The sequence below is a fragment of the Massilia jejuensis genome (genome assembly GCF_042656795.1).
Lineage (GTDB): Bacteria > Pseudomonadota > Gammaproteobacteria > Burkholderiales > Burkholderiaceae_D > Telluria > Telluria jejuensis.
Genome location: NZ_JBHSMS010000039.1, coordinates 1 through 92,668 on the forward strand (window position 1 = coordinate 1; position 92,668 = coordinate 92,668).

The 92,668-nt window shown below is 66.8% G+C and carries 83 protein-coding genes and 1 pseudogene; 49 read left to right on the forward strand and 35 right to left on the reverse strand.

All coding sequences use genetic code 11. The features are described from left to right. Both ACFPOU_RS12100 and ACFPOU_RS12105 read left to right on the forward strand, forming a co-directional pair. Window positions 1-381, forward strand: a 381-nt coding sequence (locus tag ACFPOU_RS12100; protein WP_465263286.1) for an IS1595 family transposase, incomplete at its 5' end; no start/stop codon positions are given. Window positions 382-719: 338 nt separating this feature from the next. Then, window positions 720-959, forward strand: a pseudogene (locus ACFPOU_RS12105) (IS3 family transposase); the annotation flags it as partial. Between the two features lie 160 nt (window positions 960-1,119). Here ACFPOU_RS12105 and ACFPOU_RS12110 read toward each other — a convergent pair. Continuing rightward, window positions 1,120-1,812 carry a toll/interleukin-1 receptor domain-containing protein gene (locus tag ACFPOU_RS12110; protein WP_379721320.1) on the reverse strand — a complete coding sequence of 231 codons (693 nt, stop codon included), beginning with the start codon at window positions 1,810-1,812 and terminating at the stop codon, window positions 1,120-1,122. 11 nt (window positions 1,813-1,823) lie between these two features. Beyond that, complete coding sequence (locus ACFPOU_RS12115; RefSeq protein ID WP_379721323.1) at window positions 1,824-2,693, reverse strand: Tll0287-like domain-containing protein; 870 nt, start codon at window positions 2,691-2,693, stop codon at window positions 1,824-1,826. Between the two features lie 398 nt (window positions 2,694-3,091). On the opposite strand from ACFPOU_RS12115, the gene ACFPOU_RS12120 reads away from it, so the two are divergent. The 12 genes from ACFPOU_RS12120 (at window position 3,092) to ACFPOU_RS12175 (ending at window position 15,775) form a co-directional block, all read left to right on the forward strand. Next, window positions 3,092-3,520, forward strand: coding sequence for a PGDYG domain-containing protein (locus ACFPOU_RS12120; RefSeq protein WP_379721326.1), 429 nt, complete (start codon window positions 3,092-3,094; stop codon window positions 3,518-3,520). A gap of 177 nt (window positions 3,521-3,697) precedes the next feature. Then, window positions 3,698-4,723: a hypothetical protein gene (locus tag ACFPOU_RS12125; RefSeq protein WP_379721329.1), complete on the forward strand. Its 1,026-nt coding sequence runs from the start codon at window positions 3,698-3,700 to the stop codon at window positions 4,721-4,723. 775 nt (window positions 4,724-5,498) lie between these two features. Beyond that, complete coding sequence (gene hemN / locus ACFPOU_RS12130; RefSeq protein ID WP_379721332.1) at window positions 5,499-6,941, forward strand: oxygen-independent coproporphyrinogen III oxidase; 1,443 nt, start codon at window positions 5,499-5,501, stop codon at window positions 6,939-6,941. A 2-nt stretch (window positions 6,942-6,943) separates the two neighbouring features. Beyond that, a complete protein-coding gene (locus ACFPOU_RS12135; protein WP_379721335.1) occupies window positions 6,944-7,726 on the forward strand; it encodes a sulfite exporter TauE/SafE family protein in 783 nt (260 codons plus the stop codon). Continuing rightward, entirely contained in the window at window positions 7,699-10,113 is a 2,415-nt protein-coding gene (locus ACFPOU_RS12140; protein WP_379721338.1) for a heavy metal translocating P-type ATPase, read from the forward strand. Before ACFPOU_RS12135 ends, ACFPOU_RS12140 begins: the two co-directional genes overlap by 28 nt. Window position 10,114: 1 nt before the next feature. After that, a complete protein-coding gene (gene ccoS, locus ACFPOU_RS12145; protein WP_379721341.1) occupies window positions 10,115-10,273 on the forward strand; it encodes a cbb3-type cytochrome oxidase assembly protein CcoS in 159 nt (52 codons plus the stop codon). A 398-nt stretch (window positions 10,274-10,671) separates the two neighbouring features. Continuing rightward, window positions 10,672-12,147 (forward strand): cytochrome-c oxidase, cbb3-type subunit I, encoded by a 1,476-nt coding sequence (ccoN, locus tag ACFPOU_RS12150; protein WP_379721344.1) that lies wholly within the window; start codon window positions 10,672-10,674, stop codon window positions 12,145-12,147. An 11-nt stretch (window positions 12,148-12,158) separates the two neighbouring features. Next, window positions 12,159-12,776, forward strand: coding sequence for a cytochrome-c oxidase, cbb3-type subunit II (gene ccoO / locus ACFPOU_RS12155; protein WP_379721347.1), 618 nt, complete (start codon window positions 12,159-12,161; stop codon window positions 12,774-12,776). A gap of 2 nt (window positions 12,777-12,778) precedes the next feature. Further along, window positions 12,779-12,943: a cbb3-type cytochrome oxidase subunit 3 gene (locus ACFPOU_RS12160; protein WP_379721350.1), complete on the forward strand. Its 165-nt coding sequence runs from the start codon at window positions 12,779-12,781 to the stop codon at window positions 12,941-12,943. After that, window positions 12,936-13,874: a cytochrome-c oxidase, cbb3-type subunit III gene (gene ccoP, locus ACFPOU_RS12165; RefSeq protein ID WP_379721352.1), complete on the forward strand. Its 939-nt coding sequence runs from the start codon at window positions 12,936-12,938 to the stop codon at window positions 13,872-13,874. Before ACFPOU_RS12160 ends, ccoP begins: the two co-directional genes overlap by 8 nt. Continuing rightward, window positions 13,871-15,256, forward strand: a complete 1,386-nt coding sequence (gene ccoG, locus ACFPOU_RS12170) for a cytochrome c oxidase accessory protein CcoG (RefSeq protein WP_379721355.1) — start codon at window positions 13,871-13,873, stop codon at window positions 15,254-15,256. Before ccoP ends, ccoG begins: the two co-directional genes overlap by 4 nt. Window positions 15,257-15,265: 9 nt before the next feature. Next, window positions 15,266-15,775 (forward strand): FixH family protein, encoded by a 510-nt coding sequence (locus tag ACFPOU_RS12175; protein ID WP_379721358.1) that lies wholly within the window; start codon window positions 15,266-15,268, stop codon window positions 15,773-15,775. Between the two features lie 71 nt (window positions 15,776-15,846). Here the strand turns inward: ACFPOU_RS12175 and ACFPOU_RS12180 are convergent, their stop codons facing one another. Beyond that, window positions 15,847-16,248, reverse strand: coding sequence for a TraR/DksA family transcriptional regulator (locus ACFPOU_RS12180; protein WP_379721361.1), 402 nt, complete (start codon window positions 16,246-16,248; stop codon window positions 15,847-15,849). 172 nt (window positions 16,249-16,420) lie between these two features. Here ACFPOU_RS12180 and ACFPOU_RS12185 point away from each other — a divergent pair, with 172 nt between their 5' ends. Then, window positions 16,421-18,256, forward strand: a complete 1,836-nt coding sequence (locus ACFPOU_RS12185; RefSeq protein ID WP_379721364.1) for a DUF885 domain-containing protein — start codon at window positions 16,421-16,423, stop codon at window positions 18,254-18,256. A 51-nt stretch (window positions 18,257-18,307) separates the two neighbouring features. Here ACFPOU_RS12185 and fnr read toward each other — a convergent pair whose 3' ends face one another. Then, on the reverse strand, window positions 18,308-19,075 hold the full coding sequence (fnr, locus tag ACFPOU_RS12190) for a fumarate/nitrate reduction transcriptional regulator Fnr (RefSeq protein ID WP_379721367.1): 768 nt from the start codon (window positions 19,073-19,075) through the stop codon (window positions 18,308-18,310). A gap of 818 nt (window positions 19,076-19,893) precedes the next feature. Here fnr and ACFPOU_RS12195 point away from each other — a divergent pair. From ACFPOU_RS12195 to pncB, 14 genes are all read left to right on the forward strand, one after another. After that, complete coding sequence (locus tag ACFPOU_RS12195; protein ID WP_379721370.1) at window positions 19,894-20,520, forward strand: TorD/DmsD family molecular chaperone; 627 nt, start codon at window positions 19,894-19,896, stop codon at window positions 20,518-20,520. A gap of 19 nt (window positions 20,521-20,539) precedes the next feature. Continuing rightward, complete coding sequence (locus ACFPOU_RS12200) at window positions 20,540-20,761, forward strand: twin-arginine translocation signal domain-containing protein (protein ID WP_379721373.1); 222 nt, start codon at window positions 20,540-20,542, stop codon at window positions 20,759-20,761. Between the two features lie 19 nt (window positions 20,762-20,780). Further along, on the forward strand, window positions 20,781-23,612 hold the full coding sequence (locus ACFPOU_RS12205) for a formate dehydrogenase subunit alpha (RefSeq protein WP_379721376.1): 2,832 nt from the start codon (window positions 20,781-20,783) through the stop codon (window positions 23,610-23,612). Window positions 23,613-23,634: 22 nt separating this feature from the next. Then, a complete protein-coding gene (gene fdh3B / locus ACFPOU_RS12210) occupies window positions 23,635-24,318 on the forward strand; it encodes a formate dehydrogenase FDH3 subunit beta (protein WP_379721379.1) in 684 nt (227 codons plus the stop codon). Beyond that, window positions 24,315-24,545 (forward strand): hypothetical protein, encoded by a 231-nt coding sequence (locus ACFPOU_RS12215; RefSeq protein ID WP_379721382.1) that lies wholly within the window; start codon window positions 24,315-24,317, stop codon window positions 24,543-24,545. The genes fdh3B and ACFPOU_RS12215 overlap by 4 nt, the downstream gene beginning before the upstream one ends. Window positions 24,546-24,554: 9 nt before the next feature. Beyond that, window positions 24,555-25,631, forward strand: coding sequence for a formate dehydrogenase subunit gamma (locus ACFPOU_RS12220; RefSeq protein WP_379721385.1), 1,077 nt, complete (start codon window positions 24,555-24,557; stop codon window positions 25,629-25,631). A gap of 8 nt (window positions 25,632-25,639) precedes the next feature. Further along, on the forward strand, window positions 25,640-26,104 hold the full coding sequence (locus ACFPOU_RS12225) for a hypothetical protein (RefSeq protein ID WP_379721388.1): 465 nt from the start codon (window positions 25,640-25,642) through the stop codon (window positions 26,102-26,104). Next, window positions 26,101-26,748 (forward strand): hypothetical protein, encoded by a 648-nt coding sequence (locus tag ACFPOU_RS12230; protein WP_379721391.1) that lies wholly within the window; start codon window positions 26,101-26,103, stop codon window positions 26,746-26,748. The genes ACFPOU_RS12225 and ACFPOU_RS12230 overlap by 4 nt, the downstream gene beginning before the upstream one ends. Beyond that, on the forward strand, window positions 26,745-27,185 hold the full coding sequence (locus ACFPOU_RS12235) for a DUF3305 domain-containing protein (RefSeq protein ID WP_379721394.1): 441 nt from the start codon (window positions 26,745-26,747) through the stop codon (window positions 27,183-27,185). The genes ACFPOU_RS12230 and ACFPOU_RS12235 overlap by 4 nt, the downstream gene beginning before the upstream one ends. An 8-nt stretch (window positions 27,186-27,193) precedes the next feature. After that, complete coding sequence (locus tag ACFPOU_RS12240) at window positions 27,194-27,958, forward strand: DUF3306 domain-containing protein (RefSeq protein WP_379721397.1); 765 nt, start codon at window positions 27,194-27,196, stop codon at window positions 27,956-27,958. A gap of 64 nt (window positions 27,959-28,022) precedes the next feature. Then, window positions 28,023-29,684, forward strand: coding sequence for a 4Fe-4S dicluster domain-containing protein (locus tag ACFPOU_RS12245; RefSeq protein WP_379721400.1), 1,662 nt, complete (start codon window positions 28,023-28,025; stop codon window positions 29,682-29,684). Window positions 29,685-29,850: 166 nt separating this feature from the next. After that, window positions 29,851-31,527: an AMP-binding protein gene (locus tag ACFPOU_RS12250; RefSeq protein WP_379721403.1), complete on the forward strand. Its 1,677-nt coding sequence runs from the start codon at window positions 29,851-29,853 to the stop codon at window positions 31,525-31,527. A 151-nt stretch (window positions 31,528-31,678) separates the two neighbouring features. Next, window positions 31,679-32,167 (forward strand): SET domain-containing protein, encoded by a 489-nt coding sequence (locus ACFPOU_RS12255; protein WP_379721406.1) that lies wholly within the window; start codon window positions 31,679-31,681, stop codon window positions 32,165-32,167. 7 nt (window positions 32,168-32,174) lie between these two features. Beyond that, the gene (pncB, locus tag ACFPOU_RS12260) at window positions 32,175-33,365 is read left to right on the forward strand and encodes a nicotinate phosphoribosyltransferase (protein ID WP_379721409.1); all 1,191 of its coding nucleotides are present in this window, start codon (window positions 32,175-32,177) and stop codon (window positions 33,363-33,365) included. Here pncB and ACFPOU_RS12265 read toward each other — a convergent pair. The 3 genes from ACFPOU_RS12265 to ACFPOU_RS12275 form a co-directional block, all read right to left on the reverse strand. After that, a complete protein-coding gene (locus tag ACFPOU_RS12265; protein ID WP_379721412.1) occupies window positions 33,362-34,501 on the reverse strand; it encodes a DNA topoisomerase IB in 1,140 nt (379 codons plus the stop codon). The two genes, pncB and ACFPOU_RS12265, sit on opposite strands and share 4 nt — an antisense overlap. Window positions 34,502-34,590: 89 nt before the next feature. Continuing rightward, on the reverse strand, window positions 34,591-36,219 hold the full coding sequence (locus ACFPOU_RS12270) for a Na+/H+ antiporter (RefSeq protein ID WP_379721415.1): 1,629 nt from the start codon (window positions 36,217-36,219) through the stop codon (window positions 34,591-34,593). A gap of 91 nt (window positions 36,220-36,310) precedes the next feature. Continuing rightward, the gene (locus ACFPOU_RS12275; protein WP_379721418.1) at window positions 36,311-38,545 is read right to left on the reverse strand and encodes an ATP-binding protein; all 2,235 of its coding nucleotides are present in this window, start codon (window positions 38,543-38,545) and stop codon (window positions 36,311-36,313) included. A 392-nt stretch (window positions 38,546-38,937) separates the two neighbouring features. Here ACFPOU_RS12275 and ACFPOU_RS12280 point away from each other — a divergent pair, with 392 nt between their 5' ends. Then, window positions 38,938-39,267: a hypothetical protein gene (locus ACFPOU_RS12280; RefSeq protein WP_379721421.1), complete on the forward strand. Its 330-nt coding sequence runs from the start codon at window positions 38,938-38,940 to the stop codon at window positions 39,265-39,267. A 73-nt stretch (window positions 39,268-39,340) separates the two neighbouring features. On the opposite strand, the gene ACFPOU_RS12285 is transcribed toward ACFPOU_RS12280, so the two are convergent. The 10 genes from ACFPOU_RS12285 to ACFPOU_RS12330 all read right to left on the reverse strand — a co-directional run bounded on the left by ACFPOU_RS12285 (window position 39,341) and on the right by ACFPOU_RS12330 (window position 48,762). Further along, on the reverse strand, window positions 39,341-41,572 hold the full coding sequence (locus ACFPOU_RS12285) for a xanthine dehydrogenase family protein molybdopterin-binding subunit (protein ID WP_379721424.1): 2,232 nt from the start codon (window positions 41,570-41,572) through the stop codon (window positions 39,341-39,343). Further along, entirely contained in the window at window positions 41,569-42,048 is a 480-nt protein-coding gene (locus ACFPOU_RS12290; RefSeq protein ID WP_379721427.1) for a (2Fe-2S)-binding protein, read from the reverse strand. The genes ACFPOU_RS12285 and ACFPOU_RS12290 overlap by 4 nt, the downstream gene beginning before the upstream one ends. A gap of 189 nt (window positions 42,049-42,237) precedes the next feature. After that, window positions 42,238-43,578, reverse strand: a complete 1,341-nt coding sequence (locus ACFPOU_RS12295) for an erythromycin esterase family protein (RefSeq protein WP_379721879.1) — start codon at window positions 43,576-43,578, stop codon at window positions 42,238-42,240. Between the two features lie 161 nt (window positions 43,579-43,739). Then, window positions 43,740-44,993 (reverse strand): SRPBCC family protein, encoded by a 1,254-nt coding sequence (locus ACFPOU_RS12300; RefSeq protein ID WP_379721430.1) that lies wholly within the window; start codon window positions 44,991-44,993, stop codon window positions 43,740-43,742. Between the two features lie 36 nt (window positions 44,994-45,029). Then, complete coding sequence (locus ACFPOU_RS12305) at window positions 45,030-45,713, reverse strand: phosphoribosyltransferase (RefSeq protein WP_379721433.1); 684 nt, start codon at window positions 45,711-45,713, stop codon at window positions 45,030-45,032. A gap of 85 nt (window positions 45,714-45,798) precedes the next feature. Continuing rightward, window positions 45,799-46,272: an Hsp20/alpha crystallin family protein gene (locus ACFPOU_RS12310; protein ID WP_379721436.1), complete on the reverse strand. Its 474-nt coding sequence runs from the start codon at window positions 46,270-46,272 to the stop codon at window positions 45,799-45,801. Between the two features lie 209 nt (window positions 46,273-46,481). Next, window positions 46,482-47,321, reverse strand: coding sequence for an S-formylglutathione hydrolase (gene fghA, locus ACFPOU_RS12315; protein WP_379721439.1), 840 nt, complete (start codon window positions 47,319-47,321; stop codon window positions 46,482-46,484). A gap of 56 nt (window positions 47,322-47,377) precedes the next feature. Next, complete coding sequence (locus tag ACFPOU_RS12320) at window positions 47,378-47,962, reverse strand: chromate transporter (protein WP_379721442.1); 585 nt, start codon at window positions 47,960-47,962, stop codon at window positions 47,378-47,380. Then, window positions 47,959-48,531 carry a chromate transporter gene (locus tag ACFPOU_RS12325; protein WP_379721445.1) on the reverse strand — a complete coding sequence of 191 codons (573 nt, stop codon included), beginning with the start codon at window positions 48,529-48,531 and terminating at the stop codon, window positions 47,959-47,961. Before ACFPOU_RS12325 ends, ACFPOU_RS12320 begins: the two co-directional genes overlap by 4 nt. A 54-nt stretch (window positions 48,532-48,585) precedes the next feature. Further along, entirely contained in the window at window positions 48,586-48,762 is a 177-nt protein-coding gene (locus tag ACFPOU_RS12330; protein ID WP_379721448.1) for a hypothetical protein, read from the reverse strand. A gap of 209 nt (window positions 48,763-48,971) precedes the next feature. On the opposite strand from ACFPOU_RS12330, the gene ACFPOU_RS12335 reads away from it, so the two are divergent. Then, the gene (locus ACFPOU_RS12335; RefSeq protein ID WP_379721451.1) at window positions 48,972-49,187 is read left to right on the forward strand and encodes a hypothetical protein; all 216 of its coding nucleotides are present in this window, start codon (window positions 48,972-48,974) and stop codon (window positions 49,185-49,187) included. Window positions 49,188-49,640: 453 nt separating this feature from the next. After that, the gene (locus ACFPOU_RS12340) at window positions 49,641-51,725 is read left to right on the forward strand and encodes an ATP-dependent helicase (RefSeq protein WP_379721454.1); all 2,085 of its coding nucleotides are present in this window, start codon (window positions 49,641-49,643) and stop codon (window positions 51,723-51,725) included. A gap of 65 nt (window positions 51,726-51,790) precedes the next feature. On the opposite strand, the gene ACFPOU_RS12345 is transcribed toward ACFPOU_RS12340, so the two are convergent. Both ACFPOU_RS12345 and ACFPOU_RS12350 read right to left on the reverse strand, forming a co-directional pair. Next, the gene (locus ACFPOU_RS12345; protein WP_379721457.1) at window positions 51,791-51,925 is read right to left on the reverse strand and encodes a hypothetical protein; all 135 of its coding nucleotides are present in this window, start codon (window positions 51,923-51,925) and stop codon (window positions 51,791-51,793) included. Window positions 51,926-52,095: 170 nt separating this feature from the next. Continuing rightward, window positions 52,096-52,734 carry a phosphohydrolase gene (locus tag ACFPOU_RS12350; protein ID WP_379721460.1) on the reverse strand — a complete coding sequence of 213 codons (639 nt, stop codon included), beginning with the start codon at window positions 52,732-52,734 and terminating at the stop codon, window positions 52,096-52,098. Between the two features lie 186 nt (window positions 52,735-52,920). Here ACFPOU_RS12350 and glpD point away from each other — a divergent pair, with 186 nt between their 5' ends. Both glpD and ACFPOU_RS12360 read left to right on the forward strand, forming a co-directional pair. Then, window positions 52,921-54,453 carry a glycerol-3-phosphate dehydrogenase gene (glpD, locus tag ACFPOU_RS12355; RefSeq protein WP_379721882.1) on the forward strand — a complete coding sequence of 511 codons (1,533 nt, stop codon included), beginning with the start codon at window positions 52,921-52,923 and terminating at the stop codon, window positions 54,451-54,453. A gap of 123 nt (window positions 54,454-54,576) precedes the next feature. Continuing rightward, the gene (locus ACFPOU_RS12360; protein WP_379721463.1) at window positions 54,577-55,203 is read left to right on the forward strand and encodes a glutathione S-transferase family protein; all 627 of its coding nucleotides are present in this window, start codon (window positions 54,577-54,579) and stop codon (window positions 55,201-55,203) included. A 156-nt stretch (window positions 55,204-55,359) separates the two neighbouring features. Here ACFPOU_RS12360 and ACFPOU_RS12365 read toward each other — a convergent pair whose 3' ends face one another. Together ACFPOU_RS12365 and ACFPOU_RS12370 are read right to left on the reverse strand one after the other, a co-directional pair. Continuing rightward, window positions 55,360-56,211: a CheR family methyltransferase gene (locus tag ACFPOU_RS12365; RefSeq protein ID WP_379721467.1), complete on the reverse strand. Its 852-nt coding sequence runs from the start codon at window positions 56,209-56,211 to the stop codon at window positions 55,360-55,362. Beyond that, on the reverse strand, window positions 56,199-61,115 hold the full coding sequence (locus ACFPOU_RS12370; protein WP_379721470.1) for a hybrid sensor histidine kinase/response regulator: 4,917 nt from the start codon (window positions 61,113-61,115) through the stop codon (window positions 56,199-56,201). The genes ACFPOU_RS12365 and ACFPOU_RS12370 overlap by 13 nt, the downstream gene beginning before the upstream one ends. A gap of 377 nt (window positions 61,116-61,492) precedes the next feature. Between ACFPOU_RS12370 and ACFPOU_RS12375 the strand changes: the two genes are divergently transcribed. Continuing rightward, window positions 61,493-62,227, forward strand: a complete 735-nt coding sequence (locus ACFPOU_RS12375; RefSeq protein ID WP_379721473.1) for a helix-turn-helix transcriptional regulator — start codon at window positions 61,493-61,495, stop codon at window positions 62,225-62,227. Here ACFPOU_RS12375 and ACFPOU_RS12380 read toward each other — a convergent pair. Next, on the reverse strand, window positions 62,202-62,468 hold the full coding sequence (locus tag ACFPOU_RS12380) for a helix-turn-helix domain-containing protein (RefSeq protein ID WP_379721476.1): 267 nt from the start codon (window positions 62,466-62,468) through the stop codon (window positions 62,202-62,204). The genes ACFPOU_RS12375 and ACFPOU_RS12380 overlap by 26 nt on opposite strands. Window positions 62,469-62,620: 152 nt before the next feature. Between ACFPOU_RS12380 and ACFPOU_RS12385 the strand changes: the two genes are divergently transcribed. Next, window positions 62,621-63,232, forward strand: a complete 612-nt coding sequence (locus tag ACFPOU_RS12385; RefSeq protein WP_379721479.1) for an acyl-homoserine-lactone synthase — start codon at window positions 62,621-62,623, stop codon at window positions 63,230-63,232. A 6-nt stretch (window positions 63,233-63,238) separates the two neighbouring features. On the opposite strand, the gene ACFPOU_RS12390 is transcribed toward ACFPOU_RS12385, so the two are convergent. Together ACFPOU_RS12390 and ACFPOU_RS12395 are read right to left on the reverse strand one after the other, a co-directional pair. Beyond that, window positions 63,239-63,790 (reverse strand): GNAT family N-acetyltransferase, encoded by a 552-nt coding sequence (locus tag ACFPOU_RS12390; RefSeq protein ID WP_379721482.1) that lies wholly within the window; start codon window positions 63,788-63,790, stop codon window positions 63,239-63,241. Beyond that, the gene (locus ACFPOU_RS12395) at window positions 63,787-65,871 is read right to left on the reverse strand and encodes a prolyl oligopeptidase family serine peptidase (protein WP_379721485.1); all 2,085 of its coding nucleotides are present in this window, start codon (window positions 65,869-65,871) and stop codon (window positions 63,787-63,789) included. Before ACFPOU_RS12395 ends, ACFPOU_RS12390 begins: the two co-directional genes overlap by 4 nt. A gap of 179 nt (window positions 65,872-66,050) precedes the next feature. On the opposite strand from ACFPOU_RS12395, the gene recC reads away from it, so the two are divergent. From recC to recD, 3 genes are read left to right on the forward strand one after another with little or no spacing between them, the layout of a single operon-like run. Beyond that, a complete protein-coding gene (gene recC / locus ACFPOU_RS12400; RefSeq protein ID WP_379721488.1) occupies window positions 66,051-69,440 on the forward strand; it encodes an exodeoxyribonuclease V subunit gamma in 3,390 nt (1,129 codons plus the stop codon). Next, window positions 69,437-73,060 (forward strand): exodeoxyribonuclease V subunit beta, encoded by a 3,624-nt coding sequence (recB, locus tag ACFPOU_RS12405; protein WP_379721491.1) that lies wholly within the window; start codon window positions 69,437-69,439, stop codon window positions 73,058-73,060. The genes recC and recB overlap by 4 nt, the downstream gene beginning before the upstream one ends. A gap of 3 nt (window positions 73,061-73,063) precedes the next feature. Next, complete coding sequence (gene recD, locus ACFPOU_RS12410; RefSeq protein ID WP_379721494.1) at window positions 73,064-75,004, forward strand: exodeoxyribonuclease V subunit alpha; 1,941 nt, start codon at window positions 73,064-73,066, stop codon at window positions 75,002-75,004. A 49-nt stretch (window positions 75,005-75,053) separates the two neighbouring features. Here the strand turns inward: recD and ACFPOU_RS12415 are convergent, their stop codons facing one another. The 3 genes from ACFPOU_RS12415 to ACFPOU_RS12425 form a co-directional block, all read right to left on the reverse strand. Continuing rightward, on the reverse strand, window positions 75,054-75,329 hold the full coding sequence (locus ACFPOU_RS12415) for a hypothetical protein (RefSeq protein ID WP_379721497.1): 276 nt from the start codon (window positions 75,327-75,329) through the stop codon (window positions 75,054-75,056). A gap of 176 nt (window positions 75,330-75,505) precedes the next feature. Further along, the gene (locus ACFPOU_RS12420) at window positions 75,506-76,513 is read right to left on the reverse strand and encodes a serine hydrolase (RefSeq protein ID WP_379721500.1); all 1,008 of its coding nucleotides are present in this window, start codon (window positions 76,511-76,513) and stop codon (window positions 75,506-75,508) included. Window positions 76,514-76,741: 228 nt separating this feature from the next. Further along, window positions 76,742-77,758 (reverse strand): sulfate ABC transporter substrate-binding protein, encoded by a 1,017-nt coding sequence (locus ACFPOU_RS12425; protein WP_379721503.1) that lies wholly within the window; start codon window positions 77,756-77,758, stop codon window positions 76,742-76,744. A 274-nt stretch (window positions 77,759-78,032) separates the two neighbouring features. Between ACFPOU_RS12425 and ACFPOU_RS12430 the strand changes: the two genes are divergently transcribed. The 5 genes from ACFPOU_RS12430 to ACFPOU_RS12450 all read left to right on the forward strand — a co-directional run bounded on the left by ACFPOU_RS12430 (window position 78,033) and on the right by ACFPOU_RS12450 (window position 80,663). Further along, the gene (locus ACFPOU_RS12430) at window positions 78,033-78,557 is read left to right on the forward strand and encodes a GNAT family N-acetyltransferase (RefSeq protein ID WP_379721507.1); all 525 of its coding nucleotides are present in this window, start codon (window positions 78,033-78,035) and stop codon (window positions 78,555-78,557) included. Between the two features lie 80 nt (window positions 78,558-78,637). Next, window positions 78,638-79,279, forward strand: a complete 642-nt coding sequence (locus ACFPOU_RS12435; protein ID WP_379721510.1) for a YcbK family protein — start codon at window positions 78,638-78,640, stop codon at window positions 79,277-79,279. Between the two features lie 125 nt (window positions 79,280-79,404). Next, window positions 79,405-79,698, forward strand: coding sequence for a DUF378 domain-containing protein (locus ACFPOU_RS12440; protein ID WP_379721513.1), 294 nt, complete (start codon window positions 79,405-79,407; stop codon window positions 79,696-79,698). Between the two features lie 19 nt (window positions 79,699-79,717). Next, window positions 79,718-80,176, forward strand: coding sequence for a metallophosphoesterase family protein (locus tag ACFPOU_RS12445; protein WP_379721516.1), 459 nt, complete (start codon window positions 79,718-79,720; stop codon window positions 80,174-80,176). A 79-nt stretch (window positions 80,177-80,255) separates the two neighbouring features. Further along, a complete protein-coding gene (locus tag ACFPOU_RS12450; RefSeq protein ID WP_379721519.1) occupies window positions 80,256-80,663 on the forward strand; it encodes a hypothetical protein in 408 nt (135 codons plus the stop codon). 78 nt (window positions 80,664-80,741) lie between these two features. Here the strand turns inward: ACFPOU_RS12450 and ACFPOU_RS12455 are convergent, their stop codons facing one another. Then, window positions 80,742-82,418 (reverse strand): electron transfer flavoprotein-ubiquinone oxidoreductase, encoded by a 1,677-nt coding sequence (locus ACFPOU_RS12455; protein WP_379721522.1) that lies wholly within the window; start codon window positions 82,416-82,418, stop codon window positions 80,742-80,744. A gap of 175 nt (window positions 82,419-82,593) precedes the next feature. Here ACFPOU_RS12455 and ACFPOU_RS12460 point away from each other — a divergent pair, with 175 nt between their 5' ends. Beyond that, window positions 82,594-83,370 (forward strand): SDR family oxidoreductase, encoded by a 777-nt coding sequence (locus ACFPOU_RS12460; protein ID WP_379721525.1) that lies wholly within the window; start codon window positions 82,594-82,596, stop codon window positions 83,368-83,370. 70 nt (window positions 83,371-83,440) lie between these two features. Then, window positions 83,441-83,857 (forward strand): acyl-CoA thioesterase, encoded by a 417-nt coding sequence (locus tag ACFPOU_RS12465; protein WP_379721528.1) that lies wholly within the window; start codon window positions 83,441-83,443, stop codon window positions 83,855-83,857. A gap of 16 nt (window positions 83,858-83,873) precedes the next feature. Here the strand turns inward: ACFPOU_RS12465 and ACFPOU_RS12470 are convergent, their stop codons facing one another. Then, on the reverse strand, window positions 83,874-84,434 hold the full coding sequence (locus ACFPOU_RS12470; protein ID WP_379721531.1) for a LuxR C-terminal-related transcriptional regulator: 561 nt from the start codon (window positions 84,432-84,434) through the stop codon (window positions 83,874-83,876). Window positions 84,435-84,609: 175 nt separating this feature from the next. On the opposite strand from ACFPOU_RS12470, the gene ACFPOU_RS12475 reads away from it, so the two are divergent. Both ACFPOU_RS12475 and ACFPOU_RS12480 read left to right on the forward strand, forming a co-directional pair. Continuing rightward, window positions 84,610-85,308 (forward strand): CoA transferase subunit A, encoded by a 699-nt coding sequence (locus tag ACFPOU_RS12475; protein ID WP_379721534.1) that lies wholly within the window; start codon window positions 84,610-84,612, stop codon window positions 85,306-85,308. Between the two features lie 32 nt (window positions 85,309-85,340). Continuing rightward, the gene (locus ACFPOU_RS12480) at window positions 85,341-85,991 is read left to right on the forward strand and encodes a 3-oxoacid CoA-transferase subunit B (RefSeq protein WP_379721537.1); all 651 of its coding nucleotides are present in this window, start codon (window positions 85,341-85,343) and stop codon (window positions 85,989-85,991) included. 54 nt (window positions 85,992-86,045) lie between these two features. Here the strand turns inward: ACFPOU_RS12480 and trhA are convergent, their stop codons facing one another. From trhA to ACFPOU_RS12510, 6 genes are all read right to left on the reverse strand, one after another. After that, window positions 86,046-86,663 carry a PAQR family membrane homeostasis protein TrhA gene (gene trhA / locus ACFPOU_RS12485; protein ID WP_379721540.1) on the reverse strand — a complete coding sequence of 206 codons (618 nt, stop codon included), beginning with the start codon at window positions 86,661-86,663 and terminating at the stop codon, window positions 86,046-86,048. A 100-nt stretch (window positions 86,664-86,763) separates the two neighbouring features. Then, complete coding sequence (locus ACFPOU_RS12490) at window positions 86,764-88,035, reverse strand: M56 family metallopeptidase (RefSeq protein ID WP_379721543.1); 1,272 nt, start codon at window positions 88,033-88,035, stop codon at window positions 86,764-86,766. Beyond that, a complete protein-coding gene (locus ACFPOU_RS12495; protein WP_379721546.1) occupies window positions 88,032-88,415 on the reverse strand; it encodes a BlaI/MecI/CopY family transcriptional regulator in 384 nt (127 codons plus the stop codon). The genes ACFPOU_RS12490 and ACFPOU_RS12495 overlap by 4 nt, the downstream gene beginning before the upstream one ends. A 223-nt stretch (window positions 88,416-88,638) precedes the next feature. Next, on the reverse strand, window positions 88,639-89,103 hold the full coding sequence (locus ACFPOU_RS12500) for a YciI family protein (protein WP_379721549.1): 465 nt from the start codon (window positions 89,101-89,103) through the stop codon (window positions 88,639-88,641). Between the two features lie 134 nt (window positions 89,104-89,237). Next, window positions 89,238-90,539, reverse strand: a complete 1,302-nt coding sequence (locus ACFPOU_RS12505) for a dicarboxylate/amino acid:cation symporter (protein WP_379721552.1) — start codon at window positions 90,537-90,539, stop codon at window positions 89,238-89,240. Window positions 90,540-90,810: 271 nt separating this feature from the next. Continuing rightward, window positions 90,811-92,100 (reverse strand): metal-dependent hydrolase family protein, encoded by a 1,290-nt coding sequence (locus ACFPOU_RS12510; RefSeq protein ID WP_379721555.1) that lies wholly within the window; start codon window positions 92,098-92,100, stop codon window positions 90,811-90,813. Window positions 92,101-92,217: 117 nt separating this feature from the next. On the opposite strand from ACFPOU_RS12510, the gene ACFPOU_RS12515 reads away from it, so the two are divergent. Further along, on the forward strand, window positions 92,218-92,668 hold a 451-nt coding region (locus tag ACFPOU_RS12515; RefSeq protein WP_379721558.1), incomplete at its 3' end, for a tetratricopeptide repeat protein.

Genomic DNA, 92,668 nt, shown 5'->3' on the forward strand with positions numbered 1-92,668 from the left:
CGCGCCGGGCAGACCGTCGACGCGGTCACGGGCCGCGGCGCCGTTACCAAGGGACAGTTGCACCGCCATCTGTTACCTGTGCTTGACCCCCACGTTCTGCTGGTAACGGACGGGCATCGGGCGTACCGGAGCTTTGCGCGCGAAGCGGGCATCTCGCACCAGTACGTGAACCTGCGCCTGGGCGAGCGGGTGCGCGGCGCCGTCCATGTGCAAAACGTGAACGCCTATCACCGCCGATTCAGGCAGTGGCTGGCACGCTTCCATGGCGTAGCTTCACGCTACTTGCCGAATTACCTGGGCTGGCGCTGGGCGCTCGATGGCGAGCGCATTGCGTCACCGGAGCGCTTCCTGCGAGCGGCAATGGGACTCGTCCACACGTAACGGTGACAGCGCCAAATCTTTGAGCCAACACAGTTACTGCGAGTTTTTCCAGACTGACGAAAGTAATGGTGATGCATCACAAAAAAACCGGTTTGCCGCCAACGTACAGCGGCCTGAAATTCGTCACGCCCGCGCAGCGGCATGGCGGACTGGCTGATACGATCCTGAGAGGTCGGGAGCAGGTCAACGCGGCAAGAGAACGCTGCCCGGCACGCCGGTCGGGCGATACGCGACTGGACATCGCAGCACGAGGTACGGATCGATCCGGAGCCGGCCGTACCTGAGATATCAAGGCTGGCTGCATGAAGTGACGCGAATGCTTCGTTGACAACTACCGAAACCGCCACGATAACGCAGTCGCCGAAAGCTTCTTCCAGCTATTGAAACAGGAGCGGATTCGACGCAAGACCTACGGCACCCGAAAGGAAGCAGAGCAGGATCTCTTCGATTACATCGGGATATTTTAGAGTCCGAAGCGCCGGCACAGCTTCGGTCATGATATGTCGCCGGTCGAATACGGAAAGCAGTATTTTCAGCGGCTCTCGAGTTTCAAGCAAACCCGTGGCGACCCATTTTGACCGGCCGAGTCTATTTTCTGCCCAAGCCGTCCAGTTGGTCGCACAGTTATAAAAGCAAGCATCTACTTGACTCGCGGCCGTTCAGGTTTGCCGCTGCGGCCCGGTATCCAGCGCCGACGTGCCGTAACAAGCCCTTTTTCATTCAGCCGCAAAACGCTCTTCAATTATGCCCGGCGTGGCAGCGCTCGATGAATGTCTTGCGCTCCACGGCATCGTCGATTTCGCTTGCCAGTCTTGCAATGAGCTCAGCCGGACTGGCAGCTGTAGGCGCCATGCGCTGCACCAGCAACCTGGCGATCGGGCCGATCAGCTGGGCAAGGTTAGCTTCGATCCTTGCCAGAGCGGTGCTGTCGATGGTCAAGCCGGCCGGCTTCCGAGAAAACGTCGCGGCGGGAGCTGGTGTCGAAGGCAGAGCCGTTGCTACGGCCACCATCTTATCTGCCATCACTGGGCGCTCGAGGAGTACCGTCAGGCAGTCGCGCAACTGGCCCAAGTGAAAGTCGAGTTTACCTTCGATCGCATCAAGCCAGTGCTGAGTGCTGATGAAATATTCCAGGCTCTTCGACAAGGGCACGTTCTCGATACGCAAGGGCAGTATGTGCAGGCCTTTGTTAACGGCCCGCTCGACTTCGCGCCGAACTTGCGGCGAGCTATTCGAATTCGATGAAAATACCAGCACCAGTACACGTGCGGTATCGAGTGCGTTGATGATGGCTTCGGCCCAGTCCTCGCTTGGCCGGATATCGCGCGGGGCCACCCAGCAACGAATGCCGTGCGCTTCCAAGCTGTGGCAAATCGCGTCGGCGAAAACCTTGTCCTGGTGCGAGTGGCTGAGAAAGACGTCGTGTGCCATCGTATCCACGCTCAACCGAGCATAGCCATGGCTTTTTCAAGGCTGCGGCGCATCCGGTTGAAAGCATTGCCGAGTACTGCGATTTCGTCGTTACCCCGGATATCGAACGGCTCGACATCGGTTTTGCCGCTACTGAGCGCGTCGGCGATGCGGGTAATCCTGCGCATCGGGCGAAGAATGAAGCGATACAGTACCAAATTGACGACCAGCAAAATTCCGACGAAGGTCGCCACCATCCCGGTCATAATCAGCCGGAATGCGCGATCGGCCTGCTCCACCGGCACTGCTAGCGGCACTGACACGATCTGGCTGCCGACTGTCTCGCCGAGCTTCCAGCCAAAGCCATTGGCATCGCCATATAAAGCGCGCATGGAAGCTGGCGCAGCCGATGGGACGCTATGACAGGCCAGGCACTTGCCGTCGTTGATTCGGATCGGCCGCGCCAAGAATAATGACTGACCCGTGGGGGTCGAACGCTCGCCTACTACTTCCTTGAGATCCGGGTGATCGCGCAGATTACGCACGACGTCGGCTTCCCATTCCACCACGCGGTCTCGTGGATTGGTCGGGTTCAGGGTCGCCTCCTTGTAGCTGTATTCCTTAAACGCCGCCTGCATCTTCGCGAAGCTCTGTGTCGCGGCATACGATGGCACCGTCTGGGGCAGGAACTCCTTGTGCAGCCGGTCCTCCAGCAAGGGTTTGATTTCCGCACTGGTGTAGCTGCGTGCTGCCAATGCCGCTTCCATCATCAAACTAGCGTGGCTCAGCACTTCACGCTTTGCATTTTCATGCAATACATTTCGGCTGATTAAGCCTGTTACGGTCAACCCCGCACAAAACACGGCAGCCAGCGACAGATTGACTTTGAGGAGAAGGTGCATGGCATGCCCTGGGGTGTTGAGAGACAACGATTGGGCATCATAGCATTCTGCTATCTCAAGATATCAATTATTGGCAGCCGACCGTGTCTGGCTCGCGACAATCGTTTTCGATGAGGCTCTGCAAGGCGCATGTGAACTGATGAGACCAGTTCAAGCTTTGCCAACATGCCTTCGTTGAGGCAGACCTGTGCTTTCATACAGACTGGGTGGCTTGCAGACGTTCGTGGCCAGCCTGAAATAGGGCAAAGGCGGCCGGCAAAGCTGGCCGCCCTTCATAAATGGGCTGCACCTTCTGCAAGGGAGCCGCACAAATAGATAATGGCGCAAACTTAAGCTTGTACGGCGTAACACGAATCTATAGTATATGTTGATTATAAGACAAACTAAGGGCCGTCTCCATGCGTGAGTATCGTGCTGGTCGCAAGGCGATATTCTGCGATACTCCTGCGGCCGTAAAAGTGGGAAAAATTCCTTCACGCGTGTTTGTGCGGTTTGTGGAGAAATCGGAAAGCATCATTACCCGGGAAGGATGTGTGCCGGCGCATCCGGGCGACGCGGTGGTCACCGCAGCGACAGGCGAGCAATGGCCGGTGGTTCGTGCAGTCTTTGATCGATACTATGAGCCGACATCCGAAGCAACCGTGTTCAGTAGCATTCCACGCGAATCGCTTGCTCTGCAGATCAATGGACCTTTCCAGGTCATACTCACTGACGGCATTTCGCGTCTTTTTGGCAAGCCGGGCGACTGGCTGCTCGATTACGGCGACGGCCACCTAGGCATCGTTGGCGCGGACATTTTCGCCACCATTTACCGGCGGCTCGACTAAGTACTCGACCGGAAACAAATGTGAATTTTTGCAAACAGAACCGGATGCGGCGCAAGGCGGCGAGTTCGCCGCCTTGCGAGCACTGCAAGCACCGCGAGCGGACAGGGACCAACGCAGCAACGCGCCGGTTCTGGCAGCCGAAACACATTTATTTCTGGGCGAGTACTTAGAACCTTCATGGCTTTTCACCATCATATCCAGTCACTCCTGCTTGCTGGAATCCGCTTTCCCGCTGCTCCTTCGACCGAAACCATCGCGCCGCCGCCTGCACTCGCACCACTTGTGGCTGCGGTCACTCTGGAGCACGCAGCAGCCAACTCCCGAGCGGTCAAGGCGGGTAATCGATATCGTAGCGCCTTCTGGGCGCTTTATCTATTGAGCGCGCTGGCAGTGCTATGCGCCGTGATGCCACTGGCGCTGGGGTGGGACCACGGCAGCCATGTAATGCATGCATGGGCCGGATTCTGGGCCGGACTTGAGGTTTTTGTGATTCTCGTGCTGGGATTGCTCTACCGGCACGGACATCATCGTGATTGGCAGGGACAGTGGCTGGCCAGTCGCACCGAAGCGGAACTCATCGGATACCTGCCGCTAGTAGCACCGCTGGTCTTCCCTGCCGCAACCGGATCGACGGGCAACTGGTACTCGGAACTGTCAGGCAAGACCATGCAAGTTCCCCAGAGCGGCGCCGTCAACACGCTTTGCGCGCGGCTCGGACTTGGCGTGGCAGAATCCCTGCACGGTGCTTGGTCCGATACTGCCTTTGTCAAGCAATACGTGGCGTGGGCCTTGGCGCAGTTCGAGCTGCAGCGTCAATACCACGAAAGGCTAATGCTGCGCAGCGAAGCTTTGATGTACAGGGTACACAAGATTAATGCATGGCTGTTCATGCTAACGCTTGTCGGCGCGCTGATGCATCTTGTAGTGCACGCGATGTGGCTATCTTTTGTAACCATCTTCTTCCCGGCCCTGGCCGCGTCGCTGCATGGAGCTCTCGCGCAAACGGAAGCATACCGGCAAGCGGCGATTTCGCGCCGGCTTTCCCTGGAGCTTGGCAATGCCATGGCGACGATCGCCTCGCACTGTCCGACGCTGGAACGGGACAAGATTCGCGACGCGATCGAAGCCGGTCTGACGTCGATTTTGGAGGAACACCGCGACTGGCATATGCTTGTGCGACCGCACCATTTGCCGTTGGGGTGACCAAAATCGCAAACCTGCGCATTCGTTCGGAAGCATTCTTTAGCCACTTGGTTTCTTTCTATGGTCTCCAGACGAAAACATGAACGCGTATTCGCCCGATTGCCATATGCAGAACATCATCTCGGCGTGCTACGGCACGATGGCCCGGAATCAGTGGGCACCATGGACCGCGTTACCCACGTCTGGGCGATGCACCAGGAAAGATGCAGCGGCTCCGTAGCCGATCAGTACCGATCAATGCCCGGACGCATGCGCACCTGAACCTGCACGAGACGCCCCGCCTCCATTTGGCCGAGGAAGCCCAAGGGCCGGCTACCGCCGTAATCTCCGTTTTAGCCCAGGCTGTATAAAACGCAAGGCCGTGCAAACAGGACGGCACGGTAAACGTTAAGCGAGCAGCTCATGAAGGCAGGAGCAGGATAAAGCGCTTTACCGAAGGCGGGGATCGCGGGCAAGGCAGGCTGCTGCACGAACTTCCAGGCGATTACGTGACCGAGAATAATCCGGTTCGTGTAGCCGGTCCATTCGTCGAGGAGCCCGGCCTTGGCGGACGCGGTTTTGAACGCGTGCAGCCGGCAAAAACGGGCCGGCGCGCGTGGCGCAGGCCATGTCGGCCTGTAAATTCCGAACGGGGACGCGGGCAGCCCGCCCCCCGGAAATCGGCAAGTCTGGCGGTTTTGATGCAAGTCAAGGATTTTGCCGGCCCCGATCCCTAGACTCCTCCCTCATCAAGCCGCGCCGCATTCGGCGGCGCGGCAGGCAGCAGGAGTTCGGGATGTACCCTCATGAAGCATTGGCCGCAAGCGGCCACCCCAGTCCGGCTGCCCTGGCGGCAGGCATCGAGTTCGATGCCGGCCTGATCGAGCGCCTCGGCAAGAACGGTCCGCGCTATACCTCTTACCCGACCGCCGACCGTTTCCTCGACAGCTACGGCTACCGCGACTACCTGCATGCCGTCGCCTCGGTGCGCACGCGCGGCGCGGCGCGTCCGCTCTCGCTCTACCTGCACATCCCGTTCTGCGACACGGTCTGCTACTACTGCGCCTGCAACAAGATCGTCACGAAACAGCGCGACAAGGCAAGCACCTACCTCGCTTACCTGAAGCGCGAAATCGCGATGCAGGGCGCGCTTCTTGCCGGCGCCGGCGAGGTCGAGCAGCTGCACTTCGGCGGCGGCACGCCCACTTACCTGTCGGACGCGCAGATGGGCGAGCTGATGGCGCACCTGCAGCGCGCCTTTACATTCGCGCCCGACGCGGCGGGCGAGTATGCGATCGAGGTCGATCCGCGCGGCGTCTCGGCCGAACGGGTGCACAGCCTGCGGCGCCAGGGCTTCAACCGCATCAGCCTCGGCGTGCAGGACTTCGACGCCGACGTGCAGCGCGTCGTCAACCGGGTCCAGCCCGAGCACGAAACGCGTGCCATCATCGACGCCGCGCGCGCGGCCGGATTCCGCTCGGTCAGCATCGACCTGATCTACGGCTTGCCGAAGCAGGCGCGTGCGAGCATGCACGCCACCATCGACAAGGTGATCGAGGCCAGTCCCGACCGCATCGCCCTGTACCACTACGCGCACCTGCCGCATGCGTTCAAGCCCCAGCGCCGCATCCTGGAAGCGGACATGCCGTCCTCGGCCGAAAAGCTCGACATGCTGGCCTCGTCCATCGAGCAGCTGTGCGGCGCCGGTTATGTCTACATCGGCATGGACCATTTCGCCAGGCCCGGCGACGACCTCGCCGTCGCCCAGCGCCAGGGACGCCTGCACCGCAACTTCCAGGGTTACTCGACCCATGCCGACAGCGACCTGGTGTCCTGCGGCGTCTCGGCCATCGGCGCGGTGGGTGCGACCTACAGCCAGAACGCCAAGAACCTGAAGGCCTATTACGAGGCGCTCGACAACCACGAACTGCCGGTCGTGCGCGGCCTGGTCCTGGGCATGGACGACCTGCTGCGGCGCGCCGTCATCCAGGCGCTGATGTGCCAGTTCGAGCTGTCGATCGGCGCCATCGAACAGGTTTTTCCCATCGCGTTCGGCACCTATTTCGCGCGCGAACTGGCCGAGCTGCGCCGCTACGCCGAGGATGGCCTGCTCACCATCGACGACGAGTGGCTGAGCGTGACCGCGCGCGGGCGCCTCCTGATCCGCAACCTGTGCATGGTGTTCGACCGCTACCTCGCCGTGCCCGATGCGGCGCCGCGCTACTCGCGCACCGTGTGACGATGGACGCCTATCTGCACCCGCTGCACCCGCTGCTTGCGCTGTTGGCGCCGTTCCTGGTCGGCCTGCTCGGCAGCGTCCACTGCGCCGGCATGTGCGGCGGGATCGTCGGTGCGTTGTCGCTGGCGCCGCCGCGCGCGCGCGCCGGCGCGGCCGTCATTGCCGTGCATTCCGTGGCGGCGCCGGCCGTGCTCGATGCCGCCGCCTACAACGCCGGGCGCATCGCCAGCTACGCCGCCGCCGGCGCCCTGGCCGGCGGCCTGGCCGGGGGCGCGGCGCGCCTGGCCGCGCTGCCGCTGTTGCAGGGCGCGGCCCATGTGGCGGCCAACCTGCTGCTCGTCGCCCTAGGACTGCACCTGATGGACGCCTGGCGCGGCGTGGCCCGCATCGAGCAGGGCGGCCGCTTCGTGTGGCGCCGTGTGGCGCCGCTGCTGCGCCGCGTCGGTCCGCCCGATACGCCGGGGCGCATGTTCGCCGCCGGCGTCCTGTGGGGCTGGCTGCCGTGCGCGATGGTCTACAGCATGCTGGCGACGGCCATGCTGAGCGGCTCGGCGGCGGCCGGCGCGGCCGTCATGCTGGCCTTCGGCCTTGGTACCCTGCCGATGATGACGGCCTTGGGGCTGGCCGGCGCGCGCCTGCGCGCGTCGCTGCGCGCGCCACCCGTGCGCCTGGCCTGCGGCGCCGTGGTGCTGGGCTTCGGTGTGCTCGGGCTGGCGCGCGCGGCCGGCGGCCTGCCGGCCAGCTGGCTCGCCGCCGTGTGCATCACACCCGGGCCGGCGCCGTGAATGCGCCGGCGCACGAACTGGCCGCCTGCTTCCATTGCGGCCTGGCGCTGCCGGCGCAACGCTGGCACGCGCGCATCGGCGGCGTCGAGCACGCCATGTGCTGCCCCGGCTGCGCCGCCGCAGCCACGGCCATCGCCGCCGCCGGCTGCGGCGACTACTATCTCGAGCGCACCGCCTACGCCAGCCGCGCCGGCGCGGCCGAGGCGCCGCACCTGGCGCTGTTCGACGACGGCGGCAATCCGGGCGAGGGCGGTTTTCTGGTCGAGGGCATCCGCTGCCCCGCCTGTGTCTGGCTGGTCGAACGGCGCGTGGCGGCCGTCCCGGGCGTGCTGGAGGCCAGCCTGAACGTCAGCACGGCGCGCCTGCAGGTGCGCTGGGACCCGGCGCTGTGCAAGGTCAGCACGCTGCTGCTGGCGCTCGGCGCGATCGGCTACACGGCCCGTCCCTGGGATGCGCGCCGCCATGGCGAACAGCTGGACGCCGAGCGGCGCACCCTGTTTCGCCAGCTGTTCGTGGCCGGCCTGTCGATGATGCAGGTGATGATGTACGCGGTGCCGGTCTACATGGCCACCGACGGCACGCTCGACGCCGGCATCGCCGCCCTCCTGGGCTGGGCCGCGCTCCTGCTCACGCTGCCGGCCGTGCTGTACTCGGCGCGGCCCTTCTTCCTTGGCGCCTGGCGCGACCTGCGGCGCGGCCTGCCCGGCATGGACGTGCCGGTCGCGCTCGGTATCGGCGTCGCATTCGTCGCCAGCACCGTGGCGCTGATACGCGGACAGGGCGCGCTCTGGTTCGATTCGCTGACGATGTTCATTTTCCTGCTGCTGGCAAGCCGCTACCTCGAGCAGGGCGCGCGCCGGCGCGCCGCCGGCGCCCTGGCGGCGCTGCAGGATGCCTTGCCGGCGTCGGCGCGGCGCATGCCCGGCTACCCGCGCGAGCGCGCCACCGAACTGGTCGCCGCCGCCCGGCTCCGGGTGGGCGACGTCGTGCTGGTCGCGCCTGGGCAGGCGCTGCCGGCCGACGCCACCATCGTCGAAGGCGAGTCCGAGATCGACCTGGCCCTGCTCACGGGCGAAAGCGCGGCGCGCCACATGGGACCGGGCGCCGCCTTGCCGGGCGGCGCCGTGAACCTGGCGCGGGCGCTGGTGCTGAGGGTGGATGCGGCGGCACGCGACAGCACCCTGGCGCTGCTGGTGCGCCTGGCCGAGAAAGCCGGGCAGGGCAAGCCGGCGCTGGCGCGCTGGGCCGACCGCGTGGCCGCCTGGTCGGTCGCGGCGCTGCTGGTGCTGGCACTGCTGGTCTACCTGGGCTGGCAATTCATCGATCCGGCACGCGCCTTGCCGGCGACGATCGCGGTGCTGGTCGTCAGCTGTCCGTGCGCCTTGTCGCTGGCCACGCCGACCGCGCTGGCCGCGGCCACCGACAGCCTGCTGCGGCGCGGCGTGCTGGCCGACGCGCCGCATACCCTCGAGACCTTCGCGCGCGCCACCCATATCGTGTTCGACAAGACCGGCACCCTGACGCTGGGCCGCCCGCACCTGCGTGCCACGGTCCCGATGGGGACGGCCGATGCCGAAGGGCTGCTGCGCATCGCTGCCGGACTCGAAGCAGGCAGTGCCCACCCGCTGGCGGCGGCGATCCGCGCCACCGCCAGCGGCGCCGCGCACGCCACCGGCATCGACGAGCTGCCCGGACAGGGCGTCGAGGGCAGCGTCGGCGGCATCCGCTACCGGCTCGGCAGCGCCGCCTTCGTCGGCGCCATCGCCGGGCCGGCGCCGGTGCCGGACTGCGCGCCAGCGCCCGGCGCCGTCGCACTCTGGCTCGGCCATGCCGGGGCCTGGCTGGCGCGCTTCGACCTGGCCGATGCGCTGCGTCCGGAAGCGGCCGAGGTGGTGCGCCGCTTTCAGGCGGCCGGCAAGACCGTGGTCCTGCTCAGCGGCGACGCCGTGCCGGCGGCGCAGGCGGCGGCCGCGCAGCTCGGCATCGCGCAGGCCGCCGGAGGCCAGCTTCCGGCCGACAAGCTGGCCTACGTGCGCCGCCTGCAAGGGCAGGGCGCGGTGGTGGCGATGGTCGGCGACGGCGTCAACGACGCGGCCGTGCTGCGCGGCGCCGACGTCTCGTTCGCGCTGGGCGGCGGGGCGGCGCTGGCCCAGCTGCATGCCGACGGCGTCCTGCTCGGCGACAGCCTGGCGCCGCTGGCCGACGCCGCCGATACGGCGCGCCGGACGCTGCGCATCATTCGGCAGAACCTGGCCTGGGCCTGCGCCTACAACCTGGCCGCCATTCCCGCGGCGGCGGCGGGCCTGCTCGACCCCTGGCTGTCGGGCATCGGGATGGCCGCCAGCTCGGCCATCGTCGTCGTCAATGCCCTGCGCCTGAGGACCTAGCATGGAAGCCCTGTACCTCCTGGTTCCGCTCAGCGTGATCCTGGTCGCGCTGGCGCTGCGCATATTTTTCGGCGCCGCCGACAGCGGCCAGTTCGAGGACCTGGAAGGGCCGGCGCTGCGCATCCTGCGCGACGACGACCGCGGCCAGTCCCGGCACTGAGGGGCGGCCGGCCGCACCGTCGCGAGCGATCATCTCCGGGGTCGGTGCCGCGTCGTTCCGCGCCTCGTCGTTCCGCGCCAGGTGGGCGCGCGGCGCGATGGCGGGCGGCTCCTTGCCTTCGGGGTCGAACCCGGTGCGGGCACGGATGCCGGCGAAGGCTTCGCCGCGGCTCGCGTACGGGCGTGTGGCGATAGGTCGCGCAGGGAGGGCGGAATGGGCGGCATGCGATGCGCCTGTTGCCGCTGCAATAGTCCATGCCGGGGTAGCGGCAGCCAATGTGGACAATGTTGTCCGTTTCCCGGACGGCTCCGGTAATTTTGATTCACATCAAGGATTTTTAAGGTCCGGAAAACTACGCTCCCTGCTGTCATCGCAGTGATTTCACGCGGGAGCGTATCTTGAAAAACAATTTACATTATAACTACCGGATCGTGCGCCAGTTTGCCGTCGCCACAATCGTCTGGGGCGTGATCGGCATGGCCGTCGGCGTGTTCATCGCGGCCCAGCTGGCCTGGCCCGCGCTCAATTTCGACCTGCCCTGGCTTTCCTACGGGCGCCTGCGTCCGCTGCATACGAACGCCGTCATCTTCGCCTTCGGCATCTGCGGCCTGTTCGCCACCTCGTACTACGTCGTGCAGCGCACCTGCCAGGTGCGGCTGTTCTCGGACCGGCTGGCCGCCTTCACCTTCTGGGGCTGGCAGGCGGTACTGGTGGCCGCCGCCGTGACGCTGCCGATGGGTTTTACGCGCGGCAAGGAGTATGCGGAACTGGAGTGGCCCATCGCGATCCTGATTACGGTGGTCTGGGTCGCCTACGCGGTGGTCTTCTTCGGCACCATCGCCAGGCGCAAGGTCCAGCACATCTATGTGGCCAACTGGTTCTTCGGCGCCTATATCATCGCGGTCGCCGTGCTGCACGTCGTCAATGGCGCGGTGGTGCCGGTCTCGGCCTTCAAGTCGTATCCGGTGTACGCCGGGGTGCAGGACGCGATGATCCAGTGGTGGTACGGCCATAACGCGGTCGGCTTCATCCTGACCGCCGGCTATCTCGGCATGGTGTATTACTTCATCCCGAAACAGGCCGAGCGCCCGGTGTATTCGTACCGGCTGTCGATCGTGCACTTCTGGGCCCTGATCTTCACCTACATGTGGGCCGGCCCGCACCACCTGCACTACACGGCGCTGCCCGACTGGACCCAGTCGCTGGGCATGGTGTTTTCGCTGATCCTGCTGGCGCCTTCCTGGGGCGGCATGATCAACGGCGTGATGACGCTCTCGGGCGCCTGGCACAAGCTGCGCTCGGACCCGATCCTGAAATTCCTGATCGTCTCGCTCTCGTTCTACGGCATGGCCACCTTCGAGGGCCCGATGATGTCGATCAAGACCATCAACGCGCTGTCGCACTACACCGACTGGACGATCGCGCACGTCCATGCCGGCGCGCTGGGCTGGGTCGGTTTCATCACCATGGGCTCGGTCTACTACCTGATCCCGCGCCTGGCCAACAGGAAGCGCATGTGGAGCGTGCAGCTGGTCGAAGCCCACTTCTGGGTCGCCACGGTCGGGATCGTCCTCTACATCGCCTCGATGTGGATCGCCGGCGTGATGCAGGGCCTCATGTGGCGCGCGGTGAATGCCGATGGCACGCTGACCTACACCTTCGCCGAAAGCGTGAAAGCGACTTACCCGTACTACGTGATCCGCTTCGGCGGCGGCCTGCTGTACCTGTCGGGCATGGTGCTGATGGCCTTCAATGCCTGGAAGACGCTGGCCGGCACGGCCGCCGTCGACGCCCCGATCCCGCTCGCCCACGCTGCCCGGGCGCCGCATGACGAAGCCTGCGCGGTCGAGGCGCACGTGCCCAACCGCGCTTGAGAGGATGCGCCATGAAAAACTTTACCCATGAATGGATCGAAAAGAATCCCTGGCTGCTCATCGGCCTGGTGATCCTCGTGATCTCCGTCGGCGGCCTGGTCGAGATCGTGCCGCTGTTCTTCCAGAGGTCGACCACCGAGCCGGTGGCCGGCCTGGCGCCGTACTCGCCGCTGCGCCTGGCGGGACGCGACGTCTACATCCGCGAAGGCTGCTACAACTGCCACTCGCAGATGATCCGGCCGTTTCGCGCCGAAACCGAGCGCTACGGGCACTATTCGGTGGCCGGCGAATTCGTCTACGACCATCCCTTCCAGTGGGGCAGCAAGCGCACCGGGCCCGACCTGGCCCGGGTCGGCGGGCGCTACAGCGACGAGTGGCACCGCACCCACCTCGACAATCCGCGCGACGTGGTGCCCGAATCGAACATGCCGGGCTATCCGTGGCTGGCCAGGACCGGGCTGGACCCGGCCGAGATCGTGCCGAAGATGCGCGCCATGCAGCTGCTGGCCGTGCCCTACAGCGAAAAAGACGTGACGGACGCTCCCGCGCAGCTGGCCGGCAAGACCGAACAGGATGCCCTGGTCGCCTACCTGCAGGGCCTGGGCACGCAGATCAAGAAGAGGAACTGATCATGGATATCGAACGACTTTTCGACGGCGCCAGCAGCGTGATGACGGTGCTGTCCTTCGCCACCTTCATGGGCATCGTGCTCTGGACTTTCCTGCTCAAGCGCGGCGCCGATTTCGACGCCGCCGCGACGCTGCCCTTCGCCGATGCGGAGCCGGGCGATGAGTGACTTCACGAGCGGCTTCTGGAACTGGACCATCGGCCTGGTCACGGTGCTGTCGATCGCCGGCTGCGCGATCCTGCTGTGGTCGCAGTCGACGTACAGGGCGAAGATCGGCCCCGACGGCGCGCCGGAAAAAACCACCGGCCACGTCTGGGACGAAGACCTGACCGAACTGAACACGCCCATGCCGCGCTGGTGGGTGGGGCTGTTCTATTGCACCATCGTGTTCGCCGCCGCCTACCTGGCGCTGTATCCGGGCCTGGGCAGCTACGCGGGCCGGCTCGGGTGGCAATCGGGCGGCGCGTACAAGGCCGAGCTGAACCAGGCCGATGCCGACTACGGGCCCCTGTTCGCGCGCTATGCCGGCCTGCCCGTCGAGGCGGTGGCCGCCGATCCGCAGGCGCGCGCGATCGGCGAGCGCATGTTCATGAACTACTGCGCCCAATGCCACGGGTCTGACGCGCGCGGCAACAAGGGCTATCCGGACCTGACCGACGGCGACTGGCTGCATGGCGGCGACCCGGCCGCGATCAAGGCGACCATCCTTGCCGGGCGCGTGGGCAGCATGCCGCCCATGGGCGCGGCGCTCGGCGCGGACAAGGACATCGAGGCGGTCGCGCATTACGTACGCAACCTGTCGGGCCTGGCCGCCGATCCGGTCAAGGTCGTCTTCGGCAAACCCAAGTTCGCCGCCTGCGTGGCCTGCCACGGGGCGCAAGGCGAGGGCAACCCCCGGCTGGGCGCGCCCAACCTGGCCGACAGGATCTGGCTCCACGGCGGCAGTGCAGACGCCGTCATGGAAACCATCCGCAAGGGCCGCACCAGTACCATGCCGGCCTTCGGCGAGTTCCTGGGCGAGCCCAGGGCGCATGTGCTGACGGCCTACGTGTGGAGCCTGTCGCATCCGGCCGGCGCGCCCGGGGGCGGGGCAGAATGAACGCGCCGCGCGAGGCCGTGGTCAGGATGTACGCGCCGCGCGAGGCGATCCATCCGCGCGAGGCGACGGGCCGCCATGCGTCGCTGCGCTGGGCCTGCGTCTGGCTGACCCAGCTGCTGTTCTACGGCCTGCCATGGCTGCGGTACAACGGCCGCCAGGCGGTGCTGTTCGACCTGGGCAGCAGGCAGTTCCACCTGTTCGGACTGGTGTTCTGGCCGCAGGACTTCATCTACCTGGCGGGCTTGCTCATCGTCTGCGCGTATGCCTTGTTCCTTGTCACCACGGTGGCGGGGCGCGTCTGGTGCGGCTTCGCCTGCCCGCAAACGGTATACACCGAGCTGTTCCTGTGGATCGAGCGCCGCATCGAGGGAGCGCGCAGCGCCCGCATCCGGCTAGACCGCCAGCCCTGGAACCTGGAGAAGATCGGCAAAAAGGCGGCCAAGCATGCGGCCTGGCTGGCGCTGGCCCTGTGGACCGGCTTGTCCTTCGTCGGCTATTTCACGCCGGTCGCGTCCCTGGTGGCCGGCGTGCGCCACCTCGACCTGGGTCGCTGGGAAACCTTCTGGGTGCTGTTCTACGGCCTGGCCACCTACGGCAACGCGGGGTGGCTGCGCGAGCAGGTCTGCAAGTATATGTGCCCGTATGCCCGCTTCCAGAGCGCGATGTTCGACAAGGACACCTTGATCGTGACCTATGACCGGGCGCGCGGCGAACCACGCGGTCCGGGCATGCGCGCGCCAGGCGGCGAGGCGGGCGACTGCATCGACTGCACGCTCTGCGTCCAGGTCTGCCCCACCGGGATCGATATCCGGCGTGGCCTGCAATACGAATGCATCGGATGCGCCGCGTGCGTCGACGCCTGCAACACGGTGATGGACAAGGTGGGCCAGCCCAGGGGCCTGATCCGCTACGCCACCGAGCATGCGCTCGCCAGGGGTTGGGATGCGGCGCAGGTGCGGCGCCGCCTGCTGCGCCCGCGCGTGATCGGCTATGCGGCGGTGCTGGCGCTGATGGCGGGCGCGATGGCGTTCGCGCTGGCCCTGCGCGTGCCCTTGAAGGTCGACGTCATCCGCGACCGCGGCGCGATGGGACGCGAGGCCGGGGACGGCCGCGTCGAGAACGTCTACCGCCTGCAGCTGATGAACACCGGCGGGGAGGCGCGGCTGCTGCGCATCGCGGTGGCGGGCTTGCCGGGCGCGGCGGTCGTCGGCGAGGACCGCGTCGAGATCGGCGCCGCCGCGGCGCGCGCGCTGCCGGTGCGGGTGCGCGCCGAGCGCGGACCGGCGGGCGCGCGGCGCATCGTCTTCACCGTCACCGCGCTCGACGACCCCGCCCTGACGGTGCGCGAGGAAGCGGCCTTCATCGTGCCGCATCGAGATTGAGGAGATCGCATGCAGACCGTTTTTCAGCAGCAGCATCCCGCGCCCTGGTACCGCCAGCGCTGGCCATGGTTCATCATGCTCGGCCCCGCGGCCGCGATGGCGGCCACCGCCGTTACCGTGGTGCTGGCGCTGCGCCAGCCGGACGCGATGGTGGTCGACGACTATTACAGGCAGGGCAAGGCGATCAACCAGGACTTGCGGCGCGACCGGATGGCCAGCGCGCTGCGCCTGCGCCTGAGCGCGCACTACGGGGCAGGGCGCCTGAAGGGGCGGCTCGAGAGCTTCGGCCGCCCGCTGTTGGCGCCGTTCCGGATTCGCCTGGCCCATCCGACCCAGCCGCGAAAGGACCGGGTGCTCAATGCGCGGCCGGACGCGCGCGGCGATGTCGACCTGCCCCTGCCGACGCTGGAGATGACGCACTGGCAGGTAGTGGTCGAGGACGAGGGCGGGCAGTGGCGCCTGGCGCGCGGCTGGCGTCCGGCGCAGCAGGAGGTGCTGGCGATCGCGGCCGACCGCTGATTCCGGCCGGGCGTAAAGACAAGCGCTACGGCAGCGTTCGCACAGGTCGCTAATGGGCGGTACACCGGCCGTTACATCGTCGGCCCGCGCGCCGTCCGTTCTTCCTTTTCGATCGCTTCCTGGCACGGCACGCACGTCCTTACCGTCGGCGTCGCCAGCAGCCGCTGCTCCGGAATCTTGCAGCCGCAGGACGCGCACATCCCGTAGCCGCCCGACGCCAGTCGTCCGATGGCCGCGTCGATCTCGTGCAACAAATTCGTTTCATGCTCGGCGAAACGCTCTTCGTCGTGGGCAATCGTTTCAGCCGTCGGCGCGTCGTCGTCCTGGACCAGGTGGGCGCGCGGCGAAATGGCGGGTGGATCCATGCCTTCGGGATCGAAACCGGTGCGGGCGCGCACGGTGGCGAGGGCGGCGGCGCGGCTTTCCTGCAGGCGCCTGGCGAGGTCGTCGCGGAGGGATGGCGAGATGGGCATGCAGTTTCCTGATGTCAAAGTAGATCTCGTTGGATGAGCACTCCGGAAATACTTTAGCCGTTTTCGGCGGATGCCCGCGCAAGTTTGGGTGCCCTGTAAAGATTGTCCGCCCCGGCTCTTCCGTGTTAGATTCGCGCCGGCACTTCGCCGACCGATCACTACAAGAGACACCATGCCGATTTCCTCCCAGCGCAGCCTGCGCGCCGCCGTCGCCTCCCTGTTCGCCCCGCTCGCCCTCGGGGTCGCCATGCTCCCGGATGCCGCACTCGCCGCACCGGTGGCCAAGGCCGCCGCCTTGCAATCGAATGCCGCCTTCGACGCCTGGGCCGAGCGCTTTGCCGACGACTGGGTGCGCATGAACCCGCAGCTGGCCAGCAGCACCCAGTACTTCAGCGGCGCCGAACAGGCCGCGCTCGACCGCCAGCTGACGCCCCAGACCCCGGCCCAGCGCAGGAAGATGGTGGCGCTCGCCAACACCGGCCTGGCGCGCCTGGACAAGTGGCTGGCCGGCCCGCTCGACGAAACCCGGAAGATCTCGGCCCTGGTCATGCGCTGGTCGCTTGCGAGCGTGGTCGCCAACGAGCCCTATGAAGACTTCAATTTCGTGTTCTCGCAGTTCGGCGGCCCGCAGGTCGGCCTGGTCAACTACATGACCCAGACCCACCCGATGCGCACCGCCGCGGATGTCGACAGCTGGCTGGCGCGCCTGGAGCAGGTCGGCACGCGCATGGACGAAGCACTGGCGCGCGCCCGCAGCGCGACCGAACGCAAGCGCATTCCGCCGCGCTTCATCCTCGAGCGCGCGCAGTTCCAGGTCGACACCTTCCTGAAACCGGCCGCGCCGCAGAACGTGCTGGTGGCCTCGCTGGAAAAGCGCAGCGCCGAATTGAAGGACATCTCGCCCGAGGCGCGCGCGGCCGCCATTGCCCGAGCCACGCGCATCGTCGACGACAAGATCCGCCCGGCCTACCTGCGCGTGCAGGGCTTCATGGCCGAACTGCATCCGAAGACGGGCGACGCCGCCGGCATCTCGCGCCTGCAGGACGGGCGCGAAGCCTATGCGCGTGCGATCGCCAACTTCACGAGCACGAGCCTTAGCGCCGAGCAGATCCACGCGATCGGCCTGCGCGAGGTGGCACGCCTTGAAGGCGAGATGGACAAGCACCTGCGCGCGCTCGGCTTCATCGAAGGCAGCATCGAGGCGCGCATGAAGGCGCTCGACGCGACCTTCCAGCCGAAAGGAGAAGGGGACCCGCGTCCGATGATCCTGGCCAAGTACAAGGAAATGGTAAAGGACGCCCAGGCGCGCAGCGCGCCGCTCTTCAATCTGAAGCCGCGCGCGCCGGTGGACGTGCTGCGCGAGCCGCCGCTGACCGAAGCCTCGGCCGCCGCCCACTACAGCCTGCCGGCGCCGGACGGCAGCCGTCCGGGCGTGTTCTGGGTGCCGCTGCGCGGGCCGACGTTCGACATGATCCGCATGCGCAGCCTGTCCTATCACGAAGCCGTGCCGGGCCACCACTTCCAGCTGGCGATCCAGCAGGAGCTGGCCGGCATCCCGAAATACCGCAGCCAGCGCATCTTCTCCGGCGGCAGCGCGCACGCGGAAGGCTGGGCGCTCTACACCGAGCGCCTGGCGGTGGAGCAGGGCTGGTACGAAGGCGATGTCCCGGGCCTGCTCGGGGCGCTCGGCTCGGAACTGTTCCGCGCGCGCCGGCTGGTGGTCGACACCGGCCTGCACACCAAGGGCTGGACGCGCCAGCAGGCGGTCGACTACGGCATCAACGTCGAGGAAGTCGACCGCTATGTCGTCTGGCCTGGCCAGGCCACGGCCTACATGATCGGCATGCTGCGCATCGTCGAATTGCGCGAGCAGGCGAAGGCGCAACTGGGGCCGAAGTTCTCGCTGGCGGGCTTCCACGACATGGTGCTGGGGGCGGGCTCGGTACCGCTGGACGTGCTGGGACAGCTGGTCGACGGCTGGGTTGCGAAGGAAAAGGCGAAATCCTGACGGCGCGGGCGCGCGGCGCGCCCTCGGCTTAAGGGTGCCGGCGCAGCCCGATCAGCGCATCGGGCTGCACTGCTCGGTGCCGGCGGCGATCGCCTTGAGTTTGGCGGGCTCGAGCAGTCTCACCTCGCGCCGGTCGACTTCGATCCAGCCCTGCTTCTTGAAACGCGAGAGCAGGCGGCTGACGCTTTCGATCGTCAGGCCAAGGTAATTGCCGATGTCCTCGCGCGACATGCGCAGCCCGAACGCGTTCGGGGAATAACCGCGCGCCGCGTAACGCACCGACAGGTTCACCAGGAAGACGGCGAAACGCTGCTCGGCACGCATGTTGCCGAGCAAAAGCATGACGTTTTGCTCGCGCGTGATTTCCTGGCTCATGATCCTGTGGAAATGGCGCAACAGCGCCGGCACCTGGCCAAACAGTTCCTCGAGGCGGGGAAAGGGAACCTCGCACACTTCGCTGTCTTCGAGCGCCACCGCGTCGCAATGGTGGCGGTCGCCGCTGATGGCGTCCATGCCCAGCAGTTCGCCGGCCATCTGGAAACCCGTGATCTGCTGCTCGCCCGCCGCGTTCACCTGGTAGGTCTTGAAGTGGCCGAGCCGTACCGCGTACAGGCTGCGGAACGGTTCGCCCATCGCGTACAGGCGCTCGTCGCGCCCGAGACGCCGGCGGCGGCCGATGATCTGGTCGAGCCGGTCGATGTCGGCATCGTCGAGCCCCATCGGCAGGCAGAGCTGGTGCATGCTGCAGGCGCCGCAGCTGGCCTTGATGGCGCCTAGACTGATCGGCACTGTGGCGGGAGGGTGGTGGCCTTGGCTCATGGCAGTTGGAATTGGAGCGCAGAAGGGGGGAGTCGGCGTGGAGCCCGAGATGAACCGATTATAGCCCTGTCCGCATGGCGGTCCCGGCTTTTCCGACGGTGCCCACTATTTGGGAAGACCTCGATGCGACATGCGCGTGTGCGCCGGACCTGGCATCGACCCAAAACCGGTGGGGGCCACCTTCCCGGCGCCGGCCCGATCCTGTGCCGCTTTCGATCGCACTGCTGCCAGGCTCGCTGGAGCAACATCGGCGTCGCCGGCCGCTTATTGACGCGTTGGCGCGGCATTTCTCGGTTATACTAACAGGGCGAACTGTATCCGGCTCCAGCGCGTGCCTCTTTGTCACGGTATGGGAAGCCGCCTCGCCCCCGAGCAACCAGGGCTTTGGCCTGGTCGGCACGTTGTCTATCCTGTCCATCATCCCGATGTACACGGTCCGATCCTGTTGGGTCTGCCGTGGCGCGATGAACGCGGACGCGGGAGATCACGCATGCGCACAGCAGGTGACGACGCATCCATGCGTTGCCTGGGTTGGCTGCCTGGGGAGCGATCGGGCGGGGTACCAACGCGCTACCTGGTTGCCAGCCTGGTCCGGATCGTCGTGCATGCAGCGGGCATGCACTGATACCCGGGGGTGAGCACGTGCACAAAAAAAGTTCAACTGTGCGCGCAATTTGGTAGGGGAAGCCTTACACTTTCGATGAAGATTTATTAACGGAGCGTCGCCAGTGCCCATGCAGTCTGCCTCACCGGCAATTTCACCTCCCGCGGCGCAAGACGCCGGCCGTGCGAACGTCTCCGGCACCGTCGCAGCCGCAGTGACCGTCACTGCGCCGCTAGGAGCCGAAGACCAGGCGCGCGCCGACCTCTATGCGCTCGCGGCGCGCCTGCTGCTGGCGGCGCCTGACGGCCAGTTGCTGGCCGGCCTGGCGAACGCCGACCCGATTCTCTCGACCGGCGCCGAACACGCGCTGGCAGATGCCTGGGAAAACCTGGTGCTTGCCTCCAGCGTGATGGATGCCGATGCGGTGGCCGAGGAATTCGACGCGCTGTTCATCAGCAGCGGCACGCCGACCCTGAATCCCTACGGCTCGCTCTACCTGTCCGGCTTCATGAACGACACGCCCCTGGCCGAGCTGCGCGCCGACCTGGCGCGCTTCGGCATCGGCCGTGTGCGCGGCGTGTTCGAGTCCGAAGACCACCTGGGCGCCCTGTGCGAGACGATGCGCGTGCTGATCGCGGGCGGCCCCGGCATCCGGCGCCAGCCCCTGGAAGCGCAAAAGGCATTTTTCGAGGCACGCATCGCGCCCTGGTATGCGCGCTGCCTGGCCGACATGAAAAATGCCGCGGGTGCGAATTTTTATAGGCTGATCGCCGCGTTCGTAAGCGCGCTGCTGGCGATCGAGGCCGAAGCCTTTGCTGTCGAAGATGGCTTCGATGGCTGATTTACGCGAAGGGACTGCGATGAGCACCGAAAACAAACAAGGCAAGGCGGAACCGATCCCGGACCCGTCGCGCCGCAATTTCCTGAGAGCGGCGCCGCTGGGCGCGCTGGCGGCGGTCGCCGCGGGGGCCGAAGCGAAACCGGAGATCGCGCCCGTCGAGGCGGCGAAACCCGATGTCAAGCGCGGCTACCACGAGACCGAACACATTCGTCGTTACTATAAAACCGCCGCCTACTGGTGAGCGTACCCGGAGACAAGTCATGTCGCTAGTAAAGAGTTCAAACAAGGAAGGCGAACCGCGGGGTCTCAAGCGGCGCAAGTTCCTGGTCGGCGCCGGCGTTGCTGCCGGCGCCGGCGCGCTCGCGCGCCAGTTGCCCCTGAATGTCATCGAGCCGGCCCAGGCCGCCGAGGCGGCGGCCGAGCCGGCCAAGGTGGAACTGAAACGCACCGTCTGCAGCCATTGCTCGGTCGGCTGCTCGGTCGACGCCATCGTCAGCAACGGCGTCTGGGTGCGCCAGGAAGCGGCCTTCGATTCGCCGATCAACATGGGCGCCCACTGCGCCAAGGGCGCCTCGGTGCGCGAGCACGGCTTCGGTGAACACCGCCTGCGCTATCCGATGAAGCTGGTGAACGGGAAGTATGTCCGCATTTCCTGGGACCAGGCGGTCAACGAGATCGGCGACAAGATGCTGCAGCTGCGCCAGCAATCCGGTCCCGACTCGGTGATGCTCATCGGCAGCTCGAAGCACAGCAACGAGCAAGCCTACCTGCTGCGCAAGTTCGCCGCCTTCTGGGGCTCGAACAACTGCGACCACCAGGCGCGCATCTGCCACTCGACGACGGTCGCGGGCGTGGCCCAGACCTACGGCTACGGGGCGATGACGAACTCGTTCAACGACCTGCACCATACCAAGGCCGTGATGTTCATCGGTTCCAACCCGGCCGAAGCGCACCCGATCTCGATGCTGCACTTCCTGCATGCCAAGGAACTGGGCGCGAAGATGATCGTCGTCGATCCGCGCTTCACCCGCACCGCGCGCTTCGCCCACCATTACGTGCGCGTGCGTCCGGGCACCGACATCCCCCTGGTTTGGGGCATGCTCTGGCACATCTTCAATAACGGCTGGGAAGACAAGGAATACATCGCCGCCCGAACCTACGGCATGGACGAGGTTCGCAAGGAAGTGGCGAAATGGACGCCGGACAAGGTGTCCGACATCACCGGCGTGCCGGAAGCCTCGGTACGCATGGCCGCCGAAATGCTGGCCAAGAACAAGCCGTCGTCCGTGGTCTGGTGCATGGGCATCACCCAGCACCACGTCGGCACCGCCAACGTGCGTGCGCTCGCGATCCTGCAACTGGCGCTGGGCAACATCGGCGTGCCTGGCGGCGGCGCCAACATCTACCGCGGCCACGACAACGTGCAGGGCGCCACCGACGTCGGTCCGAACGGCGATTCGCTGCCAGGCTACTACGGCCTGGCCGAAGGCGCCTGGAAGCATTTCGGCACCGTCTGGGGCGTCGACTACAACTGGATGCTGTCGCGCTTCGCCTCGAAAGAGCTGATGGAAAAGCCGGGCGTCACCGTGTCGCGCTGGTTCGACGCCGTCAACGAGCAGAACCAGTACGTCGACCAGCCGGCCAACCTGAAAGCCGTCTTCTACTGGGGGCACGCGCCGAACAGCCAGACCCGCCTGCCCGACATGAAGGCGGCGATGCAAAAGCTCGACATGCTGGTCGTGGTCGACCCGTATCCGAGCATGACGGCGGCCATGCATGGCCGCACCGACGGCGTCTACCTGCTGCCGGCCGCCTCGCAGTTCGAAACCTACGGTTCGTGCACCGCCTCGAACCGTTCGATCCAGTGGCGCGAACGGGTCATCGCACCGCTGTTCGAATGCAAGACCGACCACGAGATCATGTACTTGCTGGCCAAGAAGCTCGGCTTCCATAACGAGCTGTGCAAGAACATCAAGGTCGTCATGAACGAGCCGGTAATCGAAGACATCCTGCGCGAGATCAACCGCTCGTGCTGGACCATCGGCTACACCGGCTGCTCCCCGGAGCGCCTGAAGCTCCATATGGAGAACAAGCACACCTTCGATCCGACCACCATGCGCGCCGAGTCCGGCCCTTGCAAGGGCGACTACTACGGCTTGCCGTGGCCGTGCTGGGGCACGCCCGAGATGAAGCACCCAGGTACGCCGATCCTGTACGACATCAACAAGACGGTGGCCGAGGGCGGCCTGCCGTTCCGCGCCAACTGGGGCGTCGAGTACAACGGCCAGACCCTGCTGGCGGCCGACGGCTCGACCAACAAGGGCTCGGAACTCGATACCGGCTACCCGGAATTCGACCACGTCTTCCTGAAAAAACTGGGCTGGTGGGCCGAGCTCACGCCCCAGGAACAGGCGATGGCCGAGGGCAAGAACTGGAAGACGGACCTTTCGGGCGGCATCATCCGCGTCGTCATCGCCCACGGCTGCGCGCCGTTCGGCAATGCGCGCGCGCGCTGCAATGTCTGGAACTTCCCCGACCCGGTGCCGACCCACCGCGAGCCGCTGCTCTCGCCGCGGCGCGACCTGGTCGCCAAGTACCCGACCTACGACGACAAGGCCAATTTCCTGCGCCTGCCGACGCTGTACAAGTCGGTGCAGGAACTCGACTTCTCGAAGGACTTCCCGATGATCATGACCTCGGGGCGCCTGGTCGAGTACGAGGGCGGCGGCGAGGAAACCCGCTCCAACCCATGGCTGGCCGAGCTGCAGCAGAACATGTTCGTCGAAGTCAATCCGCAGGACGCGGTCCAGTCGAATATCGGGGTGGGCGACTACGTCTGGATCGAGACCCCGACCGGGGCGCGCATGAAGATGATGGCGATGGTGACCGAACGCGTGCCGGTAGGCATGGTGTGGGCACCGTTCCACTTCGGCGGCTGGTGGATGGGCGAGGATCTCGAGCGCCACTATCCCGAAGATGGCGCCCCGACCGTACGCGGCGAAGCGATCAATACCGGCTGGACTTATGGTTACGACGCCGTCACGATGATGCAGGAAACCAAGGTATCGCTGTGCCGCATCGTGCGTGCCTGACGGACCTGAACAGGAGACAATCATGTCCGCAAGGATGAAATTTATCTGCGATACCGAGCGTTGCATCGACTGCAATGGCTGCGTTACCGCATGCAAGAACGAACACGAGACGCCGTGGGGCGTGAACCGGCGCCGCGTCGTCACCATCAACGACGGCGTGCCGGGCGAGCGCTCGGTGTCGGTCGCCTGCATGCATTGCACCGACGCGCCCTGCCTGGCCGTGTGCCCGGTCAACTGCATCTATCACACCGAAGACGGCATTGTCCTGCACAGCAAGGACCAGTGCATCGGCTGCGGCTACTGTTCCTACGCCTGCCCGTTCGGCGCACCGCAGTTCCCGGAAACGGGCCTGTTCAACCACCGCGGCAAGATGGACAAGTGCACCTTCTGCGCGGGCGGTCCGGAACCGGATACCTCGGACGCCGAATTCAAGAAATACGGCCGTAACCGTATCGCCGAAGGCAAGCTGCCGGCCTGCGCCGAAATGTGCGGCACCAAGGCACTGCTGGGCGGCGAGGCCAACCTGATCGCCGACATCTACCGCCAGCGCGTGGAAACGCGCGGCTACGGTCCCGAGTTGTGGGGCTGGAAGATCGCCTACGGTCCCAACAAGCGCGGCGGTCCGCGCAAGGCCCTGGGCAACCTGCCGCGCGAAAACCAGAAACTCGGCGACAGCCAGAACATTCCTGGAAAGCTACCGACATGAAATCACTTTTCCGTATCGCGGCACTGCCGCTGGCGCTGGCCGTGACCTTGTCCCTCAGCGGCTGCCTCGAAGCCGAGCAGCATCCGGGCTGGATCAAGGGCGAGTACGCGGGCAAGGAAGACCCGCGCCACTACCAGACCCTTTTCCATAACGACAAGCTCTCCTGGCATGCCGCGATCACCAATCGCGCCAACCAGCAGAACGAGTACAACCGCGCCAATCCCTAGGAGCCTGCCATGTCGATGCGAGCGAATTTGATGGCCTTGCGCGTCCTCCTGGGCCTGCTGTGCGCGCTGGTGCTGGCCCCGGGCTGGGCCGCGGTGCCGAACAAGGATGCCAAGCCCGCCTATGCGGAAGAGCAGACCATGCTGCAGATCGAGGGCGACTCGAACGTGCGCGAACCGGGGCTGGGTTCGGCGGCGTCGGGCCGGGTCCACATGGACCGCCACTTCCTCGGCCAGTACGGCAGCACCGAGGCGAACGTCATCGTCCAGCGCGGCGGCAATACCTGGCGCATCCTGCGCAACGGTCCGCTGGCGCTGATCACCGGCACGGTCCTGCTGGCCGTGCCGTTCCTGATCTTCGTGTTCTACCGTGCGTTCCGGCCGCCACCGCTGCCGCTGTCGGGCCGCCGCATGCACCGTTTCAACAGCTGGGAGCGCGGCGTGCACTGGGCCACCGCGTATTCCTTCATCGCGCTGGCGATCACCGGCATCATCATCATGTTCGGCAAGAACATCATGCTGCCGTGGATGGGCCATACCCTGTTTTCCTGGGTGGCGATCATCTCGAAATACGTGCACAACGTCGTCGGTCCGCTGTTCGTCCTGTGTTCGATCCTGATGTTCTTCACCTTCCTGCGCCGTAACTTCTTCAAGCGCGTCGACTGGAACTGGGTCAAGCAGGGCGGCGGTCTGACCTCGCACAAGCACGTCCCGGCCGGCTTCTTCAATGCCGGCGAGAAGACCTGGTTCTGGTTCGGCGTCGTGATGCTGGGTCTGGTCATGTCGGTTACCGGCCTGATCCTCGACTTCGCCAACTTCGGCCAGACCCGCTACGTGATGCAGGTCTCGAACATCCTGCACGTCGCCGGCGCCACCCTGTACATGGCGGGGGCCATGGGCCACATCTATATCGGTACGATCGGCTCGCCCGGCTCCTATGAGTCGATGCGCCAGGGCAGCGTCGACGAAAACTGGGCCAAGGCGCACCATGCGCTGTGGTACGAGGAAGTGAAATCGGGCGCCGTGCCGGAAGGCGCGCGTCCAGGATCGGCGCCGCCAGTGGCTCCGCGTCCGGGTCCCGCACACTGAGGTCATCGATGAAAGCATCCACACTCGCACTTGGCGTCATTGCCGCCTGTATCGGACTGGCCGGCTGCGACCGCGGCCAGTCCGATCCGAAAGACGGCGTGATCCAGACCAAATTTCCGGGACAGGTCACGGCCGGCGGCATGACCGGCGGCCAGATCATGGCGCGCAGCAGCAAGCCGGAAACGAACGCGGCCTATTCCGGCGGCACGCCGGGCCTGGCCGGCGGCTCCGGCGGGAACACCGCCGGCGCCGCCATGGGCGGCACGGTCGCCGAGACTGGCCAGGGACCGTCGACAGGCGTGACGGCGCCGGCCAGCGGCGCCCAGCCGGGCAACAAGCCGCCGGCAGACTACGGCACCAAGCCGGCCGACGCGCCGCAAGCCGGCGTGACCCCGGTCGGCGCCGGTGTCGCAACCCACCAGGGCAAGGAGCCGGCAGCCGCGCCCGGTACGCTGACGGGAGATAAGAAATGACGCCTACCCAATTCTTCAGGCACGCAGTCCTCGCCGCCGCCTGCGCCGGCAGCAGCCTGGCCTGGGCCGCGCTCCCCGCGGCCACGCCGGCCCAGCAACAGGCGGCCGCCGCCAAGAAGGCGGCCGCCGATGCGCAGGCGGCCAAGGCCAAGGAACAACTGGCGGCATCGATGGATGCGCTCAGCACGCGCTGGCGTTCCCAGGCCGGTACCAAGGGCTGGACCGTCCATCCGCCGGTGACGATCGCCGCCGCGCCCGGCGCGGCCGGCGTGCCGGCGCCGGGCGCCGCCGCCACCCAGGCGCCGCCGGGCACGCCCTTGAGCGGCGCCGTCCCGGCCGCGGTCCAGGTCACGGGCGTGGCCATCACCGGTACGCCGATGCCGGGCGTCGCGCCGAGCACGACGGGCGTATCGGCCAATACCCTGACCGGCACGCCGGCCGGGAATGCGGCCGCCTCGCCGGGCGGCGGCGCCGCGCCGCGCAGCCCGCAGGCGCTGCAATCGGCCAATGTCCCGATCAAGAGCGAAAAGCTGGGCACCGCCTCGCCGAGCGCCGACGTCAAGAAGACGCCGACCGGCTCCATGCCCGCCGGTGCCTCGCCGTCGGTCGATCGCGGCAACGCGAAAGAGGTCAAGCAGCCATGAAAATGGCAAGCATGCCGATCGCGGTGATCATGCAGCGCCGCACGCTGCAGCATCGCTGGGCCGACGAGGCCTGGTCCGCCGTCGGCGTCGTGCCCGATCGTGGCAACCTGCCGCGCCTGCAAGTTCTGGGCGAAAGCCCGGAACGCGACTATTATCTCGTTTCCGGCCTCGAACTCGAGCTCTACACGGACGAGAACGAAGGCTATTACGAAAACGTGCTGGCGCCCGAATCGAAGGTGTTCGTGCTCTGGCGCATGGAAGACGGCCGCGCCATCCCGGCGCGCGCCTCGGTCAGCTATGTCGAGGGGACGCGCATGTTCGATTCGGGCGAATCGGCAGACGGCGTGACCATGCCGGCCGAGATCTATACCTGGGTAGCCGACTACCTGCGCCAGCACTACACGCCCAAGCCGCGCCGCGGCCGCCAGCACGGCTAGGAAAAGCGATGCCCGAAGAAGGATTCCTGCGCCGCTGGGCGCGCGTGAAGTCAAGCGGCGCCGAGGCCGTGGCCGAAGCGCCGCCCGCCGCGGCGCCGCCCGCACCCGTGACCGGTTCCGTTCCCGTGCCCGCGCCGGCGCCGCAGGGCGCCGGGCAGGGCGCGCCGGTTGCGCCGCCCACCCTGGCCGAAGCGGCGCAGCTCACGCCCGCCTCCGATTTTTCCAATTTCGTCGGCCTGGGCGTCGACAAGGACGTGCGGCGCCTGGCGCTGAAGAAGCTGTTTGCCGATCCCCACTTCAACGTGATGGACCGGCTCGACATGTACATGGACGACTACAACAAGCCCGACCCGGTCTCGGCCGCCATGCTTGCCGGGCTGGAGCATGCGCGCGGCGTGCTGCGCCGTCCGGAAGAAGTCCAGGCCGAACTGGCGCGCCTGGCCGCGCTCGATCCGCCCGAACACGCCGCCGGCGTGGTCAGGCCCGTGCCGGCCACGCTGCCGGCGGACGACGTGGCCGCGCCTGGCGCCGCCGCCGAAGCGGCCGGTGGGCAAGAAGACGTCCTGGACGCGCAGGAAGCGGACGGCGTCGCCGGGACCGATCCCGGCGCCGGCACGCCGCCGGGCGCGGGGCCGGCCATCGCGCCACCCGAACCTGCCGCCGACGTTATAATGCCTGTTTCCGTGCCCGTGCCGGCTGCCGTCGACGCCGGCGAAGAGGCCGTTACGCCGACGACCGTCGCGCGCACGCACAGTGGTGAAGCCCGCCCCTGAGCGTCCCGCCCCCGGGCCGGTGTCGACCCGTATCCATCCCAAGCGCTTCATTCCAAGGTAAAGCATGAACATCCGATTTCTGGAAGGGCAGGCCGGCGATCCGTTGCAGGAACGCCGCAACGCCCTTGCCAAGACCGCCGCCATCCTCGCGGCCGATGCCGTCGTTCCCTTCGAGCAGGGCGTGGCCGTGAGCTACCGCTCGGCCGGCCGTACCCTCGTCGTCGGCAGTTCGCTCCAGGCCCTGGCCTGGGCCGACCACCTGTCGCAAGGCTTGCCGGTAACGCTGCTGCTGCTCGACAACGTCGATGTCGGCGAGCGCAGCTATCCCGTATTCGTCGCGCGCACGGTCGCCGTCGCCGGCTGGCTCGGCGCCTTCGAAGCGCGCTGGCAGGCGCCCGGCCAGGCGGTCGAGCAGGGCAAGTTCGACCTCGTGCTCGATCTGTGCCCGAGCCCCCTGATCACCACCCACCAGAACCCGCACGGCTATTACGCCCCGGGCATGGACGAGTCGGCGCGGCGCGCCGCCGCCGCCGAGATGATGGAAATGATCGGCGACTTTGAAAAGCCGAAATATTTCGCCTACAAGGAACGCCTGTGCGCCCATAGCCGCAACCAGCTCAAGGGCTGCACGGCCTGCATCGACATCTGCTCGGCCAAGGCCATCGTCAGCGACGGCGACCGCGTCAAGGTCAATCCCTACCTGTGCGCCGGTTGCGGCGCCTGCAGCACGGTCTGCCCCTCGGGCGCGATGAACTACGCCTACCCGTCGGCCAGCCATACCGGCAGCCGCATCAAGGCGGCGCTGCGCGCCTATGCCGAAGCCGGCGGCCAGGAACCGGTGCTGCTGCTGCATGGCGCGGCCGGAGCGCCGCTGCTCGAGGCCGCGGCTGCCGAGGTGCCGGGCCGCGTGATCCCGCTGGCCCTGCACCACACCGCCTCGACCGGGATCGAAGTCTGGCTGGCGGCGCTGTGCTACGGCGCGGCCGGCATCACGGTCTTGATGACCCAGGACGAAGCGCCGCAGTATGCCGCGGCGCTGGAGACGCAGATGCGCGTCGCCCAGACCGTGCTCGACGGGCTCGACTACGCCGGGCCGCATTTCCAGCTGCTGCGCGTCGCGAACGCGCATGAACTGGCCGTCGCCCTCGCGCAGGCGCCGCGCGGCGAGTGCCCGGCGCAGGCGGCCACCTTCAACCTGGCCGAGGACAAGCGCAACACGCTCGACTACGTGCTCGAGCACCTGTTCCGTCATGCGCGCGTGCAGCCCGACGCGGTGCCGCTGCCAGTGGGCGCGCCGTTCGGGGCGATCGCGGTCAACAAGCAGACATGCAGCCTGTGCATGGCCTGCGTCGGCGTTTGCCCGACTTCGGCGGTGATGGACACGCCGAACGCGCCCCAGCTGCGCTTCGTCGAACAGAATTGCGTGCAATGCGGCCTGTGCGCCAATACTTGCCCGGAAAACGCCATCACCCTGGTGCCGCGCATGGCCTTCGGCGACACGCGCAAGCAAACCGTGGTATTGAACGAATCGCAACCCTTCCACTGCATCCGCTGCAGCAAGCCCTTCGGGACGCTGCACATGATCGAGAACATGCTGGCGCGCCTGTCGCAGCACAGCGCCTTTGCCGGCAATCTCGAACGCCTCAAGATGTGCGGCGACTGCCGCGTGATCGACATGATGCAGCCCGAGGGCGAGCTGTCGGTGCCGCTGCGCCGACCGCGCTGATATCGCCTGCGCCGGCCGTCCCAAGGGGGGGCGGCCGGACGCGCACGCAGGGCTGCCGCGCGCCGCCAAGCCGTGGCACAATGTGCTTAAACAGACAACAAAAAGCACAAGCGGGTTGTTGCCGGAGCACGGCCACGGCCCTTTGCCACAGCGCACAGGAGACACCATGACCCCTTACCAGCGTTTCGTCCAGGCACGCGACTTCCTGCAACAGCAGCGCCTCGATTACGACACCGCCTACCGCGGCTACCAGGCCCCGAAGCTCGACACCTTCAACTGGGCGCTCGACTTCTTCGACCAGGAAGCGAAGGACAACCACGCGCCCGCCCTGTGGGTGGTCGATGAGGACGGCCGCGAGCAAAAGATCTCGTTCGCCGACATGGCGGCGCGCTCGCACCAGGTCGCGCAATACCTGCAGCAGTGCGGGGTCGAACGCGGCGACCGCGTACTGCTGATGCTGCCGAACCGGGTCGAACTCTGGGAAGTGATGCTTGCCGGGATCAAGCTCGGCGCCGTGCTGGTGCCCACGACCATGCTGGTCTCCACCGCCGACCTGCAAGACCGCATGGAGCGCGGCCGGGTGAGCCATGTGATCGTGCAGGTGTCGGACGCGCACAAGTTCGAAGGCGTTACCGGCAATTTCACCCGCATCGCCGTCGGCGGCAAGCTCGAAGGCTGGCACGACTTCGACGATTGCCGGCGCGTGCTGAGCGTCTTCACGCCGAAAGGCGAGACCCGCGCGGCCGATCCCTTACTGCTCTACTTCACCTCCGGCACGACGGCCCAGCCGAAACTGGTGCTGCACAGCCACCAGAGCTATCCGGTCGGACACCTGTCGACGATGTACTGGATCGGCCTGCAAAAGGGCGACGTCCACTGGAACATCAGTTCGCCGGGCTGGGCCAAGCACGCCTGGAGCTGCTTCTTCGCGCCCTGGAATGCCGGCGCGACCGTGTTCGTCCATAACTACGAACGCTTCAACGCGAAAGCCGCCCTGGACACCGTGCAGCGCTGCGGCGTGACCTCGCTGTGCGCGCCGCCCACCGTCTGGCGCATGCTGATCAAGGAAGACTTGCGCCAATGGCAGCCGCCGCTGCGTGAGCTGGTCGGGGCGGGCGAGCCGCTCAACCCGGAAGTGATCGACCAGGTCGAGCGCGCCTGGGGCATCCGCATCCGCGACGGTTTCGGCCAGTCCGAGACCACCGCCCAGATCGGCAACCCGCCGGGCCAGCTGGTCAAGCCGGGCTCGATGGGGCGGCCGCTGCCGGGCTACGGCATCGCGCTGCTCGACAGCGACGACCAGCCGGCGCAGGAGGGCGAGATCGCGGTCAGGCTCGACCCGGCGCCGACCGGCCTGATGCTGGGCTACGAGGGCGACGAGGAAAAAACGGCGGACGCGATGCGCGCCGGTTTCTACCACACCGGCGACACGGCCCGGGTCGACGGGGACGGCTATTACTTCTATGTCGGCCGCAACGACGACCTCTTCAAGTCGTCCGACTACCGTATCAGCCCCTTCGAGCTGGAAAGCGTGCTGATCGAGCACGAGATGGTGCTCGAGGCGGCCATCGTGCCGAGTCCGGACCCGCTGCGCCTGTCGGTGCCGAAAGCGTTCATCACGCTGCGCCAGGGTGCCGCGCCGAGCCGCGAGCTGGCGCGCGAGCTGTTCGCCTTCGCCGGTGAACGGCTGGCGCCGTACAAGCGGATTCGCCTGATCGAATTTCGCGAGCTGCCGAAAACCATCTCCGGGAAGATTCGCCGGGTTGAACTGCGCAAGCAGGAAGCGATGCGCGATACGGTGCCGGCGACGGGTGTCGAGTTCCGCGAAGAGGATCTCGGATAAGCTAAGCTAAGCAGGAGCGCGATCGGCCGGGAAAGACGATGGCGGCCGTGGCCCGTGCGGCGCGGCAAGGCGAGTGCGGCACGCGCGAGAAAAACCTATCATAATGGTAACGAGCTGCGCACCCCGCGTCATTCGCCAACCTGAAACGTTCATGCCCACCAAACCCTCCGCCAAGGCCGATCCGGCCTTCGAAGTCAAGCAGTCCCCTGTCCACGGCAACGGCGTCTTCGCCCGCCGCTTCATCGACGCCGGCGAGCGCATCATCGAATACCGCGGCGAGCGCATCAGCTGGGACGATGCGACCGAGCGCGCCGAAGCACGCGGCGGCCCGATCAACCACACCTTCTACTTCAGCCTGCACGACGGCCGCGTCATCGACGGCGGCAAGCGCGGCAACGAGGCGCGCTGGATCAACCACGCCTGTTCGCCCAATTGCGAAGCCTTCGAGGAAGACGGCCGCGTCTACATCCACGCGATCCACCCGATCGAGCCGGGGCAGGAGCTGAACTACAACTACGCGCTGATCTACGACGAGCGCCACACGCCGGCGCTGAAGCAGCTGTTCGCCTGCCGCTGCGGTACGCCCGGCTGCACCGGCACCATGCTGGCCCCGAAAAAACGTCCGAAGAAAAAAGCGTGATCATGCCATGAAGCCCATCGTCCGCAGCCTGCTGGAAACCGACCTGTACAAATTCACGATGTGGCAGGCGCTGCTGCACCGGCATCCGAACGCGCATGGCGAGTACGAATTCTTGTGCCGTAACCAGCCGGACTATCCCCTGGCCGCGCTGAAGGAAGAGGTCGAGCGCGAACTCGACCTGCTGTGCGCAATGCTGTTTACCGACGAAGAGATCGCCTACCTGCGCGGCCTGCGCTTCATCAAGAGCGACTTCGCCGACTTCCTCACCGTGTTCCGCTTCCAGCGCAAGTTCATCACCGTCGAGGCCGACGGGCCGCACCTGCGCATCCGCGCCTGCGGCCCGGTCGTGCACGTGATGGGCTTCGAGATCTATGTGCTCTACATCGTCAACGAACTGTATTTCCGCCGCTTCGACCAGGCGGCCGCGCTCGGGGAAGCGCGCACGCGCCTGGCCGAGAAGATCGAACAGTTGCGCGCGTTCGACCGCGAACCCAAGCGCGCCAATCCCTTCGAATTCTTCGACTTCGGCGTGCGCCGCCGTTTTTCAGGCGAGTGGCAGGACGAAGTCGTCTCGACGCTGGCGCGCGAGCTGCCGCAATTCTTCAAGGGCACCTCGAACGTGCACCTGGCGCGCAAGTACAAGCTGGTGCCGATCGGGACCATGGCCCACGAATACCTGCAGGCCTTCCAGTCCTTTCCGGTGCGCCTGCGCGATTTCCAGAAGGCGGCGCTGGAAGACTGGGTGCAGGAATACCGGGGCGACCTGGGTACCGCGCTGACCGACGTGGTCGGGATGGATGCCTTCCTGGCCGATTTCGACCTGTATTTCGCCAAGCTCTTCGACGGCTTGCGCCACGATTCGGGCGACCCGGTCGAGTGGGGCGAAAAGGCCATGGCGCATTACGCCAGGCTGCGCATCGATGCGCGCACCAAGCGTCTCGTATTTTCCGACGCGCTGACCGTGCCGAAAGCGCTGGCCCTGTACCGCCACTTCGCCGACCGCACCATGACCGGCTTCGGCATCGGCACCCAGCTCACCAACGACACGCCCTACAAGGCGCTCAACATCGTCATGAAGCTGGTGCGCTGCAATGGCCAGCCGGTGGCCAAGCTGTCGGATTCGCCGGGCAAGTCGATGTGTACCGACGAGACCTTCCTGGCTTACCTGCGCCAGGTGTTCAATCATCCGGAAGCCTAGACGGCAGGCCGGGCCGTCCCCTTGCGGCCCTTGCCGGCGGCGGCCTCGGCTTCTTTCGCCAGCCGCTGCTGCAGCATCGCGAGCACGGCCGCTTCCTCGGGCTGGAGCGCGTGCAGGTCTTCGATCAGCTCCTGTTCGGTGCGTTCGCGCATGGCCTCGATGACCGCGCCTTCCATGTAGGCGTCGAGCACGGCCGGGTGGACGTAGCACTTGCGGCAGACCGAGGGCGTATTGCCGAGCTTTTGCGCGACCGCCTCGATGGCGCGCACGACATTCTTCTTGGCCTGCGTTTCGGAATCGAACTTCTCGAATTCCTGCAGCGCCAGCGCCGCCAGCACAGTGCCCGACCAGGTGCGGAAATCCTTGGCCGTGTAGTCTTCGCCGGTGATCGCGCGCAGGTAGTCGTTCACGTCGGACGAGTCGATGCTGTGCGTCTCGCCGTCCTCGCCGACATACTGGAACAGTTCCTGGCCGGGCAGGTCGCGCGTGCGGCGGATGATGCGCGCCAGGCGCCGGTCCTGCACATGGATCTTGTGGAATACGCCGCTTTTGCCCCGGAACCTGAACTCGACGTCGCTGCCGTCGACTTTCACGTGGCGGTTGCGCAGCGTCGTCAGGCCGAAGGATTTGTTGGTGCGCGCGTATTCCTCGTTCCCGACCCGCATCATGGTCGCCTCCAGCAGGTAGACGATCGTGGCCAGCATCTTCTCGCGCGGCAGGCCGGGCAGTGCCAAGGCCTTGCCGACCTCGCGCCGGATCTCCGGCAGCGCCTTGCCGAAGTTGATCATGCGCTCGTACTTCACCTCGTCGCGCACGGTGCGCCACTTCGCGTGGTAGCGGTACTGCTTGCGCCCGCGCGCGTCGCGCCCGGTGGCCTGCAGGTGGCCGTTGGCCTGGGGGCAGATCCAGACATCCGTCCATGCCGGCGGAATGACAAGGGCCTTGATGCGCTTCAGGGTCGCCTCGTCCTCGATCTTGTCGCCCTTGGCGGAGTAGTAGGCAAACCCGTCGCCGGCCGGTTCGCGCCGGATGCCGGGCCTGTCGCCGGTGACATAGCGCAGGCCGGCCGCCCTCGCGGCGGTGGGTGGATCGCTGAGCGGTGCCGGGTCTTCCGGCGGGCGGTCGTCAAGGGTCATGGCGGCAGTCGAATGGAGAAGGCTGACGCGATCTTACGCTTCCCGGGTAAGCGTACCGTGCGGGAGTTAACGCTCGGGCGGCCCCGCGCCTAGCGGTAGCGGGCTTCCACCAGGTCGATCTCGTGCAGCAGTTTGCGCGCCGTTTCATCCGACAGCGTGGATGCATGGACCATTGCCAGGATCGCCGTGCGCTCGGCCTGCAGCGCGGCCAGCCGGTACTCGCGCTCGGCCTGCTCGGCCACGCGCAGGCGCGCAGGGTCGTACAGGCCGCCGCCGCCGAGTCGGTGTTCGTAGATGCCGCGCACGTGGTCGGCGGCGCTGGCGTGGACGTCGACGTCGTGTTCCTGGCCGAGACGGCCGTGCGCCGCCTTTTCGATGGCGGCGATGGCGGCCAGTGCGGCGTCGTGGCGCGCGCCGTCCTCCTCGGCTTCCTCGCTCGATTCTTCCGGCACTTCCAGGCCACGCAGCACGCGCGGCAGGCCGATGCTGGCCACCACCAGGGAAACGATGATGACGGCGCTGGCGTAGAAGATCGCGAGATCGCGTCCGGGGAAGGGCGCGCCGCCCGGCAAGGCCAGCGGCAGCGTCAGCACGCCGGCCATCGTGATCGCGCCGCGCACGCCGGCGAGCGAAGTGGCGACGACGAGCCGGAAGTTCGGCGTGTACACGTGCCGGCCGTGGCGGCGCGCTTTCAGGATGGTCAGGCGCAGCGAGACCCAGACCCACACCAGGCGCAGCAGGATCAGGGCCAGGCTGATCGCGAGCGCCGTGCCGGCCAGGGTCCACGGCGTCATGCGCACGTCGATCCTGGCGTCGTTCAGCGCGCGTTCGACGATTCCGGGCAACTGCTCGCCCAGCAGCACGAACATCACGCCGTTGAGCGCGAATTGCACCGTGTCCCAGACCACGGCGCGGCGCACGCGGGTGGTCGCCAGCGCGCGGCCCGTCAACTCGACATAGCTCATCGTGACGCCCGCCGCGACCGCGGCCAGGATGCCCGACGCGTTCATGTGTTCGGCCGCGAGGTAGGCGCCGAACGGGATCAGGAGATTGACGAGGATCGGCGAGCCGGGCTCCTCGCCCAAACGCTGGCCGGCCACGCGCTGGATGAAGGCGACCGAGGCGGTGATGGCCACTCCGCAGGCGATGCCGCCCAGCGCCAGCCACAGGAACGTCAACGCGGCGTCGGCGAGCGAGAAGACGCCGGTCATCGCGGCGGCCACGGCGAAGCGGAAGCAGACCAGCCCGGTGGCGTCGTTCAGGAGCGACTCGCCTTCGAGGATGTGCATCAGGCGGCGCGGAATCGGCACGCGCGCGGCGATCGAGGAGACCGCCACCGGATCGGTCGGCGCGACGATCGCGGCCAGCGCAAAGGCGACCGGCAGCGGCATGGTCGGCACCAGCCAGTGAATGAGGAAGCCGGCCCCGAGCACCGTGAAGACGACCAGGCCGAGCGCGAGTTCGAGGATGATGCCCTTGTCGCGGAACAGGCCGACCTTGGGGATGCGCCAGCCGTCGAGAAAGAGCAGCGGCGGCAGGAACAGCAGGAAGAAGATCTCGGGATCGAGCGTGACGCCGTGGCCGAACACGCCGGCGATCGTCGCGCCGAGCGCGATCTGCACCAGCGGCAGCGGCACCGCGCACGGCAGCATGCGCACCAGGTAACCGCTGCCGATCACCGCCAGCAGCATGGCAAGTACGACGCCTACCGTTTCCATTCCCGCTCCCTCATGTCGATCCGGCATGATACGGGAATGCCGCGCGGCGCGTCGGATGGCGGCGTCGCGGCCGCTGGCGCTTGTCCGCGCACTAGCGCGGATGCTTCTCCGCCGCCGCACCCGCCAGCAGATCCGACAGCTCCACCGTATTGACCGGCTTGACCATGTAATGGTCGAAGCCGGCCGCCTTGGCGGCGTCGCGGTCCTGCTGGCGCCCGTAGCCGGTCATCGCGATCAGGGTGGCGCCGGTCGCTTGCGGCAGGCGGCGCAGGCGGCGCGCCAGTTCGTTGCCGTCGAAGTCGGGCAGGCCGATGTCGAGCAGGCAGACGTCGGGATGGAAGACGCGCGCCAGGTCGACCGCGTCGGCCGCGCAGTAGGCGATTTCGACCTGGTGCCCGCCGGCGGCGAGGAACAGCTGCAGCGTGTGGGCGGCGTCGAGGTTGTCGTCCACCAGCAATACCTTCAGGGGTTTGACAGGCTGCGCCTGGCCGGCGCTCCGGACCGCCGGCACCAGCACTTCCTGGGTATGGCGCGGCAGGCGCACGGTGAAGGTGCTTCCCTGGCCGAGGCCGCCGCTCGCTGCGCGCACCGTGCCGCCGTGCAGCTCGACCAGGCTCTTCGCCAGCGCCAGTCCCAGCCCCAGGCCGCCCTGCGAACGGTCCGGGGTGCGCTCGGCCTGGGTGAACAGGTCGAACACGCGGGTCACCAGTTGCGGCTCCATGCCGATGCCGTCGTCGCTCACGGTGAGCACGTATTCCGGGCCGTCCTCGGCCAGGGCGAGCGCGATGCGTCCGCCCTCGGGCGTGTATTTGTTGGCGTTGTTGAGCAGGTTGGCCACCACCTGGACCAGGCGCTTGTGGTCGCCCTTGACGGTGGCCGCATTCGGCGGCATGTCGAGTACCACGCTATGGCGGCGCGTGGCGATCAGGGGCCGGATCTGTTCGGCCGCGTCGTCGATCACCTTGCGCAGGTCGAGCACCTGGGTCGAGATCGAAACCAGGCCGCGCGTGACGCGCGAGACGTCGAGCAGGTCGTCCACCAGGCCGGTCATGTGCTCGACCTGGCGCGCGATGATGGCGCAGGTCTGGGTGATCTGCGCGTTGTCGGAGTGGAGCAGCTTGAGCAGGTGCGCGCCGGTGCTGATCGGCGCCAGCGGGTTGCGCAGTTCGTGCGCCAGCATCGCCAGGAATTCGTCCTTGCGCTGGTCGGCCGCGCGCAATTCGCGTTCGGCCAGGCCGCGCGCCGCCTCCTTCTTCTGCAACGTGGCAGCCATTTCGTCGAGGGCTTCGGCCAGCTGGCCGATCTCCTCGCGCTCGTAGCCGATGCCCGAGCGCGCATCGAGGTCGCCAGCGGCGATGCGGCGCGCGGTGTCCTTGAGCTTGCGCACGCGCTGCACGATCAGCACATCGCCGGCCAGCCAGGACGCCAGCAGGGCCAGCATCGTGGTCGCGGCCAGGCCGATCAGGGACATGAGCTGGGCGCGGCGCGCGCCCGCCGTGACCGTCTCGACGGGGATGCCGATCGTGACCGTGTAATCGGACAGCGAAGGCGTGCCCACGCGCGCGAAGGTATGCAGGCGCTCGATGTCGCCCTCGTCGCGCAGCACGACCGCACGCCTGCCGGCGCCCCGCATCGCCTCGCGCATCGCGGTCGAGACCTTGATGCCGAACCAGCGTTCGGGATCGGGACGGCGCGAAATGATCGTGCCGTTGGCGTCGGTCGTCACCATCACCGAGCCGGGCGGCAGGTTGATGTCGGCGACGAAGGTGTCCAGGTCCGCCAGGTCCATCGCCGCGAACACGACGGCGACGACCTTGCCGCCGCGGTCCATCACCGGATAAGTGAGGTTGATGGTGTGGCGGCGGATGACGCGGCCGAACACGTAGTCGCCGGCGATGAAGCGGCGCTCGAGGATGGCGCGCTTGAAGTGGGCGCGGTCGCTCAGGTTGACCGGATGGAGCATCGGCACCGCGCTGCAGGTGACGTCGCCGTTGAGCTGGATCAGGCCGAAATTGACATAGCCTTCGTTGCGGTCCAGGACGTCCGCCAGCAGCGCATTGCAACGCGGCGTTTCGCCCAGCAGGTCGGGCACGCTGGCCAGGTCGACCAGGATCTGGCGCGCGCGTTCGACCGATTGCGCCTCGTTGGCGGCGGCCATGTTGGTCAGGCGCCGCAGGTTTTCCTCGGATTCTTCGATGGCCTGTTCGCGCTCGCGGATGCCGCCCAGGATCGTCATGATGGCCAGCGGCAGGATCGCCAGCGCGACCAGCAGCATCAGGCGGCTGCGCAGGCTGCTCAGCCTGAAAAATGGCGTGCCCGCTTTCATCGCTGCGCCGCGGCGGGTGGCGGGACCTGCGCGCTCGCGCCGGGGAAATGCAGGTTGTCCATGCCCCGCTTGCGCACGGCTTGCACACGGCCATGCATGGCTGTCGGGGCAACAGGGTAGGAGGCGGCGATCCGGCGTAAGTTATTCATCTTGTTCTATACCGTCGGTAAATCATTCGTACTGTGTCTCGGTAAGGCTGACGCAGGCCACGACATTTCCTGATTGTACTAAAAATTTGTCCGGCGCGAACGTTCGGGGCCGCGCAAGCGCTTGTTCCGTCGAGCGCGTGGTAAAAGGCTGCGGGCGGCGTGTCCGGGACGCGGGCGCGCGCGGGCGCGCCGCGGGGAAGCGGATTCTGGTACGGTGGTAATGACTGCAATAGTGGAGCCAACATGAACAAGCAAATCGTACGCGTGCTGCCCAATTTCGAGGCCGCCGAGGCGGCCCGCAAGGGCTTGCTGGCCGAGGGTTTCGACGGCAACGGCATCGATGTCAACGTGACCACCGACGAAGCCGGTCCCGCCGAGAGCAATTTTTACGTGGGCGATTCGCCCGAAGTCAAGGGCGGCACCGACTACGAGGATGTCTTCAAGCCCGCCGTGCGGGGAGACCTGTGCATGATGACGGTGACGGTGGCCGACGCAACCCAGCTCGAACGGGCGGTGGCCATCCTGGAACACAATGGCGGCGTCGATGTCGATCCCGCGCACCGGAGCGCCTGACAGGACGTCCATCGCAGAGCGCAGCCGCTGGAACCGTACCGCTACCGGGACGGCGCTCGCGGCAGGCGCGTACTCAAGCCCAGCGCAGGTCCGTCCTGCTGAGCGGTAGTTCGCGCACCCGTATTCCGGTGGCGGCAAAGATCGCGTTGCATACGGCCGGGGCCAGTGGTGGCAGCACCGGTTCGCCCAGTCCTGTGACGGGATAGTCCGTTTTCAGGAAGTGCACGTCGATTGCGGGCGGTGCCTCCGGCATGCGCAGCAGTTTGTAGTCGTGGAAATTGCTTTGCACAACGCGCCCGCCTTCGATGTTCAGTTCCGGATACATCAGCGTCGACAGGCCGTCGATGACCGAGCCCTGGACCTGGTTCTCGGCGCCGGACAGGTTGACGATCTGGGCGCCGATGTCGGTCACCACGACCACGCGGTCCACGCGCAATTGGCCCGATGTCGAGACCGTCACCTCGGCCACTTCGGCCACGTAGCCGCGGTGGCTGAAGTGGAAGGCCACACCGGCGCCCTGGCCGCGCGCGAACTTCTTCTTGCCCCAGCCCGATTTTTGCGCGACTTCCCGCAACACGTTACGCATGCGCGCGACGCTGTAGGGCTGGCCGCGCTCCCCCGTGCCCGGCACGATGTCCTTCTCGCCCAGCAACTCCAGTCGGAATTCGACCGGATCGCGTCCGCCGGCATGGGCCAGCTCGTCGATGAAGCTGTGGAAGACCCAGGAAAACACATTGCTGCCCGGCGCACGCCACGGTCCCATCGGGATGCGGCATTCGAGCGCCGTTTGTTCCAGCAAGCAGTTGGCCAGCCAGCGGCCAGGGAATTCGTCGCCCGACAGGCTGGCGCCGCTGCCCGGCTGCAGGATGCTCTTGCCGTCGCGCTCGACGCGGTTGGCAAAGGTGACGAAATGATCGTGCCAGCCGACCAACTTGCCATTGGCGTCGACGCCGCCGCGCAAATGGTGGAAGCCTCCGGCCCGGAAATGGTCGTGCTGCAAGTCGTCTTCGCGCGTCCAGGTCAGCTTCACGGGCGCGCCGACTTTGCGGGCGATCGCGGTGGCTTCGACGATGAAGTCGGACGACAGGCGCCGCCCGAAACCACCTCCGCTGCGGATGATATGCAGGACGATCTTCTCCTTCGGAATGCCGAAGGTCGTGCTGACCAGGGCCTGGCCGGCGCCGGGATTCTGGGTCGGCGCCCACAGTTCCAGCGTGCCCTCGTTCGGCTTGAACCAGGCGGTGCAGTTCTGCGGCTCCATGCTCGCGTGCGAGATGAAGGGGTAGGTATAACTCGCTTCCACGGTTTTCGCCGCGCCGGCCAGGGCCGCGCTTACATCGCCGTCCCGGCGCAGCACGGTCGTGCCCGGCTTGCCGGCCGCGGCTTTCGCCTGGGCCGAGAAATCGGCCCAGCTGTGACTGGCGCCGCTGCCCTCGTCCCATGTCACGTCGAGCTGGCGGCGCGCCTTGAAGGCGGACCAGGTCGAGGTCGCGACGATCGCGACGCCCGGACGCAACCCGTTGAGGTTCTCCGTGCCGTCGACGATGAAGGCATCCGTCACGCCCGGCAGCGCCTTGATCGCGTCGAGATTGGCGCTGACGGGTTTGCCGCCGAAGACCGGGCATTTGGCATACACGGCGTACAACATGCCGGGCAATTGCACGTCGATACCGAAGAGCGGCTTGCCGCTGACGATGGCGCCATTGTCCACGCCGCCCACGCGGGTGCCGAGCAGGGTATAGGTAGCCGGGTCCTTCAGCTGCACCTGGGCAGCTTCCGGCAGCGGCAACGCGGCCGCGGCCGGCACCAGGGCGCCATAGCCGAGCTTGCGGCCACTGGCGGCGTGGTGCACGGCGCCGCGGGCGGCGCGGCATTCGCCGGCGGGCACACCCCAGGCCTGGCTGGCTGCCTGCACCAACATGGTGCGCGCGGTCGCGCCCAGGCGGTGGAAGTCGTTGTAGTTGGCCGGGGTGGAGGTCGAGCCGCCCGCGCCCTGGCTGCCGTAGGCCGGGTCGAGGTCGCCCTGGACGATGCGCACGTCGCGCCAGTCGATTTCAAGCTCTTCCGCGAAAATCATCGGCAGCGAGGTCTTGATGCCCTGGCCGATTTCCGGCTGCTTCGACACCAGCGTGACGATGCCGTCGCGGCCGATGCGGATGAAGACGTTCGGCGTGAACGTGGGCGCGGTGTCGGCCGCGCCGTGCCGGGCGGCCAGTACGCCGCCCGGACCCATGCCGATGACGAGGGCGCCGGCGGCGGCTGTTTTCAGGAAGCGGCGGCGCGGCGGCGATGGCGGCGCGCTCATGCCTTGCCCTTTCCGCTGGCGGCGATCTCGGCGGCGCGGTGGATGCCGGCGCGGATCCGGACATAGGTCGCGCAGCGGCACAGGTTGCCGGCCATGGCGGCGTCGATCTGGGCATCGGTCGGCTTCGGATGCTGTTTCAGCAGGGCGCAGGCAGTCATGATCTGGCCCGACTGGCAATAGCCGCACTGAGGCACGTCGAGTTCCTGCCAGGCCAGCTGAACGGGGTGCCGGTGCGCCTTGTGCACCCCTTCGATCGTCGTGATCTTGGCCTTGCCGATGCTGGAGACGGGCAGCAGGCAGGAACGCGTCGGCGCGCCGTCGATGTGCACGGTACATGTGCCGCATTGGCCGGCGCCGCAGCCGTACTTGGTTCCAACCAGGCCGAGCGCGTCGCGCAGCGCCCACAGCAAGGGAGTGTCGGCATCCACATCGACCTGGTGCGGCTTGCCGTTGACGTTCAGCGTGGTTTTACTCATCGACTTTTCCTTGCCTGGGATGAAGCCGAGCATCGTATCAAAAGGCGGCAAGGAAAAGTGTGGCTAGAGGAAAGTTTATTGTTATGGAATTGTTGCTGCGAGGTGGCGTGAACTCAATCCTCTCCCGAAGGGCGGCGCAAGGCAGGACGGGCCGTGGATTGCCCGGCGCGGCCGCTTGCCCCATTGTCTTCAGATTCCTTCCGGATAGGTCTCCGGCGGCTCGCCCGAATGCCATCCACCGGTCGCATCCAGCGGCACCAGCGCTTCGGTGCGGTCGATGTGGATGAGGGCGTCGAACTGCTGCGCCAGCTGGGCGTGGAAGTAATGGCTCTGGCGTTCGGTGCGCGGCAGGTAGAGCACGCCGATGGCGCGCTCCAGGCGTTTGTCCAGCAGCAGGCGCCGCGCCGGGCCGTCGTCGCGCAGGTCGAGGTAGAAGCGCGGCAGGCCGACATGGTGCAGGAGTTCCTCGTAGCTGCCTGGCATGCCGGGGCGCACGCGCTTGCGCTCTGCGGGACCGTCCCATTCGGAGGCGGCCGTCACATGGCCGTCGTAGGTGGAAAAGCCGATCAGGCAGGTCTGGCCGGGATAGGCCTTGCGCGCCAGCTCGCCCACATTCCATTCGCCAAGCTGGCCCATGTTGGTCGCGCGTGCATCGCCGATATGGGAATTGTGTTCCCAGACCACGATCTTGGCCGGCTCGCCCTCGCGCGACAAATGCCGGGCCAGGGCGTCGAGCGTTTCGGCCATGTGGCTGTCGCGCAGGTTCCAGGACGAGACGCGGCCGCGGAACATGGTGCGGTAGTATTCCTCGGCATTCTTGACGAGTCGCGCATTCTGCTGGGCATAGAAATAGGCGTCTTCGGCGGAGGCGCCGTCGGGCCGCATGTAGTCGGCGGCGCGCTGCTGGAGTTCCTGGAGCTGGACCAGTACGCCTTGCTGGCATGATTCGGACATGCCGACGCCGGTGGCGTAGCCGTAGTGCTGGCTGTCTTCGCCGTAATGGTCGAAGCAGGCATAGCGGCGCCGCGCCTGCTCGGCAGCGGGCGGATCGACGCTTTCGAGATATTGCAGGACCTCGCGTACGGAAGTAAACAGGCTGTAGAGGTCGAGACCGTAGAAGCCGACCTTGGGGCCGGCCCGCAAGCCGGCGTTGTGGGCGCGCAGCCACTCGACGAAATTGAGGACGTCGGCATTGCGCCACATCCAGGCTGGAAATCGTTCGAAGCCGGACAGTGCTTCGTCGGCAGTGCCGTCGTGTCCTTCGCCGCGCACATGGCGGTTGACGCGGTAGGCGTCGGGCCAGTCGGCCTCGACCGCCACCGCGGTGAATCCCTTTTCGCGGATCAGGCGCTGGGTAATGCGCGCCCGCTCTGCGTAGAATTCGTGGGTGCCGTGGGTCGCTTCGCCGAGCAGCACGAAGCGGGCGTTGCCCACGAGGTTCATCAGGGCGTCGTAATCGCCTGGCCCGCCGGTGAGCGGGCGGGCAACGGCGGCCAGCACGGCCGCGCCGACGTCGATCGCGGCCGTCATCGCAGTGGAAACCGCCTCGGCAGGGAGTGAGTCGTTGCCGACACGCCTGGCAAGCGGCGGCATCGCTCGCCGCTGCATGGCTTGCCATGCAGCCTACACGCGCCTTGCTCCCGCTCGCCATGCATCGTCATGCAGGTCCTCCTTCCTGCGCAGGCCGTATCTTAATGCAGGAAACGGCTCCCCGATTTCTCGCGCCGAGCGGCATCGTGCGGAATCGCACCGCGCTCGACGTATTGCTTCATGCGCGACAGATCGTCGTCCATCTGGCCTTTCGGGTCGGACCCGAAGAGCGCCGCCAGGCCGTGGCCGAGGGCGCCGGCCGGCGGCGAATACGACAGCCGCACGGTAACCCGGGTGCCGCCGCGGTAGGGCTCGAATTCGACCGAGCCGGAATTCGGGATCTGCGCGCCCGGTTCGCTGCGCCAGGCCAGGCGCCGGTTCCTGGTCTGCTCGGTAAGGACGGAATCGAATTCGAACTGGGTGCCCGCGGGACCCTGCACGACCCAGTGCGAACGGCGCTTGCCGAGGTCGCGCACGTCGACCACGTGCGACATGAAGCGCGGGAAGTTTTCGTAGTTGGTCCACATGTCGTAGACCTCGCTCGGGGAAGCGTCGATGCGGATCGATTTCTCCAGCTCGATGCCGCGTCCGCCGCCGCTGCCGAGCAGGTTCGACAGCGCCGAGCCGCCGCCGCCGCTGCTGCGCGCCGCCAGCGCCAGGGCGGCCAGGCCGACGGCGGCGCCGACCGGCGAGCGGCGGAACAGCCCGATCAGGCCGAGCAGGCCGCTGCCGACCACGGCCGGGTTGCGCAGCAGGGCCGACAGATCGTCGCGGTTTTCGATATGCAGGGCGCGTCCGGCGCTGCCGGCGGCCTGGCTGGCGAAGCGTCCGAGGCGCGAAGCGGCGGCGCTGGCGCTGTCGGACACGGAATCGACCATGCGCGAGGCGCCGCCGCGTGCCTCGTCATAGGTGCCGCGAACCGAGCCGTTCGGCTTGGCCGCTTCATAGGCGCGGCTGGCGCGCGAACCGGCTTCGTCGGCGTACTTGTCGGCACGCGTGCCTGCCTTGTCCAGCATCCTGCCGGCCTCGTCGAGATACCTGCCGGCGCTGCTGCTGGCCTCGTCGATATACTTGCCGCCCGTCTTGCCGGCCTCTTCCAGCATCTCGCTGGCGGCCTCGCCGGCGTGGCGGGCAGCCGAGCCGATGCGCTCGCCAATGCCGTGCCAGGCATTGCCGAGCGCACTGCCGGTGCGCGAACCCGCGTTGCGGATCGCCGTGGTCGAGGTGGCGCGTCGTGCGCTGCCGCGGTCCGGATCGAGCAGGTACATCAGCAGGGCGCCGGCGGCGGCCCCGCCCAGCATCTTGGCCAGGTCTGCTGCTTCGATGCTGCTGTCGGTGGTAGTGGTATGTCGCATGTTTCGTCCTCTCTGTTGGTTGCGTCAAGTGCTGCGTCAAGTGCTGCGTAAGGGGTGGGCGAGATCCCGGCTGCGCCAGGCCATCGCCAGCAAGTCCTGCACTTCCTCGTCGCTCGTCTGGTCGAACGCTTCGTACCACTGGCTGACCGCCCGGAAAAAGGGCGGCGCGGCCAGGCAAACGACTTCGTCCGCCAGCGGCGCCAGCGCCGCCAGTGTGTCGGGTGGGGCGACCGGTGCGGCCACGATGACGCGCCGCGCCTGGCGCCGGCGTGCCACCTGCACCGCCGCCAGCATCGTCGAGCCGGTGGCAATGCCGTCGTCGACCAGCACCACGTCTTTGCCGGCCAGGACCGGTTCGGCGCGTCCACCCCGGTAGAGACGGGCACGCCGTTCGATTTCCTGCAATTCACGGGCGGTGATCGCGTCGACCTGTTCCTGCGTGAGGCCCATCAGGCCGGGCACGCCCGGCTGCAGGACGCGCACGCCGCCGCTGCCGACGGCACCGATGGCGTACTCGGGCTGTCCGGGCAGGCCCAGCTTACGGACCAGCAGGATGTCGAACGCCAGGTCGAGCGTCATCGCCACCGCGAACCCGACCGGCACGCCTCCCCGCGGCAGTGCAAGCACGATCGCGTCCGGCTGGTGCACGACTGTCCCCAGCGCTTTCGCGAGCAACTTGCCGGCCTGGGCGCGATTCTTGAAACGGCGAATCTGGGCCATCGCGGTCATTCCCGGACCATGCCCAGCCGTCCTGGCCGGGCATGGCCGCTTTCGGTCCTGCGTCTTTCAACCAGCCCGGCTGGCCTTACTGGATGTCGAGCCGCCGCACCGTGCCGCCCTGTTTCTTCGGCAGCGTAAGGTGAAGCACCCCGTTTTCCAGCCTGGCCTGCGCGCTGGCATCGTCGACCTCGGTAGGCAAGGTAAAACTGCGCATGAACTTGCGGGCCGAGCGTTCAGAATACACCACGTTTTCGCCCTCGCGGCGTTCGTTTGCCTTGCGGCATTCTCCTTCGATCGTGACCCGCTGATGGTCGACCGCGACCTTCAGGTCCTGCTTCTCGACCCCCGGCATTTCGGCCTGGATTTCATAGGCCTGGTCGCTCTCGCTCATGTCGAGCCGCGGGATGCTGGCACCCTCGTCGAGGCGGCGGTTGCCGGCCAGGGCAAGGGGTGCGAAAAAGTCCTCGAACATGCTCTCGACGAGGCGGCCAAACCCGTCCTCGGCCACGCTGGGCCGGTAGGCCGACAGGGGCGTACTGCCTCTTCTGACGAGATCCATGGTAAGCCTCCTTTCTTCATTGTCGTTCCACTGCGCGGCGTCATGCCGCATCTTTTTTATAGGGCAGCGCGGCGGCATTTTCAAGGGGTTTCAAGAGGCGAAAGCGATGCGGCGAGTCCGCTTTGCAGCGGCTTTGCGGGAGGGCAGGGAAGGTGCAGCCGGCCGGAACCGAAGCGGGTTCCGGTGGTCGATATGGCAGGCGCTGCGCCTCAGCCGAGCTGGCGGCGGTGCAGGCGCAGGTGGTCTTCGACGAAACTCGAGATGAAGTAATAACCGTGGTCGTAGCCGGCGTGGCGGCGCAGGTTCAGCGGCTGGCCGGCCGCTTCGCAGGCGGCCTCGAAGACGTCGGGATTGAGCTGGTCGGGCAGGAACTTGTCGGCAAGGCCCTGGTCGATGAGGATGCCTTGCGGGAAGCGCACCGGTCCGGAAGCGACCAGTTCGGTGGCGTCGTAGTTGCGCCAGGTCGCCTTGTCCGCGCCGAGGTAGCCGCCGAAGGCTTTTTCTCCCCAGGGGCAACGCGACGGGGCGGCGATCGGGGCAAAGGCCGAGACCGAGCGGAACAGTTGCGGATTGCGCAGGGCCAGCACCAGCGCCCCATGCCCGCCCATCGAGTGCCCGAAGATGCCGCAGCGCGCCGGGTCGGCGCCGAATTCGCGCAGCACGAGTTCGCGCAATTCCAAGATATAGCTGTACATCCGGTAGTGGCGCGACCAGGGTTCCTCGGTGGCGTCGACGTAGAAGCCGGCGCCCACGCCGAAGTCCCAGCTGTCGGTCTCGCCAGGGACGTCGGCGCCGCGCGGGCTGGTATCGGGCAGCACCAGGATCAGGCCTTCCTCGGCTGCCACGCGCTGGGCGCCGCCCTTGATGGCGAAGGTCTCTTCGGTGCAGGTCAGGCCGGCCAGGTAGAACAGCACCGGCAGGCGCTTGCCCTCGGCGCCCGGCGGCAGGAAGACCGAAAAGCGCATCGGCAGGCCGATGGCCTGTGCATCGTGCTGGTAGAAACGCTGGACGCCGCCGAAGCAGGCGTGTTCGCTGAGGAGGGTTGGCATGGAGGGCTCCGGTTGATCGATACCGGAAGTATGCCAGTTCGTCGCACCTTGTGCGCTTACACGATACCAAGCGCCCCCAGCAGGGCGCCCGCGCCCAGCACCCAGAGCAGGTGCAGCCGGGTGCGCCAGATCAGCAGGCAGCTAACCAGCGCGAGCAGCCACAGCGGCCAGTGCACGCCCGGGCCGCCGGCCGAGGTCGCCAAAATCCAGGCCGTCGACAGCAAGAGCGCGATCACGACCGGCGCCATGCCCTGCTTGAAAGCGCGCACCGGACGCAGTTCGCGGTTGCGCTGGCCCCACTGCGCGACCTGGTAAGTGAAGATGGTCGAAGGCAGCAGGATGCCGGTCATGGTGACGAGCACGCCGAGCAGGGCGGCGGTCGTACTGCCGGCGTTGATGCCGACGTACCAGCCCATCAGCGCCACGAACAGCACGTTCGGTCCGGGCGCGGCCTGGGCGATGGCGATCGAATCGTTGAACTGGGCCTGGGTCAGCCAGCCATGCTGCTCGACCAGGAAGCGGTGCATCTCGGAGGTCGTCGAAATCGCCCCGCCGAGCGACATCAGCGACAGCAGCAGATAGTGGCCGAACAGGTTCAGCCAGTCGTGCCAGTCGAGGCTGATGTGGAGGGCGCCGTTCATCGCAGATTCCGGTAGGCCAGCACGCAGCCCAGGCCACCCAGGCCGGGCAGCACATAAAAGAGCGGCAGTTTCAGGAGCGCGACCAGCACGAAGCCGAGCGCGCAGACGGCCAGGCACCAGGGCAGGGGTACCGGACTGCGTTTCAGGGCGAGCGAGAGCTTGAGGCCGGCCGCCGCGATCAGGCCGGCGGAGACCGCGGCCATGCCGCGCAAGGCGCCAGCCACCTGCGCATTGTCGGCGAAGCGCGCATGCAGGACCGCCAGCAGCAGCACCAGCACCAGCGGCACGGCCAGCATGCCGGCCAGGGCCGTCAAGGCGCCGCGCAGGCCGAAATAGCGCGCACCAATCATCATCGACAGGTTCACGACATTTGGCCCCGGCATGATCTGCGCGACCGCCCAGTCCTCGATGAACTCGTCCTGGGTCAGCCAGCCCTTGCGCTCGACGAGTTCGCGCTGGACGACCGCCAGCACGCCCCCGAATCCTTGCAAGGCCAGGACGGTGAAGGCGAGGAACAGGTCGGGCAGGGAGGCGGGACGGGGACGTTCGGAAGCGGGAAGGGGAGTCATCCCGCGATTATCGCGCCCGGCCTGCTTGCTGTCACGCTAAGTAATTGGACGGGCTCAGCCTCCGCCAATGCCACGCATGACGCGCCCGCTGCCCCCGCATTGCGGACAGGGTTTGCCGTCGGCCAGCTTGCCGCTGCCGGCGCAAGCCTCGCAGACGTCCTCGCCGGCGCCGGCCGTGCCGGGAGTCGCTTCGTCGCCAGGGTTCAGGTCGGGGTCAGGTGTGGTAGCCATGCTTGCCTCGCAGTCGGGTGGGGGAACAGGGCCATTCTAGGCCGGTCCGGCGCCTTCTGGCGCGCTCTTGCGCGGCGCAGCGCAGCGGAGCGCGTAAAGGGGTATGTACAAGTATTTCGTGTGTTCGATAGAAAGTTGACATTGACATTGTCTTGCTTTGATGAATACTCCTTAGGGCAAATCATTCAACCTGACAATGCGAGGTCGCGATGCAGAATTCCCCCGTCGAGCGAACAGCGGCCGAGGCCGTCCTGGACGACGCCCGTACCGATGCGCAGCAGCGTGTGATCGTCGATGCCGGCATTGCGGTGCAGGACAGCACGAACACCATGTCCGCCGTCGAATACCTGCGCCGGCGCGACATCGGCGCCGATGTCATCGAACGGGTGCTGCTCGAACCGCACCGCCGTCGTTCGGGGTCGTAAAAGTTTCCCATCAAGAGCCCGATTCGATATCAAAGAAGCATGTTTAAGACGCGCCGAAGCCTGCACTTAACCACATAAATTTCTTTTTTTCATCTTCGCGCTGCTCCTGTATATCCCTGCACATGATCTCGCAAGTCATTGATTTTTCGTGAAATCGCTCTTGCCTGTCGTTTGGGCAAGTTGTTGAAAGCCGCATCGGCGCGGGTTTTCCGCCTGTCAAGCCCCATCTTTTCCACAAAGTTATTCACAGAGTTTGTGGATATCCAGAAAAGTTCTTTATTTACGGCTACTTAGCCCGTGACCGTCGCTGACCAGGTGAACTCGACACCGGGTTCGCATGCCGTTTTTACGACAAAGCGTGGGACCGGCAGTACAAAATGCACTTGCGGAGCGATACTGGACAAATGTACAGTTGGGTTGTTTTCTTCTCGCCACCCATTTTTGTATTCCGTCATGTCCACCGCCGCCACTGCCGTGCCTCCCGTCGACGATCCCTTCGCCAGCCTCAATCCCGAGCAGCGCGCGGCGGTCGAGCACGACATCGGCACGCCCGCCAGCCGGCCGCTGCTGGTCGTGGCCGGCGCCGGTTCGGGCAAGACCAGTACCCTGGCGCACCGCGTGGCGCGCCTGATCCTGGAAGGCGCCGATCCGCAGCGCATCCTGCTGCTGACCTTCTCGCGGCGCGCGGCCAACGAAATGGGCCAGCGTGCCGGCAACGTGCTGCAGCGGATCATGGGCGGGCGCACGGAAGGCGCGGCAAGCTTGCCCTGGGCCGGCACCTTCCATGGCATCGGCGCGCGCCTGCTGCGCGAGTTCTCCGGGCGGATCGGCCTGGACGAATCGTTCACGATCCACGACCGGGGCGATTCCGAAGACCTGATGGGCCTGGTTCGCCACGAGATCGGCCTCACCCAGACGGCCAAGCGTTTCCCCCTGAAGGGTACCTGCCTGTCGATCTATTCGCGCGTGGTCAATGCACGCGAGCCGCTCGACCTGGTCTTGCAGGGCAGCTTCCCCTGGTGCTGCGAATGGGAGCCGCAGCTCAAGCGCCTGTTCGGCGCCTACGTCGACGCCAAGCAGGAACAGAACGTGCTCGACTACGACGACCTGCTGCTGTTCTGGGCCGAGATGGCGTCCGACCCCGAACTGGGCCCGGAAATCGGTGGGCTGTTCGACCATGTGCTGGTCGACGAATACCAGGACACGAACCGCCTGCAGGCGGCGATCATCACCGGCATGAAGCCCGACGGCGCCGGCGTGATGGTGGTCGGCGACGACGCCCAGTCGATCTATTCGTTCCGCGGCGCGACGGTGCGCAACATCCTCGATTTCCCCGGGCAGTTCTCGCAGCCGGTACGGACCATCACGCTCGACCGCAACTACCGTTCGACCCAGCCGATCCTGGACGCCTCGAACGCCGTCATTGCTGCTGCACTCGAGCGCCACGCCAAGACGCTGTGGACGGACAAGGCCGCGAGCAGCCTGCCGCAACTGGTCCTGATTCCGGACGAGGCCGAGCAGGCGCGCTGGGTCTGCAAGCGCGTCCTCGAACACCGCGAAGCGGGCATCAAGCTCACCGCGCAAGCCGTGCTGTTTCGCGCCGCCAGCCATAGCGCGACGCTGGAACTCGAACTGATGCGGCGGAATATCCCGTTCGTCAAGTTTGGCGGCCTGAAATTCCTGGAAGCCTCGCACATCAAGGACGTGCTGGCGGCGCTGCGCTTTGCCCAGAACCCAAACGGCCGGATGGCCGGCTTCCGCGTGCTGCAACTGATTCCAGGTATTGGACCGGCCACGGCCACGCGCCTGCTCGACGCCGTGGCCGAGGCGCCGGAAGCGGGCGACGCGGTCGAGGCCTTTGCCGCGCCGAATAAAAGCCAGGGCGACTGGCAGGCGTTCGTCACCCTCTACCGGCGCCTGCGCGCGCCGGGTTTGCGCTGGCCTGCCGACATCGAACTGGTGCGCGACTGGTACCTGCCGCACCTCGAGCGCCTGCACGACGACGCCGGCGTGCGCGCCGCCGACGTCGCCCAGCTGGCCGCGCTGGCGGGCGGCCACGGCACGCGCGAAAGCTTCCTGGCCGAGATCACGCTCGACCCGCCCGAGGCCACCAGCGACCGCGCCGGCCCGCCCCTGCTCGACGAGGATTACCTGGTCCTGTCGACGATCCACTCGTCCAAGGGACAGGAGTGGACGTCGGTACATGTGCTCAATGCGGTGGACGGCTGCATTCCGTCGGACATGAGCACCGGCAGCGCCGAGGACATCGAGGAAGAGCGGCGCCTGCTGTACGTGGCCATGACCCGCGCCAGGGAGCACCTGCACCTGGTGGTGCCGAACCGCTTCTTCATCAAGCAGCAATCGCAGATGGGCGACCGCCATGTGTATGCGGCGCGTACCCGCTTCGTCACGCCCGCCATGCTCAAGCACTTCGAGGAATGCGTCTGGATCACGGCCGAGATGGCGAAGTCGAAGACGCCGATGCCCGAGAGCGTCAGGATGCTGGTGCGCGAGCGGGCGCGCAATGCGTGGAAATGAAGGGACGCAGGCTTCGGCCCGATGACTTATCCCCTGTTGTAGGACTTTGTAGGAATCTTCTGATTTCACCTCTGTTCACCAAACCACATGGCGTGCAAGCCATTGATTTTAAAGGGGGCAATTTTTGCCTGTAGATTGGGCATTTTGTTGAAACCCGCATCAATACTGCGCTTGCGGCTTGTCAAGAGGCGCTTGTCCACATAGTTATCCACATTTGTTGTGGATATCGGCGCAACCTGAATAAAATCAATGCCTTAGCTTCGACTATTTGCGATTGATCAACCCTTTGATGCCCTGCTGAGCCAGCACTGCGCCGAGCGATATTGCAACACCATCACTGTCGCGCGGCGCTGCGCGCGCACCGATGCGCTCAAACGCCGCGATCGGCCGTCCCGATGAGGGCGGTCAAGCGCGCAAGTTCGGCCAAGAAACGCTCGCAGGCCAGCGCCGGCGGCCAGGGCTCCCAGGGCGCGCCGCCATACATGGCGGCCAGCGGGTCTTCCTGCAGCACGGCTGCGCGGATCTTCAGCGTGCCGCGCACTTCCTCGCGCGACCAGCCGGCCACATGCACGGCTTCGCTGGCGGCGGCCAGGCGGTCGGCGCGCTTGTGGCGGGCATGCTCGGCCGGCGTCCAGGACGGCAGGCCGTAGCGCAGGAAGACGGCGTGTTCCAGCCGATTCGTCAGGGCACGGAAGCCGTCGCCCAGGAAAGGCTTGATCACCGAGAGCGCATCGAAGCCGAGCAGGCCTTCCTCGGCGTCGTGCAGCAGTTCGCGCAATTCCAGCAGGGGATCGACGCGCCCGCCCAGGGCCGCGCGCTGCAGCAGCATCACCGTGATCGAATGCTGGGCTACCGAGAGCGGCAAGGGCCAGGCCGAATGTCCGCCCCAGCGGTAGGTGCGTGCCAGGCCGAGCGCGAGGTCGGCATCGTCCCAGTCGAAGGGCGTGGGGTTGAGCAAGTCCAGGCGTTTGCCCGACGGCATGCGCACCCAGGCGCGTTGTTCGGTCATGGGCGGAAAAGAGACGTCGTTGTCATGGCCCCGATTCTACACAGGCCGCAGCTGCCTGGCGGCCGGAGGCAAGGACCCGGCGCGCATGTTGCATCGGCAAAACGTCTTGATCCATGCGAATATGGAGATTGCGGGGCGGCATACACTGGATCGGTTTGCGATTCTCGAGGAGGCGCCGTGGATGACGTGGTCAAGCGATTCGAATGCGACGTGCTGGTCGTCGGCGGGGGCATCAATGGCGCGGCCATTGCGCGCGACGCCGCCGGGCGTGGCCTGCGCGTCGTACTGTGCGACAAGGACGACCTGGGCCAGCACACCTCCTCGGCGTCGAGCAAGCTGATCCACGGCGGCCTGCGCTACCTCGAGCATTACGAGTTCGGCCTGGTGCGCAAGGCGCTGCGCGAACGCGAAACGCTGCTGTGCAGCGCGCCCCACATCATGCATCCGCTGCGCTTCGTGATGCCGCACGACAGTGGCGCGCGGCCGGCCTGGATGATCCGGGCCGGCCTGTTCCTGTACGACCACCTGGCGCGGCGCGAGTTCCTGCCCGGCTCGCATTCGGTCGACCTGCGCGCGCACCCGGCCGGCGCGCCCCTGCAATCGCGTTTCACGCGCGGGTTCATGTATTCCGACGGCTGGGTCGACGATGCGCGCCTGGTCGTGCTCAACGCCCTCGATGCCCACGAGCGCGGTGCCGTGGTCCTGACCCATGCCCGCTGCGGCGCTCCGCAGCGCCATCCCGACGGCTGGAGCGCGACGCTCGACGCCCAGGGCCGCCACCTGCAAGTCAACGCCCGTTGCCTGGTCAACGCCGCCGGTCCCTGGGCCGCGCGCTTCCTGCATGGCGCCACCAATGCCGCCGGCGGACGCGCGCTGCGCCTGATCAAGGGCAGCCATATCGTCGTGCCGCGCCTGTTCGCCCATCCGCACGCGTATATCTTCCAGCACCCCGACGGACGCATCGTGTTCGCCATGCCCTACGAGGGCGCGTTCACCCTGGTCGGCACCACCGACGTCGATTACCGGGGCGAACTCGACAAGATTGCGATCAGCGCCGACGAGATTGCCTACCTGTGCCAGCTCGTGAACCGCTATTTTCGGCAAGCCATCGCGCCGGAAGACGTGCTGTGGAGTTATTCCGGCGTGCGGCCGCTGGTCGACGACGACGCCGCCAGCGCGGCGGCGGCCACGCGCGACTTCCGGCTCGAACCCGACCTGGCCGGCGCGCCGCTGCTCTCCATCTTCGGCGGCAAGATCACCACCAGCCGCAAGCTGGCCGAGCAGGCCGTCGACTGGATCGGCGCGGCGCTCGGGCACCCGGCGCCGGCCTGGACCGCCAACGCCTGCCTGCCGGGCGGCGACCTGTACGGGCCGCGCCCGGACAAGCGCGCGGTGCTGGAATTCGGCGCGTGGACCGCGCGCCAGGCGAGCCGCTATGCCTGGCTGCCCGAGGCACTGCTGGTGCGCTACGCGCGCGCCTACGGCACCCGCATCCACCCGCTGCTGGCACGCCGCGCCAGCCTGGCCGACATGGGGCGCGAGGTGGTGCCGGGGCTGTACGAGGCCGAGATCGACTATCTGGTGCGCCACGAATGGGCGCGCAGCGGCGCCGACATCCTGTGGCGCCGCACCAAGCTGGGCCTGCACGTGGCGCCCGGCAGCGCCGCGCTGCTCGACGCGTGGATCGGCGCGCGCAAGGGGGCACCGGCGTTGCAATAGGACGCGGCACTTGCCTCGCTTGCTTCCCTCCGTGCCAGCATGACGGTCCGTCAAGGCCGGGCCGGCGTGCGGGCGCGATTGCGGCTATGATTCTCCGGTAGCCACGACAACAGGAGGAGACCGATGAAACTGTATATCAGCAGCCACGCGCCGAACCCGCGCCGGGTAAGCATGTTCATGCTCGAAAAGGGCATTTCCGGCATCGAGACCGAGACGGTCGACCTGATGGCCGGCGAGCACCGCAGCGAGCGCTTCCTGGCCAAGAACCCGCTCGGCCGCGTGCCCGCGCTCGAATTCGACGACGGGCGCGTACTGAGCGAGACGCGCGCGATCTGCACCTATCTAGAAGGCCTGCATCCGGAGCCGAACCTGATGGGCGCCGACTTCGAGGAGCGCGCCTTCATCGAGATGGCCGACCGCCGCATGGAACTGCACCTGCTGCTGGAAACGGCCACCAGCGCGCGCCACCTGCACCCCGCGCTGGCGGCGCTGGAGCAGCCGCAGTTCAAGGACTTCGGCGCGGCCCAGGGCGAGAAGATGCGTGTCACGGCGCGCTGGCTCGACCAGCTGCTGGGTCGGCAGGCGTTCGTGGCGGGGGAGCGGTTCACGATTGCCGACATCACGGCGTTCTGCGCGCTGGAGTTCGGACGCGGGCTGCTGCGTTTCCGGCCGGGCGACGAGGGCATGGCGAATCTGCAGGCCTGGCGCGACCGGATTGCGCAGCGGCCCAGCGCGGTGGGGTCGAAATGAAGAAGTGGACAAAGGTGTCCGGTTATCCCGCCCAGGCCGCGTAACCTGGATGCCGTGCCGGCGGTTCGCCCCGCGGCGAGCCGCTTGCAGTGCCGGCGGCACTGCGACCGGCCATGAAAAAGGGCGGCCGGGCCGCCCTCCATGCCGGCGATCGCCTTACCCGACGCGCCGGTACCACGGCAGGTTCTCCAGCAGCGGCTGGTATGCCGCCGCGTACGCATCCCCCGGCGCCAGTTCGCGGTCGATTCCCAGCACGCCGAAGCGCGCCAGGCTGTCGTTGAACAGGCGCAGCACGCGCTGGCGCAGCATCGGGCCGAAATCGGCCAGGGCGCGGCAGCAGATGATGGCCTGGAACTCGTTGAACGAGGCGTCCGTCACCAGGTTGTAGCCGGCCCAGGTGATGCGGCCGCGCAGGCGCGCGAGCAGGGTGGCGCGGCCCTCGCGCAGCTCGAAATAGTCCGCCAGCCGGCCGCTGCCGCCGCTTTGCAGGTAATGCTCCTGCAGCGCGGGCAGCAGTTGCGCGTCGATGTCGGCGTCGCGCACCTCGGCCAGCACTTCGTCGTTGGCCAGGGTGGCGAAGATCTCGGTGCGCGCGAGCAGGCCTTCCTCGTGCAGCAGGATCGCCAGGGTCCAGGCGTCGCCGACGCCGGTGCATTCGGCCAGCCAGACTTTCGGTACCGCCACCGGCCGCAGCGATTTTCCCAGCACTTCGCGTGCCTCGCGCGCCCGTACCGGATCCTGGAACAGGGCGGCCGGATTGACGGCCAGCGCGCGCAGCACGCTCGAGGCGGCGCCCGGCTCGTGCAGCACGCGCTCCTGCAGCGCCGAGACGGTCTTCAGTTCGCGCTCGGCCATGACCCCGAGCAGCTTGCGCCGGACCAGCTGGCGGTCGTAGTCGCGGAAATCGTAGCCGTGCCTCTGGGTCAAGGCTTCCAGCAACAGGTCGATCTCCAGCTCCTCGATCGCCTGCGAGGAGGCGAAGGCGGCGAAGGCGGTCAATGCAGCCACACGCGCATCAGCGACAGCAGCTGTGCCACATCGACCGGCTTGGTGATGTAGTCGGACGCGCCGGCGGCGATGCACTTGTCGCGGTCGCCCTTCATCGCCTTGGCGGTCAGGGTGATGATCGGCAGCGACTTGAACTTCGGAATGCGGCGGATCGCGCGCATCGTGTCGTAGCCGTCCATCTCCGGCATCATGATGTCCATCAGGACGATCTCGATGGTCGGGTCCTTCTCCAGCACCTCGATGCCGTCGCGCCCGTTCTCGGCGAAGAGCACATGCATCTGCTGGCGCTCGAGGAGGGAGGACAGCGCGAAGATGTTGCGCAGGTCGTCGTCGACGATCAGCACCTTGCGGCCCGCCAGGCCGCCGTCGAGCGCATGAATCTCTTCCAGCATCTTGCGCTGCAGTTCAGGCAGCGAGGCGTGCGAGCGGTGCAGGAACAGGGCCGTCTCGTCCAGCAGGCGCTCGGGCGAACGCGCATCCTTGATGACGATCGTCTTCGCGTATTTCTTGAGCTTCGTGACTTCCTTGCGCGAGAGTTCCTGTGCGGTGTAGATCACGATCGGCAGGTCGCGCAGGGCCGGCTTCTTGCCGATCGCATCGAGCAGGTCGAAGCCCGAGATGTCCGGCAGGGTCAGGTCGAGCACCATGCAGTCGAAGTGCTGGCCGTCCAGCGCCGCCATCGCTGCTGCGCCGGTTTCCACCGTCACCATGTTCAGGTCGCTGTCGCCGATCAGGTTCACGATCAGCTCGCGCTGGGCCATGTCGTCTTCGACCACCAGCAAGGAACGCTTGCCGCCGACCAGGAACTTCTGGATGCGGTTGAATTCCTCGTCCAGCACCTCGCGTTCGACCGGCTTGTTCAGGAAGGAGATCGCGCCCTGGCGCAGCGCACGCTCGCGCTCGCGCAGTGCCGACACCACGTGCACCGGGATGTGGCGGGTGCTCGGGTCGCGCTTGAGGCGGTCGAGGACCGTGAAGCCGTCGATGTCGGGCAGGTCGATGTCGAGCAGGATCGCCGACGGCAGGTAGTCGCGCGCCAGCGACAGGGCCGAGTCGCCGCGGTGGGTGACGATGCCCTTGAAGTTCTTCTCGCGGGCCAGTTCCAGCACCGTCTTGGCGAAGCGGTCGTCGTCCTCGACGATCAGCACCGACGGATCGCCCGGGGCGATCAGGCCGCGGTCGTCCAGCATCGAGGCGTATTCGACCAGGTTGCTGTTGGTCGGCGCCTGCACTTCGATGGTGGCCACGCCGCCGTGTTCGCCAGATTCGATCGGGGCGTAGGCGATGGGAGCGGCCAGCGGCGCGCTCGGCGCCACCAGGCGTGCCGGCTGCGGCTGGCGCGTCGCTTCGTAGTTGATGAAGCCGGCGCGGTTGTAGGGCAGGTAGAGGGTGAAGATCGAACCGACGTTGACCGTCGATTCGACACGGATCTCGCCGCCCAGCAGGCGTGCCAGCTCGCGCGAAATCGACAGGCCCAGGCCCGTGCCGCCGTATTTGCGCGCGGTGGAGCCGTCGGCCTGCTGGAAGGCCTCGAAGATCAGCTGCAGCTTGTCCGACGGGATGCCGACGCCGCTGTCGCTGACCGAGAAGGCGAGCACCGCGTCCGCATGCAGCAGGTGCGGGTGGTCGGCGGTCCAGCCGCTGGTGACCAGGCTGATGTTGAGGGCGACCTGGCCGTGGCTGGTGAACTTGAACGCGTTCGAGAGCAGGTTCTTCAACACCTGCTGCAGGCGCGTGGTATCGGTCATCACCGCGGTCGGCAGGTTTTCCGCGAGGTCGACCTGGAAGCCGAGGTGCTTGGCTTCGGCCATGTGGCGGAAGGTGCGGTCCACGTAGTTGCGCAGGTTGGAGAAGCGGTACTCGGACACGTCGAGCGTGACGGTACCGGACTCGATCTTCGACAAGTCCAGGATGTCGTTAATCAGGGTCAGCAAGTCGGAACCGGAGCCGTGGATGGTCTTCGCGAATTCGACCTGCTTGCCCGACAGGTTGCCTTCCGGGTTATCCGATAACTGCTGCGCCAGGATCAGCAAGGAATTGAGCGGCGTCCTCAATTCGTGCGACATATTCGCCAGGAACTCCGACTTGTACTTCGACGACAGTGCCAGCTGGGTCGCCTTTTCTTCCAGCGCCAGCTTGGCCTGCTCCACCTCGCGGTTCTTGCGTTCCACCTCGATGTTCTGCTCGGACAGCAGGCGCGCCTTTTCGGCCAGCTCCTGGTTGGTCTGCTGCAGCTCCTGCGCCAGCGACTGCGACTGGGTCAGCAGCGACTCGGTACGGCTGTTCGCCTCGATGGTGTTCAAGACCACGCCGATCGACTCCATCAGCTGGTCGAGGAAGGAGAGGTGGGTTTCGGTGAAGCGGTCGAGCGAGGCGATCTCGATGACGGCCTTGACCTGCTGTTCGAACAGGATCGGCAGTACCACGATGTTGTTCGGCGGAGCCGAACCCAGGCCCGACGAGACGACGATGTAGTCGCGCGGCACGTCGGTCAGCCAGATGCGGTTCTTCTCGAGCGCGCACTGGCCCACCAGGCCTTCGCCCGGCAGGAAGGAGGTCGGCAGCTTGCGGCTGGAACGATAACCGTACGACGCGATCATGCGCAGGCGCGCATCGGCTTCCTGCGAGTCCATCATGTAGAACACGCCATGGTGGGCCGAGACCAGCGGGGCCAGCTCGGACAGGATCAGCTTGGTCACCGCGCCCAGGTCGCGCTGGCCTTGCAGGAGCCGCGTAAAGCGCGCCAGGTTGGTTTTGAGCCAATCCTGCTGCGCGTTCTTCTGCGTGGTTTCCTTCAGGTTGCGGATCATCTCGTTGATGTTGTCCTTCAGGTAGGACACCTCGCCGCGCGCTTCGACCTGAATCGAGCGCGACAGGTCACCACGGGTCACCGCCGTTGCGACTTCACCGATGGCGCGCATCTGGTTGGTCAGGTTGGCCGCCAGCTGGTTGACGTTCTCGGTCAGGTCTTTCCAGGTGCCGGCGACACCGGACACGTTCGCCTGGCCACCCAGCTTGCCTTCGGTGCCCACCTCGCGCGCAACGCGCGTCACCTCGGAGGCGAACGAGGACAACTGGTCGACCATGACGTTGATCGTGTCTTTCAGCTCGAGGATCTCGCCTTTCACGTCCACCGTGATCTTCTTGGACAAGTCGCCGCGCGCCACCGCGGTCGTCACCGCCGCGATGTTACGCACCTGGCCCGTCAGGTTCGATGCCATGAAGTTGACGTTGTCGGTCAAGTCCTTCCAGGTGCCGCCCACGCCCGGCACGTAGGCCTGGCCGCCCAGCTTGCCCTCGGTACCCACCTCGCGCGCCACGCGCGTCACCTCGGAGGCGAACGAGGACAACTGGTCGACCATCACGTTGATCGTGTTCTTCAGTTCCAGGATCTCGCCCTTGACGTCCACGGTAATCTTCTTCGACAGGTCGCCGTTCGCCACCGCGGTCGTCACGTCCGCGATGTTACGCACCTGGCCCGTCAGGTTACCCGCCATCGAGTTCACGCCGTCGGTCAAGTCCTTCCAGGTACCGGCAACGCCGGGCACGTTCGCCTGGCCGCCCAGGCGGCCCTCGGTACCGACCTCGCGCGCCACGCGCGTCACCTCGGATGCGAAGGAGTTCAGCTGGTCGACCATGACGTTGATGGTGTTCTTCAGCTCGAGAATCTCGCCCTTCACGTCCACCGTGATCTTCTTGGACAAGTCGCCGTTCGCCACGGCTGTGGTCACGTCCGCGATGTTGCGCACCTGGCCGGTCAGGTTACCCGCCATCGAGTTCACCGAGTCGGTCAAGTCCTTCCAGGTACCGGCCACGCCCTTCACCTGCGCCTGGCCGCCCAGCTTGCCCTCGGTACCGACCTCGCGCGCCACGCGCGTCACCTCGGAGGAGAACGAGGACAACTGGTCGACCATCACGTTGATGGTGTTCTTCAGCTCGAGAATCTCGCCTTTCACGTCCACGGTAATCTTCTTGGACAGGTCGCCGTTCGCCACCGCGGTCGTCACCGTCGCGATGTTACGCACCTGGCCCGTCAGGTTCGAGGCCATGAAGTTGACGTTGTCGGTCAAGTCCTTCCAGGTGCCGCCCACGCCCGGCACGTAGGCCTGGCCGCCCAGCTTGCCCTCGGTACCCACCTCGCGCGCGACCCGGGTCACCTCGGAAGCGAAGGAGCGCAGCTGGTCCACCATGACGTTGATGGTGTCTTTCAGCTGCAGGATCTCGCCGCGCACGTCGACCGTGATTTTCTTCGACAAGTCGCCGTTCGCCACGGCCGTCGTCACTTCCGCGATGTTGCGCACCTGGGACGTCAGGTTACCCGCCATCGAGTTGACCGAGTCGGTCAAGTCCTTCCAGGTACCGGCCACGCCCTTCACTTGCGCCTGGCCTCCCAGCTTGCCCTCGGTACCGACCTCGCGCGCCACGCGCGTCACTTCAGACGAGAAGGAGGAGAGCTGTTCGACCATCGTGTTCGCGGTCGTCGCCGCGCGCAGGTACTGGCCCTTGAGCGGGTGGCCGTCCACTTCCAGCGCCATTGTCTGCGACAGGTCGCCCTTTGCCACGGCGCCGATGACGCGCGCCATTTCCGTCGTCGGGCGCACCAGGTCGTCGATCAGGGTATTGACCGAGCTGATGATCGTGCTCCAGCCGCCGACCACGCCGGGAACGTCGGCGCGCTGGGTCAGGTGGCCCTCGCGGCCGACCACGCGCGACACTTCCGTCACGGCTTCGACCATCTTCGATTTGGTTTCGATGATGTCGTTGAGCGTGTCGGCGATCTTGCCCGACACGCCAGTCCAGTCGGAAGGCATGCGCACCGAGAAGTCACCCTTTTTCAGGGCCATCAGCGTTGCCAGCAGGAGCTTGACGTCCAGCTGTTCGGCCATGTCGGTCATTGTGTTCATCGACGTTTAATCCTTGTCATGGAAAATTGCTGCTGCGTTCTCGTCGGCACGGGGCACTGGCCTCGCGCGGGGGAAACTGTTAAATGGAAATACGAAACGATACTCTTGTGTGAAATCAAGTCAAGCGCAAGCGATGCATCCGCGCCATCACAAACCTTGTAATTGGGGAATTTTACGCGCAAGCGCAGGAGCCTATCCGAAACAGCATTTCCATAGCACACGATTCAAGAACATTACGGCAAATGCACGTTGCAAACTTACTACAAAATAGATGACTAAACATGCATGAGAATTGCTAGAATTGCTAGGACGCATGCTTTGTGTGCGGTATGCCAAGGGCATAGAAAACAGTCATTCCCTACAGGCGAGCGTGCGATATGATTGAAACTGCACAGCTAGTGCAGCTGCTTGAATCTAAGGACGCCGAATCCTGGCGTCGCGTCCTGCTTGAGCTTGCCGGCTCGGTCGGCCTGGAGCAAATGATGTACGCCGTGGTGCATACGCGCCACGCCCAGTACGAAAATGCTTTCGTACAGACGAATTATTCCGCCGGGTGGCGCGAACGCTACGATGCCGAACATTTCGCTTATGTCGATCCCACTGTCAGCCATTGCCTGACCAGTACGCTGCCGATCGTCTGGCAGCCGGAAACCTTTGCCACCGAGGGCGGACGCACCCTGTATGAAGAAGCCTGCAGCCACGGCATGCGCACCGGCGTGACGCTGCCGATCCACGGGCCGAACGGGGAAGTCGGTTTGCTCAGCCTGGCATCAGACGCGGCGCCGGGCGAAAAATTCGCGCGCGAGATCAGACGCAACATGGGCGAACTGAGCCTGATCCGCGACTATGCGTTTGCCTCGTCGGTCGCGTTCGCCCACCCGGGGGGCGGCGAGCCGGTACCGCACCTGACCAGGCGTGAACTGGAGGTGCTCAACTGGGTCATGGCGGGCAAGTCTTCTTGGGAAATCTCGATGATTACCCGTTGTTCTGAAGCGACCGTCAATTTTCACCTGGCTAACGTGCGTCAAAAATTCAATGTCAACACACGTCAGCAGGCGGTGGTCAAGGCAATCTCGCTGGGCCTGCTCAACCCTGAAGATCGCCATCGTTGAGCTTTCCGTTGACGTATAGCTTCAACAGGATCGCCACTGGGGTCGGAATCGCCAGGCCCGTCTCGAACCGGCTCCCGCTCGATTGCGTGACGCCGAACCGTCCCCAGAATTTCTCCTGACTTTCACGCTTACTGATGCGTAATTGTCGCAGGTCGGCATGCGGTGGACGCGCGGGCAGGGGCATGGCGGTGTATGCGGCCGGTCGGGCAAGCATGGATTCGCTCATGAAATCGTTTGGCATGGCCAGTCTCCTCGTTGACGGGTGAAAACGCAGTATTCCACCGTGTCGCTTCGCAGCCACCTAGCAAAGCTGCTAGTACCCTTCGTGAGTAAATTGCCCGAACCTTCATGCCTGTCGCATAGAAATTTTCGTCAACATACAGGGAGAACGACATGGCACTGCAAATCAATATCGCTGCACGGCACGAATTCCATTCCCGCGATTTGCGCGAAATGCATACGTTGCGCGCTAAAGTGTTCCAGGGCCGGCTAGGTTGGGAAGTGCCCGTGTTGTCTGGAATGGAAATCGACGGCTACGACGCGCTCGAGCCGCACTACATGATGATGCGCGATTCCGGCGAAGGCATGCTGCGCGGTTGCTGGCGCCTGCTGCCGACCGACGGCCCCTACATGCTGAAGGACTCCTTCCCGCAACTGCTGCACGGGCAGCCGGCGCCCTGCGATGAACACATCTGGGAGTTGTCGCGCTTTGCCATCGAAACCGGCGGCGGCAGCCAGTTCGGCTTCTCCGAAATCACGATGGAGTCCTTCGCCGCGATCACCCGCTACGGGTACGAACACGGGATCGAGAAGTATGTGACGGTGACCACGACCGCGATCGAGCGCCTGCTGCGCCGTGCCGGCATCGTGACCGAGCGTCTCGGGCCGCCCCTGGTGATCGGGGTCGAGACGGCGGTGGCCTTGTACGTCGATATCGATGCGAGCTATCCGGCGGTGGTGCGCTACGGAGCGGGCAAGCAGCGCTCCTACGGGTTGCCGCAGTAAGGGTCTTCAGGCCAGCGCGAGCCGCATCGGTTGCTCCATCCGGTTCGCTCCCGGACGCTGCGGCTGCGGCTCTCCCGCCTCGCGGAACCCGGCGCGCGCATACAGGCGACGTGCGGCGTCGTTGCCGCACACCACGCCCAGCTCCATGGCAAGCGCGTTGCGCGCGCGTGCCCAGTCGAGCGCGGCGGCGAGCAGCGCGGCGCCCACGCCATGGCCGCGTGCCTCTGGCGCCACCCACAACTGGTACAGCCTGGCCAGGGAGGGATCGGCCGCGTCGGCCTTGGCCCAGGCCAGGCCGGCCCCGGCGCCGCCGGCCTCGGCCACCAGCGGCAGCTCGCGCCCGGACGTGGCGCCCAGTGCCAGGCGCCAGGCCCAATCATGGTCGCCGCGCGCTTCTTCCTCGGCCAGCGTGCTGGCGAAGGCCTCGGGCGCCTGCGCCAGCGCGCGCAGGCGCAGGGCGCGGTACAGCGGCCACTCGTGCGGCGCCAGCGCACGCACGGCGACAGCGCGCCCGGCACCGGGGAGCGTGGCCGCCGCGCCACCCGCACCCGGCCTCATGCGAGCTGCTGCCACAGGAAGGAATAGGTCAGCGCCCACATGCGCGCCTGCTGGGAATTGTTGGCCGCGCCGGCATGGCCGCCTTCCGTGTTTTCCCAGTACAGCACGGCGTGCCCCTGTTCTTCCATGCGCGCGGCCATCTTGCGCGCGTGGCCCGGATGCACGCGGTCGTCGCGGGTCGAGGTGGTCAACAGCACTTTCGGATACTGCTTGTCCGCGAAGACGTTGTGGTAGGGCGAGTACTTGCCGATATGGTCCCACTGCCGCGGATCGTCCGGGTCGCCGTATTCGCCCATCCACGACGCCCCGGCCAGTAGCTTGTGGTAGCGCCGCATGTCCAGCAGCGGCACCTGGCAGACGACGGCGTTGAACAGGTCGGGACGCTGGGTCAGGGCGGCGCCCACCAGCAGGCCGCCATTGCTGCCGCCCATGATGCCGAGGTGGCGCGGGCTCGTGAGTTTGCGCTCGACGAGGTCTTGCGCCACCGCGAGGAAATCGTCGAAGGCCCTCTGGCGCTTTTCCTTGAGCGCCGCCTGGTGCCAGCGCGGCCCGAACTCGCCGCCGCCGCGGATATTGGCCAGTACGTACACGCCGCCTTTTTCCAGCCAGCCGGCGCCCAGCATGCCGCTGTAGGCCGGTTTCAGGGACACTTCGAAGCCGCCGTAGCCATACAGGACGGTCGGATTCCTGCCGTCCGCTTGCGCGCCATGCGCCATGACGACGAAGTAGGGCACCATCGTTCCATCCCGCGAGCGCGCCTCGAACTGGGACACCCTGTACGGTGTCGCATCGAACCAGGCCGGCATCGCCTTCAGGCGTTCGCGCCCGTCGCTGCCGACCTGGCCCAGGTAGAGGGTGGTCGGCGTCAGGAAATCGTTCACGCTCAAAAAATAGTCGTCCGATTCGACTTCGTCGAGCGCCGCCACGCCGAGCGTGCCGATGCCGGGCGTGGCGACCTCGCGCCGCTGCCAGGCACCGTCGACGCGGCGCAACTCCACCAGGCGGTTCTTCACCTTGTCGAGGACGGTGAGCAGCAGGGCGCTGCGGGTGACGGCCACGCCGTCGAGGGAACTGGTCGCCGTGGGCGTGAACAGCGGCGCGAAATCGCGCTCGCCGTCCAGGAAGCGGGCAATGTCGATGGCCAGCAGGCTGCCCTGCGGCCAGGTGCGGCCTCCCGCCGACCAGTCCGAGCGCAGTTCGACCAGCAGCTGGTCGCGCACGGCGAAGGCGTTGGCGTCCTCGGGTTTCTCGATCTTCACCAGTTGGCCGCCCGCGCGCAGGAACAGTTCGCTGCTGTAGAAGCCGATCTGGCGCGTGACGAAATCGCGCTCGAAGCCGGGCGTGAGGTCGCGCCGGGCCGACGCCGACAAGTCGCCCGTGCCCGCTTCGAACACCAGGCGCGCATCCGCCAGGGGCGTGCCGCGCTTCCATTCCTTGACGATGCGCGGGTAGCCCGAGTCGGTCATCGTACCCGCTCCGAAGTCGGTGGCGACGAACAGGGTGTCCTGGTCGATCCAGCCGACGCTGCCTTTCGATTCGGGCAGCGTGAAGCCGTCGGCGACGAAGGCGCGCTCCACGAGGTCGAATTCGCGCACCACTTCGGCATCGCCCCCGCCGCGCGAGAGCGAGACCAGGCAGCGCGTGCCGCGCGGCGCGAGGAAGGTGGCGCCTGCCCAGACCCAGTTCTCGTTCTCCGCCTGCGCCAGGGCGTCGAGGTCGATCACCGTTTCCCAGCGGGGCGCATCCTTGCGGTACTCGGCAAGCGTGGTGCGGCGCCAGATGCCGCGCTCGTGCACGGCGTCGCGCCAGAAGTTGTACAGCCGGTCGCCATGCTTGCGTACGTGAGGGATACGCTCCCTGGCGTCGAGGATGCCCTGCAGGCGCGCGCGCAGCGCGTCGTGCGCCGGCCCGCCCAGCACCTCTTCCGAGAGCGCATTGCGGGCGCGCACCCAGTCCAGGGATTTGTCGCCGCCGACGTCTTCCAGCCAGGCATGCGGGTCGTGCGGCGCATCTTGCGCCCCATCCGCGTCGGCGCCGCCCGCCGCCGGTCCTGGCACCACCTTTGCTGCCGCTTCGCTCATCCCGCATCCTCTCTGCCGGGCGCCCCATGGCGATCCGTGCGCATGTATGTTCGCATATATATTAGCAACAATCTTCCGGCCCCAGGTCCACGGGCTCCCCGGCATCGTCCCGCCTTTCGCCGCGCGCCCAAAAAGGGTATCCTGTTGCGCCTGAGCTGCCCAATCGACCACGCCCCTTGATGTCCTCCACGATCACCCCCGGCCTGCTGATTTTGCACGGCAACCAGATGGAAATGCTGCGCGCAGCCGTCTTCGACTGGCTGCGCGGGCATCCGCTCGGGCCGCTGGAGCAGGAAACCATCCTGGTGCAGTCGAACGGTTTCGCCGAATGGCTCAAGATCGCGCTGGCCGAGGAGCTCGGGGTGTGCGCGGCGACGCGGGTGGCGCTGCCGGCGCGCTTCCTGTGGGAAGCCTACCGCGCCATGCTCGGGCGCGAACGCGTCCCCAGCCGCTCGCCCTTCGACCGCGATCCGCTGACCTGGCGCCTGATGCGCCTGCTGCCGACGCTCTTGCGGGAACCCGTGTTCGCGCCGCTCACGCATTTCCTGGGCGACGGCTGCCCGGAACGGCGCCTGCAGCTGGCCGAGCGCCTGGCCGACCTGTTCGACCAGTACCAGGTCTACCGCGCCGACTGGCTGACCGACTGGGAAGTCGGGCGCGACCAGCTGCGCCGCGCCGGCGGCGACGCGCTGCCGCTGGCGCCCGACCAGTGCTGGCAGGCGCGGCTCTGGCGCGCCGTGCACGACAGCGTGCCGCCGATGCAGCGCGGCAGCGGGCGCGCCGCGATCCACGAAGTGTTCGTCGCCAAGATCCTGTCGGGCGAGCCGCCCGTATCGCCGCTGCCGCGCCGGGTCGTGCTGTTCGGCATGTCCGCCCTGCCGTACCAGACCTTGCAGGCGATCGCCGCGCTGTCGCGCCACACGCAGGTGCTGCTGGCCGTGCCCAATCCATGCCAGTTCTACTGGGGCGACATCATCGAGGGGCGCGAACTGCTGAAAGCGGCGCACAAGCGCCAGCCGGCGCGCGGCGGCGTCGACCTGGCGGCCTTGCCGATGGAAGAACTGCACGCGCACAGCCATCCGCTGCTGGCAAGCTGGGGCCGCCAGGGACGCGACTTCGTGCGCATGCTCGACGAATTCGACAACGAGGCGGGCCGTCCCGAAGTGGCCGGCAGCGCCAGGCTGCGCGTCGACCTGTTTTCCGACGGCGACGGCGAGACCCTGCTGCAGCAGGTGCAGGCCGCGGTGCGCGACATGCGCCCGCTGTCAGAGCATACGCGCCTGCCGCCCGCGCCCGGAGACCGCTCGATCGAGTTCCACGTCGCCCACAGCACCCAGCGCGAGGTCGAGGCCCTGCACGACCGGCTGCTCGCGATGTTCGAGCAGGACCCGACCCTGCGCCCGCGCGACATCGTCGTCATGGTGCCCGACATCGATACCTTCTCGGCCGCCATCCACGCGGTCTTCGGCCAGCACAGGCGCAGCGACCCGCGCCACATCCCGTTCGAGATCGGCGACACGCGCGACCGCAGCGTGAACCCCCTGCTGGTCGCCCTCGAATGGCTGCTGCGCCTGCCGCAGCAGCGCTGCCGCCAGAGCGAGATCCGCGACCTGCTCGACGTGCCGGCCGTGGCCGCGCGCTTCGGCCTGCGCGAAGACGACCTGCCCACCCTGGGCGCCTGGATCGACGGCGCCGGCGTACGCTGGGGCCTCGACGGCGAGCACCGCGCCGGCCTCGGCCTCGGCGCGGCCGGCGAGCAGAACGCCTGGATCTTCGGCGTGCGGCGCATGCTGCTGGGGTATGCCAGCGGCGCCGGCGCGCGCTTCGGCGACATCGAACCGTATGCCGAAGTCGGCGGGCTCGACGCCGCGCTGGCCGGCTCGCTGGCCCAGTTCGTCGAATGCCTGCTCGCCTGGCGCGCGCGCCTGGCGCAGGCGCGTGCCCCGGTGGAATGGGGCGTGCAGGCGCGCGCCTTGCTCGCCGACTTCTTCGACGGCCGCGAGGAAGGCGACCGCATCACGCTGGCCCAGTTGGGCGAAGCCCTGAACTGCTGGATGGAGATGACGGAGGCGGGCGGCTTCGACGAGCCGGTGCCGCTCGCGGTGCTGCGCGAAGCCTGGCTCGGGCAGATCGACCAGCCGACCCTGAACCACCAGTTCGTCTCCGGCGGCGTCACCTTCTGCACCCTGATGCCGATGCGCGCGGTGCCGTTTCGCGCCGTCTGCCTGCTCGGCATGAACGACGGCGACTTCCCGCGCCGCGCGCCGCAGAACGACTTCGACCTGCTGGCGATGGCGGGCATGGGCCGCCCCGGCGACCGCTCGCGCCGCGACGACGACCGCTACCTGATGCTGGAGGCGCTGCTGGCCGCGCGCGACAAGCTCTACGTGAGCTGGGTCGGGCGCAACGTGCGCGACAACAGCGAGCAGCCGGCCTCGGTGCTGGTGGCGCAGCTGCGCGACTACCTGCACGCGGGCTGGGATGTCGACCTCGCCACGCTCACCACCGAGCACGCGCTGCAGCCGTTCAGCCGGCGCTATTTCGAGGAAGGCGGCTTGCCGACCTATGCGCGCGAGTGGCGCGCGGCCCACCGGGTGGAAGCCGAGGGCGCCCTGGACGCCTTGCCGGCCTACGAACTGGAGCCGGACTTTCGCCTGAAACTGTCCGAGCTGGTGAACTTCGTGAAGCAGCCGGCGCGCTATTTCTTCCGGCGCCGCCTGGGCGTCGTGTTCAATGCGGCCGACGTCATCGGCGAGGACGAGGAACCGTTCGCGCTCGGCGCGCTCGACCGCTACTTCCTGGAAGACAGCCTGCTCGACGATTCCGGCAAGGTCGAGGACCTCGACGAGGTGCGCCAGATGCTCGGCGCGCGCGCCGAACGCCTGGCGCGCGAAGGCGTGCTGCCGATCGGCCTGGTCGGGCGCCAGTGGCAGCAGCAGCTGGTCGACGGCCTGGTGCCGGTGCGCCGCGCCTGGCTGGAACTGGGCCGCCGCTTCCCGCTGCCGGCGCCGAAACTGGCGATCAGCCTCGACTTCGACGGCGTGCTGCTGGAAGACTGGATCGACCGCCTGCGCACCGACGGCGGGAAGACGGCCTGGCTGATGCAGATTTCCTCGAAGGTGCTGGACAAGGCCGGCGCGCCGCGCGGAGAGAAACTGATCGGGCCCTGGCTGCGCCAACTGGCCGCGAGCGCGCTCGGCGTCGGCGCCACCGGTTACCTGGTGGCGCGCGACGCGACGGTGACGATGGCGCCGCTCGCGCGCGCGGATGCCCTGGCCGTGCTGGGCAACCTGGTCCACCTGTGGCGGTGCAACCTCGACGCGCCGCTGCCGGTGGCCTGCAAGACGGCGCTCGCCTTGCTGCAAGGGGCCGATCCGCGCAAGGCCTACGACGGCGGCTACGAGCTCCCCGGCGAGGTCGAGGAACCCTGCCTGGCGCGCCTGTGGCCGCAATTCGCGCTGCTGGTCGCCGCCGGCGGCTGGCCGGACCTGGCGCACGATCTGTACGGCGCCCTGGCGCACTGGCTGCGGGAACAGATCCAGGTGACGCCGCATGGAGCAGACGCATGAGCCAGCTGCTCGACGCGCTGACCTTCCCGCTGCACGGCTCGCGCCTGATCGAAGCGAGCGCCGGCACCGGCAAGACCTGGACCATCGCCGCGCTCTACCTGCGCCTGGTGCTGGGCCACGGCGCCGGCAATGGCTACGCGCGTCCGCTGCTGCCTTCCCAGATCCTGGTGATGACGTTTACGCGCGCCGCCACGCGCGAACTGGCCAACCGCGTGCGCGAGCGCCTGGTGGGGGCCGCCGCCTATTTCCGCGGCGAGGGCGAGGGCGCCGATCCCTACCTGGAAGCCCTGGCCGGCAGCTATGCGAGCGATGCCGAACGCCGCATCGCCGCGCACCGCCTGGTGCTGGCGGCCGAGACGATGGACGAGGCGGCGATCTTCACCATCGACGCCTGGTGCCAGCGCATGCTGCGCGAGCATGCCTTCGATTCCGGCAGCCTGTTCGACGAGGAACTCGTCAGCGACGAGCGCATGCTGTTCGAGGATGCCGCGCACGACTACTGGCGCCAGCATGTCTACCCCCTGGACAGCGGCGCGCTGGCGGCGGTGCTGGATGTCTGGCGCGATGTCGAGGCGCTCAAGGAGGCGGTGCGCGAGCTGGTGCAGCGCGCGGCCACGCTCGGCATGGACGATCCCGAGCCGCTGGCGAGCCTGGTCGCGCGCGTGCAGCGCAGCCTGCAGGCCGAACTCGCGTCCTTGAAGGAAGGCTGGTTCGAGCGCGCCGGCGAGATGGAGCGCTGGATCGCCGGGCAGCGCGAGCGCAATCCGAAAGCCTTCAACGGCAACAAGATGCGCGTCGATTCGGTGCCGAAATGGTTCGAGGCGCTGCGCGCCTGGGCGCAAGATCCGGCGCTGCTCGCCCCGGAGATCAACGAGACCGCGTGGAAGCGCCTGGCGCCGGCGGGCCTGGAAGACGCCTTCGGCAAGGACTTCCATGCCGTGGTGCCGGAATGCTTCGGCTGCACCGACGGCTTGCGCGCGGCGCTGGCGGCCATCGCGCCGCTCTCGCACGCGCTGCTGCGCCATGCGGCCGGGCACATCGCGCGCCGCATCGCGGAACTGAAGACGCGCAACCGCCAGTTCGGCTTTGCCGACATGCTCAGGCGCCTGAAGGACGCACTGGAAGGGGCCAACGGGGAGGCGCTGCGCGCACGCATCGTCGCCCAGTTCCCGGTCGCACTGATCGACGAATTCCAGGACACCTCGCCCGACCAGTACGCGATCTTCAACCTGCTCTACCGGGTGGCCGCCAACGACCCCGGACAGGGCCTGTTCCTGATCGGCGACCCGAAGCAGTCGATCTACGGTTTCCGCGGCGCCGACATCCACAGCTATCTCGCCGCCCGCGGCGCGACCGAGGGCCGGCATTACCAGCTCGGCACCAACTGGCGCTCGACCGCGGCGCTGGTGGAGGCGGTCAACCAGCTGTTTCGCCACGCCGAAGGCGACCGGCAGCACCCGGGCCACGCGGCCGGCGCCTTCCGCTTCCGGCGCGGCGGCGTCAATCCGCTGCCTTTCGAGCCGGTCCGCGCGGCTGGACGGCGCGCCGAACTGGTCGGCGTCGACGGCCCCTGTCAGGCGCTGGCCCTGTGCACGGTCGAACAGGAAGACATGAATGTCGAGCAATACCGCACCTTCTTCGCCGACCACTGCGCCGAGCACATCGTCACGCTCCTGAACCACCCGCAGGTCGGTTTCGCCGAGGAGGGCCGGTTCCAGCGGCTGGTGCCGGCCGATATCGCCATCCTGGTGCGCGACCGGCGCGAAGCCGCCGCCATCCGCCAGGCGCTGGTGCGCCGCAAGGTCGCCAGCGTCTACCTGTCGGACAAGGATTCGGTCATCGAGAGCGAAGAGGCGGCGGACATGCTGCGCTGGCTGTACGCGGTCGCCAGTCCCCTCGACGGCGCGCTGGCGCGCGCGGCCCTGGCCACGCGTACGGCCGGCCTGCCGCTGGCCGAGCTGGCGCGGCTGTCAGGCGACGAAGCCGCCTGGGAAGAGCGGGTCGAGCAATTGAAGGCCCTGCACCAGTCCTGGCAGCGCCAGGGCGTGCTGGCGATGCTGCGCCGCTTCATCCACGAGCTCGGCCTGCCGGCGCGCCTGCTGCGCGAGCCGGGCGGCGAGCGCCGGCTCACCAACCTGCTGCACCTGGCCGAACTGCTGCAGCAAGCCAGCACCCAGCTCGACGGCGAGCAAGCCCTGATCCGCTGGTTCGCCGAACAGATCGAGGGCCTGGGCGAGGGCGGCGAAGAGCGCGTGCTGCGCCTGGAAAGCGACGCCGAACTCGTCAAGGTCATCACGGTGCACAAGTCGAAGGGCCTGGAATACCCGCTCGTCTACCTACCTTTCGCCGTCACCGCGCGCAAGACCGACAAGCGCAACCGCAGCTTCTTCGAGTACGTGCACGAGGATGGCGGACGCCGCATCGACCTGGCGCTGTCGGACGAGGCCCTGGAGGCCGTGGACCGGGCACGCCTGGAAGAAGACTTGCGCCTCCTGTATGTGGCGCTGACGCGCGCGCGCCACTTCCTGTGGCTGGGCGTGGCGGCGGTATCGAGCCGGAAGAAGGGAGAGAACCGGCTGCACGAGTCGGCCCTCGGCTACCTGCTCGGCGGCGGCGCGCCGGTGCCGGCCGCCTCGCTCGGCGAGCACCTCGGGCGCCTGCGCGGCGCGTGCGCCGGGATCGAACTGCGCACGCTCGACCCGCTCGACGGCTGCACCATGCTCGACCGGGTCGAGGAGCGCGCGGCCTTGAGCGACGCGCCGCCGTTCTCGGCCGACTTCGAGCGCAACTGGTCGGTCGGCTCCTTCACCTCGATCACGCGCCACACGACGGCCCCGCCCATGCGCGCGGCCGAGGAAACGCTGATGGAGGACGAGGAAGCCGCGCCGGCGCCGCGCGTCGAGGACGCGCCCTGGCACCGTTTCCCGCGCGGCTCGGTGCCGGGCAACTTCCTGCACGAGCAGCTCGAATGGCTCGGGCAGGAAGGCTTCGACGGCATCGACGACCCGCATGTCGACACCCGCCTGGCGCAGCGCATCGAACGTGCCGGCTGGGGCCACCGGCTCGAGGACACGCTGGCCTGGCTGCGCACGATCGTCGCGACGCGCCTGCCGCCGGTGGGCGCCAGCCTTTCCGAGATCGTCGACACGGTGCCGGAAATGGAATTCTGGTTCCCGAGCGACGGCCTCGACCTGGGCGAGCTGGACCGCCTGTGCCGCCGCCGGCTGCTCGGCGAGACGGCGCGGCCGACCCTGCCCGAACGCGCGCTGCACGGCATGCTCAAGGGCTTTGCCGACCTCGTGTTCGAGCACGAGGGCAAGTACTGGGTGCTCGACTACAAATCGAACGCGCTGGGGCCGAACGACGCCGCCTATACCCGGCGCGCGATGGAGGAGGGGATGGCCGGGCACCGCTACGACATCCAGGGCGCGATCTACATGCTGGCGCTGCACCGCCTCCTGAAAAGCCGCCTGGGCGACGCCTACGACCCGGCGCGCCAGCTGGGCGGCGCCGTCTTCCTGTTCCTGCGCGGGATCGCCAACACCTCGACGCATGGCTGCTGCCTGCTCGAGCCGGACGTCGCGCTGCTCGACGGCCTGGACCAGCTCCTGGGGAGATGACGCATGACGCATGATGTCCGGGCCGCCGTTTCTCCAGCCGCCCTGTGGGAGGAAGCGATGCACCTGACCGAGGCCGGCCAATTGCGCCGCCTCTCCATGGCCTTTGCCCGCTTCGTCGATTCGCTCGGCCCGGTCGCGCCGCCGCTGCTGCTGGCCGCGCTGGTGCTGTCCGAACTCGAAGGGCGCGGACACAGCTGCCTGCAGATGGCGGACCTGGCGCGCGACCCGGCGGGCCTGCTCGGGTGGACGAGAGAACAGTGGCAGGCCCTGGCGGGCAGCGTCGCGCCGCTGCCGAAAAACGCGAAAGCCTGGGCCGCGCAGCTGGCCGCCTGCGAGCAGGTGTGGCAAGTCGGGCAATTCGACTACGGCGCGCCGCTGGTGTTCGATGGCGAACGCCTGTACCTGCGGCGTTACTGGCGCGACGAGACCCTGGTGGCCGACAGCATCCGCGCGCGCGCGCTGGCGACGCACCCGGTCGAATCGACCGGGGTGCGCAGCTGGCTCGACCTGCTGTTCGCCTCCCAGCGCGTCCAGCAAAAGCCGGACTGGCAAAAGCTGGCGTGCGCGGTGGCGCTGCGCGGCTCGGTGGCGATCATCACCGGCGGCCCCGGCACCGGCAAGACCTATACCGTGGCGCGCCTCCTGGCGCTGCTGTTCGCCGTGGCCCCGGACGCGGCCCGCCAGCGCATCGCGCTGGCCGCGCCGACCGGCAAGGCCGCCGCGCGCTTGAAGCAGTCGATCGACAAGGCGCTCACCGATCTCGCCGAGCGCGTCGGCGAGGCGCTGCCGCTGCGCGAACTGACCGGCCGCATGGGGGCCGCGCGCACCCTGCACAGCCTGCTCGGGGCGCGTCCCGATACCCGCAGCTTCGCCCACCACGCCGGCAATCCACTGGAGGTGGACGTCCTGATCGTCGACGAAGCCTCGATGGTGCACCTGGAAATGATGGCCTGCCTGCTCGACGCGCTGCCGCCCGGCGCGACCCTGATCCTGCTGGGCGACAAGGACCAGCTGGCCTCGGTGGAAGCGGGCGCCGTGCTCGGCGACCTGTGCCACGACGCCCAGTCCGGCGGCTACAGCGGCGCCACCGCCGATTACGTGTTCGAGGCCAGCGGCGAGGAACTGCCGCCGGAATACCTGGGCCATGGCGGCCCGCTGGCCCAGCAAACCGTGATGCTGCGCCACAGCCGCCGCTTCGGCGGGCCGATCGGGCAACTGGCGCTGGCCGTGAACGCGGGCGAGGCCGATGCGGCCGCGGCCGTGCTGCGCGGCGGCGGTGCGGGCGCGCTGCGCTGGATCGAGGGCGCGCACCAGCACCAGGTCGTGACCCTGGCCCTGGCGGGCTACCAGCCCTGCCTGGAGCTGCTGCGCGCGGGGCCGCAGGGAGCGCATGAGGACTGGGTGCGCGCCGTATTGCAGCGCTTCGAGGCCTTCCGCATCCTGTGCGCGGTGCGCGAGGGGGAGTGGGGCGTGTCGGGCCTGAACACGGCGATCGAGGCCAGCCTGCGGGCGGCCGGGCTCCTGCCCCGCGCCGGCGAATGGTATGTCGGACGCCCGGTGATGGTGACGCGCAACGATTATGGCACCCGCGTCTTCAACGGCGACATTGGCCTGACCCTGGGCGACCCGGCGCGTCCCGGTTCGCTGCGCGTCTACTTCCTTGAAGGCGACGACGTGCGCAGCGTGCTCGCGACCCGCCTGCGCAGCGTCGAGACGGCGTTCGCGATGACGGTGCACAAGTCGCAGGGGTCGGAATTCAGCCACACGGTGCTGGTGCTGCCGGAAGACCGCCACGGCATCCTGACGCGCGAGCTGGTGTACACGGGGATCACGCGGGCGAGCACCGCGTTCACGCTGGTGACGCCGCACGCGCCGGTGCTGGCCGAGGCCGTGGCGAGAAGGACGCACCGGGCCAGCGGGTTACGGCATTTGATCGAGCGGTAGCGGCGGCCGCAAGGGCCTCCCGCAACCGCTCCGCGGGTGGGTAAGCCGGTCAGCCGTCCAGCCCCTTGCGCAGCAGCTCGTCCACCAGCCGGTTCATGTCCACGCCGCGCTCCCCGGCCAGCGCCTGCAGTCGCGCCACCAGGTCGCCATTGAGCTTGACGGCGAACGGTACCAGGCCCAGTGCGCGGTCGCGGTCGCGGTCGCGGTCGCGCTGTTCGCGGCGGTCGGCCGGGGCGGCGTCGCCGGCGCCGAACGATGCGCTGCGGGTGCCCATCTGGTTCATGATTTTCTTGGCATCGCTCTTGGCAAGGTCGGCTTTTTTCATTGTCTGCTTTCACACGGGTTATTCGAACCGCATTCTACCTGCGATGGGCCATGGGCAGCGCGATGCAGCCCGGTCCGGCGCCGCGGCCGGGCCGGAACGCAAAAAGGGATGCGGGCACACGGCCCGGCATCCCTTTTCGTGAACGGCGCAAGGGCCCGCGGGCCCTGCGCCTGCCATCAATTGCGGCGCTTGCGCACCACGACGACCTTCTTCTTGGTCGCGACCACGCGCGCCTTGCTGCGCACGCCGGCTTTCGCCTTGACCTTCACGACCCGGCCGCCGGCGGCCTTGATGCGCAGGCCCGTGCCGCCGGCCTTCAGGCGCGGAGCGCGGCCGCCGGCCTTGATGATGCTGGCCGAGCGCGCCGCCTTGGCAATGCGTCCCACCGGGGCTTCTTCGCCGGCGATGTGGCGGCGCACGTTCAGGGCGTCGAGGATGCGGGCCGACGAGGCGCCGGCGTTGAGCAGCACCATCGTCGCGTTCTTGCCGGCGGCCTTGATGCTCATGATCAGGCAGCGGCCGGCTTCCTGGGTATAGCCGGTCTTCGACAGGCCGATGTCCCAGCCCTTGGCGCCGACCAGGCGGTTGGTGTTGCGGTACTCGACCCCGCGGCCGTTGATGTTGATGATGTTCTTGGCGTCGGTCGTCTGCTCGCTGATCTCCGGGTAGGCGGCGGCGGCGCGCGCCATCTTCACCAGGTCCGGACCGTTCGAGCGGTTGTTCGGCGACAGCCCGGTCGGCTCTTCGATGACGGTGTTGTGCATGCCGAGCGCGGCGATCTTGCGGCGCACGGCGGCCTTGAAGGCGACGAAGCCGCCCGGATAGGTGCGGCCCAGCGCGGCGGCGGCGCGGTTGTCCGAGGACATCAGGGCCAGCTGCAGCACGTCGCGGCGCGGGATGCTGGCACCGACCGGCACGCGCGAGGTGCTGTGTTTCAGGGTATCGACATCGCTGCGGTCGATTTCGATCAGCTCGTCCATGTTTTGCCTGGCATCGAGGATGACCATCGCGGTCATCAGCTTGGTCAGCGAAGCGATGGGAAGGATGGCGCTGGCGTTCTTTTCCAGCAAAATCTTGCCGGTGTCGTCTTCGACCACCAGGACCGATTGCGAACCGAACGGCACCGCGATTGCGGCAGCGGACGAGATCGACAACAGGACGGCGGCGAACAGTTTCTTGATCATGGGTGTCAGTAGGTGTTGGGAATGATGGCCAGGCGCCAGGCTTGGCGCCGTATTTACTTGCTCTGCGGCACATCTAAGCCATGAAAGATAGCACTCGCATTTCCTACTGTCTATGGCGCACAAGCAAAAACCAGGCTCGACTGTGACTTTTCGTGACAAAAAAGGCCCTGCGTTGTCGCAGGGCCTCCAGGGCAGGGCTAATTCATTGCTGCATCGCACACGGGACGCTTATTTCGACTGGTAGATCTTGTCGAATTCGCCACCGTCGTCGAAGTGAACTTTCTGCGCATTGCGCCAGCCGCCGAACAGCTCGTCCACCGAGAACAGCGCGATCGGCTTGTAGTTGGCCGCGAATTTCTTCATGACCGCTTCGTTGCGCACGCGCAGGTAGTGCTTGGCACCGATTTCCTGGCCGACCGGGGTGTAGAGGAAGTTCAGGTAAGCCGTCGCCTGCTTGCGCACGCCGCGGCGGTCGACCACCTTGTCGACCACGGCCACCGGCGACTCGGCCAGGATCGACACGGCCGGGTAGACCACCTCGAAATTGTCGCCGAACTCGGCGCGTACCATGCTCACCTCGTTCTCGAACGTCACCAGGGCGTCGCCGATCTGGCGCTGGGTAAAGGTGGTGGTGGCCGCGCGGCCGCCGGCGTCGAGGATCGGCACGTTCTTGAAGATGCGGGTAACGAGCTCGCGCGCCTGGGCTTCGGTGCCGCCCTTCTTTTTCAGCACCGAGCCCCAGGCCGCCAGGTAGGTATAGCGGCCGTTGCCTGCGGTCTTGGGATTTGGGATGATGACCTGCACGCCCGGCTTGGCCAGGTCGTCCCAGTTCCGGATCGCCTTCGGGTTGCCTTTCCGGACCAGGAACACCATGGTCGAGTAATACGGCGCCGCATTGTTCGGGAACTTCTTGGCCCAGTCCTTGACCACGAGGCCGCGGTCGGCCAGCATGTCGATGTCGTTAGCCTGGTTCATCGTCACCACCGACGCTTCCAGGCCATCGGCCACGGCGCGCGCCTGCTTGCTCGAGCCGCCGTGCGACTGCTTGATCGTCACCGTCTCGCCCGTGCTCTTTTTCCAGCTCTCGATGAAGGCCGGGTTGATGTCCTTGTACAATTCGCGCGCCACGTCATACGAGACGTTGAGCAGCTCGGGCGCGGCGGCGTTGGCGGCCAGCGGCAGCGCGGCGCCGACCGCAAGCGCGAGGATCCAGCGGCGCAGGGGATTGAGGGGGTGGCGTGGCATATTTTTCTCGCTTTTATCTACAATGGAAACAGCGTCCATGTTCCATTTATTCAGAAGAAAACGGAAGAATAATTTCGTCATATGCTTAGAAGCTGTCTGGACAGGTGGTGCGAGCGGCGGTCTTGCGCGCGCCAGTAATAGACCCAAAGCAATGTATGCATGGCCTTCGGCAAGCTCTGCGGCTTTCAGTGTATAGTCCGGACATTCGCAGGAGCCGTCAAAAGCGTGTTTTTGGGCAATAGAATCAGTCATTACGAGTTACTGGGTAGCGTTCATGGGTATCGACATTCGCAAAGCAGCACCGCTTGATGCTGCACCGGCCTGCAACCTGCTGCGCCGCTCGATCGAGCAGGGCTGCGCGCCCGACCACTGCGGCCGTCCCGATATCCTCGATACCTGGCTCGCCAACAAGAACCCGGAAAACGTCGCCGCCTGGTTCGCCTCTCCCACCAACCACGCCATCGTCGCCGAACGCGATGGAGAACTACTGGGACTGGCCCTGCTGACGCAGGCCGGCAAGCTTGCCCTCTGCTACGTCGAACCGGGCGCCTTGCGCATCGGCGTCGGCCGCGCCCTGCTGGCCGCGGTCGAAGCCCAGGCGCGCGCCTGGAACATCGGCAAGCTCTTCCTGCACAGCCCTGCGAGCAGCACCACCTTCTTCGAACGCCACGGCTACGCCAATGCCGGCCAGGAAAAATCCTGCTTCGGGCTCGAATGCAGCCTGATGTGGAAGCAGCTCGACGCCGACCCGCTCGAGGCCGACGCCAAGCGCAAGCGCTTCTGCAACTGCAGTCAATAATCACCTAAAACCAACAGGACACGTCTTTGACGGCTGAACTCGTTACGCTATAGTACGGGCTTCGCAAAGATGAGTACCTTATGGCTTCCCGCAGAGATTTTCTTGAATACGGCATGCGCCTGTCCGCGCTCGGCGTGCTTGCCCCGGCCCTCGCCGGCCAGGCCCAGGCGGCGCCGCAAGCCGCTCCCAGCGACCTCACGCCCCCGCCCGACCTGTTCGACGCCCAGTTGCTCGACCTCGATTTCTGGGTCAAGCCGCGCACGCTCAGCGTGACGCGTCCGGCCAGCGGCGAGCGCACCAAGCTCCTGTACTGGAAAGACGGCGAAGTGATCGACTCCGCCTACCAGGAACTGTGCCATATGCTGCGCGACGTCAACGGCCGCGAAACCGCGCCGATCGACCCGAAACTGCTGGAGATGCTGTGGGGCACCCAGGCCTTCATCGCCCGCTACGGTCTCGAGCAGCCGCTCGAGATCCTTTCGGGCTACCGCACCCCGGCCTCGAACGCACGCCTGCTCGAGCAGGGCATTCCGGCGGCGCGCAAGTCGCTGCACATGAGCGGCAAGGCGGCCGATATCCGCATCTCCAGCCTCAGCGAGGAAGTGCTCGGCGGCCTGATCCGCAGCTTCCGCCAGGGCGGCGTCGGCTATTACTACCGGTCCGGTCCGAAAGGCGGCTGGATCCATGCCGATACCGGGTTGAACCGTACCTGGAAAGGCTGATAAAGCTGATAAAGCTGATAGGGCGTTCGGGCGCGCCGACTGCGTGGTTTTTTGCTATCTTGGGATCTGCGTCGGCAATGACCGCATTGCCGCTCGCGCGACTGATCTTTTGAAGGAGACCCGTTATGGCAACGATGAACGCACCGACGATGGATCGCCGCACCGGCCCCGAGCGACGCAGCGTGCTGCGCGAAGGCGGCCGCTCGGCCATGTCGGCACTCGATTATCTCGCGATGGCGCTGCTGATCGTCGGCGGCCTGAACTGGGCCATGGTCGGCCTGTTCGAGGTCGACATGGTGGCCACCATCTTCGGCCCCGGCAGCCCGGCGGCGCGCCTGATCTATGTGCTGGTGGGCCTGGCGGCGCTGTATTCGATCTATACGACGGCGAAGTTGGCGGGAGCGAAGCGCCATCGCTGACGATCGCCCGGACCGCGCCATGCGCGTCGGACTCATCTCCGACACGCATGGGCTGCTACGTCCCGAGGCGCTGGACTTTCTCGCCGGCTGCGATCATATCGTCCACGGCGGCGACATCGGCAGCGCCGCCATCCTGGAACGCCTTGCGGCCATCGCGCCGCTGACGGTCGTGCGCGGCAACAACGACCGCGACCCCTGGGCGCGCGCTATTCCCGCCAGCGCCACGATCACGGTCGGCGGCATCCTGCTGCACGCGATCCACGACATCAAGGAACTCGACATCGCACCGCGCCTGCGCGGCGTGCGCGTCGTCGTGTCGGGCCACTCGCACAAGCCGTCCTGCGTCGAGCGCGATGGCGTGCTGTATATCAATCCGGGCAGCGCGGGCCGGCGCCGCTTCAGCTTGCCGGTCTCGGCGGCCGAGCTGCGCATCGGGCCCGGCCTGCAGGCGCGCATCGTGACCCTGGTCCAGGCCTGAAATACGCACCCGGCCCCTGACCGCGGCTGCCGAATACCGTATCATGGGGGCTTGCGCCTTTGACTCTTATCAGCATCCGATGACCGTTCCTCTCGATACGCCCCCACGCTTCCGTCCTCGTCCCTGGATCCATCTCGAAACGCCGCAGGACGTCGAACTCTGGATCGCGGAACACGACCAGGCGATGCAGGAACTGATCAAGCCGCACGAGACCGGCTACGGGGTCTGCTTCACGCTGGCCGAGGGCGGCAACATCTACCTGCAGAGTGCCGAGGATGCGATCGTGCTCGACGTCGACGACGACGCGGCCTGGATCGCGCCGCTGATCGTGGCCGCCACCGGCGTCGCGCCGCCGCGCGGGGCGTGCTGGGTGCTGCCGGCCGACAAGCTGATCCAGCTGGTCATTGGCCTGTCCAGCCTGGTGGCCAGCACCACCATGGTGGTCGGCCACCGCTTCGGTGCGCGCGGGCGTGCGCGCATCGGCTGACCCAGCTGCGGCGATCCAAGCCCCCTGGCATCGCCGCGGGCCAGGAAAAACGGGCGCCAGCGGCGCCCGTTTCAACGATTACATGTTCGGATAATTCGGCCCGCCGCCACCTTCCGGCGTCACCCACACGATGTTCTGCATCGGGTCCTTGATGTCGCAGGTCTTGCAGTGCACGCAGTTCTGCGCATTGATCTGCAAGCGGTCCTGGCCGGCGTCGGTCTTCACGAATTCGTAGACGCCGGCCGGGCAGTAGCGCTGCTCGGGACCGGCATATTTGGCCAGGTTGACATCGACCGGAATGCTGGCGTTCTTCAGCGTCAGGTGCACCGGCTGGTCTTCCGCGTGGTTGGTGTTCGAGATGAACACCGACGACAGGCGGTCGAAGGTCAGCTTGCCGTCGGGCTTCGGATAGACGATCGGCTTGAAGTTCGCGGCCGGCTGCAGGCATTCGTGGTCGGCGTGCTTGTGGCGCAGGGTCCATGGCGCCTTGCCCTTGAAGACGATCTGGTCGATGCCGGTCATGATGGTGCCCAGGTACAGGCCCTTGCTCATCCACGGCTTGAAGTTGCGCGCCGCGTGCAGCTCGGTGTACAGCCAGGATTTCTCGAACGCGGCCGGATAGGCGGCCAGTTCGTCGTGCTGGCGTCCGGCGCCCAAGGCTTCGAAGGCCGCTTCGGCAGCCAGCATGCCGGTCTTGATCGCGCCGTGGCTGCCCTTGATGCGGGAGGTGTTCAGGAAGCCGGCGTCGCAGCCGATCAGGGCGCCGCCCGGGAACACGGTTTTCGGCAGGGACTGCAAGCCCCCCGCGGTGATGGCGCGCGCGCCGTACGAGATGCGCTTGCCGCCTTCGAAGAACTTGCGGATTTCCGGGTGCGTCTTATAGCGCTGGAATTCCTCGTAGGGCGACAGGTAGGGGTTCTGGTAGGCCAGGCCGACCACGAAGCCCACCGCCACCTGGTTGTTTTCCAGATGGTAGAGGAAGGAGCCGCCATAGGTGCTGTTGTCCAGCGGCCAGCCGGCGGTGTGGATCACCAGGCCCGGCTTGTGCAGGGCCGGGTCGATTTCCCACAGCTCCTTGATGCCGATGCCGTAGGTCTGCGGGTCCTTGCCGCGGTTCAAATCGTATTTCGTCATCAGCTGCTTGCCGAGGTGGCCGCGCGAGCCTTCGGCGAAGAAGGTGTACTTCGCGTGCAGTTCCATGCCGAGCTGGAAGGCGTCGGTCGGCTTGCCTTCGCGGTCCACGCCCATGTTGCCGGTGGCGACACCCTTGACCGAGCCATCCTCGTTGTACAGGATTTCAGCGGCGGGGAAGCCGGGGAAGACTTCCACGCCCAGGCTTTCGGCCTGCTGGCCCAGCCAGCGCACGACGTTGGCCAGCGAGATGATGTAGTTGCCGTGGTTGGTCAGCATCTTCGGCACCATGAACGACGGCGTGGCGCGCGCCTTCGTCTCGGTCAGGAACAGGACCCGGTCTTCGGTCACTTCGGTGTTCAGGGGCGCGCCCAGTTCCTTCCAGTTCGGGAACAGTTCGTTGATGGCGATCGGGTCCATGACGGCGCCGGACAGGATGTGGGCGCCCAGCTCGCCGCCTTTTTCCAGTACGCAGACAGAGACCTCCTGGCCTTTTTCGGCGGCGAGCTGCTTCAGGCGGATCGCCGCCGACAGGCCGGCCGGGCCACCGCCGACGATGACGACGTCATACTCCATTGCTTCGCGCGGCCCGTATTGTTCGAGGATGTTGATGGTCTCTGTCATGGTCTTGTGTGGTTAAAAAAATTTAAGCACGAGTGTGCGGCTTTTTCCGTCCGAATGCAACTTTGCCCGCCATTTTAGGGCGAATATTAGATGGCGCCATCTAACGCCTGTAATCTGTGACATCATTATGCCTTCGTCATCATGCGTCTCACCGCACACCAGGACAGGAGCCAACGTGGGCATCGAAGTGAATTTTGAAGGAAAGATTGCGATGGTCACCGGCGCCTCGAGCGGGCTGGGCGCGCGCTTCGCGAAAGCCCTGGCCGGGGCCGGTGCCCAGGTGGTGCTGGCCTCGCGCCGCACCGAACGCCTGAAGGAGCTGCGCGCCGAGATCGAGGCCGATGGCGGCGCGGCGCACGTGGTCAACCTGGACGTGACGGACCTGGCCAGCATCAAGTCGGCGATCGCCCATGCCGAGACCGAGGCCGGCCCGATCGACATCCTGATCAACAACTCGGGCGTGCAAAGCACCCAGCGCCTGCTCGACGTGACCGAGGACGATTACCAGTACATCATGGATACCAACCTGCGCGGCGCCTTCTTCGTCGCCCAGCAGGCCGCCAAGCGCATGATCCAGCGCGCCAAGGGCGACCCGCGCAAGCAGCACCGCATCGTCAACATCGCTTCCGTCGCCGGCCTGCGCGTGCTGCCGCAAATCGGCGTCTACTGCATGAGCAAGGCCGGCGTGGTGCAGATGACGAAGGCGATGGCGGTCGAATGGGGCAAGTACGGCATCAACGTCAATGCCATCTGCCCCGGCTATATCTCGACCGAGATGAACGAGGACTATTTCGGGACCGAGCAGGGCAAGAAGCTGATCGACCTGCTGCCGCGCAAGCGCCCCGGCAAGCCGGAAGACCTCGACGGTTTGCTGCTCCTGCTGGCGGCCGAGGAAGCGCATTTCATCAACGGCGCGATCATCACCGCCGACGACGGCATGACGGCGCAGTAGGCGGCGTAGAATAGCGGACGGTGGCGCCCCTTGCGGCGCCATTTTTTTGTCTTCACGATGGGTGCACGGCATGAGCCACAAGATACTGGTACACACGATGCGCATGGCGGTGCGCTGGGGCGACATGGACGCGATGGGCCATGTCAACAACACGGTCTATTTCCGCTATTTCGAAACGGCGCGCATCGCCTGGCTGGAGCAGGTCGGCGCGCTGCCCGATCCGGCCGCGACCGGGCCGGTGCTGATCAATACCCAGTGTTCGTTCCTCAAGCAACTGACTTACCCGGCCGAGATCGAGGTCAGCTCGCACGTAGGGCCGCCCGGACGCTCGAGCTTTGAAATGACGCACGAGATCCGCGTCGTGGGCGTGGACGGGCAGGCGGGGGCGCTGCATGCCGAGGGCATGGCGAAGATCGTGTGGGTCGATTTCAAGGCCGGGAAATCGGTGCGCTTGCCGGACGAAGTGCGCGCCTTGCTGCCGCCCTGACGCGGCCGGGCGCCTGTCAGCGCGCCACCCCCACCAGCTTGTGTACCAGCTCCGACGACGTCGACGCCGAAAACTTGCGCATCAGCTTGGCCCGGTGCATTTCCACCGTGCGCGGGCTCAGCCCCGTCTCGCGCGCGATCACCTTGCTCGTCTTGCCCTCTACCAGCAGCGCCGCGATCTCGCGCTCGCGCGGCGTCAGCTCGGCCGTCACCGGCCGCTTCTCGCTCACGTCCTCGAAGGTCCACACCCCCGCGCCCAGCGGCTCGGCGGCGTTGAGCGCGCGTCCGGTCACGTGGCACCAGAACAGCTCGCCGTCGCCGCGGCGCATGATGCGCTCGTCGGAATAGCGGCCCTTCGCGTTCATGATCGGCACGATGCGGTCGCCCGTGCGCAGGAACTCGTCCATCGTCGGGTAGAGCACCGCGAAGGACTGGCCGTCGAGGTGGCCGCGGACGTAGCCGAACATCGCGGCCAGCGCCAGGTTCGACGACTGGATCACGCGGTTGACCGAGATGCACATGCCGACCGGCGCATGCTGGAAGATCATCTCGTAGTCGATGGCGTATGATTGGTTCACTGGATCGAGTCTCGGTGCGGGGACGGGGCCATGGCCGGTAGTTCTACGGTATTGTGCTTTGAGTCGGCGTATTCTATGCTGGGATTCTACTCTGCGGTACATAAAGGGATGCGCAAGGGCGGCGCGCCGTGCATTCCCACATCGGGCTTTTCGGCTCATTCATAAAGGGACGGGTATGAACAAAGTGTATCCTGACGCGGCATCGGCGCTGGCCGGTGTCGTGCAAGACGGCCAGACGATCGCGGTCGGCGGCTTCGGCCTGTGCGGCATTCCGGAAGCGCTGATCGAAGCGCTGCGCGACTCCGGCGTCAAGCAACTGACAGCCATTTCCAACAATGCCGGCGTCGACGGCTTCGGCCTTGGCCAGCTGCTGGAAACGCGCCAGATCAAGAAAATGATCGCCTCCTATGTAGGCGAGAACAAGGAATTCGCACGCCAGTTCCTGGCCGGCGAACTCGAACTCGAATTCACCCCGCAAGGCACGCTGGCCGAGAAACTGCGCTGCGGCGGCGCCGGCATCCCGGCCTTCTTCACGAAGACCGGCTATGGCACCATCGTGGCCGACGGCAAGGAAACGCGTGAATTCAACGGCGAACACTATGTGATGGAACTGGCCCTGGTGCCGGATGTCTCCCTGGTCAAGGCCTGGAAAGCCGACAAGGCCGGCAACCTGGTGTTCCGCAAGACCGCGCGCAACTTCAATCCGAACGTCGCCACCGCCGGCAAGGTCTGCATCGTCGAGGTCGAAGAGCTGGTCGAGACCGGCGAGATCGATCCGGACCAGGTGCACACCCCGAGCATCTTCGTGCACCGCATCGTCCACAATCCGAGCCCGGAAAAGCGCATTGAACAGCGCACCGTGCGCGCGAACTGAGACGATTTGACGATTACTTTCGGAGACAGAACATGGCATGGACTCGTGATGAAATGGCCGCGCGCGCGGCGAAGGAACTGCAAGACGGTTTCTATGTGAACCTGGGCATCGGCCTGCCGACCCTGGTGGCCAACTATGTGCCGCAGGACATCGAAGTCTTCCTGCAATCGGAAAATGGCTTGCTCGGCATCGGCCCCTTCCCGACCGACGACGCCGTCGACGCCGACCTGATCAACGCCGGCAAGCAGACCGTCACGGCATTGCCGGGCGCCGCCTACTTCAGCTCGGCCGATTCCTTCGGCATGATCCGCGGTGGAAAGATCAACCTGGCCATCCTGGGCGCGATGCAGGTGTCCGAGCGCGGCGACCTGGCCAACTGGATGATCCCTGGCAAAATGGTGAAGGGCATGGGCGGCGCGATGGACCTGGTGGCCGGCGTCAAGCGCGTGGTCGTGGTGATGGAACATGTCGCCACCGCCAAGGATGGCTCGACCAGCCACAAGATCCTGAAGAAATGCGACCTGCCGCTGACCGGCGTGGGCGTGGTCGACCGCATCATCACCGACCTGGGCGTGATCGACGTGACCGACAGGGGCTTGAAGCTGGTGGAACTGGCGCCGGGCGTGACGAAGGAACAGATCGTCGAAGCAACGGCTGCCGAGCTGGACGTGTCGGCCGTATAAGCTGGCTGGATGAGCGGAAACGCGGGGAGCGGCGCAAGCCGCTCCCTGTTTTTTTTACAGCACGTAGAAATAGATGGTGATGTAATGCGCGGCGCTGCCCGCCAGCACGAACAGGTGCCAGATTCCATGCGCATGGCGCAGCCTGGCATCGAGTGCGTAGAAGACGATTCCCGCCGTATAGGCGATCCCGCCACCCAGCAACCAGGCGAAGCCGGCTGTGCCGAGGCCCGCCTGCAGCGGCCCGATCATGCTCGCCGCCGACCAGCCCATTGCCAGGTAGACCAGCATCGACAGCACGCGCGCCCCCTTGCGCGGCAGGGTTTCCTGCAAGATGCCGACGATGGCCAGGCCCCAGACCACGCCGAGCAGTATCCAGCCCTCGCCGCCGGTCAGCATCAGCATGCAAAAAGGGGTATAGCTGCCCGCGATCAGGAGATAGATGCAGAGGTGGTCGAAGCGCTGGAGCAGCGCCTTCAGTGCGCCGCTGCTGCCGTGGTAGGCGGTGGAGCAAGCGTACATCAGCACCAGCGAAAGGGCATACACGGCCGTGCTGGCCAGGCCCGCACGGCCGCCGGCGTCCGCGGCGCGCGCCAGCAGCGGGATGCTGGCGCCGAAGGCGATCACGGCACCGCAAAGATGCGTGAACGTGTTGAGTTTCTCGCCGGTCTGCATGGCGCCCCTCCGATGAACAGTCAGCTGCCGCCCCTCGATTCTATCGCCAGCTGCGTTGCCGCGTACCGCGCCAAGCAGGCCGCGTACGGCCCTGTCTCATTTATCCCAAGGACCAGACGTACTGGACCGGCACCCAGGCGCGCGCCGGTTTGCCGCCGGCGATTGCCGGCGTGAACTTACATTTGGCGATCGCCACCCGCGCCGCTTCGTCGAGCAGGGCGTCGCCGCTCGAGGTCGCGACGGCGGCGTCGGCGACGCTGCCGTCCGTATCGATCAGGAAGCGCAAGCTCGTCGTGCCCTCGGCGCGCCGGGCCAGCGCTGCCTGCGGGTAGACCGGTTTGGCGCAGGTATCGAACCTGGCAACGGCCTCGCGGGTGACGGCGTCGGCCGCGAGCGCGTCGCCGCGCGGCGTGGTGCCGGCGCAGCCGGCGATGCAGGCTAGCGCCATGGTCAGGACCGGAAGTGCGGCTTTCCAGTTCATTGCCTGGGTTTCGGGACGAACCAATTGTTTGATGCGTGACATGAGATCTCCTCCGTTGGCCGCCTGGGCCAGGTGCTGTGTGGAGAACTGGAGACGTTCCAGTTCCGAAAGTGCAAGGGCCAGGCGCCGCGGTTCGCCCAGTTGCCTCGCCGCGATATCGTCCGCGATCAGTTCGCGCTCGACACGGATGCGGTGCGAGAGCCACCAGACCACGGGGTGGTAAAACAGGAGGGCTTCGATCACGCTCTGCGCCAGGTTGACCGCGTAATCGCAGCGCCGCACATGGGCCAGTTCGTGGGCCAGCAGGGCTTCCAGCAGTTGCGGCGGCATGCCCGCGACCAGGGAGGCCGGCACCAGCACGACCGGGCGCCACCAGCCGGCCGTGACGGGGCTGGCCAAGGTATCGACCACGCGCAGGCGCACGGCGCGCGTGATGCCGAACTGCGCCGCCATCGTCGCCAGGCGGGCATTCCAGTGTGCATCCGTGCGCGTCGTTCGGGACGCGCGCTTGACCCACACCAGCCCCAAGGCCAGGCGCAGCCCGAGCGCGGCGGCGCAGGTTGCCCAGGCGCCGACTACCCAGGCCAGGTGTGCCTGCAGGAAGCCTTGCCAGCCGCCGCCGGCCGCGCCGCCCGTGCCGCTCAGCATCTGCGCCAGCATCGGGGTGCCGCTTGCGCCCGCCGCGCCGCCGTTCAGGCGCGCGATCAGCTCGGCCGCCGGCCAGAGCAGGCACATCAGCAGCGCCGCGCAGGCGGTCAGGTAGCGCGCCTGCGGACGCGCGCGGCGCAGTCCGACCAGTGCCACCGCGGCTTCCAGGCCGACCAGCCCGGCCTGCCAGACGGAATCGAGCAGGGTGGCGCCGACATGGCCGATGATTTCCTGGCCGGTCATTGGTCGTCCTCCTTGAGCAATCGTTCGATCTCGGCGCGTTCCTTCTTCGAGATGCCGCTTTTCAGGGCCGCCAGCACCAGCGCCTTGGCCGAGCCGGCAAAGGCCTTCTGCATCAGGTCCTTCAGCAAATTGGTCTGCAGCGCATCCTGGGGCTGGGCCGGCGCGTAGACGTGCGAGCGCTCGCTCTCGTCGCGCATGAGCAAGCCCTTGGTATGCATGATCTGCATCAGGCGCAGCACGGTGGCATAGGTCACGTCGGGACGCCTCCGCTGCATGGCCTCGTGCACCTGGCGCGCGGTGGCGGCGCCGAGCGGCCACAGCACCTGCAACAGGTCGAGTTCAGCCGCGGTGGGCTTGGGAATGCCGGACGAGGTGGGCATGGCGCTTCCTTCGGAATGCGGAACAATTCGATTCAACTACCCGCCAGCAAACACATGGGTTTTCGGCGGCCGGAATGCACACGTAGATTCGCGCGAGAACTTAGACTATCTTATCTAGAAAGGAATGTCTACATAAATGTGAGGCGTGCGGGCCTCGGACCTGGAAACGTGACTACCTTCCGGTCATTCCGGTGTTCAAGCCGGCGTGCGCCCTGGTCGCGGGCTATTTCTTCTCGATCCGGGCATGCACCTCGTTCACCGTCATCAGCGCCGCCGAGCCGTAGAACTTGTGGTACTCGGCTTCCATCTCGCCGTGGATGATGACGGGATCGAGCGCGACCCAGGTCCTGGCCGTGTCGATGTCGGGCGTGTTCAAGACAAAGATGCCGCGCCGGCCTTCCTTGCCGTCGAGGGGGCCGGCCAGCACCAGTTTCCTTTCGCCGGCGAGCTTGCCGATGTTGGCGAAGTGGCCCTTGAACATGGCGTTGCGCTCGTCCCCGGCCGCCATCTTCCTGGGGCCGGTCTTCAGGATCACGAGCACATAGGGACGCATGCCGCGCTCGTCGGCGCCGAGGGATCTGGCCAGTTCCGCATCGTAGGCGACAGCCGGCGCCGGCGCGGCCGGATTGGCGCTTGCGGCGAAGGGCAGGGCGAGCAGGGTGGCGAGGGCAAGGGCGTGCAGGCGCATCGGGGTGTCTCCGCATGATCGTGGCGGGAGCGTAGCATGTGGGGCGGCGAGCGGCAACGGTTTGGATCGGCGGCCGGGCGCGCATGAAAAAACCGCGCCGAAGCGCGGTTCATGTCGAGCCAGAACTATCCGGTTCAAGCCGCGTCGCGTACCGGCTGCAGGATCTTCGGATCGACATCGGCATGGGTCCCGGACAGCACCGCATCCATGCGCTCCTTGTCCAGCTCCTTCTCCCACTTCGACACCACCACCGTCGCCACGCCGTTGCCGACGAAGTTGGTCAGTGCGCGGCATTCGCTCATGAAGCGGTCGATGCCGAGGATCAGGGCCATGCCGGCGACCGGGATGGTCGGCACCACGGCCAGGGTCGCTGCCAGGGTGATGAAGCCGGCGCCGGTGATGCCCGAGGCGCCTTTCGAGGTCAGCATCGCCACGGCGAGGATGGTCAGTTCCTGCATCAGGGTCAGTTCGGTGTTCGTCGCCTGGGCCACGAACAGGGCCGCCATCGTCATGTAGATGTTGGTGCCGTCGAGGTTGAACGAATAGCCGGTCGGGACCACCAGGCCGACCACCGATTTCGAGCAGCCGAGCTTTTCCAGCTTGCGCATCAGGGCCGGCAGCGCGCTTTCCGAGGAGCTGGTGCCGAGCACGATCAGCAGTTCTTCCTTGATGTAGCGGATGAACTTGAAGATCGAGAAGCCGGTCAGGCGGGCGATGGCGCCGAGCACGATGAAGACGAACAGGGCGCAGGTCAGGTAGAACGAACCCATCAGTTTCGCCAGCGGCACCAGCGATGCCAGGCCGTATTTGCCGATCGTGAAGGCCATCGCGCCGAAAGCGCCGATCGGGGCGAGCTTCATGACGATGTTCACGACGCCGAAGATCACGTGCGAGAAGTCCTCGATGATGCGGGTCGTGGCGCGCCCGCGTTCGCCGAGCATCGACAGGGCCACGCCGAACAGGATCGCGATCAGCAGCACCTGCAGGATGTCGCCCTTGGCGAAGGCATCGATGAAGGTGTTCGGGATGATGTTCATCAGGAAGTCGACCGTCGACTGCGACTTGGCCTTGTCCGTGTACTGGGCGATGGCGCTGGCGTCGAGCTGGGCGGGATCGACGTTGAAGCCGGCGCCCGGCTTGACCAGGTTGGCCACGACCAGGCCGATGACGAGGGCGAAGGTCGACACCACTTCGAAGTAGAGCAGGGCCTTGCCGCCGACGCGGCCGACCTTTTTCATGTCCTGCATGCCGGCGATACCGGCAACGACGGTACAGAAGATGACGGGGGCGATGATCATCTTGATCAGCTTGATGAAGCCGTCGCCCAGGGGTTTCATCTTGGTGCCGAGCTCGGGATGGAACACGCCGAGCAGGACGCCCATCACGATGGCGAACAGCACCTGGACATACAGGATTTTATAAAAAGGCTTTTTCATGACAACTCTTCACGAGAGAGAGATTGATGGTGACGCCATGATCACGAAATCCCACCTCGGCCGCTATTGTGGATATCCCCAAGGCGCTGAATACCCGTCATTCGGGCCGTTGATGGCGTGCGGGAGAAGGGCGCGCGCACCACGGCGGCGCGGCCAGGCGGCGTGAGGGAAGGCGACCAGCGCAAGGAGAGGGAGGCGCCATGCCGGCCCGATCGAGCGCCTATGCACGGACCCTGGAGGCGCGGCCGATCGTGGCCGCGGCCGCATGCAATCACGGACGGCGGTACACCTTCCCGCCTTTCATCACGAAGCTCACCCTGCGCAGCGCCGTGATGTCCAGCGTCGGATCCCCTTCGACCGCCACCACGTCGGCCAAGGCGCCCGGCGCCAGCTGGCCCAGTTCCTTGCCCTTGCCGAGAATCTCGGCGGCGATGACGGTGGCCGCGCGCAGCGCTTGCGTCGGGGTCATTCCCAGCCGCACCATCCATTCCAGTTCGCGCGCATTGGTCCCGTGCGCGAACACGCCGGCATCGCTGCCGTTGCCGATCACCACGCCGACCTTGCGTGCCAGCCCGAAGGCGCGCTTCGCTTCCTGCATGGCCGGGGTCGGCGCCCCGCCGCGCACATGCTTGTGGAAGTATTCGCCGATCGCTTCCGGCGCGGTGAGGGTCGGCACATAGGCCGTGCCGCGCTCCTTCATCAGGCGCAGCGTGGCCTCGCTGGCGCCGTAGCCATGCTCGATCGTGTCGGCGCCGGCCAGCACCGCGTTCCGGATCGCGCCGTCGGTGCTCGCGTGGACCGCGACCTTGCGGCCGGTGACGTGGGCGGCCTGCACCATCGCCTGCATTTCGGCGAGCGTGAAGGTCGGGCGGCTGCTGCCGTCGACGCCGGTGCGGTAGTCGGCGTAGATCTTGATCCAGTCCGCGCCGCGTGCGCTTTGTTCGCGTACCGCCCTGGTCACTTCGTCGATCCCGCTGGCGGCCTGGGCGCCGTAGGGAAGCGCCATGTCGGGCCGGTAGTTGCGTTCGGCCGGCCCGTAGCTGTAGCTGGCGACGATGGCCCTGGTCGCGATCAGCAGGCGCGGGCCGGCCACCACGCCCTGTTCGATGGCGCGCTTGATGCCGACATCGGCATAGTTCGCGCCTTCGGTGCCGAGGTCGCGCAGGGTGGTGAAACCGGCCCGCAGCGTGTCGGCGGCGTGCTTGCCGGCCAGGAGGGTGCGGTATTCGACCTGTTCCTTCATCACCTGGTCGTCCCAGCTCGTCTCGTTGTACGGATGCAGGAGCACGTGCGAATGCAGGTCGATCAGGCCGGGAATCAGGGTCTGGCCGGGCAAGGAGATGCGTTCCGTGTCCGGCGGCGCGCCGATCGAAGCGGCGGGACCGACTTGGCTGACGCGCCCGTCGACCACCAGCACCGCCCAGCCGGCATGCGGCTTGCCCTCGCCGGTCCAGACGCGGTCGGCCGACAGCAGCTGGCTGCGCGGGTCGGCCGCCTGCGCGCAGGCGGCAGCGAGGATGGCGAGGGCGGCGACGGCGAATTTCCGGGTCCAGGTGCGCATGGCGATGTCGTTCGGGTGAGGGAGCCGCCATCATAGCGGAGCGGCCCGCGTTTGCGTGCAGTATGCTGGCGGGTTCGGGGCCCCGAACCCCGGCGAACTTTACCGGACGAGGAACACATGGCTCAGGCAGATGCGCAGGTCGCGGCGCTGTTGAAGGAAGCAGTCGCACTGCACCAGGCGGGCAAGCTGGCGCCGGCGCAGGCGCGCTACCGCCAGGCGCTGGCGCTTGCACCGCGCCAGTTCGACGCGCTGCATCTGCTCGGCGTGGCCGCGCGCCAGCAGGGCGACGCGGAATCCGCGGCAAGCCTGATCGCGCAGGCGATCGCCGTCGACCCGGCGCAGTCCACGGCCCACTGCAATCTCGGCGCCGCGCTCCAGGATCTGGGACGCAGCGAGGAAGCCCTTGCCAGCTACGACACCGCCGTGCGCCTGAACCCCGGCTATGCGCTTGCCTGGGCCAATCGCGGCAACGCGCTGCGCAAATTCGGCCGCCTGCCCGAGGCGGTCGACAGCTACGAACACGCGCTGGCCGTCCGGGCGCACTATCCGCAAGCCTGGTGCAGCCTGG

Coding starts and splice junctions, on each gene's coding strand:
- ACFPOU_RS12110 (WP_379721320.1), bottom strand. CDS start 1,812: ATGGCACACGACGTCTTTCTCAGCCACTCGCACCAGGACAAGGTTTTC.
- ACFPOU_RS12115 (WP_379721323.1), bottom strand. CDS start 2,693: ATGCACCTTCTCCTCAAAGTCAATCTGTCGCTGGCTGCCGTGTTTTGT.
- ACFPOU_RS12120 (WP_379721326.1), top strand. CDS start 3,092: ATGCGTGAGTATCGTGCTGGTCGCAAGGCGATATTCTGCGATACTCCT.
- ACFPOU_RS12125 (WP_379721329.1), top strand. CDS start 3,698: ATGGCTTTTCACCATCATATCCAGTCACTCCTGCTTGCTGGAATCCGC.
- hemN (WP_379721332.1), top strand. CDS start 5,499: ATGTACCCTCATGAAGCATTGGCCGCAAGCGGCCACCCCAGTCCGGCT.
- ACFPOU_RS12135 (WP_379721335.1), top strand. CDS start 6,944: ATGGACGCCTATCTGCACCCGCTGCACCCGCTGCTTGCGCTGTTGGCG.
- ccoS (WP_379721341.1), top strand. CDS start 10,115: ATGGAAGCCCTGTACCTCCTGGTTCCGCTCAGCGTGATCCTGGTCGCG.
- ccoO (WP_379721347.1), top strand. CDS start 12,159: ATGAAAAACTTTACCCATGAATGGATCGAAAAGAATCCCTGGCTGCTC.
- ACFPOU_RS12160 (WP_379721350.1), top strand. CDS start 12,779: ATGGATATCGAACGACTTTTCGACGGCGCCAGCAGCGTGATGACGGTG.
- ccoP (WP_379721352.1), top strand. CDS start 12,936: ATGAGTGACTTCACGAGCGGCTTCTGGAACTGGACCATCGGCCTGGTC.
- ccoG (WP_379721355.1), top strand. CDS start 13,871: ATGAACGCGCCGCGCGAGGCCGTGGTCAGGATGTACGCGCCGCGCGAG.
- ACFPOU_RS12175 (WP_379721358.1), top strand. CDS start 15,266: ATGCAGACCGTTTTTCAGCAGCAGCATCCCGCGCCCTGGTACCGCCAG.
- ACFPOU_RS12180 (WP_379721361.1), bottom strand. CDS start 16,248: ATGCCCATCTCGCCATCCCTCCGCGACGACCTCGCCAGGCGCCTGCAG.
- ACFPOU_RS12185 (WP_379721364.1), top strand. CDS start 16,421: ATGCCGATTTCCTCCCAGCGCAGCCTGCGCGCCGCCGTCGCCTCCCTG.
- fnr (WP_379721367.1), bottom strand. CDS start 19,075: ATGAGCCAAGGCCACCACCCTCCCGCCACAGTGCCGATCAGTCTAGGC.
- ACFPOU_RS12200 (WP_379721373.1), top strand. CDS start 20,540: ATGAGCACCGAAAACAAACAAGGCAAGGCGGAACCGATCCCGGACCCG.
- ACFPOU_RS12205 (WP_379721376.1), top strand. CDS start 20,781: ATGTCGCTAGTAAAGAGTTCAAACAAGGAAGGCGAACCGCGGGGTCTC.
- fdh3B (WP_379721379.1), top strand. CDS start 23,635: ATGTCCGCAAGGATGAAATTTATCTGCGATACCGAGCGTTGCATCGAC.
- ACFPOU_RS12215 (WP_379721382.1), top strand. CDS start 24,315: ATGAAATCACTTTTCCGTATCGCGGCACTGCCGCTGGCGCTGGCCGTG.
- ACFPOU_RS12220 (WP_379721385.1), top strand. CDS start 24,555: ATGTCGATGCGAGCGAATTTGATGGCCTTGCGCGTCCTCCTGGGCCTG.
- ACFPOU_RS12225 (WP_379721388.1), top strand. CDS start 25,640: ATGAAAGCATCCACACTCGCACTTGGCGTCATTGCCGCCTGTATCGGA.
- ACFPOU_RS12230 (WP_379721391.1), top strand. CDS start 26,101: ATGACGCCTACCCAATTCTTCAGGCACGCAGTCCTCGCCGCCGCCTGC.
- ACFPOU_RS12235 (WP_379721394.1), top strand. CDS start 26,745: ATGAAAATGGCAAGCATGCCGATCGCGGTGATCATGCAGCGCCGCACG.
- ACFPOU_RS12240 (WP_379721397.1), top strand. CDS start 27,194: ATGCCCGAAGAAGGATTCCTGCGCCGCTGGGCGCGCGTGAAGTCAAGC.
- ACFPOU_RS12245 (WP_379721400.1), top strand. CDS start 28,023: ATGAACATCCGATTTCTGGAAGGGCAGGCCGGCGATCCGTTGCAGGAA.
- ACFPOU_RS12250 (WP_379721403.1), top strand. CDS start 29,851: ATGACCCCTTACCAGCGTTTCGTCCAGGCACGCGACTTCCTGCAACAG.
- ACFPOU_RS12255 (WP_379721406.1), top strand. CDS start 31,679: ATGCCCACCAAACCCTCCGCCAAGGCCGATCCGGCCTTCGAAGTCAAG.
- pncB (WP_379721409.1), top strand. CDS start 32,175: ATGAAGCCCATCGTCCGCAGCCTGCTGGAAACCGACCTGTACAAATTC.
- ACFPOU_RS12265 (WP_379721412.1), bottom strand. CDS start 34,501: ATGACCCTTGACGACCGCCCGCCGGAAGACCCGGCACCGCTCAGCGAT.
- ACFPOU_RS12270 (WP_379721415.1), bottom strand. CDS start 36,219: ATGGAAACGGTAGGCGTCGTACTTGCCATGCTGCTGGCGGTGATCGGC.
- ACFPOU_RS12275 (WP_379721418.1), bottom strand. CDS start 38,545: ATGAAAGCGGGCACGCCATTTTTCAGGCTGAGCAGCCTGCGCAGCCGC.
- ACFPOU_RS12280 (WP_379721421.1), top strand. CDS start 38,938: ATGAACAAGCAAATCGTACGCGTGCTGCCCAATTTCGAGGCCGCCGAG.
- ACFPOU_RS12285 (WP_379721424.1), bottom strand. CDS start 41,572: ATGAGCGCGCCGCCATCGCCGCCGCGCCGCCGCTTCCTGAAAACAGCC.
- ACFPOU_RS12290 (WP_379721427.1), bottom strand. CDS start 42,048: ATGAGTAAAACCACGCTGAACGTCAACGGCAAGCCGCACCAGGTCGAT.
- ACFPOU_RS12295 (WP_379721879.1), bottom strand. CDS start 43,578: ATGACGGCCGCGATCGACGTCGGCGCGGCCGTGCTGGCCGCCGTTGCC.
- ACFPOU_RS12300 (WP_379721430.1), bottom strand. CDS start 44,993: ATGCGACATACCACTACCACCGACAGCAGCATCGAAGCAGCAGACCTG.
- ACFPOU_RS12305 (WP_379721433.1), bottom strand. CDS start 45,713: ATGGCCCAGATTCGCCGTTTCAAGAATCGCGCCCAGGCCGGCAAGTTG.
- ACFPOU_RS12310 (WP_379721436.1), bottom strand. CDS start 46,272: ATGGATCTCGTCAGAAGAGGCAGTACGCCCCTGTCGGCCTACCGGCCC.
- fghA (WP_379721439.1), bottom strand. CDS start 47,321: ATGCCAACCCTCCTCAGCGAACACGCCTGCTTCGGCGGCGTCCAGCGT.
- ACFPOU_RS12320 (WP_379721442.1), bottom strand. CDS start 47,962: ATGAACGGCGCCCTCCACATCAGCCTCGACTGGCACGACTGGCTGAAC.
- ACFPOU_RS12325 (WP_379721445.1), bottom strand. CDS start 48,531: ATGACTCCCCTTCCCGCTTCCGAACGTCCCCGTCCCGCCTCCCTGCCC.
- ACFPOU_RS12330 (WP_379721448.1), bottom strand. CDS start 48,762: ATGGCTACCACACCTGACCCCGACCTGAACCCTGGCGACGAAGCGACT.
- ACFPOU_RS12335 (WP_379721451.1), top strand. CDS start 48,972: ATGCAGAATTCCCCCGTCGAGCGAACAGCGGCCGAGGCCGTCCTGGAC.
- ACFPOU_RS12340 (WP_379721454.1), top strand. CDS start 49,641: ATGTCCACCGCCGCCACTGCCGTGCCTCCCGTCGACGATCCCTTCGCC.
- ACFPOU_RS12350 (WP_379721460.1), bottom strand. CDS start 52,734: ATGACCGAACAACGCGCCTGGGTGCGCATGCCGTCGGGCAAACGCCTG.
- ACFPOU_RS12360 (WP_379721463.1), top strand. CDS start 54,577: ATGAAACTGTATATCAGCAGCCACGCGCCGAACCCGCGCCGGGTAAGC.
- ACFPOU_RS12370 (WP_379721470.1), bottom strand. CDS start 61,115: ATGAACACAATGACCGACATGGCCGAACAGCTGGACGTCAAGCTCCTG.
- ACFPOU_RS12375 (WP_379721473.1), top strand. CDS start 61,493: ATGATTGAAACTGCACAGCTAGTGCAGCTGCTTGAATCTAAGGACGCC.
- ACFPOU_RS12380 (WP_379721476.1), bottom strand. CDS start 62,468: ATGCCAAACGATTTCATGAGCGAATCCATGCTTGCCCGACCGGCCGCA.
- ACFPOU_RS12385 (WP_379721479.1), top strand. CDS start 62,621: ATGGCACTGCAAATCAATATCGCTGCACGGCACGAATTCCATTCCCGC.
- ACFPOU_RS12390 (WP_379721482.1), bottom strand. CDS start 63,790: ATGAGGCCGGGTGCGGGTGGCGCGGCGGCCACGCTCCCCGGTGCCGGG.
- ACFPOU_RS12395 (WP_379721485.1), bottom strand. CDS start 65,871: ATGAGCGAAGCGGCAGCAAAGGTGGTGCCAGGACCGGCGGCGGGCGGC.
- recC (WP_379721488.1), top strand. CDS start 66,051: ATGTCCTCCACGATCACCCCCGGCCTGCTGATTTTGCACGGCAACCAG.
- recB (WP_379721491.1), top strand. CDS start 69,437: ATGAGCCAGCTGCTCGACGCGCTGACCTTCCCGCTGCACGGCTCGCGC.
- recD (WP_379721494.1), top strand. CDS start 73,064: ATGACGCATGATGTCCGGGCCGCCGTTTCTCCAGCCGCCCTGTGGGAG.
- ACFPOU_RS12415 (WP_379721497.1), bottom strand. CDS start 75,329: ATGAAAAAAGCCGACCTTGCCAAGAGCGATGCCAAGAAAATCATGAAC.
- ACFPOU_RS12420 (WP_379721500.1), bottom strand. CDS start 76,513: ATGATCAAGAAACTGTTCGCCGCCGTCCTGTTGTCGATCTCGTCCGCT.
- ACFPOU_RS12425 (WP_379721503.1), bottom strand. CDS start 77,758: ATGCCACGCCACCCCCTCAATCCCCTGCGCCGCTGGATCCTCGCGCTT.
- ACFPOU_RS12430 (WP_379721507.1), top strand. CDS start 78,033: ATGGGTATCGACATTCGCAAAGCAGCACCGCTTGATGCTGCACCGGCC.
- ACFPOU_RS12435 (WP_379721510.1), top strand. CDS start 78,638: ATGGCTTCCCGCAGAGATTTTCTTGAATACGGCATGCGCCTGTCCGCG.
- ACFPOU_RS12440 (WP_379721513.1), top strand. CDS start 79,405: ATGGCAACGATGAACGCACCGACGATGGATCGCCGCACCGGCCCCGAG.
- ACFPOU_RS12445 (WP_379721516.1), top strand. CDS start 79,718: ATGCGCGTCGGACTCATCTCCGACACGCATGGGCTGCTACGTCCCGAG.
- ACFPOU_RS12450 (WP_379721519.1), top strand. CDS start 80,256: ATGACCGTTCCTCTCGATACGCCCCCACGCTTCCGTCCTCGTCCCTGG.
- ACFPOU_RS12455 (WP_379721522.1), bottom strand. CDS start 82,418: ATGACAGAGACCATCAACATCCTCGAACAATACGGGCCGCGCGAAGCA.
- ACFPOU_RS12465 (WP_379721528.1), top strand. CDS start 83,441: ATGAGCCACAAGATACTGGTACACACGATGCGCATGGCGGTGCGCTGG.
- ACFPOU_RS12475 (WP_379721534.1), top strand. CDS start 84,610: ATGAACAAAGTGTATCCTGACGCGGCATCGGCGCTGGCCGGTGTCGTG.
- ACFPOU_RS12480 (WP_379721537.1), top strand. CDS start 85,341: ATGGCATGGACTCGTGATGAAATGGCCGCGCGCGCGGCGAAGGAACTG.
- trhA (WP_379721540.1), bottom strand. CDS start 86,663: ATGCAGACCGGCGAGAAACTCAACACGTTCACGCATCTTTGCGGTGCC.
- ACFPOU_RS12490 (WP_379721543.1), bottom strand. CDS start 88,035: ATGACCGGCCAGGAAATCATCGGCCATGTCGGCGCCACCCTGCTCGAT.
- ACFPOU_RS12495 (WP_379721546.1), bottom strand. CDS start 88,415: ATGCCCACCTCGTCCGGCATTCCCAAGCCCACCGCGGCTGAACTCGAC.
- ACFPOU_RS12500 (WP_379721549.1), bottom strand. CDS start 89,103: ATGCGCCTGCACGCCCTTGCCCTCGCCACCCTGCTCGCCCTGCCCTTC.
- ACFPOU_RS12505 (WP_379721552.1), bottom strand. CDS start 90,539: ATGAAAAAGCCTTTTTATAAAATCCTGTATGTCCAGGTGCTGTTCGCC.
- ACFPOU_RS12510 (WP_379721555.1), bottom strand. CDS start 92,100: ATGCGCACCTGGACCCGGAAATTCGCCGTCGCCGCCCTCGCCATCCTC.